This is a genomic window from Streptomyces chryseus, assembly GCF_014650755.1.
Taxonomy (GTDB): domain Bacteria; phylum Actinomycetota; class Actinomycetes; order Streptomycetales; family Streptomycetaceae; genus Streptomyces; species Streptomyces chryseus.
This window is the reverse complement of sequence record NZ_BMVO01000005.1, coordinates 229,988-336,828: the sequence shown is the minus strand read 5'-3', so window position 1 is coordinate 336,828 and position 106,841 is coordinate 229,988. Positions and strand designations below refer to the sequence as shown.

The 106,841-nt window shown below is 72.4% G+C and carries 106 protein-coding genes and 3 pseudogenes (1 of these 109 cut by a window edge); 45 read left to right on the top strand and 64 right to left on the bottom strand.

Annotation, left to right across the window (positions count from 1 at the left end; genetic code table 11):
- From IE185_RS12220 to pssA, 7 genes and pseudogenes are all read left to right on the top strand, one after another.
- Window positions 1-275, top strand: a pseudogene (locus tag IE185_RS12220) (crotonyl-CoA carboxylase/reductase); the annotation flags it as partial.
- Entirely contained in the window at window positions 275-2,287 is a 2,013-nt protein-coding gene (locus tag IE185_RS12215) for an ethylmalonyl-CoA mutase (protein WP_138895596.1), read from the top strand. The pseudogene IE185_RS12220 and the gene IE185_RS12215, both read left to right, overlap by 1 nt.
- Window positions 2,284-3,255: an HpcH/HpaI aldolase/citrate lyase family protein gene (locus IE185_RS12210; RefSeq protein WP_138895597.1), complete on the top strand. Its 972-nt coding sequence runs from the start codon at window positions 2,284-2,286 to the stop codon at window positions 3,253-3,255. The genes IE185_RS12215 and IE185_RS12210 overlap by 4 nt, the downstream gene beginning before the upstream one ends.
- Before the next feature lie 2 nt (window positions 3,256-3,257).
- Complete coding sequence (locus IE185_RS12205) at window positions 3,258-3,761, top strand: MaoC family dehydratase (protein WP_138895598.1); 504 nt, start codon at window positions 3,258-3,260, stop codon at window positions 3,759-3,761.
- 27 nt (window positions 3,762-3,788) lie between these two features.
- Window positions 3,789-4,994: an acyl-CoA dehydrogenase family protein gene (locus IE185_RS12200; RefSeq protein ID WP_138895599.1), complete on the top strand. Its 1,206-nt coding sequence runs from the start codon at window positions 3,789-3,791 to the stop codon at window positions 4,992-4,994.
- A 170-nt stretch (window positions 4,995-5,164) separates the two neighbouring features.
- Window positions 5,165-5,821: a phosphatidylserine decarboxylase gene (locus IE185_RS12195; protein WP_138895600.1), complete on the top strand. Its 657-nt coding sequence runs from the start codon at window positions 5,165-5,167 to the stop codon at window positions 5,819-5,821.
- Window positions 5,808-6,662, top strand: a complete 855-nt coding sequence (gene pssA, locus IE185_RS12190; RefSeq protein ID WP_373303713.1) for a CDP-diacylglycerol--serine O-phosphatidyltransferase — start codon at window positions 5,808-5,810, stop codon at window positions 6,660-6,662. The genes IE185_RS12195 and pssA overlap by 14 nt, the downstream gene beginning before the upstream one ends.
- A gap of 78 nt (window positions 6,663-6,740) precedes the next feature.
- On the opposite strand, the gene IE185_RS12185 is transcribed toward pssA, so the two are convergent.
- The 5 genes from IE185_RS12185 to IE185_RS12165 are packed head-to-tail and all read right to left on the bottom strand — an operon-like array spanning window position 6,741 to window position 11,550.
- The gene (locus IE185_RS12185; protein WP_138895601.1) at window positions 6,741-8,018 is read right to left on the bottom strand and encodes an ABC transporter substrate-binding protein; all 1,278 of its coding nucleotides are present in this window, start codon (window positions 8,016-8,018) and stop codon (window positions 6,741-6,743) included.
- A complete protein-coding gene (locus IE185_RS12180; RefSeq protein WP_138895602.1) occupies window positions 8,015-9,082 on the bottom strand; it encodes a branched-chain amino acid ABC transporter permease in 1,068 nt (355 codons plus the stop codon). Before IE185_RS12180 ends, IE185_RS12185 begins: the two co-directional genes overlap by 4 nt.
- Window positions 9,075-9,965 carry a branched-chain amino acid ABC transporter permease gene (locus IE185_RS12175; RefSeq protein ID WP_138895603.1) on the bottom strand — a complete coding sequence of 297 codons (891 nt, stop codon included), beginning with the start codon at window positions 9,963-9,965 and terminating at the stop codon, window positions 9,075-9,077. The genes IE185_RS12180 and IE185_RS12175 overlap by 8 nt, the downstream gene beginning before the upstream one ends.
- Complete coding sequence (locus tag IE185_RS12170) at window positions 9,962-10,744, bottom strand: ABC transporter ATP-binding protein (protein WP_138895604.1); 783 nt, start codon at window positions 10,742-10,744, stop codon at window positions 9,962-9,964. Before IE185_RS12170 ends, IE185_RS12175 begins: the two co-directional genes overlap by 4 nt.
- Window positions 10,741-11,550: an ABC transporter ATP-binding protein gene (locus IE185_RS12165; protein ID WP_138895605.1), complete on the bottom strand. Its 810-nt coding sequence runs from the start codon at window positions 11,548-11,550 to the stop codon at window positions 10,741-10,743. Before IE185_RS12165 ends, IE185_RS12170 begins: the two co-directional genes overlap by 4 nt.
- A gap of 181 nt (window positions 11,551-11,731) precedes the next feature.
- On the opposite strand from IE185_RS12165, the gene IE185_RS12160 reads away from it, so the two are divergent.
- On the top strand, window positions 11,732-12,949 hold the full coding sequence (locus IE185_RS12160; RefSeq protein WP_189715133.1) for a PucR family transcriptional regulator: 1,218 nt from the start codon (window positions 11,732-11,734) through the stop codon (window positions 12,947-12,949).
- A 282-nt stretch (window positions 12,950-13,231) separates the two neighbouring features.
- Here IE185_RS12160 and IE185_RS12155 read toward each other — a convergent pair whose 3' ends face one another.
- Window positions 13,232-14,365: a glycerate kinase gene (locus IE185_RS12155; RefSeq protein ID WP_229843452.1), complete on the bottom strand. Its 1,134-nt coding sequence runs from the start codon at window positions 14,363-14,365 to the stop codon at window positions 13,232-13,234.
- Window positions 14,366-14,623: 258 nt separating this feature from the next.
- Between IE185_RS12155 and IE185_RS12150 the strand changes: the two genes are divergently transcribed.
- Window positions 14,624-15,685, top strand: coding sequence for an ADP-ribosylglycohydrolase family protein (locus IE185_RS12150; protein WP_138898747.1), 1,062 nt, complete (start codon window positions 14,624-14,626; stop codon window positions 15,683-15,685).
- A gap of 179 nt (window positions 15,686-15,864) precedes the next feature.
- Window positions 15,865-17,025: a hypothetical protein gene (locus tag IE185_RS12145; protein ID WP_138898748.1), complete on the top strand. Its 1,161-nt coding sequence runs from the start codon at window positions 15,865-15,867 to the stop codon at window positions 17,023-17,025.
- Between the two features lie 94 nt (window positions 17,026-17,119).
- On the opposite strand, the gene IE185_RS12140 is transcribed toward IE185_RS12145, so the two are convergent.
- From IE185_RS12140 to IE185_RS12105, 8 genes are all read right to left on the bottom strand, one after another.
- A complete protein-coding gene (locus tag IE185_RS12140) occupies window positions 17,120-17,659 on the bottom strand; it encodes a methylated-DNA--[protein]-cysteine S-methyltransferase (RefSeq protein WP_138907582.1) in 540 nt (179 codons plus the stop codon).
- A gap of 11 nt (window positions 17,660-17,670) precedes the next feature.
- Entirely contained in the window at window positions 17,671-19,134 is a 1,464-nt protein-coding gene (locus tag IE185_RS12135; protein WP_189715132.1) for an AlkA N-terminal domain-containing protein, read from the bottom strand.
- 49 nt (window positions 19,135-19,183) lie between these two features.
- On the bottom strand, window positions 19,184-19,705 hold the full coding sequence (locus tag IE185_RS12130) for an O-acetyl-ADP-ribose deacetylase (RefSeq protein WP_138897366.1): 522 nt from the start codon (window positions 19,703-19,705) through the stop codon (window positions 19,184-19,186).
- Window positions 19,706-19,733: 28 nt separating this feature from the next.
- Window positions 19,734-21,149: a phytoene desaturase family protein gene (locus tag IE185_RS12125; protein WP_138897367.1), complete on the bottom strand. Its 1,416-nt coding sequence runs from the start codon at window positions 21,147-21,149 to the stop codon at window positions 19,734-19,736.
- Window positions 21,150-21,263: 114 nt separating this feature from the next.
- On the bottom strand, window positions 21,264-22,082 hold the full coding sequence (locus IE185_RS12120) for an inositol monophosphatase family protein (protein ID WP_138897368.1): 819 nt from the start codon (window positions 22,080-22,082) through the stop codon (window positions 21,264-21,266).
- A 50-nt stretch (window positions 22,083-22,132) separates the two neighbouring features.
- The gene (locus IE185_RS12115) at window positions 22,133-23,938 is read right to left on the bottom strand and encodes a gamma-glutamyltransferase family protein (RefSeq protein WP_138897369.1); all 1,806 of its coding nucleotides are present in this window, start codon (window positions 23,936-23,938) and stop codon (window positions 22,133-22,135) included.
- 19 nt (window positions 23,939-23,957) lie between these two features.
- Window positions 23,958-24,626: a response regulator gene (locus IE185_RS12110; protein ID WP_167518973.1), complete on the bottom strand. Its 669-nt coding sequence runs from the start codon at window positions 24,624-24,626 to the stop codon at window positions 23,958-23,960.
- A 52-nt stretch (window positions 24,627-24,678) separates the two neighbouring features.
- Window positions 24,679-25,836 (bottom strand): sensor histidine kinase, encoded by a 1,158-nt coding sequence (locus tag IE185_RS12105; RefSeq protein WP_138907587.1) that lies wholly within the window; start codon window positions 25,834-25,836, stop codon window positions 24,679-24,681.
- A 169-nt stretch (window positions 25,837-26,005) separates the two neighbouring features.
- Between IE185_RS12105 and IE185_RS12100 the strand changes: the two genes are divergently transcribed.
- Both IE185_RS12100 and IE185_RS12095 read left to right on the top strand, forming a co-directional pair.
- The gene (locus tag IE185_RS12100) at window positions 26,006-26,995 is read left to right on the top strand and encodes a carboxymuconolactone decarboxylase family protein (protein WP_138897293.1); all 990 of its coding nucleotides are present in this window, start codon (window positions 26,006-26,008) and stop codon (window positions 26,993-26,995) included.
- Entirely contained in the window at window positions 26,992-27,834 is an 843-nt protein-coding gene (locus tag IE185_RS12095) for a class I SAM-dependent methyltransferase (protein ID WP_138897292.1), read from the top strand. Before IE185_RS12100 ends, IE185_RS12095 begins: the two co-directional genes overlap by 4 nt.
- 99 nt (window positions 27,835-27,933) lie before the next feature.
- Here IE185_RS12095 and IE185_RS12090 read toward each other — a convergent pair whose 3' ends face one another.
- From IE185_RS12090 to IE185_RS12055, 8 genes are all read right to left on the bottom strand, one after another.
- A complete protein-coding gene (locus IE185_RS12090) occupies window positions 27,934-28,935 on the bottom strand; it encodes a TIGR03842 family LLM class F420-dependent oxidoreductase (RefSeq protein ID WP_138897291.1) in 1,002 nt (333 codons plus the stop codon).
- A 27-nt stretch (window positions 28,936-28,962) separates the two neighbouring features.
- The gene (gene hydA / locus IE185_RS12085) at window positions 28,963-30,366 is read right to left on the bottom strand and encodes a dihydropyrimidinase (RefSeq protein WP_138897295.1); all 1,404 of its coding nucleotides are present in this window, start codon (window positions 30,364-30,366) and stop codon (window positions 28,963-28,965) included.
- 125 nt (window positions 30,367-30,491) lie between these two features.
- Window positions 30,492-30,722 (bottom strand): hypothetical protein, encoded by a 231-nt coding sequence (locus IE185_RS12080; protein WP_138897290.1) that lies wholly within the window; start codon window positions 30,720-30,722, stop codon window positions 30,492-30,494.
- Between the two features lie 101 nt (window positions 30,723-30,823).
- Window positions 30,824-32,110, bottom strand: coding sequence for an aspartate aminotransferase family protein (locus IE185_RS12075; RefSeq protein ID WP_138897294.1), 1,287 nt, complete (start codon window positions 32,108-32,110; stop codon window positions 30,824-30,826).
- Between the two features lie 8 nt (window positions 32,111-32,118).
- On the bottom strand, window positions 32,119-32,961 hold the full coding sequence (locus IE185_RS12070) for a nitrilase-related carbon-nitrogen hydrolase (protein ID WP_138897289.1): 843 nt from the start codon (window positions 32,959-32,961) through the stop codon (window positions 32,119-32,121).
- A 184-nt stretch (window positions 32,962-33,145) separates the two neighbouring features.
- Window positions 33,146-34,507, bottom strand: coding sequence for a hypothetical protein (locus IE185_RS12065; protein ID WP_189715131.1), 1,362 nt, complete (start codon window positions 34,505-34,507; stop codon window positions 33,146-33,148).
- Between the two features lie 116 nt (window positions 34,508-34,623).
- The gene (locus IE185_RS12060) at window positions 34,624-35,040 is read right to left on the bottom strand and encodes a PPOX class F420-dependent oxidoreductase (RefSeq protein WP_138899385.1); all 417 of its coding nucleotides are present in this window, start codon (window positions 35,038-35,040) and stop codon (window positions 34,624-34,626) included.
- 72 nt (window positions 35,041-35,112) lie between these two features.
- Window positions 35,113-35,364 carry a helix-turn-helix domain-containing protein gene (locus IE185_RS12055; protein ID WP_138899384.1) on the bottom strand — a complete coding sequence of 84 codons (252 nt, stop codon included), beginning with the start codon at window positions 35,362-35,364 and terminating at the stop codon, window positions 35,113-35,115.
- Window positions 35,365-35,405: 41 nt separating this feature from the next.
- Here IE185_RS12055 and map point away from each other — a divergent pair, with 41 nt between their 5' ends.
- Entirely contained in the window at window positions 35,406-36,173 is a 768-nt protein-coding gene (map, locus tag IE185_RS12050; protein WP_138907256.1) for a type I methionyl aminopeptidase, read from the top strand.
- Window positions 36,174-36,293: 120 nt separating this feature from the next.
- On the opposite strand, the gene ggt is transcribed toward map, so the two are convergent.
- Window positions 36,294-38,126 carry a gamma-glutamyltransferase gene (gene ggt / locus IE185_RS12045; RefSeq protein WP_138896450.1) on the bottom strand — a complete coding sequence of 611 codons (1,833 nt, stop codon included), beginning with the start codon at window positions 38,124-38,126 and terminating at the stop codon, window positions 36,294-36,296.
- A gap of 104 nt (window positions 38,127-38,230) precedes the next feature.
- Here ggt and IE185_RS12040 point away from each other — a divergent pair, with 104 nt between their 5' ends.
- Window positions 38,231-38,974, top strand: a complete 744-nt coding sequence (locus IE185_RS12040) for a hypothetical protein (protein WP_138896451.1) — start codon at window positions 38,231-38,233, stop codon at window positions 38,972-38,974.
- Between the two features lie 15 nt (window positions 38,975-38,989).
- Here IE185_RS12040 and IE185_RS12035 read toward each other — a convergent pair whose 3' ends face one another.
- Complete coding sequence (locus tag IE185_RS12035) at window positions 38,990-39,757, bottom strand: alpha/beta fold hydrolase (protein WP_138896452.1); 768 nt, start codon at window positions 39,755-39,757, stop codon at window positions 38,990-38,992.
- A 217-nt stretch (window positions 39,758-39,974) separates the two neighbouring features.
- Between IE185_RS12035 and IE185_RS12030 the strand changes: the two genes are divergently transcribed.
- Window positions 39,975-41,174 carry a L,D-transpeptidase gene (locus IE185_RS12030; protein ID WP_138896453.1) on the top strand — a complete coding sequence of 400 codons (1,200 nt, stop codon included), beginning with the start codon at window positions 39,975-39,977 and terminating at the stop codon, window positions 41,172-41,174.
- A gap of 126 nt (window positions 41,175-41,300) precedes the next feature.
- Window positions 41,301-42,899 carry a CocE/NonD family hydrolase gene (locus IE185_RS12025; protein WP_189715139.1) on the top strand — a complete coding sequence of 533 codons (1,599 nt, stop codon included), beginning with the start codon at window positions 41,301-41,303 and terminating at the stop codon, window positions 42,897-42,899.
- On the opposite strand, the pseudogene IE185_RS12020 reads toward IE185_RS12025, so the two are convergent.
- The 12 genes and pseudogenes from IE185_RS12020 to IE185_RS11965 all read right to left on the bottom strand — a co-directional run.
- Window positions 42,900-43,259 (bottom strand): annotated as a pseudogene (locus IE185_RS12020) (hypothetical protein); the annotation flags it as partial.
- 178 nt (window positions 43,260-43,437) lie between these two features.
- Complete coding sequence (locus IE185_RS12015; RefSeq protein WP_138896455.1) at window positions 43,438-43,884, bottom strand: DUF6278 family protein; 447 nt, start codon at window positions 43,882-43,884, stop codon at window positions 43,438-43,440.
- Window positions 43,885-43,955: 71 nt separating this feature from the next.
- Window positions 43,956-44,735, bottom strand: coding sequence for an exodeoxyribonuclease III (locus IE185_RS12010; protein WP_138896456.1), 780 nt, complete (start codon window positions 44,733-44,735; stop codon window positions 43,956-43,958).
- Window positions 44,736-44,775: 40 nt separating this feature from the next.
- Window positions 44,776-45,417, bottom strand: coding sequence for an MBL fold metallo-hydrolase (locus IE185_RS12005; protein WP_189715130.1), 642 nt, complete (start codon window positions 45,415-45,417; stop codon window positions 44,776-44,778).
- Between the two features lie 19 nt (window positions 45,418-45,436).
- Window positions 45,437-46,756, bottom strand: coding sequence for a bifunctional 3-oxoadipate enol-lactonase/4-carboxymuconolactone decarboxylase PcaDC (gene pcaDC / locus IE185_RS12000; RefSeq protein ID WP_229843451.1), 1,320 nt, complete (start codon window positions 46,754-46,756; stop codon window positions 45,437-45,439).
- A gap of 44 nt (window positions 46,757-46,800) precedes the next feature.
- Window positions 46,801-47,382 (bottom strand): hypothetical protein, encoded by a 582-nt coding sequence (locus IE185_RS11995; RefSeq protein ID WP_138907252.1) that lies wholly within the window; start codon window positions 47,380-47,382, stop codon window positions 46,801-46,803.
- Window positions 47,382-48,530: an ROK family glucokinase gene (locus tag IE185_RS11990; protein ID WP_138895945.1), complete on the bottom strand. Its 1,149-nt coding sequence runs from the start codon at window positions 48,528-48,530 to the stop codon at window positions 47,382-47,384. Before IE185_RS11990 ends, IE185_RS11995 begins: the two co-directional genes overlap by 1 nt.
- Before the next feature lie 253 nt (window positions 48,531-48,783).
- Window positions 48,784-49,599 (bottom strand): ATP-binding cassette domain-containing protein, encoded by an 816-nt coding sequence (locus IE185_RS11985; RefSeq protein WP_138895944.1) that lies wholly within the window; start codon window positions 49,597-49,599, stop codon window positions 48,784-48,786.
- Window positions 49,566-50,633, bottom strand: a complete 1,068-nt coding sequence (locus IE185_RS11980; RefSeq protein WP_138895943.1) for an ABC transporter permease — start codon at window positions 50,631-50,633, stop codon at window positions 49,566-49,568. Before IE185_RS11980 ends, IE185_RS11985 begins: the two co-directional genes overlap by 34 nt.
- Complete coding sequence (locus IE185_RS11975; RefSeq protein ID WP_138895942.1) at window positions 50,630-51,643, bottom strand: sugar ABC transporter substrate-binding protein; 1,014 nt, start codon at window positions 51,641-51,643, stop codon at window positions 50,630-50,632. The genes IE185_RS11980 and IE185_RS11975 overlap by 4 nt, the downstream gene beginning before the upstream one ends.
- 95 nt (window positions 51,644-51,738) lie before the next feature.
- Window positions 51,739-52,737, bottom strand: coding sequence for a sugar ABC transporter substrate-binding protein (locus IE185_RS11970; protein ID WP_138895941.1), 999 nt, complete (start codon window positions 52,735-52,737; stop codon window positions 51,739-51,741).
- A gap of 123 nt (window positions 52,738-52,860) precedes the next feature.
- On the bottom strand, window positions 52,861-53,580 hold the full coding sequence (locus IE185_RS11965) for a GntR family transcriptional regulator (protein ID WP_138895947.1): 720 nt from the start codon (window positions 53,578-53,580) through the stop codon (window positions 52,861-52,863).
- 146 nt (window positions 53,581-53,726) lie between these two features.
- Here IE185_RS11965 and IE185_RS11960 point away from each other — a divergent pair, with 146 nt between their 5' ends.
- The 5 genes from IE185_RS11960 to IE185_RS11940 all read left to right on the top strand — a co-directional run bounded on the left by IE185_RS11960 (window position 53,727) and on the right by IE185_RS11940 (window position 57,371).
- The gene (locus IE185_RS11960) at window positions 53,727-54,731 is read left to right on the top strand and encodes a Gfo/Idh/MocA family protein (protein WP_138895940.1); all 1,005 of its coding nucleotides are present in this window, start codon (window positions 53,727-53,729) and stop codon (window positions 54,729-54,731) included.
- Window positions 54,728-55,561 (top strand): alpha/beta fold hydrolase, encoded by an 834-nt coding sequence (locus tag IE185_RS11955; RefSeq protein WP_138895939.1) that lies wholly within the window; start codon window positions 54,728-54,730, stop codon window positions 55,559-55,561. The genes IE185_RS11960 and IE185_RS11955 overlap by 4 nt, the downstream gene beginning before the upstream one ends.
- A gap of 180 nt (window positions 55,562-55,741) precedes the next feature.
- The gene (locus IE185_RS11950; RefSeq protein WP_138895938.1) at window positions 55,742-56,170 is read left to right on the top strand and encodes a hypothetical protein; all 429 of its coding nucleotides are present in this window, start codon (window positions 55,742-55,744) and stop codon (window positions 56,168-56,170) included.
- The gene (locus IE185_RS11945; RefSeq protein ID WP_138895937.1) at window positions 56,164-56,400 is read left to right on the top strand and encodes a helix-turn-helix transcriptional regulator; all 237 of its coding nucleotides are present in this window, start codon (window positions 56,164-56,166) and stop codon (window positions 56,398-56,400) included. The genes IE185_RS11950 and IE185_RS11945 overlap by 7 nt, the downstream gene beginning before the upstream one ends.
- Window positions 56,397-57,371 (top strand): NAD(P)-dependent alcohol dehydrogenase, encoded by a 975-nt coding sequence (locus IE185_RS11940; protein ID WP_138895936.1) that lies wholly within the window; start codon window positions 56,397-56,399, stop codon window positions 57,369-57,371. Before IE185_RS11945 ends, IE185_RS11940 begins: the two co-directional genes overlap by 4 nt.
- Before the next feature lie 35 nt (window positions 57,372-57,406).
- Here the strand turns inward: IE185_RS11940 and IE185_RS11935 are convergent.
- From IE185_RS11935 to IE185_RS11920, 4 genes and pseudogenes are all read right to left on the bottom strand, one after another.
- Window positions 57,407-57,643: pseudogene (locus tag IE185_RS11935) on the bottom strand (PaaI family thioesterase); the annotation flags it as partial.
- Window positions 57,644-57,648: 5 nt separating this feature from the next.
- A complete protein-coding gene (locus tag IE185_RS11930) occupies window positions 57,649-58,848 on the bottom strand; it encodes a cytochrome P450 family protein (RefSeq protein ID WP_138895935.1) in 1,200 nt (399 codons plus the stop codon).
- Between the two features lie 52 nt (window positions 58,849-58,900).
- Window positions 58,901-59,575, bottom strand: coding sequence for a response regulator (locus IE185_RS11925; protein ID WP_170198314.1), 675 nt, complete (start codon window positions 59,573-59,575; stop codon window positions 58,901-58,903).
- Window positions 59,572-60,786 carry a sensor histidine kinase gene (locus IE185_RS11920; RefSeq protein WP_189715128.1) on the bottom strand — a complete coding sequence of 405 codons (1,215 nt, stop codon included), beginning with the start codon at window positions 60,784-60,786 and terminating at the stop codon, window positions 59,572-59,574. The genes IE185_RS11925 and IE185_RS11920 overlap by 4 nt, the downstream gene beginning before the upstream one ends.
- A gap of 145 nt (window positions 60,787-60,931) precedes the next feature.
- Here IE185_RS11920 and IE185_RS11915 point away from each other — a divergent pair, with 145 nt between their 5' ends.
- A complete protein-coding gene (locus IE185_RS11915; protein ID WP_138896983.1) occupies window positions 60,932-61,144 on the top strand; it encodes a hypothetical protein in 213 nt (70 codons plus the stop codon).
- Between the two features lie 36 nt (window positions 61,145-61,180).
- Here IE185_RS11915 and IE185_RS11910 read toward each other — a convergent pair whose 3' ends face one another.
- Together IE185_RS11910 and IE185_RS11905 are read right to left on the bottom strand one after the other, a co-directional pair.
- Window positions 61,181-62,041, bottom strand: a complete 861-nt coding sequence (locus IE185_RS11910) for a DMT family transporter (RefSeq protein ID WP_229843461.1) — start codon at window positions 62,039-62,041, stop codon at window positions 61,181-61,183.
- Between the two features lie 200 nt (window positions 62,042-62,241).
- Window positions 62,242-62,859 (bottom strand): dihydrofolate reductase family protein, encoded by a 618-nt coding sequence (locus tag IE185_RS11905; RefSeq protein ID WP_138896981.1) that lies wholly within the window; start codon window positions 62,857-62,859, stop codon window positions 62,242-62,244.
- Window positions 62,860-63,043: 184 nt separating this feature from the next.
- Here IE185_RS11905 and IE185_RS11900 point away from each other — a divergent pair, with 184 nt between their 5' ends.
- The gene (locus IE185_RS11900; RefSeq protein ID WP_138896980.1) at window positions 63,044-63,784 is read left to right on the top strand and encodes an SDR family NAD(P)-dependent oxidoreductase; all 741 of its coding nucleotides are present in this window, start codon (window positions 63,044-63,046) and stop codon (window positions 63,782-63,784) included.
- Window positions 63,785-63,861: 77 nt separating this feature from the next.
- On the opposite strand, the gene alc is transcribed toward IE185_RS11900, so the two are convergent.
- Both alc and allB read right to left on the bottom strand, forming a co-directional pair.
- On the bottom strand, window positions 63,862-64,980 hold the full coding sequence (gene alc / locus IE185_RS11895) for an allantoicase (RefSeq protein ID WP_138896979.1): 1,119 nt from the start codon (window positions 64,978-64,980) through the stop codon (window positions 63,862-63,864).
- The gene (allB, locus tag IE185_RS11890; protein WP_229843449.1) at window positions 64,977-66,326 is read right to left on the bottom strand and encodes an allantoinase AllB; all 1,350 of its coding nucleotides are present in this window, start codon (window positions 66,324-66,326) and stop codon (window positions 64,977-64,979) included. The genes alc and allB overlap by 4 nt, the downstream gene beginning before the upstream one ends.
- 289 nt (window positions 66,327-66,615) lie before the next feature.
- Between allB and IE185_RS11885 the strand changes: the two genes are divergently transcribed.
- Window positions 66,616-67,416: an IclR family transcriptional regulator gene (locus IE185_RS11885; RefSeq protein WP_138896977.1), complete on the top strand. Its 801-nt coding sequence runs from the start codon at window positions 66,616-66,618 to the stop codon at window positions 67,414-67,416.
- A gap of 13 nt (window positions 67,417-67,429) precedes the next feature.
- Here the strand turns inward: IE185_RS11885 and IE185_RS11880 are convergent, their stop codons facing one another.
- Window positions 67,430-68,113, bottom strand: coding sequence for an ABC transporter ATP-binding protein (locus IE185_RS11880; protein WP_138896976.1), 684 nt, complete (start codon window positions 68,111-68,113; stop codon window positions 67,430-67,432).
- Window positions 68,110-69,195, bottom strand: coding sequence for an ABC transporter permease (locus tag IE185_RS11875; protein ID WP_138896975.1), 1,086 nt, complete (start codon window positions 69,193-69,195; stop codon window positions 68,110-68,112). Before IE185_RS11875 ends, IE185_RS11880 begins: the two co-directional genes overlap by 4 nt.
- Before the next feature lie 110 nt (window positions 69,196-69,305).
- Here IE185_RS11875 and IE185_RS11870 point away from each other — a divergent pair, with 110 nt between their 5' ends.
- Together IE185_RS11870 and IE185_RS11865 are read left to right on the top strand one after the other, a co-directional pair.
- Window positions 69,306-70,541: a sensor histidine kinase gene (locus IE185_RS11870; RefSeq protein WP_189715126.1), complete on the top strand. Its 1,236-nt coding sequence runs from the start codon at window positions 69,306-69,308 to the stop codon at window positions 70,539-70,541.
- The gene (locus IE185_RS11865; RefSeq protein WP_138898662.1) at window positions 70,538-71,182 is read left to right on the top strand and encodes a response regulator; all 645 of its coding nucleotides are present in this window, start codon (window positions 70,538-70,540) and stop codon (window positions 71,180-71,182) included. Before IE185_RS11870 ends, IE185_RS11865 begins: the two co-directional genes overlap by 4 nt.
- An 8-nt stretch (window positions 71,183-71,190) precedes the next feature.
- Here IE185_RS11865 and IE185_RS11860 read toward each other — a convergent pair whose 3' ends face one another.
- Complete coding sequence (locus tag IE185_RS11860) at window positions 71,191-71,493, bottom strand: DUF5955 family protein (protein WP_373303715.1); 303 nt, start codon at window positions 71,491-71,493, stop codon at window positions 71,191-71,193.
- A gap of 183 nt (window positions 71,494-71,676) precedes the next feature.
- Here IE185_RS11860 and IE185_RS11855 point away from each other — a divergent pair, with 183 nt between their 5' ends.
- Both IE185_RS11855 and aceB read left to right on the top strand, forming a co-directional pair.
- Complete coding sequence (locus tag IE185_RS11855; protein WP_138898660.1) at window positions 71,677-72,288, top strand: nucleotidyltransferase family protein; 612 nt, start codon at window positions 71,677-71,679, stop codon at window positions 72,286-72,288.
- A 217-nt stretch (window positions 72,289-72,505) separates the two neighbouring features.
- Window positions 72,506-74,125 carry a malate synthase A gene (gene aceB / locus IE185_RS11850; RefSeq protein WP_138898659.1) on the top strand — a complete coding sequence of 540 codons (1,620 nt, stop codon included), beginning with the start codon at window positions 72,506-72,508 and terminating at the stop codon, window positions 74,123-74,125.
- 56 nt (window positions 74,126-74,181) lie between these two features.
- Here aceB and IE185_RS11845 read toward each other — a convergent pair whose 3' ends face one another.
- Both IE185_RS11845 and IE185_RS11840 read right to left on the bottom strand, forming a co-directional pair.
- Window positions 74,182-75,405 (bottom strand): PucR family transcriptional regulator, encoded by a 1,224-nt coding sequence (locus IE185_RS11845; protein WP_189715138.1) that lies wholly within the window; start codon window positions 75,403-75,405, stop codon window positions 74,182-74,184.
- Window positions 75,406-75,458: 53 nt separating this feature from the next.
- Complete coding sequence (locus IE185_RS11840) at window positions 75,459-75,611, bottom strand: hypothetical protein (protein ID WP_170198442.1); 153 nt, start codon at window positions 75,609-75,611, stop codon at window positions 75,459-75,461.
- Window positions 75,612-75,792: 181 nt separating this feature from the next.
- On the opposite strand from IE185_RS11840, the gene pgfA reads away from it, so the two are divergent.
- The 8 genes from pgfA to IE185_RS11800 all read left to right on the top strand — a co-directional run bounded on the left by pgfA (window position 75,793) and on the right by IE185_RS11800 (window position 86,278).
- Entirely contained in the window at window positions 75,793-76,755 is a 963-nt protein-coding gene (pgfA, locus tag IE185_RS11835) for a cell envelope lipid trafficking protein PgfA (protein ID WP_189715124.1), read from the top strand.
- A 136-nt stretch (window positions 76,756-76,891) separates the two neighbouring features.
- Entirely contained in the window at window positions 76,892-78,043 is a 1,152-nt protein-coding gene (locus tag IE185_RS11830) for a glycosyltransferase family 4 protein (RefSeq protein WP_189715122.1), read from the top strand.
- 6 nt (window positions 78,044-78,049) lie between these two features.
- Entirely contained in the window at window positions 78,050-78,769 is a 720-nt protein-coding gene (locus IE185_RS11825; RefSeq protein WP_138899414.1) for a class I SAM-dependent methyltransferase, read from the top strand.
- Window positions 78,766-83,058, top strand: coding sequence for an alpha-(1->3)-arabinofuranosyltransferase domain-containing protein (locus tag IE185_RS11820; protein ID WP_189715137.1), 4,293 nt, complete (start codon window positions 78,766-78,768; stop codon window positions 83,056-83,058). Before IE185_RS11825 ends, IE185_RS11820 begins: the two co-directional genes overlap by 4 nt.
- Window positions 83,055-84,356: a condensation protein gene (locus IE185_RS11815; RefSeq protein WP_189715120.1), complete on the top strand. Its 1,302-nt coding sequence runs from the start codon at window positions 83,055-83,057 to the stop codon at window positions 84,354-84,356. The genes IE185_RS11820 and IE185_RS11815 overlap by 4 nt, the downstream gene beginning before the upstream one ends.
- The gene (locus tag IE185_RS11810; protein ID WP_189715118.1) at window positions 84,353-85,111 is read left to right on the top strand and encodes a class I SAM-dependent methyltransferase; all 759 of its coding nucleotides are present in this window, start codon (window positions 84,353-84,355) and stop codon (window positions 85,109-85,111) included. The genes IE185_RS11815 and IE185_RS11810 overlap by 4 nt, the downstream gene beginning before the upstream one ends.
- 5 nt (window positions 85,112-85,116) lie before the next feature.
- Entirely contained in the window at window positions 85,117-86,040 is a 924-nt protein-coding gene (locus tag IE185_RS11805) for a DMT family transporter (RefSeq protein WP_138897508.1), read from the top strand.
- A complete protein-coding gene (locus tag IE185_RS11800; RefSeq protein WP_138897507.1) occupies window positions 86,027-86,278 on the top strand; it encodes a Trm112 family protein in 252 nt (83 codons plus the stop codon). Before IE185_RS11805 ends, IE185_RS11800 begins: the two co-directional genes overlap by 14 nt.
- Before the next feature lie 15 nt (window positions 86,279-86,293).
- Here IE185_RS11800 and IE185_RS11795 read toward each other — a convergent pair whose 3' ends face one another.
- A complete protein-coding gene (locus IE185_RS11795; protein ID WP_167518913.1) occupies window positions 86,294-87,289 on the bottom strand; it encodes a fibronectin type III domain-containing protein in 996 nt (331 codons plus the stop codon).
- A gap of 149 nt (window positions 87,290-87,438) precedes the next feature.
- Here IE185_RS11795 and IE185_RS11790 point away from each other — a divergent pair, with 149 nt between their 5' ends.
- Window positions 87,439-88,134, top strand: a complete 696-nt coding sequence (locus IE185_RS11790; protein ID WP_138897505.1) for a hypothetical protein — start codon at window positions 87,439-87,441, stop codon at window positions 88,132-88,134.
- A 130-nt stretch (window positions 88,135-88,264) separates the two neighbouring features.
- Here IE185_RS11790 and IE185_RS11785 read toward each other — a convergent pair whose 3' ends face one another.
- Complete coding sequence (locus IE185_RS11785) at window positions 88,265-88,948, bottom strand: alpha/beta fold hydrolase (RefSeq protein ID WP_138897504.1); 684 nt, start codon at window positions 88,946-88,948, stop codon at window positions 88,265-88,267.
- A gap of 74 nt (window positions 88,949-89,022) precedes the next feature.
- Between IE185_RS11785 and IE185_RS11780 the strand changes: the two genes are divergently transcribed.
- From IE185_RS11780 to adfB, 5 genes are all read left to right on the top strand, one after another.
- Window positions 89,023-89,832 (top strand): chitosanase, encoded by an 810-nt coding sequence (locus tag IE185_RS11780; protein WP_138897503.1) that lies wholly within the window; start codon window positions 89,023-89,025, stop codon window positions 89,830-89,832.
- 205 nt (window positions 89,833-90,037) lie between these two features.
- Window positions 90,038-90,220, top strand: a complete 183-nt coding sequence (locus IE185_RS11775; protein ID WP_138897502.1) for a hypothetical protein — start codon at window positions 90,038-90,040, stop codon at window positions 90,218-90,220.
- The gene (locus IE185_RS11770; RefSeq protein ID WP_208766362.1) at window positions 90,208-90,609 is read left to right on the top strand and encodes a lasso peptide biosynthesis protein; all 402 of its coding nucleotides are present in this window, start codon (window positions 90,208-90,210) and stop codon (window positions 90,607-90,609) included. The genes IE185_RS11775 and IE185_RS11770 overlap by 13 nt, the downstream gene beginning before the upstream one ends.
- Before the next feature lie 35 nt (window positions 90,610-90,644).
- Window positions 90,645-92,189 (top strand): asparagine synthetase B family protein, encoded by a 1,545-nt coding sequence (locus tag IE185_RS11765; RefSeq protein WP_189715116.1) that lies wholly within the window; start codon window positions 90,645-90,647, stop codon window positions 92,187-92,189.
- Window positions 92,186-92,488: an actinodefensin-associated protein B gene (gene adfB, locus IE185_RS11760; RefSeq protein WP_138907065.1), complete on the top strand. Its 303-nt coding sequence runs from the start codon at window positions 92,186-92,188 to the stop codon at window positions 92,486-92,488. Before IE185_RS11765 ends, adfB begins: the two co-directional genes overlap by 4 nt.
- A gap of 58 nt (window positions 92,489-92,546) precedes the next feature.
- Here adfB and IE185_RS11755 read toward each other — a convergent pair whose 3' ends face one another.
- The 13 genes from IE185_RS11755 to IE185_RS11695 all read right to left on the bottom strand — a co-directional run bounded on the left by IE185_RS11755 (window position 92,547) and on the right by IE185_RS11695 (window position 104,223).
- Window positions 92,547-93,986, bottom strand: a complete 1,440-nt coding sequence (locus tag IE185_RS11755; RefSeq protein ID WP_189715114.1) for a nucleobase:cation symporter-2 family protein — start codon at window positions 93,984-93,986, stop codon at window positions 92,547-92,549.
- 272 nt (window positions 93,987-94,258) lie between these two features.
- Complete coding sequence (locus tag IE185_RS11750) at window positions 94,259-95,644, bottom strand: 8-oxoguanine deaminase (RefSeq protein ID WP_138897086.1); 1,386 nt, start codon at window positions 95,642-95,644, stop codon at window positions 94,259-94,261.
- A gap of 39 nt (window positions 95,645-95,683) precedes the next feature.
- Window positions 95,684-97,111 (bottom strand): nucleobase:cation symporter-2 family protein, encoded by a 1,428-nt coding sequence (locus IE185_RS11745; RefSeq protein ID WP_138897087.1) that lies wholly within the window; start codon window positions 97,109-97,111, stop codon window positions 95,684-95,686.
- A gap of 73 nt (window positions 97,112-97,184) precedes the next feature.
- Window positions 97,185-98,108, bottom strand: coding sequence for a factor-independent urate hydroxylase (gene pucL / locus IE185_RS11740; protein ID WP_138897088.1), 924 nt, complete (start codon window positions 98,106-98,108; stop codon window positions 97,185-97,187).
- 7 nt (window positions 98,109-98,115) lie between these two features.
- Window positions 98,116-98,508: a hydroxyisourate hydrolase gene (uraH, locus tag IE185_RS11735; RefSeq protein ID WP_138897089.1), complete on the bottom strand. Its 393-nt coding sequence runs from the start codon at window positions 98,506-98,508 to the stop codon at window positions 98,116-98,118.
- Window positions 98,509-98,514: 6 nt separating this feature from the next.
- Entirely contained in the window at window positions 98,515-99,021 is a 507-nt protein-coding gene (uraD, locus tag IE185_RS11730; protein WP_138897090.1) for a 2-oxo-4-hydroxy-4-carboxy-5-ureidoimidazoline decarboxylase, read from the bottom strand.
- Window positions 99,022-99,187: 166 nt separating this feature from the next.
- Entirely contained in the window at window positions 99,188-99,517 is a 330-nt protein-coding gene (locus IE185_RS11725) for a helix-turn-helix domain-containing protein (protein ID WP_069930334.1), read from the bottom strand.
- 62 nt (window positions 99,518-99,579) lie between these two features.
- Window positions 99,580-99,831 (bottom strand): hypothetical protein, encoded by a 252-nt coding sequence (locus tag IE185_RS11720; protein ID WP_069930333.1) that lies wholly within the window; start codon window positions 99,829-99,831, stop codon window positions 99,580-99,582.
- Between the two features lie 49 nt (window positions 99,832-99,880).
- Entirely contained in the window at window positions 99,881-101,113 is a 1,233-nt protein-coding gene (locus tag IE185_RS11715; protein WP_189715112.1) for an ABC transporter permease, read from the bottom strand.
- Complete coding sequence (locus IE185_RS11710; RefSeq protein WP_189715110.1) at window positions 101,110-101,880, bottom strand: ABC transporter ATP-binding protein; 771 nt, start codon at window positions 101,878-101,880, stop codon at window positions 101,110-101,112. The genes IE185_RS11715 and IE185_RS11710 overlap by 4 nt, the downstream gene beginning before the upstream one ends.
- Window positions 101,877-103,022, bottom strand: coding sequence for a peptidoglycan-binding protein (locus IE185_RS11705; protein ID WP_138898938.1), 1,146 nt, complete (start codon window positions 103,020-103,022; stop codon window positions 101,877-101,879). The genes IE185_RS11710 and IE185_RS11705 overlap by 4 nt, the downstream gene beginning before the upstream one ends.
- 32 nt (window positions 103,023-103,054) lie before the next feature.
- Window positions 103,055-103,576 carry a hypothetical protein gene (locus IE185_RS11700; RefSeq protein WP_189715108.1) on the bottom strand — a complete coding sequence of 174 codons (522 nt, stop codon included), beginning with the start codon at window positions 103,574-103,576 and terminating at the stop codon, window positions 103,055-103,057.
- Window positions 103,577-103,803: 227 nt separating this feature from the next.
- The gene (locus tag IE185_RS11695; RefSeq protein WP_138898940.1) at window positions 103,804-104,223 is read right to left on the bottom strand and encodes a hypothetical protein; all 420 of its coding nucleotides are present in this window, start codon (window positions 104,221-104,223) and stop codon (window positions 103,804-103,806) included.
- A 465-nt stretch (window positions 104,224-104,688) separates the two neighbouring features.
- Between IE185_RS11695 and IE185_RS11690 the strand changes: the two genes are divergently transcribed.
- From IE185_RS11690 to IE185_RS11680, 3 genes are all read left to right on the top strand, one after another.
- The gene (locus IE185_RS11690) at window positions 104,689-105,510 is read left to right on the top strand and encodes a TIM barrel protein (RefSeq protein ID WP_138897811.1); all 822 of its coding nucleotides are present in this window, start codon (window positions 104,689-104,691) and stop codon (window positions 105,508-105,510) included.
- Between the two features lie 49 nt (window positions 105,511-105,559).
- Window positions 105,560-106,465 carry a 2-hydroxy-3-oxopropionate reductase gene (locus IE185_RS11685; protein ID WP_138897810.1) on the top strand — a complete coding sequence of 302 codons (906 nt, stop codon included), beginning with the start codon at window positions 105,560-105,562 and terminating at the stop codon, window positions 106,463-106,465.
- A gap of 193 nt (window positions 106,466-106,658) precedes the next feature.
- Window positions 106,659-106,841, top strand: the beginning of a protein-coding gene (locus IE185_RS11680) for a catalase (protein ID WP_138897809.1). 1,275 nt of this gene lie beyond the right edge of the window; the window shows 183 of its 1,458 coding nt (coding positions 1-183); the start codon lies at window positions 106,659-106,661; its stop codon lies beyond the right edge, outside the window.

Sequence of the window (106,841 nt, the reverse complement as noted above, 5' to 3'; positions counted from 1 at the left end):
GGATGTCGCTGAAGCGCATCATCGGCTCGCACTTCGCCAACTACCGCGAGGCGTGGGAAGCCAACCGCCTGATCGCCAAGGGCAAGATCCACCCGACGCTGTCGAAGGTGTACTCACTGGAGGACACCGGCCAGGCCGCGTACGACGTCCACCGCAACCTGCACCAGGGCAAGGTCGGCGTCCTGGCGCTGGCGCCGCGCGAGGGTCTCGGCGTCCGTAACCACGAGCTCCGCGAGCAGCACATCGACGCCATCAACCGCTTCCGGAACATCTGATGAGCGAGCGTCGGAAGGATCGGCCCTGGCTCATGCGGACGTACGCCGGTCACTCGACCGCCGAGGCGTCCAACGCGCTGTACCGCAACAACCTCGCCAAGGGCCAGACGGGCCTGTCGGTCGCGTTCGACCTTCCGACGCAGACCGGCTACGACCCCGACCACATCCTCGCCCGCGGCGAGGTCGGCCGGGTCGGGGTCCCGGTGTCCCACCTCGGTGACATGCGCCGGCTGTTCCAGGACATTCCCCTGGAACAGATGAACACCTCCATGACCATCAACGCCACCGCCATGTGGCTGCTGGCGCTCTACCAGGTGGTCGCGGAGGAGCAGGGCGCCGACGTCACCAGGCTCCAGGGGACGACGCAGAACGACATCGTCAAGGAGTACCTGTCGCGCGGGACGCACGTCTTCCCGCCGGTGCCCAGCCTGCGCCTGACGACGGACATGATCACCTACACGGTGAACAACATCCCCAAGTGGAACCCGATCAACATCTGCAGCTACCACCTCCAGGAAGCCGGCGCCACGCCGGTCCAGGAGATCGCGTACGCCATGAGCACGGCGATCGCCGTCCTCGACGCCGTACGGGACAGCGGCCAGGTGCCGGCGGAGAAGTTCGGGGACGTCGTCGCGCGTATCTCCTTCTTCGTGAACGCGGGCGTGCGCTTCGTCGAGGAGATGTGCAAGATGCGCGCCTTCGGCCGTATCTGGGACAAGGTCACGCGCGAGCGGTACGGCATCGAGAACGAGAAGCAGCGCCGCTTCCGCTACGGCGTGCAGGTCAACTCGCTGGGCCTGACCGAGGCACAGCCGGAGAACAACGTCCAGCGCATCGTCCTGGAGATGCTGGCCGTCACGCTCTCCAAGGACGCCCGCGCCCGCGCCGTGCAGCTCCCCGCCTGGAACGAGGCGCTGGGCCTGCCCCGGCCCTGGGACCAGCAGTGGTCGCTGCGCATCCAGCAGGTCCTCGCCCTGGAGAGCGACCTGCTGGAGTACGAGGACATCTTCGCGGGGTCGCACGTCATCGAGGCCAAGGTCGACGCGCTCGTCGCCGACTCCTTCGCCGAGATGGACCGCATCGAGGAGATGGGCGGCGCGATGGCCGCCGTCGAGTCCGGCTACCTCAAGTCGCAGCTCGTCTCCTCGCACGCGGAGCGCCGCGCGCGCATCGAGTCCGGCGACGAGAAGATCGTCGGCGTCAACTGCTACGAGGCCACCGAGCCGAGCCCGCTCACCTCGGACCTCGACGGCGCGATCATGACAGTCGACCCGGCCAACGAGGCGCGCGTCGTCGCCAAGCTGCACGAGTGGCGCGACAACCGCGACGAGGCCCGCGCGTCCGAGGCCCTGGCGGCCCTCAAGAAGGCCGCCGCGGGCACCGAGAACCTGATGGCCGCCACCGTCGAGTGCGCCCGGGCGGGCGTCACCACCGGCGAGTGGTCCTGGGCCCTGCGCGACGTCTTCGGCGAGTTCCGCGCGCCGACGGGCGTGAGCAGCGCCCCGGTCGCGGTCACCGCGGAGGCGGGCACCCCGCTCGCCGCCGTACGGGACAAGGTGGCCCGTACGGCCGAGGACCTCGGTTCGGGGCGGCTGCGCCTGCTCGTCGGCAAGCCCGGCCTGGACGGGCACTCCAACGGCGCCGAGCAGATCGCCGTGCGGGCCCGCGACGCGGGCTTCGAGGTGGTCTACCAGGGCATCAGGCTGACGCCCGAGCAGATCGTGAGCGCCGCCCTCGCGGAGGACGTGCACTGCGTCGGCCTGTCGATCCTGTCCGGTTCGCACGCCGAGCTGGTGCCCGACGTGCTGGTACGGCTCAGGGAGGCCGGGGCCGCCGACATTCCGGTGATCGCGGGCGGGATCATCCCGCCGGCGGACGCCGCGGATCTGCGGGCCGCCGGAGTGGCCGCAGTATTCACCCCGAAGGACTTCGGCATCACGGAGATCATCGGCCGTATCGTCGACGAGATCCGGAAAGCGAACAAGCTCGACCCTCTGGAGGTCCCCGCATGACCACGCCCCAGCCCGTGAACCGGCTGCGCCCCCGCCGCTCCTGCCTCGCCGTGCCGGGCTCCAATCCGCGCTTCCTGGAGAAGGCCCAGGGCCTTCCGGCCGACCAGGTCTTCCTCGACCTGGAGGACGCGTGCGCGCCGCTCGCCAAGCCCGAGGCCCGGCACACCATCGTGAAGTTCCTCAACGAGGGTGACTGGACGGGCAAGACCAGGGTCGTGCGCGTCAACGACTGGACCACCGAGTGGACGTACCGCGACGTCGTCACGGTGGTGGAGGGCGCGGGTCAGAACCTCGACTGCATCATGCTCCCGAAGGTCCAGGACGCGCAGCAGGTCGTGGCGCTGGACCTCCTGCTGACGCAGATCGAGAAGACGATGGGCTTCGAGGTCGGCAAGATCGGCATCGAGGCGCAGATCGAGAACGCGCAGGGCCTCAACAACGTCAACGCCATCGCCACGGCATCCCCGCGGGTCGAGACGATCATCTTCGGCCCGGCCGACTTCATGGCCTCCATCAACATGAAGTCCCTGGTCGTCGGCGAGCAGCCGCCCGGCTACGACGCCGACGCCTATCACTACATCCTGATGAGGATCCTGATGGCCGCCCGCGCCAACAACCTCCAGGCGATCGACGGCCCCTACCTCCAGATCCGCAACCCGGAGGGCTACAAGGCGGTCGCCAAGCGCGCCGCCGCCCTCGGTTTCGACGGCAAGTGGGTGCTGCACCCGGACCAGGTCGCCGCCGCGAACGAGATCTTCTCGCCGTCCCAGGAGGACTTCGACCACGCGGAGCTGATCCTGGACGCGTACGACTACTACACCTCCGAGGCGGGCGGTAAGAAGGGCTCGGCGATGCTCGGCGACGAGATGATCGACGAGGCCAGCCGCAAGATGGCGCTGGTCATCTCCGGCAAGGGACGCGCGGCCGGTATGCGGCGCACCTCCACGTTCGAAGCCCCGGAGGCCTGATCATGCAGTTCGGACGCACGTACGAGGAGTTCGAGGTCGGCGCGGTCTACAAGCACTGGCCCGGAAAGACGGTCACGGAGTACGACGACCACCTCTTCTGTCTGCTGACCATGAACCACCACCCGCTGCACATGGACAGCAACTACGCCGAGAAGACGACCGACTTCGGCAAGAACGTCGTCGTCGGCAACTACATCTACTCGCTGCTGCTGGGCATGTCGGTGCCGGACGTCTCCGGGAAGGCGATCGCCAACCTGGAGGTCGAGTCGCTCAAGCACATCGCGCCGACCTTCCACGGCGACACGATCTACGGCGAGACGACCGTCCTGGACAAGACGCCGTCGAAGTCCAAGAGCGACCGGGGCATCGTCTACGTCGAGACGAAGGGCTACAAGCAGGACGGCACCGTCGTCTGCGTCTTCCGGCGCAAGGTGATGGTCCCGACCGAGACGTACATCAAGGAGCGCGGCGGCGAGCAGCCCGGCCGCCCGACAGCGTCTAACTAACTACGTCAAGGTTCAGGAGAAGTAGCGATGGCCCGTCTCGCCCAGACCGCCGGTCTGACCGACATCCAGCAGGAAATCCTGGCCACGGTCAGGAACTTCGTCGACAAGGAGATCATCCCGGTCGCCACGGAGCTGGAGCACCGTGACGAGTACCCGACGGAGATCGTCGAGGGCCTCAAGGAGCTCGGGCTCTTCGGGCTGATGATCCCCGAGGAGTACGGCGGCCTGGGTGAGTCCCTTCTCACATACGCGCTGTGCGTCGAGGAGATAGCTCGCGGCTGGATGAGCGTCTCCGGGATCATCAACACCCACTTCATCGTGGCGTACATGCTCAAGCAGCACGGCACGCAGGAGCAGAAGGACACGTTCCTGCCGCGCATGGCGCTGGGCGAGGTGCGGGGCGCGTTCTCGATGTCGGAGCCGGCGCTCGGCTCGGACGTGTCGGCGATCACGTCGAAGGGCGTGAAGGACGGCGACGAGTACGTCCTGAACGGCCAGAAGATGTGGCTGACGAACGGCGGCTCGTCCACGCTCGTCGCCGTCCTGTGCCGCAGTGACGAGGGTCTCCCCGAGGGCACGGCCCCGCACAAGCAGATGACGACCTTCCTGGTGGAGAAGGAGGCGGGCTTCGGCGAGGTGCGGCCCGGCCTGACGATCCCCGGGAAGATCGACAAGATGGGGTACAAGGGGGTCGACACCACCGAGCTCATCATGGACGGACTGCGCATTCCGGCCAATCGTGTACTCGGCGGGACAACCGGCCGAGGGTTTTACCAAATGATGGACGGCGTCGAGGTCGGCCGCGTCAACGTGGCGGCGCGTGGCTGCGGCGTCGCACAGCGTGCGTTCGAACTGGGTGTCTCATATGCCCAGCAACGTCACACTTTCGGAAAGCCGATCGCCCAGCATCAGGCCATTCAGTTCAAGCTGGCCGAGATGGCTACCAAGGTCGAGGCCGCGCATGCGATGATGGTGAACGCAGCACGCAAAAAGGACTCCGGGGAACGAAACGACCTGGAGGCAGGGATGGCGAAGTACCTCGCCTCCGAATACTGCAAGGAAGTCGTCGAGGACGCCTTCCGTATCCATGGCGGATACGGGTTCTCGAAGGAGTACGAGATCGAGCGTCTCTACCGCGAGGCGCCGATGCTGCTCATCGGTGAAGGTACCGCCGAAATCCAGAAAATGATCATTGGTCGGCGACTCCTCGAAGAGTACCGGTTCCAGGGCTGATTGCCCCTTTCGTGGGTAAATGACCGCGAAAAAGATCACACCCTGTTATCAGCTTCAGGCCGTCGACTCGGCTTCTGGCTTGCCCAGTTGCGGCCCGCAACCGCTACCATCGCCGGAAAGCCGCCGTCCCCCTGTTGCCAGCGCGGCATCATCCGCTACGAAGGTCATCCATGCCCCACAGCCAAACCTCTGCACCACGCGACGGCCTCCTCAATGGACGCCTTGCTCGCGGAGCATCGCCGTGGCTTCTGCCGACCGTCGCCACCGCGGCGCTCAGCCTGGCCCGGGCCCGCAAGTCCGGCCGCTGGGCCGCTGTCGCCGTGCCCACCACCGCGCTCGCGGCGGGCATGCTGTGGTTCTTCCGCGACCCCGAGCGCGAGATCACCCAGGGCCGGGTCATTTCCCCGGCCGACGGAGTGGTGCAGAGCATCATGCCGTGGAAGGACGGGCGTACCCGCGTCGCGATCTTCATGAGCCCGCTGAACGTCCACGTCAACCGTGCCCCCCTCGCGGGCACGGTGACGTCGGTCGAGCACATCCCCGGCGGGTTCGTACCGGCGTTCAACAAGGAGAGCGAGAACAACGAGCGCGTTGTCTGGCACTTCGACACCGAGCTCGGTGACATCGAGATGGTGCAGATCGCCGGCGCGGTCGCGCGTCGCATCGTCCCGTACGTGCCGCAGGGCACCAAGGTCGAGCAGGGCGAGCGCATCGGCCTGATCCGCTTCGGATCGCGCGTCGACATCTACCTCCCGGAGGGTGTCGAGGTCGACGTCGAGGTCGGTCAGGCGACCACCGCGGGGGTGACTCGAATTGACCGTGACTGATCCCGAGACACGGGCCGGCTGGGTGCCGGAGGCCGACGACGAGAACACCGACGAGGACATGCCGCTGTCCATGAGGCTGTCGATAGCGGACACCCTCACGCTCGGCAACGCGACCTGCGGATTCATGGCGGTGTACTTCACCACCACCGGAATCCTCATCCCGCACCTCCAGGGCAGCCAGGAGACCGGCATGGCGCGGCACAGCGCCGCGACCGCCGTCATCCTGATGCTCCTCGCGGCGATCTTCGACCTGTGCGACGGGCTGGTGGCGCGCAAGCTCCGCAGCTCGCCGATGGGCGCGGAGCTGGACAACCTCTCCGACCTGATCAGCTTCGGGCTCGCCCCGGCCTACTTCGTGCTCGTGTACGGGATGGTCGCGGACGACGCCCACCAGCGCGTATCGGCGCTGGCGGCGATCGTGGTGCTGTTGGCGGTGGTCCTGCGACTGGCCAGATTCTCCTGCGTCACGATGAAGGACGGCATGTTCCAGGGCATGCCGAGCCCCTTCGGCGCGCTCACGGTCGTCTCGATCGTGCTCCTGGAGCTCCCCTTCATCCCCACGCTGCTCGCCATCATCGGCGTCGCGTGGCTGATGGTGAGCCGGGTCGAGTACCCCAAACCGCGCGGTGTCCTCGCGGTGGCGATGCTCGGCTGGATCGTGGGCGCCATGGGGCTGCTGGCGGCCTGGGCGTTCGACGCCCCGGGCGGTCAGGTCCTGCTGGCGACCGGCTGCGCGCTCCAGGTGGTCCTGGGCGCGGTCATCCCGCTCTTCGCCACGGCGCGGCGGGTCAACACCTTCCGTGACAACCGTCGGGTGGCGCGAGCGGCGCAGCTGCCGTAACCGTTCGACCACGACAACGGCCGAGGGCCCCGGGGACGCTTCCCCGGGGCCCTCGGCCGTTGTGCCGCGCGCGGGCCGTCAGCCGCCCACGGTGAAGCTCTCGGCCGCCTTCGAGACCTCCGCCTCACGGACCACCTTCATCCCGCCGGTCACCTTCTTGTCCGGCTGCAGGACGACCGTCTGGCGCGAGGAGGGCGCCTTCGGGTCGGTGAAGTCGTGGGTGGTGCCGAAGCCCGAGTCGTACGCGTCGATCGTCAGCAGGGCCTTGTCGACGCCCTCGCGCGTGAGGTCCTTCGCCGTGCACGCCTTCTTCAGCGCCTCGCCGAAGACCGAGGCCGCCGTCCAGCCGGCCACCACACCGTTGTCGAGCGCGTCCGAGGGGTACGCCGCCTTGTAGTCGGCGACGAGCTTCTTGGCGTCCGGGCTGTCCGTGCCGATGGGCTGGGTGGGTGAGGCCACGTAGTAGTTCTTCATCAGCGCCGGGCCGGCCTGGGTGGCGAGGAGCTGCGGCGAGAACGCCGAGTTGTTGCCGATGATCGGCGCCTGGAGCTTGACCGCCGTCGCGACCCCGACGAACGAGGCGGCCTGGCGCGGTCCCGCGCTGATCACGACACCCTTGACCCCGGCCTTCTTGAGCGCGGCGACCTGGGCCGTCATGTCGTTGTCGGTCGGCTTGATCTTCTGCTCGACGACGGTGAGGCCGGCCTCCTCGGCGGCGTACTTCGCTCCGGCCAGGGCGTTCTCGCCGTAGTCCCCCTCGAAGTAGACGTGCCCGAGCTTGTCGCCCTTCTTGAGGCCCTTCTCCTTCATGAGGAAGTCGACGGCGTTGATCGTCTCGACGTCGTAGGTGTTGCCTATGACGCGGATGTACGGGCTGCCCAGCAGGGAGGCGGACCACGCCTGCGGGATGACCAGACCCTTGTCCTGGCCGTCGACGCGCTGCTTGACGGCGGCGACGAAGGGCGAGCCGATGAACTGGGCGAAGCCGAGGACCTGCGGCGACAGCTCGGTGTAGCCGGAGACGGCCTTCTGCGGGTCGTAGCCGTGGTCGCGGACCACGAGTTCGACCTTCCGGCCGCAGATGCCGCCGTCGGCGTTGACCTGCTTCACGTACAGCTGCTGGGCCTGGGTGACGCTCTTGCCGAGCGAGGCGTAGACGCCGGTCATGTCGGTCAGTACGCCGAGCTTGATCGTCTTGTCCGTGACGCCCTGTCCGGTCTTGATCCCGCCGGCGCTCGGCTTGTCTCCGTCCTTGCCGCTGTCCTTCGCCTTGGAGCTGCATCCGGCCGCCGTGAGCGCGAGCAGGGCCGCGAGGGCGGCGGCGGTGGTTCTGGTGACCTGATGACGCGTGGTCATGGTGACTCCTCTGAGGTTGTTGTCTTGCGTCGCCGGAAGGCCGGCCGCACCAGGCCGCCCGGCAGGAAGAGCACCACCGCGACAACGGCGGCGCCGTAGAGGTACCGGGACGCCTCGCCCGGTGCGACCCCGCCCGTACCGGGGGCGGAGACGAGGGGCAGGGCGTCGCTGTACCGGGTGAGGAGCTGGGGCAGCAGGGAGACGAACACGGCTCCCACCACCGCTCCCGCGACCGAGCCGAGACCGCCGATGACGATCATGGCCAGGTATTCGAGGGACAGGATCATGCCGAAGTACTCCGGCACGGTCCGCTGGAAGACCAGCGCGAGCAGGACGCCCGCCAGGCCCGCGTACATGGAGGACAGGACGAACACCCCGGCCCGGTAGCGGGCCACCGGGACCCCCAGGACCCCCGCGGCGATGCGGTGGTCGCGGATGGCGTTCATGGCCCGTCCGGGGCGCCCGCGCAGCACGCCGCGGGCGAAGAGCGCGCAGCCGGCCAGGGCGAGCAGGGCGACGTACCAGAGCTTCTCGGCGCTCCCGAAGGGCACGGCGGCCACCAGCAGCTCGGATTCGTCGAAGGTGACGCCGAAGAGGCTGAGCGGGGGCACGTCGCGGCCGTTGAAGCCGCCGGTCAGGTCGTGCGCGTTGAAGAGCACGTGCTGGCCGATGAAGATCAGCGCGAGGGTGGCGATGCCGAGGTACGCGCCCTGGAGGCGGCCGGCGATGGGGCTGAAGAGGCCGCCGGCGACCCCGGCGAGCGCCACGGCCAGTACGGCCGCGAGCCAGCTGGGGAGGTTCAGGCCGGTGAGCGTACCGGTGGAGTCCCCGGCGAGGACGCAGTAGCCGTACGCGCCGACGGCGAGGAAGAAGGCGTGGCCCATGGAGAGCTGGCCGGTCGAGCCGGTCAGCAGGTTGAGACCGATGGCGCCGATGGCGGCGGCCATCGCGAAGAGTCCGGCCTGGAGCCAGAAGCGGTCGAGGTAGAAGGGCAGCGCGAGGAGCAGGACCGCCCCGGCGGTCCACAGCGCCGGGCGGCGCAGCCGCTTGATCGGATCAGACACGGGCCAGCTCCTTCGTGCCGAAGAGGCCGGCCGGGCGGACCAGCAGGACGGCGACCATCACGAGGTACGGCGCCAGGTCGCCGATGCCGCGGCCGAGGAACGTCAGGTCGCCCTGGTAGCCGGTGGCGAGCGACTCCGTGATGCCGACGAGGAAGCCGCCGACGAGCGCTCCGGTGGTGGAGTCGAGACCGCCCAGGATCGCGGCGGGGAACGCTTTCATGGCGGCGAGCGAGGTGGAGCGTTCGAGCCCCGGCGTCGGGAAGACCGTCAGGAACAGCGCGGCGACGGCGGCGAGGCCGCCCGCCACCGCCCAGGCGCCGAGCGAGACCCGGCCCAGGCGTACGCCCATCAGCGCGGCGGTCTCGGAGTTCTCGGCGGCGGCGCGCATCGCCACCCCCCAGGAGGTGAGGCGGAAGGCGAGCAGGAAGGCCGTGATGAGCAGGCCGGCGGCGACGAACGCGGCGATGCGGGTGTGCGCGACACTCACCCCCGCGACGGTCAGGACGGAATCGCCCCAGGGGTCGCCCAGGGCGAGGACGTCGGTGCCGATGCGGCGCGTGAGCTCGGTGGTGAGCAGGATGTCGACGCCGATGGTCACGATGGCCAGCACACTGTGGTTCGATCCCCGGTAGCGGCGCATCACCAGGAACTCGACGCCCGCGCCGACGGCGGCGGCGCCGCCGATCCCGGCGAGCAGCGCGAGCCAGAAGCCGATGTCGTCGTGCAGCACGGCGGTGACGTAGCCGCCGGCGAGGAGCAGCGAGGCGTGGGCGAAGTTGACGACCTCGGTGGCGCGGAAGATCACCACGAAGCCGAGGGCGATGAGGGCGTAGACGGAACCGATCGAGATCCCGTTCAGGAGCAGTTCGGCGAAGGTGGTCATGAGGTGGCCTCCTCTCCCAGGTAGGCGCGGACGACGGCGGGGTCGGACTGGACGGACGCGGGGGTCCCGTCGGCGATCAGCCGCCCGAAGTCGAGGACGGTCACGGAGTCGGCCAGCCGCATCACCACCCCCATGTCGTGCTCGACCAGCACGATGGAGATGCCGAGGCTGTCCCGTACGCCCGCGACGACGGCGGCGGTGGCCCGGCGCTCACCGGCGGTCATCCCGGCGACCGGCTCGTCGAGGAGCAGCAGTTTCGGCTCCATGCACAGGGCGCGGGCCAGCTCGGCGAGCTTCTGCTGCCCGTACGGGAGGGTCCCGGCGGGGCGGGCCAGCTGGTCCTCCAGTCCCACGAACGCGGCGATCTCCCGCACGCGCTCGCGGTGCCGGGCCTCCTCGCGCACGGCGGACGGCAGCCCGAGGCCCGCCGCGACGAAGCCGGTGCGGGTGAGCCGGTGCCGGCCGAGCATCAGGCTGTCCTCGACCGTGGCTCCGGGCGGCAGGGCGAGGTTCTGGAAGGTCCGGGCGACGCCGAGGTCCGCGATGCGGTGGGCCGGCAGGCCGGTCAGCTCCTCGCCGCCGAAGCGGACGCTGCCGGAGGTGGCCCGGTACACGCCGGACAGCACGTTGAAGCAGGTGGACTTGCCGGCGCCGTTGGGGCCGATGACGGCGTGGACGGTTCCCGGCCGTACGGTGAAGCCGATCCCGTCCAGTGCCGTCAGGCCGGCGAACCGCACGGTCAGGTCCCGCACCTCCAGGACCGGGGCCTCGGTGCTCATTTCCCCTCCCAGACGCTGAGGGTGCGGTGGGCCGCCACCGCCTCGGAGGCGTCGGCGGCGGCGTCCTCGTCGACGACGCCCAGGTAGCGGCGGCGTACCTCGTCGGAGGCGGCCAGCTCGTCGGCGGGCCCGGACAGGACGACCTCGCCGACATCGAGGACGTACGCGTGCGAGGCGAGACGCAGGGCGATGGCGGCGTTCTGTTCGACGAGCAGGACGGCCGTTCCCTGGGCGTTGATCTCGGTGACCGTCTCGGCGATCCGCTGGGCCATCAGCGGAGCGAGCCCGAGCGAGGGCTCGTCCAGGAGCAGCAGTTTCGGGCCGGCCATCAGGGCCCTGCCGACCGCGAGCATCTGCTGCTCACCGCCGGAGAGCAGCCCCGCGCGCTGTCCGGCGCGTTCGGCCAGGACCGGGAACAGCTCGTGGACGCGGCGCAGCGCGGCGGCCTGGGCGGCGCGGTTCCCCGTCGCGCCCAGGGCGCCGGCGCGCAGGTTGTCGGCCACCGTCATCCGGGCGAACACCTGCCGCCCTTCCGGTACTTGGCACAGCCCGGCCGCCACCACCCGGTCGGGCGTCAGGCCCGTCAGCGGGCGGCCGTCGAAGGCGACGGTGCCCCCGGTGACCGCTCCGCCGTGGAACGACAGTGTGCGGGAGATGGCGCGCAGGAGCGTGGACTTGCCCGCTCCGTTGCTGCCCAGTACGGCGACGACGGACCCCTCGGGCAGCGTGAGCGACACGTGTCGCAGCGCCCGCACGGGTCCGTACCCCGCCGAGAGATCCCGTATTTCCAATGCGGCGCCCGCCATGGCACCCCTTCCTCGGGCCGTTCGATGGCGCTCACCTCAGCACCGGCGGGGGCCCCCGTCCACGGCTCGCGGCACAACCGCTGCCGGTGACCAGCCGCACCCTCGGCCGGTTGTGCACGCGCACAACACCGCGTGTCAGGGGGCTGTCGGCACGGCCCGGCGCGTGGCACGCTCTCGCCCCATGGGAGGCCGCAGAGCACGGACGGGACACGACTGGGCAGTGCTGACCGAGGCATGTACGGCGCTGCTCGACCGGCTGCCGGATCTGGTGGACCGGCACTTGAGCGAGCTGCACGCGCACTCGCCGCTGTACACGCGGGTCCTGTCGCAGGACCAGCACTGGCAGGAGACCGAGCGCGCGATGCGGATCGGCATCGAGGCGATCTCCGCGCCGAAGACGGAGCCGCGCCGGGATCTGGAGTACGCGGAGTGGACCGGGCGGCGGCGGGCCCAGCAGGGCTTTCCGCTGGAGCTGCTGGTGCACTCGTACCGGCAGGCGGGCTACCTGATCTGGGACGCGCTGCTGGAGGGCGCGGAGGGTACGGAGGGTACGGAGGGCGGCGGCCCGGAGAGGCTCGCGGTGCTGATGCGGGCGGCCACGACGGTGTTCGCGGCGGTGGACGCGGAGACGGCGACGGCGTCGGAGGCGTACCGGGCGACCGAGGCCGAGCTGCGCCACCGTACGGACGAGCGGCTCCAGGCGCTGCTGGACGCCCTGTTGGAGGGCGAGGACTCACCGGCCCTCGCGGCCCGCGCGGCGGCCGGCCTCGATCTGCCCGAGCAGGGGCGGTACGCGGTGGTGGTGCTGCGGCTGGAGCGGCGGGACGGGCGCGAGCCGTTCCACCGGCGGATCCAGGGCGCCGGGATGCGGTTCATCTGGCGGATGCGCACGGACTGCGAGGTGGGCGTCGTCTCGCTGGGCGAGGAGACGACGCCGGCCGCCCTGTCGGAGCTGCTCGCCGGGCGCTGCCCGGGGCCGGGCGGGATCAGCCCGGTGGTGGAGGGACTGGCGGCCCTGGGCCGGGCGCGGCGGCTCGCGGACCTGGCGCTGCGGACGTGCGCGCCGGACGCGACCGGGATCGTACGGCTCGACGAGCGGATGCCGACGGCGCTGGTGGTCAGTCAGCCGGAGCTCGCGGAGCGGCTGGTGGCGGACGTGTTCGGCAATCTGATGGGTCTGGACCCGGCGGACCGGGGGGTGCTGCTGGAGACGCTGGACGCGTGGCTGGCGTGCGAGGGGTCGGCGGGGCGGACCGCCGGGCGGCTGTACTGCCACCGGAACACGGTCTTCAACCGCCTGCGGCGGCTCGAACAGCTGACGTCGCGTTCGCTGTCGCGGCCACGGGACCTGATCGAGATGACGCTGGCCCTGGACGCGTTCCGGCTGTCGGGGGCGTGAGGTGCGGCCGGGCGGGTAGGGCGGGACCTTGCGGGGCTTTCCCCGGCCCGCCCCTTCCCGAACCGGGGCTCCGCCCCCGGCCCCTACGTCCCGCGGGCGTGTCCTCGAGCGCCGGACGGGCTGGATCTGCCGCGACGCGGGCTGGATCCGCACGCGCACCCCCTGGACCACGCCGGCCCGTCCGGCGTTGAGGGCCGGGGTCCGGGGCAGCGCCCAGCTCAGGAAGGGAAGGGGCGGGGCGGGGCGGGAAAGCCCCGCAGGGTCCCGCCCGCCCCGGCTCCGTCAGGTCAGGAAGTCGCGGGCGATGTTCTCCGCCACGCGTTCCAGCAGCGGGCCCGCCTCCGCCATCGAGCGGGCCGGGTCCGGCTCCAGGTCGGCCAGGGCGTACGCGCGGCGGATGCCGGCACCGCCGAGGACCTCCGGGGGCAGAGCCAGGCGGCCGCAGACCGCGATGACCTCGACGTTCTTCGCCCGCGCCGCCGCGGCCACACCCGCCGGCGCCTTCCCGTGCAGGGTCTGCGCGTCGAGCGAGCCCTCGCCGGTGATGACCAGCGTCGCCCGGGACAGTGCCTCGGCGAAGCCCAGGACGTCGAGCATGACCTCGATGCCCGGGCGGAAGCTCGCGCCGAGCGCGATCAGCGCCCCGTAGCCGATGCCGCCGGCCGCGCCCGCGCCGGGCGAGTGCGCCTGCTCCGGGCCGAGTAGCGACGCGTAGTGGGCCAGCGCCGCGTCGAGCGTGGCCACGTCCTCCTCGCTCGCGCCCTTCTGCGGCCCGTACACCGCCGCCGCGCCCTTGGGGCCGGTCAGCGGGTTGTCGACGTCGCTGGCCAGGACCAGGTCCACGTCGGCGATCCGCGGGTCCAGGCCCGACAGGTCGGCCGTGGCCAGGTCGCTCAGCGCACCGCCGCCGGGGCCGACCGGTTCGCCCGCCGCGTCCAGGAACCGCGCGCCGAGCGCGGCCAGCATGCCCGCGCCGCCGTCGGTGGTGGCGCTGCCGCCCACGCCGAAGACGATCGTGCGGGCACCCGCGTCGAGTGCGGCACGCAGCAGTTCGCCGGAGCCGTACGTCGTCGCGGTGAGCGGCGCGAACACGCCCTCGGGGAGGTGCTGGAGGCCCGAGGCCTCCGCCATCTCGACCACGGCGGTGCCCTCGCGCAGTGCGAACGCCGCCGTGAGCTGCTCGCCGAGCGGTCCGGTGACCCGTACCTCCCGGCGCTCGAACCCGGCCGCCACCGCCGCTGCCACCGTGCCGTCGCCGCCGTCGGCGACGGGCAGTGCCTCGACGCTCACGTCGGGGACGACCCGCCGCAGCCCGGCCGTCACCCGCTCCGCGACCTGCACGGCCGTGAGCGAGCCCTTGAACTTGTCCGCCGCGACGAGCACGCGGGCGGTCTCAGTTACTGCTCCGTCCGTCACCTTGCTATCCCTTGCTTTCGAACAGGCAGTCGCGCCGCCCCGACCATATCCGCAGGAAGGGGCCCCTGCCCATGGGCGTCCGGCGTGGCAGGGCGCCCCGAACGGCGTGCCAACCCGGTTTGTCATCTTTTGACGCCCATAGTGGGTCGTCATGCGCACCGACCTGATCGAACAGTTCCGCAGCCCTTCGTCTCGCATATCAGTGAAAACCGCCTAAATCTCCCATACTCGACCACGGGAAGTGGGTAGACCCGACGCATGACGCCACACAGCACGCACACGGCCGACCGGATCCTCGGCGGCTGGCTGGGCCGAATCGCCGGCAACATGCTCGGCAAGCCCGTGGAGCGCGGCGACTACTGGACGCGGGCCCGCATCGACCGCTACCTGCGGCTGACCGGCGCCCTGCCCCTCATCGACTACCTGCCCGAGCCCCCGCCGGCGACGGACGACTTCGAACTGCGTCCCGAATGGCGTCACTGCGTGCGCGGCCGGATCAGCGGCAGCTGCCGGGACGACGACGTCGACTACGCGATCCTCGGTCTGCACCTGCTGGAGACCCACGGCTTCGCCTTCACCACCGAGGAGGTCGGCGAACTGTGGCTGCTGCGCCTGCCGTACCTGCAGACCTTCACCGCCGAGCGGGCGACGTACCGCAATCTCGCGAACGGCCTGCGGCCACCACTGACCGCCACCTTCGAGAACCCGTACCAGGAGTGGATCGGCGCCCTCATCCGCGCCGACATCTTCGGCTGGACGAACCCCGGCGACCCGCGGCGGGCGGCCGCACTGGCCCGCCGCGACGCGGTGCTCTCGCACACCGGCAACGGTGTGTACGGCGCGATGTGGGCGGCCGCCCTCATCGCCGCCGCGTTCACCGCGTCCGGGCCGCGGGCGGCTGTGGAGGCGGCGCTGGAGCGCGTACCCGCGAGCAGCCGGCTCGCCCGTACGGTCCGCCACACGCTCGCCCTGCACGCGGCCGGGGCGGCCTGGGAGGACACGCTCAGCGCGATGGACGAGGAGACGGGCCGGCTCGGCTGGATCCACGTCATCCCGAACGCCGCCGTCATCACGGCCGGACTGCTGTACGGCGAGGGCGACTTCACCCGGACCGTCGCGCTGACCGTGCGCGGCGGCCTGGACACCGACTCCAACGGCGCGACGGCGGGCTCGGTGGCCGGCGTGCTGTGCGGGGCGGCCGGGATCGGGCGGCAGTGGACCGAACCGCTGGAGGACACGGTGCGTAGCGCGGTGTTCGGGTTCGACGGCGTACGGATCACCGAACTGGCCCACCGTACGGCGCGACTGGTGCTCGGCTGAATCCCGCCTGTCCGTCAACCGCCCCGGCCCCTACGGTCTGTTGACCCGGCGCCTTCACCCGGTGTTGCACCGGAGTGCACCGGGCGGACCACAGCGCGGCCCAACGTGTCCGGCGTCCCCCTTCTCCTCCGTTCCGCCTGCCGCACCGTTCCGTTTCCCCGACGAGACCTGGAGAGCCCATGCGTACGTTCGCCCGTGGAGTCCTGACTGTCCTGGCTGTGGGGGCCCTTGTGGCCCAGGGCACCGTCGCGGCCGGAGCGGAGGAACCGAGGACCGGACGCCTGCCGACCGAGATAAGGGGCGGCGCGTGGAAGGCCGGGCACGTGCAGGGCGTGGCCGTGGACCGCCACAAGGGCTTCATGTACTTCTCGTTCACCAACCTCCTCGTCAAGACCGATTTGCGCGGCGATCCGGTGGGTTCCGTGTCCGGATTCACCGGGCACCTCGGCGATCTGGACTACAACGTCAAGGACGGGCGGGTCTACGGCTCGCTGGAGTACAAGGCGGCGAAGGCGTTCTACATCGCGATCCTCGATGTGGACCGGATCGACCGCATGGGCATGGACGCGCGGACCAGCGACGTCGTGTCGACCGTGCACCTCAAGGAGGTCGTGGACGACTACACGGCCGACATGAACGGCGACGGGAAGTTCGACGGCGACACCGCCAACACCCCCGACCACCGGTACGGATGCAGCGGCATCGACGGGGTGGCCTTCGGGCCCGAGTTCGACCGCAGCGGCCGCACCAAGCGCGGCAAGCAGGTGCTGACGGTCGCGTACGGCATCTACTCCAACGTCGGCCGGCAGGACAACGACCATCAGGTCCTGCTCCAGTACGACGTGCGGAAGTGGCGCAGGTTCGAACGCCCGCTGCCGCAGAGCGCGCCGCACACCAGCGGCCCCTCGGACGTCGACGGGAAGTACTTCGTACGGACCGGCAACACCCGCTACGGCGTGCAGAACCTGGAGTACGACGCGCACTCCGGCAACTGGCTGATGGCGGTCTACAAGGGCGCGAAGCCGCAGTTCCCGAACTACTCGCTCTTCGTCGTCGACGGTGCGAAGCGCCCGGAGACCGGGCCCGTCACGGGGCAGCCCCGGCCGGAGCGGGGCGAACTGCTGCCGCTGCTGCGCAAGGGCCTGCACCACGAGGCGTCCGGCACGTACGGGTGGCAGTCGGGCGGTCAGTACGGTCTGGTCTCGCTCGGCGACGGCCGGTACTACCTGGTGGAGTCGGGGACGGTGGTGGAGGACGGGGTCACGAAGCAGACCGCGCGGGCGCTGCTGCACCGGTGGACGGGGCAGCCCCCGACGCCGTTCCGGGCCGTGACCGGCTAGGCGTTCGCGGCGGGCCGCTCCGCCCCGGCCGCCCCCCTTCCCGGCGCTGCCGGGTGGGTCTGCGGCGGGCGGGGCGGGGGCCCGCCGACCGCGTCTAGAACAGCCGGCCCGCGCCGGCCGCCCCGCCGGTACCGGCCGCCCCGCCCGCCTCGAACGCCAGCAGCCTCCGCTTGCGTTCCAGACCGCCGCCGTAGCCCGTCAGGCTGCCCGCCGCGCCGATGACCCGGTGGCAGGGGACGATGATGCCGACCGGGTTCCTGCCGTTGGCCAGGCCGACCGCTCGGGACGCCGCCGGGCTGCCGAGGTGCTCGGCCAGTTCGCCGTACGTCCAGGTCTCGCCGTACGGGATCGTCCGGAGCCGCGCCCACACACTGCGCTGGAACGGCGTGCCGTCCAGGTGCAGCTCCAGGTCGAACTCCTTCAGCTCGCCCGCGAAGTACGCGTCGAGCTGCCGGACCGCCTCCCGCAGGATGCCGGGCGTCCGCTCGCCGAAGGACTCCTGCGGCGGGCGGTGGCGCTGATCCGTCATGTAGAGGCCGGACAGCTTGCCGTCGGTCGCGACCAGGGTCAGCGGACCGTACGGGCTGTCGACGACGCTGTGCTGCCTGGTGCTCGGGGCCGGGTTCGTGATCATGTGCGCGTTCCTCATACCGGGAGGTTGTTGATGGGGTGGTCGTCGGTGGCCCACAGGTACTGCACGGCGTACGCCCGCCACGGCCGCCAGGCCGCCGCCCGCGCCGTGAACGCCGCCGGGGTCGAGGGCAGTCCCAGCTCCGCCGCCGCCCGCCGGATGCCGAGGTCGGTGGGCAGGAACGCGTCCGGGTCGCCGAGCGCCCGCATCGCGATCACCTCGACCGTCCAGGGGCCGAACCCGGGCAGCGTCATGAGCTGGGCGCGGGCCCGTTCCCAGTCGCTGTCGAAGCCGAGTGCGAGGCTGCCGTCGGCGAGCGAGGAGACCAGTGTCGTCAGGGTCGTGCGGCGGGTGCGCGGCAGGGCGAGCGACTCGGGGTCGAGGGCGGCCAGCCGGGCGGGGCCGGGGAAGAGGTGGGTGAGTCCGCCCGCCGGATCGTCGACCGGTGTGCCGTGCGCGGTGACCAGGCGGGCCGCGTGGGTGCGGGCCGCCGCCGTGGAGACCTGCTGGCCGAGCACCGCGCGTACCGCGAACTCCGCCGCGTCGGTGGTACGCGGCACCCGGCGGCCGGGGGCCTTGTCGACGAGCGGGGCGAGCAGCGGATCGGTGCGCAGCTGGTCGTCGACGGCCACCGGGTCGGCGTCGAGGTCGAGCAGCCGGCGGCAGCGGCTGATGGCGATCGTCAGGTCGCGCAGGTCGGTGAGGGACAGCAGGCAGCCGATGTGGTCGGGGCGCGGGGTGAGGGTGGCGATGCCGTGGCCGTACGGGAGGGACAGGGTGCGCCGGTACGCGCCGTCGCGCCATTCCTCGACGCCGGGGACGGCGGTCGCGGCGAGGTGGCCGAAGAGGTTGGTGGGGTTGAGCGGGGCGCGGAACGGCAGACGCAGGGAGATCGCGCCGGAAGTCCGCTGCTGTTTCCCGCCCCGGCCGCGCAGTTCGCTGGGCGCGAGGGCGAAGACCTCGCGCACCGTGTCGTTGAAGGTCCGTACCGACGAGAAGCCGGCGGCGAACGCCACGTCCGCCATGGGCAACGGGGTCGTCTCGATCAGCAGGCGGGCGGTCTGGGCGCGCTGGGCACGGGCGAGGGCGAGCGGGCCCGCGCCCAGTTCGGCCAGGAGCTGGCGTTCGATCTGCCGGGTGCTGTAACCGAGGCGCGCGGCGAGGCCCGGCACGCCCTCGCGGTCGACGACACCGTCGCCGATCAGGCGCATGGCGCGGGCGACGACGTCGGCGCGGGCGTTCCACTCCGGGGAGCCGGGGCTGGTGTCGGGCCGGCAGCGCTTGCAGGCCCGGAACCCGGCCTGCTGGCAGGCGGCCGCGCTCGGGTAGAAGGTCATGTTCTCGACCTTGGGCGGCACGACCGGGCAGCTGGGGCGGCAGTAGATCCGGGTGGTCAGGACCGCGGTGAAGAACCAGCCGTCGAAGCGCGAGTCCTTCGACCGGACCGCGCGTACGCAGCGCTCAGTGTCGGTGTGCATGGTTCAAGCATCGGGTACGCCGACCCCCGGGGCTGGCGAGAATCCGACATCAAGGTGCGGCTGCCAGGGCCGTCTCGAACGCCTGGTACGCGGCGTCGTCGAACAGCACGAACCGCACCTCCGCCACCGGCCCGCCGGCCGCTTCCCGGACCGTGCGGACGGCGATGCGCGCGCCGTCGTCCATCGGCCATCGGTAGACACCGGTCGAGATGGCGGGGAACGCCACGCTCGCGGCGCCCAGCTCGGCGGCGATCCGCAGCGATGCGCGGTAGCAGGAGGCGAGCAGGGCGGACCGGTCCTCGTCCGGCTGCCACACCGGTCCGACCGTGTGGATCACCCAACGCGCGTGCAGCCGCCCCGCGGTCGTCGCGACGGCCCTGCCGGTCGGCAGCCCCTTGCCGTAGTGGGAGGCGCGCAGGGCACGGCAGTCGGCCAGGATCGCGGGGCCGCCCTTGCGGTGGATGGCGCCGTCGACTCCGCCGCCGCCCAGCAGCGAGGAGTTGGCCGCGTTCACGAGGGCGTCGACGTGCTGCTCGGTGATGTCACCGCGTACGAGGGTGATGGTCGTCATGGGCCCATCCTCTCCGGTCCGGGGGTGTTCAGCTCGCGCGCAGCCGCCGCCAGACCGCCTTCGCCGCGTTGTGCCCGGACATGCCGTGCACGCCGGGGCCCGGCGGAGTGGCGGACGAGCAGATGAAGACCGCCGGGTGCGGTGTCGCGTACGGGAAGAGGGACACCTTCGGCCGCAGGACGAGCTGCAGTCCCGTCGCGGCGCCGCACGCGATGTCCCCGCCGATGTAGTTGGCGTTGCGGGCGGCGAGTCGCGGGGGTCCGGCGGTCGCCCGGGCGAGCACCCGGTCGCGGAAGCCGGGTGCGAAGCGCTCGATCTGCCGCTCGACCGCGTCGGTGAGGTCGCCGTCCCAGGCGTGCGGGACGTGTCCGTACGCCCAGAAGACGTGCTTGCCCTCGGGGGCCCGCGACGGGTCGACCAGGCTGGGCTGAGCCGTGATGAGGAACGGGGTCCCCGGGGCCGTGCCGCCCGACGCCTGGTTCAGCGCGGTGGCGATCTCGCCGCTGCTCGGGCCGACCTGGACGGTGCCCGCTCGCCGGGCCTCCCGCGCCGTCCAGGGCACCGGGCCGTCGAGCGCGTAATCGATCTTGAAGACGCTCGCGCCGTAGCGGTACCTCTCGTACGCCCGCCCCAGGCCGGCGATGCGCGCCAGCGCGGTGGGCGAGGTGTCGAAGACGTACGCGCGCGCGGGCGGCAGATCGTCCAGTCGCTTGACCTCGTAGCCGGTGTGCACGACGCCGCCGAGGTCGCGCAGGTAGGCCGCGAGGGCGTCCGAGATCGACTGAGAGCCGCCCCGGGGCATCGGCCAGCCGCCGGCGTGCGCGGCGAGGGCGAAGACCAGGCCGACGGCGCCCGTCGCGATCCCGCCGAGGGGCGCTATCACGTGCGCGACGAGCCCGGCGAACAGCGCCCGCGCCTTGTCGTCCTTGAACCGGCGCATCAGCCAGGTGCTGGGCGGCAGCCCGTCGATCCCGAAGCGGGCCAGGGTGAGCGGGTCGCGCGGCAGCGCGCTGTAGGGCAGCGACATGAAGTCCCGCGCCAGGGTGTCCCACTTGGCGACGTACGGCGCGACGAGCCGCCGGTACGCCCCGGCGTCCCGAGCCCCGAACGAGGCCGCCGTCTCGGCGACCGACCGGGACAGCACGGCGGCGCTCCCGTCGTCCCAGGGGTGGGCCATGGGCAGCTCGGGGTGCAGCCATTCGAGCCCGTACCGGTCCAGCGGCATGGCCTTGAAGGCCGGGGAACCGGCGCCGAGCGGGTGCACGGCGGAGCAGGGGTCGTGGCGGAAGCCGGGCAGCGTGAGCTCCTCGGTCCTGGCGCCGCCCCCCACGGTGTCCAGGGCCTCGAACACCTCCACCGAGAACCCCCGGCGGGCGAGTTCGACAGCGGCGGTCAGTCCGTTGGGTCCCGCCCCCACGACGACGGCATCGAGCATCGACGGCACCTTCGGACTCCTTCGTCAGCCGATGGCCAAGGGTCTCAGGATATTCCCGGGCCCGGGGGCGCGGACGGCGGGAGTGGCGGGTGGCCGGAAGTACCCGCCCACCCCGCCGGGCCGTTACGCCGCCGCGCCGCCCAGCAGGGCGGTCAGCCGCGCGACCGTGGCCGTGTCCCGGGCGGCTGTGAACGGCAGCGCGTTGCCGCCCGTCAGCCGGAACGGCTGGCCCGCCACGGTCGCGTGCGCACCGCCCGCCTCCTCGACGAGCAGCAGCCCGGCGGCGTGGTCCCACGCCAGCTCCCAGCTGAACGCCACACCGTCCAGATCGCCCCGGGCCACCGCGAGATACTCCAGACCGGCCGAGCCGCAGGGCCGCGCTTCGACGCCCGGGACGTTCAGCCCGAGCAGCGCCGCCTTCTGGTCCGGCGTGCTGAAGTCCGGGTGGGACGTGGCGACCCGCAGCGTCGCGCACGAACCCGGCACACCCGCCCGCAGCTCCTTCCCGTTCAGCCGGGCCCCGCCGCCCCGCACCGCGACGGCCATCTCGTCGAGGACGGGCGCGTACGTCCACGAGGCGAGCACCTCCCCGCGGTGCGCGAGGGCGACCAGCGTGCAGAAACCCGCCTCGCCGCGCACGAACTGCCGGGTGCCGTCCACCGGGTCCACGATCCACACCGGCGCGTCGCCGCGCAGCGCCTCGTACACCGAGGGGTCCTCGTGGACCGCCTCCTCGCCCACGACCACGGACCCCGGCAGCAGCCGCGTCAGGGACGCGGTGAGGTGCTCCTCGGCCTGCCGGTCGGCGATGGTGACCAGGTCGTGCGGCCCGGTCTTCTCGACGATCTCGTGCGCGGCGAGCTGCCGGTACCGCGGCACGATCTCGGCGGCGGCCGCCTTGCGCACCGCCTCTTCGACGTCGGACAACTTGTCATCGATCATGTATCCAGCAAAGCACGCCCCGCTGACAACGCCGGCAACCCCCGGTGCCGTCACCGCCCGACCGCGTAACCCTGCATCCCCCTGGGGTTCGCCGCGGCGGACAGCACACCGGTGCGCGGGTCCCGCGCGACCGCGCACAGCCGTCCTTCCGACCAGGGGCCGCCGACGCTCACGTGGTGCCCCCGGCGCCGCAGCTCCGCGACGACGGCCGGGTCCGTGCGGGATTCGACGGTGACGCTGCCCGGGCGCATGGCGCGGGGGTGGAAGGAGCCGGGGAAGGAATCGGTGTGCCAGTTGGGCGCGTCGACGGCCCCCTGGAGGTCGTACCCGCCGGTCGCCGTCCGGCCGCCGAGGGCGACCGCGAGGAAGAAGTGCAGCTGCCACTGGTCCTGCTGGTCGCCGCCGGGTGTGCCGAACGCGAGGACGGCCTGCCCGTCCCGCAGGGCCAGCGACGGCGACAGAGTGGTGCGCGGCCGCCGCCCGGGCGTGAGCGTGTTCGCCAGCCCCTCGTCCAGCCAGGTCATCTGGAGCCGGGTGCCGAGCGGGAAGCCCAGCTCGGGGACCACCGGGTTGGACTGGAGCCAGCCGCCGCTGGGCGTGGCCGCGACCATGTTGCCCCAGCGGTCGACGACGTCCAGGTGGCAGGTGTCGCCTCGGGTGGCGCCGTTCCCGGCGACGGTCGGCTCGCCGGCGCCGGCGGCCGGGCGCGCGGCCTCGGCTCCTGGCTCCCCGGCGGCGACGGCCAGCGCGTGCGCGCTCAGCGACGGCGTGCGCCCGCCGGGGCTCCCGGGCCTTAGCTCCATCGAGGCCCTGTTCCCGACGAGCGTGCGGCGCCCGGCGTTGTACGACGCCGAAAGCAGCGCGTCGAGCGGCACGTCGGCCGCGTCGCCGTACCAGGCCTCCCGGTCCGCCATCGCCAGCTTGCAGCCCTCGACGAGCAGGTGGATCCAGTCGGCGGAGCCGTACGCGGGCAGCCGGGGCGGCAGCAGGGCGAGCTGCTGGAGGAAGGCCGGGCCCTGGCTCCAGCCGCCCGCCTTGCACAGCGTCCAGCCGTTCCAGTCGTACGTCACGGGCGCCTCGTACGTCGCGGACCAGCCGGCCAGGTCGGCGGCGGTCAGCGTCCCCGTGTGCCGGGCGCCGGTGGTGTCCGTGGTGGGGCGCGCGGCCTGCCGTACGAGCGCCTCGGCGATGAACCCCTCGCGCCACACCGCGCGCGCCGCGTCGATCTGGCGCTCCCGGTCACCGCCGCCCGCCGCCTCCGCCTCGGTGATCACCCGGCGCCAGGTCGCGGCCAGAGCGGGGTTGCGCAGCAGCTCGCCCTCGCCGGGCGCCCTGCCGCCCGGCAGGTACACCTCGGCGGACGAGGCCCACTCCTCTTCGAACAGAGCGCGCACCGTCTCCACGGTCTCGCCGACCCGCCCGACGGCCGGGTGCCCGTCCTCGGCGTATCCGACGGCGTACCGCAGCACCTCGCGCGGCGACTTGGTGCCGTAGTCGCGGAGCAGCAGCATCCAGGCGTCGAAGGCCCCGGGCACGGCGGCGGCCAGCGGCCCGGTCCCCGGCACCAGGCCGAGTCCCAGCGACCGGTAGTGCGCGGCGCTCGCCCCGGCGGGCGCGGGCCCCTGGCCGCAGAGGACCCGTACCGGTCCGCCGGCCGGTGCGAGGAGGACGGGCACCTCGCCGGCGGGTCCGTTCAGGTGCGGCTCGACGACGTGCAGGACGAAGCCGGCGGCGACCGCGGCGTCGTAGGCGTTGCCGCCGTCCTCCAGGACGGCCATGGCGCACTGGGAGGCCAGCCAGTGGGTGGAGGACACCATGCCGAAGGTGCCGCGAAGGGTGGGGCGGGTGGTGAACACGGTGTGCGCCTCCGTCGTTTCAGCTCCGGTCCCCCTTCGGTGACACCAGCCCCGACTCGTAGGCGAAGACGACGAGCTGGGCGCGGTCGCGGGCGCCCAGCTTGGTCATCGCCCGGCTGACGTGGGTCTTGGCGGTGAAGGGGCTGATCACCATGTGGGCGGCGATCTCCTCGTTCGTCAGCCCGTGTGCGACCAGCGCCGCGACCTCGCACTCGCGCCGGGTGAGCGTCTCGAAGCCGGGCGCCGTGCGGCGGTCCGGCGGGCGGGCGGCGAACTCGGTGATGAGGCGGCGGGTCACGGACGGCGAGAGCAGCGCGTCGCCGCGGGCCGCGATGCGCACGGCCTGGAGCAGCTCGGCCGGTTCGGTGTCCTTCAGCAGGAACCCGGCCGCCCCGGCGCGCAGCGCGTCGAAGACGTACTCGTCCAGACCGTAGTTGGTGAGGATGACGACGTGCACCCCGGCGAGCGCCGGGTCGGCGGCGATGCGGCGGGTCGTCTCGATGCCGGTCATCACCGGCATCTGTACGTCGACGAGCGCCACGTCGGGGACGTGCAGGCGGGCGAGTTCGAGCCCTTGGCGGCCGTCGGCGGCCTCGGCGACGACGTCGAGGTCGTCCTCGGCCGCCAGCAGGGCGCGGAAACCGGCCCGCATGAGCGCCTGGTCGTCGACGATCAGCACCCGGATCACGTCGTTCACCGTACCTCGCGGGGGAGTCCGGCGGGTACGTGGATCAGGTCATTCACCCTTCCTCCAGAGGCAGTTCGGCGTGCACGCAGAACCCGCCACCGGGTCGCGGCGCCGCGTGCAAAGTGCCGCCGAGGGCGGTGACGCGCTCGCGCATGCCGGTCAGGCCGGTGCCGGGGACGACGGGCGGGCCGTCCTGCGCGGCCGGGCCCTCGTCCTCGACGCGGATGGACACGTGGTCGGCGCCGTAGGCGAGCCGTACGGCCGTCTTCGCGCGGCCCGCGTGCCGGGCGACGTTGGTGAGCGCCTCCTGGACGATGCGGTACGCCGCCCGGTCCACGTCCCCCGGCAGCGGGCGCTGCGGTCCGGTGACGGTCACCGACGCGGCGAGGCCGGCCGTACGGGCCCGCTCGACCAGTTCGCCGAGCCGCGCGAGGCCGGTGCCCGGTGGTACGACGTCGGTGCGCAGCACCTCCAGCGTCGCCCGCAGCTCGCGCATCGCCTCGCCGCTCGCCTCCTGGATGGCGAGCAGCGCCTCCGGCACTTCCTCGCCGCGCTTGCGCGCCAGGTGCACGGCGACGCCCGCCTGGAGCTTGACGATGGAGATGGAGTGGGTGAGGGAGTCGTGCAGCTCGCGCGCGATCCGCAGCCGCTCCTCCCCCGCCCGGCGCAACGCCGCCTCCTCCCGGGTGCGTTCGGCCTCGGCCGCGCGCTGTTCGGTCTGGTGGAGGTACGCCTGCCAGTTCTTGTCGATGAGTCCGGTCACGCCGGCGGACAGGAACCAGCCGTGCAGCAGCAGCGTCCGCTCGATGCCCTCGCCCCCGGGCGGGCTCGCGAGGAAGAAGCCCCCGAGGAAGACGACGCTCACCGCGATCGCCGCCGCCCGGTGCCCCGCCCGGGTCACCGCGTGCACCCCGGCGACCACCGGGAAGGCCGCCGACGTCACCGGCTCGGTGTGGACGGCGTATCCGAGCATGCAGGCGGCGGTGACGACCAGGACCGGCACCGGGGCCCTGCGGTGGGCGATGAGCGCCAGTGAGCCCACCGCGATCAGGGCGACGCCGCCGACCCCGGGGCCGGGTCCGGAAGCGGCGTAGGCGGCGAGGAGGACCGCGCCGCCGATGACGGCCACAAGTCCCGTGTCGATCAGGCCGTTTCGCCAGGCGGCACGCCCGTTCCGCTGATCCGGCTGGTCCCCCCGCTCCCCGCGCATGCCCCGCACCCTAGACGCCGCGTCGCCCCGCGCGCCTCCTCCGCCGGGGCTGCTTGCGCGCTACTCCCGGGGCAGTAGCCGCGGCGCTCCGCCGGTGCCGGCGGAGCAGCCGGCGATGCCTCCGGCCGTACGACGACGGGGGTGCGGACGCCGGGCGAGCATCGTCCCCATGACTGGACCCTTCCGTTACACCGATCCCCTGCCGCCCGGGGCCGCGACCGGCGTCACCGCCGACGTGTACGCCCAACTGGCCACCGACTTCGGCATCGAGGGCGCCTCCGCCTTCGTCGTCCTGTCCGCCTCACCTCCCCTGCTGACCGGCGCCTGGGCGCTGGTGCGCGAGTCGCTGCTGGCCGGGCGGACCTCGCGTACCGACAAGCAGGTCGTCGCGGCCGGGGTGTCGCTCGCGAACCGCTGCCCGTTCTGCGTCGACGCGCACACCGTGCTGCTGCACGCCACCGGCGACCACCGCCTCGCCGAGGTGATCGCGCGCGGCGAGGTCCCCGCCGATCCCGGGCACGCGGCGCTCCTCGCGTGGGCGAAGGGGACGCGGACGGGAGAGGCGGGCGAGCCGCCCTTCCCCGCCGCGCACGCGCCCGAGTTCATCGGCACGGCGCTCGCGTTCCACTTCATCAACCGCGTCGTGTCGTCCCTGCTGACCGAGACCATGCTCCCGGGCAACGTCCAGCGTTACCGTCTCGTCCGCTCCCTCGCCGGCCGTTCCCTGTCCCGCACGGTGCGCCGCGAGCTGGCGCCCGGCGCGAGCCTGGGCCTGCTGGAGACCTCGGGCCCGGAGCCCGCCTGGGCGGCCGGTGCCCCGGCGGGCACCGCCTATGCCGCGCTGCGGGCGGCGGCCCGCCAGGGCGCGGGGCTGCTCTCGGAGGAGGACCGGGCGTACGTACGGGACGCGGTGGCGGCATCCGGCGGCGGGCATCCCGCGCTGACCGGCGACTGGCTGCCCGCCCGGGACGAGCGGCCGGGCGCGCGCCTCGCGCTGCTGGCCGCTCTCGCGCCGTACCGCCTCACGGACGAGGACGTGGCGGCCTGGCGCGGCCCGCACCACACCGACCACTGCCTGGTGCACCTGGTCGCGTACGGCGCGATCACCGCGACGGAACGCGTCGAGGCCGCCCTCGCCACGGACAAGGAGCCCGTATGAGCACCCCACTCCCGGCAGCCGACGCGTGGAACGGGCCGGTCGGCCGCCACTGGGCCGAGCATCAGGACCGGTACGACGCCATGCTGGACGGCTTCAACGACGCCCTGTTCGGCGCCGCGGCGCTCCGTTATGGGGACCGCGTCCTGGACGTCGGCTGCGGCAGCGGCAGCACGACGCGGGAGGCCGCGCGCCGGGCTCCTCGGGGGAGCGTCGTCGGCGTGGACATCTCGGAGCCCCTGCTCGAACGTGCCCGCGCCCTCTCGGACCGCGATGCGCGGATCCGCTACGAGCGGGGCGACGCTCAGGTGCACCCCTTCCGGGCCGCCGCGTACGACGTGGTGATCAGCCGGGGCGGTGTGATGTTCTTCGCCGACCACACGGCGGCGTTCCGCAACATCGCCGGCGCCCTGCGCCCTGGCGGCCGGCTCGCCTTCGTCTGCCCGCGGCCCGCTTCCGCCGACTCCCAGGAGGGCAGGGTGCTCGGCCGATTGGCCGCGCTGCTGGGCCGGGACAAGCCGGCCGGCGGCGGCCTGGCCGAGGCGATGGCCTCGCTGTCCGAGCCGCGTCGTGTCCAGGAGGTCCTGACCGGCGCCGGCTTCCACGCGATCAGTGCGACTCCGGTGACGCGGGACACCCGCTGGGGCGAGGACGCGGCCGACGCCGTGGACTTCTTCCTCTCCCGCATGCCGGACCTCACGGCCGCGGACGGGACCCGGACCGCGATGTGCGAGGCGCTGCGGCCCTACGAGACGCACCGGGGAGTGCTGCTGCGCGCCGGCGTATGGGTGGTGACCGCCTCGCTGCCGGACCGGCCGGGGCGCCCCGCCGGCCCCGCGTAGGCAGCGGCGGGCACCCGGCGGCTCGGGTGGCCTCAGCAGCGGGACGAGGCCACCCGCCCGTCCCGGCCACCGTGCTCCGGTGGCCGCTTCGCTCGTGGCTCAGGACACGAGTGCGGGGATGACCTCGGCGCCGTAGGCGTCGATCGCCTCCTCACGCGCGTCGTGCATGGCGTAGACGGCGAACTGGTCGACGCCGAGCGCGCGCAGCGCCTTGAGCTTCTCGATGTGCGCCTCGACCGGCCCCAGCAGGCAGAAGCGGTCGACGATCTCGTCGGGCACGAAGGCGGTGTCCGGGTTTCCGGCCCGCCCGTGGTGGCTGTAGTCGTAGCCCTGGCGCTGCTTGATGTACTCCGTCAGGGCCTCCGGCACCAGGCCCGAGTGCTCGCCGTACCGGGTGACCAGGTCGGCGACGTGGTTGCCGACCATGCCGCCGAACCACCGGCACTGGTCCCGCGCGTGGGTCAGGTTGTCGCCGACGTACGCCGGGGCCGCGACGCAGATCGTGAGGGAGTCCGGGTCCCGCCCGGCGTCCGAGGCGGCGGTGCGCACCGCCTTGATCATCCACTCCGTCAGGAACGGGTCCGCGAGCTGGAGGATGAAGCCGTCCGCCTTCTGCCCGGCCATTTCCAGCGCCTTGGGCCCGTACGCCGCCATCCATACCGGCAGCCGGCCGCCCCGTACCCACGGCAGCCGCAGCCGCTGCCCGCCGACGTCCGCCTCGCGCCCCTCGGCCAGGTCGCGGATGACGCCGATCGCCTCACCGAGCCGGGCCAGGGTGTTGGGCTTGCGCCCGGCCACGCGCATCGCGGAATCCCCCCGGCCGATGCCGCAGACGGTTCTGTTGCCGTACATCTCGTTGAGCGTCGCGAAGGTCGAGGCGGTGACCTCCCAGGTGCGGGTGCCGGGGTTGGTCACCATCGGTCCGACGACGAGGTGCTCGGTGTGTTCGAGGATGCGGCTGTAGATGACGAAGGGTTCCTGCCACAGCACGGCGGAGTCGAAGGTCCAGCCGTAGCGGAAGCCGTTGCGCTCCGCGCGCCGCATCAGCCCGACGACCGCCGATGCGGGCGGGTCGGTCTGCAGGACGAGTCCGAAGTCCATGACGTGGACCTCCCGGTTCGTTCGGGGTCAGTTCAGGTTCTGACACGTGGATCGGGGCGTGTAGCTGCCGTGTCCCGCCCGGCCGGTGAACTGCCGCTCGTGGATGACGAGTTCGCCGCGCGAGAGCACTGTCTCCACCTGCCCGGTGACCCGCTTGCCCTCGTAGGCCGAGTAGTCGACGTTCATGTGGTGCGTGGCGGCCGAGAGGGTCTGCTCGGCGTGCGGGTCGTAGATGACGACGTCGGCGTCGGCGCCCGGCGCGATCGTCCCCTTCTTCGGGTAGAGGCCGAACATGCGGGCCGGGGACGCGCAGGCGATCTCGATCCAGCGGCGGCGCGAGATGTGCCCGTCGACGACGGCCTGGTGGAGGAGGTCCATCCGGTTCTCCACGCCCGGCAGCCCGTTGGGGATCTTCGAGAAGTCGCCCCGGCCCAGGTCCTTCTGGCCGGAGAAGCAGAAGGGGCAGTGGTCCGTCGAGACGACCTGGAGGTCGTTGGTACGCAGACCGCGCCAGAGGGCGGCCTGGTGCTCGCGCGGGCGCAGCGGCGTGCTGCACACGTACTTGGCGCCCTCGAAGTCCGGCTCGGCGAGGTTGTCGGTGGACAGGAAGAGGTACTGGGGGCAGGTCTCGCCGAAGACGTTCAGCCCCTTGTCGCGGGCCGCCGCGATCTCGGCGACGGCCTCCTCGGCGGATACGTGCACGACGTACAGCGGGGCGTCCGCCACGCGCGCGAGCTGGATCGCGCGGTGGGTGGCCTCGGCCTCCAGGAGGACCTTGCGGACCTCGCCGTGGTAGCGGGGGTCGGTGCGGCCCTCGGCCAGCGCCTGCTCGACGAGGACGTCGATCGCGATGCCGTTCTCGGCGTGCATCATGATCAGCCCGCCGTTGCGCGCGGAGCGCTGCATCGCGCGCAGGATCTGCCCGTCGTCGCTGTAGAAGACGCCCGGGTACGCCATGAACAGCTTGAAGGAGGTGATCCCCTCCCCCACGAGCAGATCCATCTCCTTGAGCGAGTGCTCGTTCACGTCGGAGAGGATCATGTGGAAGCCGTAGTCGACGGCGCACTTCCCGTCGGCCTTCGCGTACCAGGCGTCGAGCCCTTCCCGGACGGAGTGCCCGACGCTCTGCACCGCGAAGTCGATGATCGTCGTCGTGCCGCCCCAGGCCGCGGCCCGGGTGCCCGTCTCGAAGGTGTCGGAGGCGAAGGTGCCGCCGAAGGGCAGCTCCATGTGGGTGTGCGCGTCGACGCCGCCCGGGATGACGTACTTCCCGGTGGCGTCGATGGTGCGGTCGGCCGTCCAGGCGCCGGCCGCGCTGCTGCCGTGCGAGGCGAGGGCGGCGATGCGCCCGTCCTCGATCAGGACGTCGGCGTGGGTTTCCTCGGAGGCCGTGATGACGAGCCCTCCGCGGACAACGGTACGGTTCACGATTCCTGCCCCTTCCCGGGCAGCAGGACCGGACGCCCGCGCAGCCGGGGGACCCGCCGCCTGTCGAACTTGCACCGTTCTCGGTCTACACCCGTAGAACCGCGTGTGCAGGAGACCGTAGAAGCATGTCACCCACCGTGGCAATACCGCGGCTGTTCCTCACGACTTGCGCGTGTGTCGCCCGCGTCCGGGTTCATCTCCTCGCCCAGGAAGACACGGCGTACCACCCGCTCGGCGGCGTGGCCGTCGTCGTACTGGACGAAGCGTTCACCCTCGGGCGCGGTGTCCTCCAGCCCCCTGCGGACGACCCACACGGCGTGGATCTCGGGCGGGCTCCTGCGCCTCGCGGTGGATCGCACGGCAGCGGCACCCCGGGCGCAGCCGTCCCCGGGAGGCGGCTCCCTGGGGCGGCTCGTCAGTTCACCGGTTCAGCGGCGCGTCGGTTCGGCGGTGGGACGGCTCACTGCGCGTTGCGCAGCGCCTTCTCCAGGATGCGCGCCCCCTCCTCCGCCTCCGTGACGCTCAGCGTCAGCGGTGGGGCGATGCGCAGGACGGCCGTGTTGTGGCCGCCGCCCTTGCCGAGCAGCAGGCCGCCCTCGCGCGCGGCCTCCAGGACGGCCGCCGCCGTCTCGGGCGCCGCCTCGTCGGTGCCGGGCTTGACCAGTTCGACGGCCGCCATCAGGCCCCGGCCGCGCACTTCCCGTACGCACGGCACGCCGGCGGTGACGGCGCGCAGCCGCTCCAGGAGCAGGCCGCCCACGCGGCGGGCGTTGTCCTGGAGGTGGTGTTCCAGCAGGTAGTTGAGGTTGGCGAGGCCCGCCGCCATCGTGATGGGGCTGCCGCCGAAGGTGGAGATGGAGTGGGCGTCGAGGCAGTTCATGACCTCGGCGCGGGCGACGACGCCGCCGATGGACATGCCGTTGCCGATGCCCTTGGCGAAGGTGAGGATGTCCGGCGGCCCGTTCTGGCCGTGCGCCTGCCACCCCCAGAAGTGTTCACCCGTACGGCCCCATCCGGTCTGCACCTCGTCGGTGATCCACAGGATGCCGTGCCGGTCGAGGACTTCGCGGAACGCGGCGTACAGCCCGTCGGGCGGGGAGGTGAACCCGCCGACGCCCTGCACCGGTTCGGCGATGAGCGCGGCGACCTGACCGCGCGTCTGCCCGAGGAGGTCTTCGAGGTCGGCGACGCACGCCTCGATGAACTGCGCGTCGGACAACTGCGCGTACGGGCCCCGGCTGCGGACGCCCCCGTGGACGTACAGCGTCTGGAGCGGTGACAGGCTGGTCGGGGACCAGGTGCTGTTGCCCGTGATGGACACGGCCGAGAAGGACCGGCCGTGATAGCTGTTGCGCATCGCCAGGATCTGGTTGGAGCGGCGGTACGTCGTGGCGAGGAGCAGGGCGGTGTCGTTGGCCTCGGTGCCGGACGTGGTGAAGAACACCCGCGCCTGCGGGATGCCGGAGAGGGTGGCGACGCGCTCGGCCAGCTCGACCATGGGGCGGTTGAGGTAGAGCGTCGAGGAATGGATCAGGCGGCCGGCCTGCTCGCTGACGGCCTTGGCGACCTCGGGGAGCGCGTGGGCGGTCATGGTGGTGAGGATGCCGCCGAAGAAGTCGAGGTAGCGGTTGCCGTCGGCGTCGTAGACGTACCGGCCCTCGCCGTGGGTGAGCTCGATCGGCTGCCGGTAGTAGAGGGACAGCCAGTCGGGCATGACGGCCCGGTGGCGGCCGAGCAGGGGGGTCACGTGGTGGGTCACGGGTTCACCAGTCCTTCGTACGCGTCCGGGCGGCGGTCCCGGTAGAACGCCCACTGCTGACGCACTTCCTCGATGAGGTCGAAGTCCAGGTCCCGGACGACGAGTTCCTCCTCCTTGTCGCTGGCCGTGCCGCCGACGAACGTGCCGCGCGGGTCGACGAAATAGCTGGTGCCGTAGAAGTCGTTGTCGCCGTACTCCTCCTGGCCGACCCGGTTGATGGCGGCGACGAAGTACTCGTTGGCGACGGCGGCCGCCGGCTGTTCCAGCTGCCAGAGGTGGGAGGAGAGACCGCGATGGGTGGCGGAGGGGTTGTAGACGATCTGGGCGCCGTTCAGGCCGAGTTGGCGCCAGCCCTCGGGGAAGTGGCGGTCGTAGCAGATGTAGACGCCGACCTTGCCCACGGCCGTGTCGAACACGGGCCAGCCCAGGTTGCCCGGCTTGAAGTAGAACTTCTCCCAGAAGCCCTTGACCTGGGGGATGTGGTGCTTGCGGTACTTGCCGAGGTAGCTGCCGTCGGCATCGATCACGGCGGCGGTGTTGAAGTAGAACCCGGACTGCTCGCGCTCGAAGACCGGGACGACGATCACCATGCCGGTCTCACGGGCCAGGTCCCGCATCCGGCGGACCGTCGGACCGTCGGGGACGGACTCGGCCCACCGGTAGTGCTCGGCGTCCTGCACCTGGCAGAAGTACGGGGCGTTGAAGACCTCCTGGAACCCTATGATCTTCGCGCCCTGCCGGGCCGCCTCACGGGCGTGCTCCTCGTGCTTGGCGATCATGGATTCGGTGTCGCCGGTCCAGGTCGCCTGGACCAGAGCGGCGCGTACGACGTTGGCCATGACTTGTCTCCTTCAACGGGACGCCAGAGACCTTCTACGCCCGTAGATTCGGGACGTAGAGGGATGAACGTAAGCCCCGGCGGGGAGTGGGGCAAGACCATCGTCGTCAACCCGCAGAGTCGATCACGTTTCGCACCCGAGGGGGTGACACTGGCGTGTCGTGATGTTCACGCGCCGCCGGCCGTCACGGCGTGGCGCCCGCGACGCGCAGGGCGTGCACCACGTCCCGGTACCGGCGCTGCGACACCTGCCGCGCGGCGTCGAGGAGCAGCGGGGCGAGGCGGCGCGGGTCGGTCCGTGCGACCAGGGCGGCGTCCTCGGGCGTACGGACGCGTACGAACGCGTCGGCCAGGGCGCGCACTTCGCGCGTGCGTCCCCCCGCGTCGTCCAGGGCGAGCAGGGCGGCGGCGATGTCGGAGGCGGGACCCGCGACGCCCTGCCGCAGCAGGCGCCGGCCGTCCTCGCCGAGGCCCGCGCCTTCGAGCTCCGCCGCGACGGCGGCGATCCGGTCGAGCGGCTGGGAGGCCGCCTCCCACAGGAGGGTGGTCCAGTCGGCGCCGAGCCCCGCCCGGTCCAGTACGCCGGCCAGCACGGGCAGCCGCACGGCGGGCCACCCGGCGGCCTCGCAGAGCAGCACGTGCGCCTCTCCGGTACGCCCCTGGGCGCGCAGTTGTACGAGCACGGCGACGGTGTCGGCCACGGCACGGGCCGCCCGGGCGGCGGCGACGGGGTCCTCGGTGATCACGGGCTCCGGCTCGTCGACCCCGGCGTAGCGGGCTCCCCGGGGAGCGGCGGTCCGCAAGGCAGGCGCGGGCAGGCCGGGGGTGGCGGGAGGTGCCCCGCCGTCGTCGTCCACTACGGCGTAACGGGCTCCCCGGGGTCGCCGCTTGGGCGCGGCTTCGGGGCGCGAGCGGGAGGTTTCCCCGCCGCCCGGCCCGGATGCGGGGGCGGTCCCCCGGCCGCCCGGCCGGCCGTCGGGCTGCTCCGTCCGCAGCCACGGATCCGGGGGCCCCGGGGCGGGCGGGCCCCGCAGCGCGTCCAGGGCCGCCAGGCGCGCGTCCAGCTCCGCGCGGCGGGCGGCCGCGCGCTCACGGTCGTCGCGGGCCCAGGCCAGCTCGACGTCCAGCCCCGGCGCGCGGTCCGGGCCGTCGGCGCCCGCCGCCGCACGCAGCCGCAGCGTCAGCTCCCGCTCGCGTTCGGCGGCGTACTCCTCCTCGCGCCGCATCGCCACGAGCCGCTCCGTCAGGCTCGCCCGCCCGCCCGGCCGCCGGTCGTGCGCGGCGGCCGCCGCTTCGTGCAGCGCTCGCGCGCGTACGGTCTCCCGCCCGGCAGCGGCCACTCCGTACCGGGCCGCCAGATCCTGCAGCAGGGCCTCCAGTACGTCCCGGGGCGGCAGTTCGGTGCCGTCGAGGCACGCCCGCATGCCGGCGGGGTCACGCTGCCAGAAGACGCCGCACCAGCCGGCGCCCGTGTCGAGGAGCTCCGTCAGCTCGCGCAGACATCGCGCGAACGCCCGCGCCTCCGCCGGGATCCGACCAACCGTCATTGCCACCCCGCCCCTGCCGCTGTCGCCGCCGCCTGGACCCGTTCGGTCCGCAGGCATTCGACCGCAGGTGTGTTACAGCGCGGCTACGGACAGTTTTCGCCGAGGGCTCGGATCGCTCATGCGGGGCGCGACGGGTGCCGGAGGCTGATCGCGATGCCCACGTGCGGGCGCTTTCCGAGCCTGACGATCGCCGCCGGTACGTCGGTGAGCCAGAACTGCCAGGTGTACTTGCGCGCGAGCAGCCCGCGCGCCTTGCGCAGCCCGTCCGCGCCCAGGAGCCGCGCGGTGCCCTCGGCGGACGGCGCGCCGTCGCTGACGCGTCCGCGCGCGTCGCAGGCGGTCACGACGACCCGTCCGTCGTTGCGGATGCGCTTGACCTTCCAGGAGTCGGCCTTGGTCCAGACGTAGAGCTCGGCCCCGTCGGAGGCGGCCCACACCGGTGTGGCGACCCCCGTGCCGTTCCTGCGGAAGGTGGTGAGGCTGACGTACGGGCTACGGCCGAGCACGGCGAGCGGATCCTGGTCGGAAGTCATGCCCGCGAGCGTACGCCGTGCGCCGCACGCACCTCGAACAGCTCCGGCAGGACCGCCGCCGCCCGGGGCGCGTCAGACGGGCACCACGGCGCAGCGGACGGCGACCTCGTCCATGGAGAGGCCCAGCACGCCCGCCAGCGCCGCCACGGTGAAGAACGCGGGCGTCGGGGCGCGGCCGGTCTCGATCTTGCGCAGGGTCTCGGCGGAGAGGCCGGCGTGGGCGGCGACGTCGACCATGGTGCGGTCGCCGCGCGCCTCGCGGAGCAACCGCCCGAGGCGCTCGCCGCGTTCGCGCTCTGCGGGGGTGAGAGGGGTGCGGACCATGCCGTCATTCTAATACCGCGTCAACCGGTATAGTAATTGGCATGGTGGAGATCAAGACGGATACGTCGGTGAACGCGATGAGGGAAGCGGGGCGGGTGGTCGCCGAAGCACTGACCGCCGTACGGGAGGCGGCGCGCGTCGGCGTCCGCCTGCGGGAACTGGACGAGGTGGCGCGCGCCGTGCTGCGGGAGGCGGGGGCGTCGTCGCCGTTCCTGGGCTATCGACCGAGCTGGGCGCCGACGCCGTTCCCGGCGGTCGTCTGCACCTCCGTCAACGACGCGATCGTGCACGGCGTCCCGACCGACTACCGCCTGGGCGACGGCGACCTCGTCAGCGTCGACTGCGGTGCGACGCTGGACGGCTGGGTCGGCGACGCGGCCGTCACCTTCAGCGTCGGCACGCCCCGCCCCGACGACGTACACCTCGCCGACACCGCGCGCGCGGCGCTGGACGCGGGCATCGCGGCCGCGGTCCCCGGCAACCGGATCGGCGACATCGCCCACGCGATCGGCCGCGTCTGCCGGTCCGCGGGCTACGGCATCCCGCAGGGCTTCGGCGGCCACGGCGTGGGCCGCTCGATGCACGAGGGCCCGGACGTGCCGAACGAGGGGCGGGCGGGGCGGGGCCTCGTACTGCGGCACGGCATGGTGCTGGCCATCGAGCCGATGCTGATCGGCGGCGGCCGGGACGCGTTCTACGCGGACGCGGACGGCTGGACGCTGCGCACCTGTGACGGCTCCCGCGCCGCACACGCCGAACACACGGTGGCGATCACGGATGCGGGGCCGCGTCTTCTGACGGTGGTGTGAAGCGGGGCCGGTCCCTCCCGCCCCGCTCGCGCCACCGCCGCGCCGCGCCCGCCCGTGCTCCTTCCCGGACCGGGGCGGGCGCGCCGGAAACCCGGCGGTGACCGATAGGCCGTCTCCGGGTCAGCGGGTGGCCGGGCGGACCACCATCGCGGAGCCGCCGCCCCGCCGCTCCCGTTCCGCCGCCGCGAGCCACCGCCCGTCCGGGAGCCGTTGCACACCGGTCGCCGCGCCGATCTCCGGGTTCAGCTTGAAGACGTGCCCGAGCGCTTCGAGCTCGTCGCGCAGCGGACGGTCGTTCCACAGCCCCGGTTCGAGCTCCGTCGTGGCCGCGTTCCGCTGACTCGCGCGCGGCGCCGCGATCGCGTCGACCAGCGGCAGTCCCCGGTCCAGGTGCCCCGTGAGGGTCTGCAGCACCGTCGTGATGATCGTCGCGCCGCCCGGCGAACCGAGCGCCAGCAGCGGCCGCCCGTCCTCAAGGACGATCGTCGGCGACATCGAGGAGCGCGGGCGCTTGCCCGGCCCCGGCAGGTTCGGGTCGTGCACCGCCGGGTTGGCGGGGGCGAAGGAGAAGTCCGTCAGCTCGTTGTTGAGGAGGAACCCCCGCCCCGGCACCGTGATGCCACTGCCGCCGGTCGACTCGATGGTGAGGGTGTACGCCACGACGTTGCCCCACTTGTCGGCGGTCGTCAGGTGCGTGGTGTTCTCACCCTCGTACGTCGTCGGCGCGGCCGTCCCCGCCGGGCCGCAGCCGCCCCCACCGCCCGGTTCGCGCGGGTCGCCGGGCGCGAGGGGGCTCACCAGCACCGCGTCGTCCCGTACCAGGCACTCCCGCGCGTCCGCGAACCGCTGCGACAGCAGGCCCTTCACCGGTACGTCCTCGAACGCCGGGTCGCCGACCCACCGCCCCCGGTCCGCGAACGCGATCCGGCTCGCCTCGATGAAGCGGTGCAGGTAGCGCGACCGGGTGGCCGCGTCGGGCGAGAGGTCGGTGCGCTCCAGGATGTTGAGCGCCTCCCCCACCGTCGTGCCGCCCGAGGACGACGGCGCCATGCCGTACACGTCGAGCCCCTGGTACGTGACCCTGGTCGGCGCCTGCTTCAACGTGCGGTACGTGCGCAGGTCCTTCGCCGTCAGATCGCCGGCCCGTACCACCCGCGTCGCCCCGGGGTCGACCGGTGGCCTGCGGACCGTACGGACGATGTCGCGGGCGATGTCGCCCCGGTACAGCTCACCGACGCCCTCCCGGCCCAGCTTCTCGTACGTACGGGCTAGATCCGGGTTCGTGAGCCGGGACCCCACCACCGGCAGCTTCCCGCCCGGAAGGAACAGTTCCGCCGTGGCCGGGAAGTCCCGGAACCGCGCCTCGTTCGCGGCGGTCTGCGACCGGAAGGTCGCGTCGACGGTGAAGCCGTCGCGGGCGAGCTTCTCGGCCGGTGCCAGCAGCGTCCGCAGCGGCTTGGTGCCCCAGGCGTCGAGCACCGCGTCCCAGGTGGCCGGGGTGCCGGGAGTGCCCACGCTCAGGCCGCTCGTCATCGCCTGGTCGAAGGCGAGGGGCTTGCCGTCCTCCAGGAAGAGGGACCGGTCGGCGCTCAGCGGCGCGGTCTCCCGGCCGTCGACCGTGCGTACGGTGCGGGACCTGGCGTCGTAGTGGACGAAGTAACCGCCCCCTCCGATGCCGGCCGAGTACGGCTCGGTGACGCCGAGCGCGGCCGCTGTCGCGACGGCCGCGTCGACCGCGTTGCCGCCGCGCCGGAGCACCTCGATGCCGGCGGCGGACGCGTCGGCGTCGACGCTCGCGACCGCCCCTCCGTACCCGGCGGCGACCGGAGTCTTGACGGGTGGCGGCGGTGAGGCCGCCGGGGCGGGAGCGGCTGGCGGGGTGGTGGCACCGACGGACACCACCACCGCCGCGACGGCCCAGAACGACAGCACTCGTACCGTGGAGCGGCGCATGCGTACCTCCAGTCAACACGTGTCCGCGCAGCGTAACTTCAGCCGGCCGCGTGCGTCAGGATCCCCTCGAACACCGGTGCGCCGTGGCGCTAGCATGCCGCCCCATGACCGACGACGTACGCAACATCGTGCTGGGCGTGATAGCGGCCGGAATCAGCGCCTCACTCGGCTGGCTCGCCCGTACGTACCTGTGGCGGCGCAAGCTGCGCCGCAAGCAGGAGTTTCTGGGCATGCCCACGGACTCCGAGTCGCTGCTCGTGGTGAACCGCGACGCGGGCGGCGAGGGCGTCCACCGGTACGACGTCTTCGCACTCCTCGAACTCGCCGCCGTGGTCAAGGACTGCGGCGCGCACGCGCAGATCCTCTCCCACGACGCGGCGCGCCAGGGCATCGGCGAGCGCACCGAGTTCTGCGTCGGCGGCCCCGCGTCGAACCGGCGGACGGCCGCCCACCTGCAGAGCCTGTTGCCCGGTGTGCGGATCGACACGGACGCCGCGCCGGGCCCCGACCGGGCCGCCTTCCACATAGGCGGCGAGCGCTACCCGCTGGAGCCCGGCGTGGCGGAGTACGTCCTCCTGGCGCGTCTCACGACGCGTCAGGAGGCCAGGCCCGTCTTCCTCTTCTGCGGCCAGCGGGCCATCACCAACCAGGCCGCGACCCGCTACCTGGCCCGCAACCACGAGAAGCTGGCCCGCAAGCACGGCAACGGCTCCTTCTGCCTGCTGCTGAAGGTGATCAACTCGGAGGCGTACGGCCCGGACGTGGTCGAGCTGGTCGCGGACGTGACGCGCGCCGCGCGGGAGCCGGTCCCGGCCGCGCCCCGCCCCTCCCACCGGGCGGCCGGCTAGTCAGCGCGCCGCCGCTCAGGCGCGCAGGAAGTCCTCGACGGTACGGATCAGCTGGAGCGGCGTCTCGTCCATCGCGTAGTGGCCCGCGCCCGGCAGATCCGCGAGGGCGCCGCGCGGGAACCAGCTCAGCCAGGTCCGGCGCATCAGATCGGCGCTCAGCGCGGGGTCGAGGGCACCGGTGACCGCGAGGGCGGGTACGTCGGCTCCCTTGATCTCGGCGTGGAAGTCCTCACCGGCCCAGGAGTCGAACCAGGCGCGGAACGCCCTCGGGTCGCTCCGCTCCACCGACCGGCGCACCATCCGGTCGAGCCAGGCGGCCGGGCGGTTCCCGCCGGTCGTCGAGTCGAGGATGACGCGCCGGTTCGCGGGCCGGTCGGCCGCCTCCGCGAAGAGCTCCCACTGCTCGGGCGGCATCCGCAGCCCGCTCGCGGGCACGGGCGACACGCCGACCAGGCGCCGTACCCGCCGCGGCGCGGCGGCCAGCACGCGCTGGACGACGGAGCCGCCCATGGAGTGCCCGACGAGTGAGAAGGAGTCCCAGCCGAGCCGGTCGGCCAGCTCCAGCACGTCCGCCGCGCCCTCGGCCGTCGTATACCGGCCGGGCTGCCGCCTGGCCTCGCCGTATCCGCGCAGGTCGACCACGGCGTAGCTGAAGGTCCGGGTGTCGAGGTCCGGCAGTACGGCGGCGAAGGCGCCGCGGTCGGCGAGCCAGCCGTGCACGGCGAAGACCCGGTGGGGTCCGTCGCCGAGCAGCGTGTGCGGGAGGACGAAGGAGGAGGCCACGGCGTCTCCGATCGGGAGGTGAGGCTGTGTCGCTGCTCACGTTGACCGAGAGGACAGGCCCCGGCAAGACCGCGTATCCGGCTGTCAGGGGCCATCGGTCCTTCCCTTCTGCGTCATTTGTCACAGCCGATTTGGGCGCATTTTCCGCCATTGAGGCAACCGCTCCCTGTTCAATCGACTCTTCGGGACGACAGACATCGCACCGGAGGTTTTCCAGTTGATCCGCTCGAGCCCCACGCACCCCCACCACCGCACCCGCACCCTGCTGGCAGGCGCCGCGACCCTCGGCGTCGCGCTCACCGCGTGTTCCGCCGGCGGGGCGGACCAGGCCGACGCGGCCGGTCCGTCCGCGAAGGCCCCGGAGATCTCGGTGAACCTCCACGGGAAGCACGCCGACGCCGGCGAACCGGTGCGGGTGAAGATCACCGACGGCAGGCTGAGCAAGGTCACGGTGCGCGACTCCGAGGGCGGCGGGCTCCCCGGGAAGGTGTCCGGGGACGGGAAGTCCTGGACCTCGGGCCGCGAGGCCGCCCCGGGCACGGAGTACTCCGTGCGCGCCGAGGACGACCACGGCGCGAGCGCGCGGGCCGGCTTCACCACGGCGGCCCCCGACAAGGTCAACAAGCTCAGCCTGGTCCCCGGCAACAAGACCACGGTCGGCGTCGCCCAGCCGCTGTCGGTCGTCTTCGACCACCCGGTGAAGAACAGGGCTGCGGTCGAGAGGCGCCTCGACGTGACCACCTCTAACGGCACCGAGGGCTCGTGGGGCTGGATGCGGGACTACTCCGGCAAGGACCGGGTCGACTGGCGCCCCAGGGAGTACTGGAAGCCGGGCACGGAGGTCTCCCTCAAGGCCGACCTGAACGGCGTCGACTCGGGCGCGGCGGGCGGCTGGTTCGTGCGCGACTACGCCACGCACTTCACCGTCGGCGAGCGGCAGGCCGTCAAGGTCGACCTCGACGAGCACCGGCTGCGGCTGACGCGCGACGGGCGGACGGTGAAGGACGTGCCGATGTCGGCCGGGACGCCCGGCGGGGACAAGGCCTCGTGGCGCGGCACGGCCGTCCTGATGGCCAAGGAGGGCACGATCAACATGCGCTCCGAGACCGTGGGTCTCGGTGACGCGTACGACAAGATGGTCGACTCCTCGATGCGGCTCACCTGGTCCGGGATGTACGCGCACGCCGCGCCCTGGAACAAGGCGTACTTCGGCAAGGCCAACAAGAGCTCGGGCTGCGTCGGCATGAGCGACAAGGACGCCGCGTGGATCTACCGCCACGTCCACGTCGGCGACCCGTTCGAGGTGACCGGCGACGACGCCAAGGGGACGATCGCCGCCAACAACGGCTACGGCGAGTGGAATCTCTCCTGGGCCGACTGGCAGACGAAGAGCGCCCTGGGCGGGGACCCCAACTGACACAGCGTCCAATAATTGTTACCCCGACGTAACTTACCGGGGAGTTACCAACGGTAAGCGCTGGAGGTTACCGTCGGGTCACTTTGCACTGACACGAGTGAGGAGTGACCCGTGAGACACCCCCACATGTCCCTGCGCGGCACTACGGCCGGCGCCGCGACCGCCGCCGTACTGCTCGCCGGGACCGCCACAGGCGTGGCTCCCACAGCCCGGGCCGCCGCCCCCGCGCAGCCGCCCGCGACCGCGACCGCGACCGACGCTCTCCCCGGCGTCCGGTTCGTGGATATCACCGGCGACGGCGGAGTCGTACTCAAAGCCAACGTCTTCACGCCGGCCGGCGCCGACGGCAGCCGCACCTACCCGGTGATCGTGCTGCCGACCAGCTGGGCGATGCCGCAGATCGAGTACGTCGCCCAGGCCCGGAAGCTCGCCGACTCCGGTTACGTCGTGGTCAGTTACAACTCCCGCGGCTTCTGGCAGTCCGGCGGCCACATCGAGGTCGCGGGCCCGCCGGACATCGCCGACGCCTCCCGGGTCATCGACTGGGCGCTCGCCAACACCCCGGCCGACCCGGCGAAGGTGGGCATGGCGGGCGTCTCGTACGGCGCGGGGATCAGCCTCCTCGCCGCCGGACACGACAAGCGCATCAAGGCGGTCGTCGCGCTGAGCGGCTGGGCCGACCTCATCGACTCGATCTACAGCGGCCGTACGCAGCACCAGCAGGCCGCCGGTCTGCTCAGCGGCGCCGGCTACCTCACCGGCCGCCCGAGCGCCGAGCTCCAGCAGACCATGAAGGACTTCCTCGGCTCCAACCTGGACAAGGAGCAGGACATGATCGAGTGGGGGCGCAAGCGCTCCCCCGTCACCTACCTCGACCGGATCAACGAGAACGGCTCGGCGGTCATGCTGGGCAATGCCTGGGGCGACACCATCTTCCCGCCCAACCAGTACGCCGGCTTCTACGAGAAGCTCACCGGCCCCAAGCGTCTGGAGCTGCGCCCCGGCGACCACGCCACCTCCGAGGCCACCGGCCTGCTGGGCCTGCCGAACGACGTGTGGACCAACGCCCGGCGCTGGTTCGACCACCACCTGAACGGCGCGGCCAACGGCATCGACGGCGAGCAGCCGGTCCAGCTCAAGTCCCGCTCCACCGGCGCGTACGAGGGCTACCCCGACTGGAAGTCGGTCGGCGCCACCCAGCGGAAGATCGCCATGGGCGGCGCCAAGACCATCCGCGCGAACGTCGACTCGGGGGCCAACGGCGGGACGGTCCTGCTGTCCAACGCCCTCGACCAGTTCCTGAAGCTGCCGCCGATGGCTTCCGTACCGCTGCTGCCGCGCGCCTACGCGTCGGTCTGGCAGTCGGAGCGGTACGCCGAGACGCAGCGGGTGCGCGGTACGGCGAAGATCCACACCACGCTCTCCAGCACCAAGGAGAGCGGCACCCTCGTCGCCTACCTCTACGACGTGGGGCCGCTCGGCCTCGGCAAGCTGGTCAGCAACGCGCCGTACACCTTCCACGACCGGACACCCGGCAAGCCGTTCGCCGTCGACCTGGAGCTGTTCTCCACCGCCTACGACGTTCCGGCAGGCCACCGGCTGGCCCTGGTGATCGACACCGTCGACCCGCTCTACATCGAACACAACCCGACCGGCGCGCAGCTGACCTTCTCGTCACCCGAGTCCGACCCGTCCTACGTGTCGGTCCCACTGCGCGACAAGTGATCACCGGCTGCTGCCGGGCAGGCATGTGCCCTGGTTGTACTCACGCACGCCCGGCAGCAGCGTGTCCGCGTCGGCCGGGCCCACTTCCGCAGCCTCGGTCCTGGGATCGCGCTTCTCCCGTTCGGCCACCCACCGGGCGAACCAGGAGAGCAGCGTGCACATCCCGGTGCCTCGGCGAGATCACCATCACCACGGGGATGAACGGCACATCGTAGTCGAGATCCGACGCGACGACTTTGCCGGCGTGGAGGAACTCCTCGTAGGTGATCGGAAGCCGAGTGACGCGCCCTTCGGAGCGACCACCCACTGGCTGATGACGGTCGGCATCGTCGCGCGTACGCCCTGCGGTACCAGGACGTGCGGCTTCTCGTAGTACTGGTTGACGTCACGCGGCTCGATCAACGGATCGACGGCCATACGCAGCCCTACCCACTCTCAGCTGTGTCGAGGTCAGCGCAAACTATCCAGCGCGGCAAGGGACTTCGAACACGACACGCTCGAATAGGGCATAAGGCGCACTAAAGAGTGCGGGGGAGGCTCAGAGCTCCGAGACCTCGGCGTAGACCTGCGACAGCTCGGGCGCCCCGTTGACCGCCCAGTCCAGACCGAACTCGACCACGTTGATCTCGCGTCCGGAGGCCAGCCGGACCACCGGCTGGCCACTGGGCCACAGCTGCCAGACGGCGCCCGGCACCGTGCGCACGATCACGGTCCCGAGGTAGAGCCCCGCGTCGTTGCCCAGCCAGGGCAGCTCCTCGGGGTCGTCGCGCCAGCGGGGCGTCAGCTGGTCGAGGGCATCCAACGAAGCCGGGGAGTCGTCCAGTTCGAGGCCGGCATCCCCTGCCCTGACGCGCAACAGCTCGCACTCGGCGAGCAGTTCCGCCAGACCTTCCGTGTCGCTGTCTCCGCCGGGCGCGACCACCGCCGTACCGCGCGCCGGGGCACGGCGTTTGAGCCAGGTGTCCAGGAAAGGGATGTTCTTCATATCGCTCAGCCTCGCATTCGACCCGCCATGTTCACCACAGGCGCGCGGAGACCCGCTCCGGCCCGGAACCCTCAGACGTCGAGGTCCACGACGACCGGTGCGTGGTCCGACGCGCCCTTGCCCTTGCGCTCCTCCCGGTCCACGTAGCTGTCCTTGACCGCCGCGGCGAAGGGGGCGTTGCCGTAGACCAGGTCGATGCGCATGCCCTTGTTCTTCGGGAAGCCCAGCAGGCGGTAGTCCCAGTAGGTGTAGGGGCGGTCGTACTTCAGCGGGCGCGGCACCACGTCGGAGAGCCCGGCGTCGCGCAGCGCGGCGAGCGCGGCCCGCTCGGCCGGGGTGACGTGGGTGGAGTCCACGAAGAGCGACGGGTCCCAGACGTCCTCGTCGGTCGGCGCGATGTTGAAGTCGCCGAGAACCGCGAACGGCCGCTCGCCCGCGGCGTCGTCGGCCACGGCCTTGTGGAGCGCCTCCAGCCACCGCAGCTTGTACGCGTAGTGGTCGTGGGCGACCTCGCGGCCGTTCGGCACGTACACCGACCAGACGCGGACCGGGCCGCAGGTCGCGGAGATCGCCCGCGGCTCCTGCACGCCCTCGTAGTCGGGCCCGCCGGGCAGGCCCACGACGACGTCCTCCAGGCCGGCCTTGGAGATCACGGCCACGCCGTTCCAGCGGCCCGTCGCGTTGACCGCGCAGGCGTAGCCGAGCTCGCGCAGCTCCGCGGCCGGGAATGCCTCGGAGGTGGTCTTGGCCTCCTGGAGGCACAGCACGTCGGTGCCGGTGCTCTCCAGCCACGCCAGCAGGCGGGGCAGCCGGGCGGTGATCGAGTTGACGTTCCAGGTGGCGATACGCATGCCGACAGCCTATCGGCGGGGTCCGACAGCCGGCGTCCGGTCAGACCTCGGTGCAGTCCCCCGGCGTCAGCCGCCCGTGGTCGGTGCCGCCCAGGCCGCCGATCTGGCGGTCGTAGATCGGCCGGGCGAGGTCGGTCAGCAGCGCGTCGTGGATGTCGATGGCGCGCCTCGGCCTCACCTCGCGCACGTAGTCGATCACCTCGGAGATCTTCGACCACGGCGCCATCACCGGCAGCATCAGCGTTTCGACGGGCTGGTCGGGGACGGTGAGCGCGTCGCCGGGATGGAACACCGAACCGTCCACGAGGTAGCCCACGTTGGTGATCCGCGGGATGTCCGGGTGGATCACGGCGTGCAGCTCGCCGTGGACCTGCACGTCGAAACCGGCGGCCGAGAAGGCGTCGCCGTGGCCGACGGTGTGCACCCGGCCGGGGAAGGCCGCCGAGAGCTGGTCCGCGACACTGCGCAGCGTCCAGATCTCGGCGCCAGGGCCGGCCTCCAGAGCGGCCCGCAGCCGGTCCTCGGCGAAGTGGTCCGGGTGCTCGTGCGTCACCAGGACGACATCGGCGCCGACCGCCGCGTCCGGTTCGCTGAAGTTGCCGGGATCGATGACGAGCGTCCGCCCGTCCTTCTCCAGCCGGACGCAGGCATGGGACTTCTTGGTCAGCTTCACAGGGCACATCCTCCTCGCCGCCATCCTGCTACGCCTGCGGTGTGGTCTCCTCCTGGATGACCTTCTGGGCCACCTTGAAGGCGGAGTTCGCCGCGGGGACGCCGCAGTACACGGCCGTCTGGATCAGTACTTCCTTGATCTCGGCCGGGGTCAGGCCGTTGCGCAGCGCGGCCCGGGTGTGGAAGGCCAGCTCGTCCAGGTGCCCGCCCGCCACCAGCGCGGTCAGGGTGACGCAGCTGCGCGTACGCCGGTCGAGTCCTTCCCGGGTCCACACCTCGCCCCACGCGTAGCGGGTGATCAGCTCCTGGAAGTCGCCGGTGAAGGCGTCGGCCTCGCCGAGGGCGCGGTCGACGTGGGCGTCGCCCAGGACCTCGCGGCGGACCTTGAGCCCGGCGTCGTACGGGTCGGGGCGGCCGCCCTGCTCCGGTACGGCGACGGGCTGCGCGGCGGCGCCGATCTCCCCCACGGGGGTGAGGGGAGCGGAGATCGCCGGCATCACGGGCGGCGCCTGGATCGCCTGCATGCCGGTGGTCGAGGCGGGGGTGGCCTGCCAGGCGGTGGAGAAGTGGCGTACGAGCAGGTCGGTGACGGCGGCGGGCTGCTCGACCGGGGCCAGGTGCGACGCGCCGGGGACCAGCGCCAGGCGGGCGTCGGGAATGCCGGCGACCAGGGTGCGGGCCTCGGCGGGACCGGTGACCTGGTCCTCCGAGCCGACCAGGACGAGGGTCGGGACGCCGATGCGGCGCAGGTCGACCCGGATGTCGAAGGCGGCCAGCGCCTCGCAGGCGGCGATGTAGCAGCCGGGGTCCGTGGTGCGGACCATCTGGACGGCCCACTCCACGATCGCGGGCTGGGCCGCGGCGAACCCGTGCGTGAACCAGCGGGCGGGCGCGGAGGCCGCCATCGGCTCCAGGCCGTTCGTCCGTACGATCACGCCGCGCTGACGGAACTCGTCGGCGGTGCCGAAGCGGGGGGACGCGGCGACCAGAGCCAGTGAGGCGACCCGCTCCGGGTGGCGCAGTGCCAGTTCGGCGCCGATCGCGCCGCCGATGGAGCAGCCGGCGTACCCGAAACGCTGCACGCCGAGGCTGTCGAGGGTCGCGAGCAGACGCTCGGCGAGCTCGTTGACGGAGCTGGCGGGGTGCGCGGGAGCGCCGCCGTGGCCCGGCAGGTCGAAGCGGAAGACGCGCCACTGGCGGGTCAGGTCCGGTATCTGCCGGTCCCACATGTGCCAGGTGGTGCCCAGCGAGGGGCCGAGGATGAGGACCGGGGCGTCCTCGGGGCCGTCGAACCGGTACTGCAGGGGCTGCAAGGTCTGCGGGGGCTTCTGTTCGGTCTCGTCGCTCACTCGCTCCAGGTTAGCGATCCGGTGGAGCGTGCTCGCCCCAGGGGTCAGGGGGTGGCCGTGGAGACGACGTAGACGAAGGGGTGGGCGGGGTCGGTGTCGTCGACGGTGATGTCGACGGTCGGCTGCGGGTTCTTCTGGTCGACCGTGGTGCCGGACCAGGCGCGGTCGGGGTCGAGGGTCCAGCCGGCGACCTCGGCGTCACGGGCGCTGATCGTGATCCTGCCCTTCTTGAGGGCGGACCGGTCGATGCCCAGGTCGTCGAGGAACCAGTCGAGGTCCGGCGGTATGGTCCGGAACTGAACGTACAGCCTGCTGGTCTTCCAGTTGTTCGTCTCGTAGTACGCGACCTCCGTGCCCGCGTTGGGTACGGGGACGTCGTAGATGCGGCGCGTCATGCGGGACGGGAAACCCTCGGTCAGGCCGGTGGCGGAGGCCACCCTCGCCTTGTCCTTGCCGCTGTCGCGGCTCTGCTCGGCGGAGATCAGCAGGTAGCCCGCCGGGATGCCGATGAGCAGCACGATGATGACCGCCGTCAGCCAGCGGCGGCCGATCATGTGGCGGCGGTTCTCGGGGGGCTTGCCCGCATCGTCCGGTGACGGCGACGGGTGAGGCACGGTCGGGGTCATCACTGCGGTCCCTGGGTGGTGGAGCGGATGGCCTGGGCGTAACGCTCGTAGCGTTCGTAGCGCTCCAGACGGCGGCGGTTCGCGCGGCGGAAGCGGCGCGCGACGAGGCGGGCGAGGTCGGCGGCGCCGACCATACCGGCCTCCGGGCCGAGCTGGGCCTTGGCGATACGGGCCTCGGGGCGGTAGCCGCGGCCGGTGAGGTGGCGCTTGAAGGCGTCCCGGGCCGGGCCGATGAGCAGGTCGTCGGCGGCGCTGACGCCGCCGCCGATGACGAAGCAGGAGGGGTCGAGCGCGGCGGCGAGGTTGGCGATGCCGACGCCGAGCCACTGACCGATGTCCTGGAGCAGCTCGACGCACATCGCGTCGCCCTCGCGGGCCAGCTCGGTGATGAGCGGTCCGGTGATCTCCGGGATGTTGCCGCCGACGCGCTCGATGAGGCCGTACGCGACCGGGGAGTCGGCGGCGGCGAGCTCGCGGGCCTCGCGCACCAGCGCGTTGCCGGAGCTGTACTGCTCCCAGCAGCCGCGATTGCCGCACGGGCAGCGGTGCCCGCCGGGCACGACCTGCATGTGGCCGAACTCGCCGGCTACGCCGTACTTGCCCCGCTTGACCTGGCCGTCCTCCAGGATCGCGCCGCCGATACCGGTGCCGAGCGTGATCATGACGAGGTGGTCCTCGCCGCGTCCGGCGCCGAAGCGCCATTCGGCCCAGGCGGCGGTGTTGGCGTCGTTGTCGACCAGGACGGGGACGGCGAGGCGGGCCGAGACGGCGTCGCGCAGCGGTTCGTTGCGCCAGGCCAGGTGGGGGGCGAAGAGCACGGTGGCGCGGTCGGCGTCGACCCAGCCGGCCGCGCCGATGCCCACCGCGTGGACGTCGTGGCGGTCGGAGAGGTCGAGGACCAGCTCGACGATGGTGTCCTCGACGACCTTGGGGCTCTTGGACTTGTCGGGCGTCTCGGTGCGGATCTTCTCCAGGATGACGCCGTCGGCGTCGACGACGCCGGCCATCACCTTGGTGCCGCCGATGTCGATCCCGACGGTCGGCACCCGGGGCGCGCTGAGGTGCGAGCGCCGCTCACGGGTGCCGACGGTCCGCAGGACGGTGGCGCGGGCGGAGCCGCGGTGCGCGAAGTCTCGGTACGTGCTCATGTCCCCTGCGGGGTCGTGGGGGCGGTGGCGGTCATTGGGCCGATTCTGCCATCCGGCGGGGCGCGGTGCGGTGCGACGGCGGTGCGACGGTGCGGGCGGGCCGCCGCGCGGGCTTGTTCCCCGCCCCGCCCCTTCCCGCGGCGACACTTCGCGGCTCCGCCGCGTGGGGGCTCCGCCCAAGACCCCGCTCCTCGAGCGCCGGAGGGGCTGGAGAGTGCCGAGCAGGAGCGGGGGGAAAGGCCCCGCGCGGCGGCTAGCGCTCCAGTTCGTGGCTGAGCTGGTCGAGTTCGCTGCCGCCCGCCATCTCGCGCGTCAGGTCGTCCAGGGTGATCTCGTCGCGGACGTGGCTGCCGGACATCGCGCCGCGCTTGAGGAGCACGAACCGGTCGCCGACGAGGTACGCGTGGTGCGGGTTGTGCGTGATGAGGACAACACCGAGGCCCGCGTCACGCGCCGCAGCCACGTACTTCAGTACGACGCCGGACTGCTTCACGCCGAGGGCGGCGGTCGGCTCGTCCAGGACCAGGACCTTCGCGCCGAAGTGGACGGCGCGGGCGATGGCCACGCACTGGCGCTCGCCGCCCGAGAGGGTGCCGATGGGCTGGTCGACGTCGCGCAGGTCGATGCCCATGCGCAGCAGCTCGGAGCGGGTGGTGCGGCGCATGAGGTCGACGTCGAGGCGCTTGAAGGGGCCCGCGCCCTTCGTCGGCTCGGACCCGAGGAAGAAGTTCCGCCAGACCGGCATCAGCGGTACGACGGCGAGGTCCTGGTAGACGGTCGCGATGCCCCGGTCCAGGGCGTCGCGCGGGTTCGCGAGCCGGGTCTCCTCGCCCTCGATCGAGAACGTGCCCGCGTCGTGCTGGTGCAGACCCGCGATGATCTTGATGAGGGTGGACTTGCCGGCCCCGTTGTCGCCGAGGACGCAGCTGATCTCGCCCGCGTGGACTTCCAGGGACACGCCTTCCAGCGCCTTGATGTTGCCGTAGAACTTGCTGACGTCGCGCAGCTCGACCAGCGGGGTCGTGGACTGATCGGTCACCGGGTCGCCTCCGCGCGCTTGCGTACCCATGCGTTGAGCAGGGTGGCCAGAAGGAGCATCGCTCCGAGGAAGAACTTGAACCAGTCGGGGTCCCACTCCGCGTACACGATGCCCTTGCTGGTCATGCCGAAGATGAAGGCGCCGACGGCGGAGCCGATCGCCGAGCCGTACCCGCCGGTGATCAGGCAGCCGCCGATGACGGCCGCGATGATGTAGATCAGCTCGTTGCCGACGCCCTCGCCGGACTGCACGACGTCGAACGAGAAGAGCAGGTGCTGGCCGGAGATCCAGGCGCCGAGGGACACGCCCATGTAGAGACCGACGCGCGTCTTGTTGACCGGGACACCGACCGCGCGCGCCGCCTCCGTCCCGCCGCCCACCGCGAAGATCCAGTTGCCGGCGCGGGTGCGCAGCAGGATCCACGTCGCGAGGGCCACAAGGCCGAGCCACCACAGGACGGTGACCTTGAGGTTCACACCGCCGAGGGTGACCTGGGAGGCGAAGAGCGCCTTGGCGGAGCTGAAGCCCTCCATGTCGGCGATGGTCTTCGTCGACACCGTGCCGCTGATCATCTTGGTGAGGCCGAGGTTCAGGCCGGTCAGCATGAGGAAAGTGCCGAGGGTGATGATGAAGCTCGGCAGTTTCGTGCGGGTCAGCATGACGCCGTTGAACACGCCGACGGCCAGCGTCACCAGGAGCGAGACGAGGACGCCGACCCAGATGTTGGCGGTCATCTGGTAGCTGAACATCGAGGAGACCAGCGCGGAGCTGGTCACCAGGACACCGGCGGACAGGTCGAACTCGCCGCCGATCATCAGCAGCGCCACGGGCACGGCCATGATGCCGATGACGGAGGCGGCGTACAGCACCGTGCCGAAGCTGGACGCCCGCAGGAAGCTGTCCGCCACGATCGCGAAGAAGAGGAAGACGGCGGCGGCGCCGACCACCGAGCCGAGCTCGGGACGGCCGAGCAGCTTGCGCAGCAGCGACGTCTTCAGCAGCCGCTCGTCGGCGGGCGCCCTGCCGCCGGGGGCCGGCGCCTCGGCCGGTGCGGTCGCGGTCATCGGGTCCCCCGCTTCGTGTAGGCCTCCAGCTCGGCGGCGTCCTTCTTGGTGATGATCTCGGGTCCGGTGAGGACCGGCCGGCCGCCGCCGAGCACGTCGGCGTTGTACTTGTAGAGCCACAGCAGGTCGACGGCCTGGTAACCCTGGAGGTAGGGCTGCTGGTCGACGGCGAAGCCGAGGGTGTCCGCCTGGAGCGCGGTCGCGACCTGGGCGTTGAGGTCGAAGGTGTCGATCTCCGCCTCGCTGCCGGCCTGCTCCTTCGCCTTGACGGCCGCGTCCGCGAAGGGCGCGCCGAGGGTGACGACGGCGTCGATGTCCTTGCGGGACTGGAGCTTCGCCTCGATGGACGCCTGTACGTCGGGCATGTTCGTGCCGTCGACGTAGAGGTTCTGCATCTCGCCGTCGAAGGTCTCCTTCGCCCCGGCGCAGCGCTGTTCGTGGCCGACGTTGCCCTGCTCGTGCAGGACGCACAGGGCCTTCTTCCTCCCCCGCTTGCCGAGCTCCTCGCCGACGGCCTCGCCGGCGATCGTCTCGTCCTGCCCGATGTGGGTGAGCGCCCCGAACTTCTCCGACTCGGCGGAGCCTGAGTTGACGGTGATCACCGGGATGCCTGCCTTGGTGGCCTTGGCGACGGCGGCCTTCATGGCGTCGGGCTTGGCGAGGGTGACGATGAGCCCGTCGACCTTCTTGTCGATGTACGAGTCGACCAGCTGGGCCTGCTGCTGGCCCTCGTCGCTGTGCGCGTACAGGAACTTGATGTTGTCCTTGGCGGCCGCCTGCTTCGCGCCGCTCTGCACGATGTCCCAGAAGGTGTCGCCGTCGCCCGAGTGGGTGACCATGCCGATGGTCCAGCGGGGTGTGCTCACCGCGGCCCTGCCCTGCGCCGCCGCCTGCTCGGCCCGCTCCTCGGCGCGCTTTCCGCCCGTGCTGCTGCACCCCGCGAGGGACGCCCCGAGCACCGCCGCCAGCACCGCGCCCAGCGCGCGTACCCCTGTCCGAACCCTTGCCACGACGCCGTGCCCTTCTCGTACTCCTCGGTGCGGCCGGGGATCACGCAGACCGTCCCCGGCCGACCAAGTATCGGTTACGGCTGTTCGCACCGTATTCACCGGGTTCCGCGGGCCGTGTACTTCTCCAGGGCCGGCACGTCCTTCTCCGTGACCAGCGCCGGGCCGGTCAGCACGGGCTTGGTGCCGCCCAGGACGTTCCCGTTGGTCTTGTAGAGCCACAGTCCGTCGACGGCGAGGTAGCCCTGGAGGTACGGCTGCTGGTCGACGGCGAAGCCGATCTCCTTGGCCTTGAGCCGCCGCACCACCTCGGCGTTGAGGTCGAACGTGTTCACCTCCGCCGTGCTGCCCGCGCCCGACTTCGCCTTGACACTGGCGGCCGCGAAGGGCGCGCCGAGGGTGACGACGGTGTCGATGTCCTTGCCCGACTGGAGCTTCGCCTCGATGGAGGACGTCGACCCCGGCATGTCGGTGCCCTGGACGTTGAGGTTATCGACGGTCCCCTCGAACGTCTTCTTCACGCCGGCGCAGCGCGCTTCGAGCGAGACGTTGCCCTGCTCGTGGATGACGCAGAGCGCCTTCTTCCTGCCGCGCTTGTTGAGCTCCTCGCCGACGGCCTCGCCCGCGACGGACTCCTCCTGGCCGATGTGGCTGAGCGCGCCCGTCGCCCTGGAGTGTTCGCCGCCCGAGTTGATGGTGACGACGGGAATGCCGGCCGCGACGGCCTTCTCTACGGACGCCTTGACCGCTTCGGGCTTGGCGAGGGTCACCACGATGCCGTCGACCTTCTTGGCGACGTACGAGTCGATGAGCTGCGCCTGCTCCTTGCCCTCCTTGTCGGCGGCGTACAGGAACTCGACGTTGTCTTTGGCCGCGGCCTGCTTCGCCCCGCTCTGGACGATGTCCCAGAAGGTGTCGCCCTCTCCGGAGTGCGTCACCATGGCGATCTTCAGGCGGGGGGTGGACACGGCCTTCCCGCCTCCGCCGCTGTCGCCGTTCTTCTCCTCGGACTTCTTTCCGCCCTCGGAGCTGCACCCGGCCGCGAGGGCGAGCGCGCAAGCGGCGAGGAGTGCTGCTGCCTTGCGGTGGGTACGCATCGTGGGTTCCGCCTTGTCTCCCGGCCGCCCCGTTGCGGCTGGAGGAGTTCTAGCGGCGTACGCGACGCCCCGTCAATACTTTGTCCGAACATTCTTACGCGGGGTGGCGCCCCGCCGGTCGTCTCAGGGCCTGACGAGCAGCTGGAACTCGAAGGCGTACCGCGAGGCCCGGTAGATGTGCGAACCGAACTCGACCGCCCGCCCGGTGTCGTCGAACGTCGTCCGTTGCATCGTCAGCAGCGGCGCCCCCTCCGCCTCCGCCAGCTGCCGCGCCTCGTCGGTCCCGGCCGCGCGCGCCCCGACGGACTGGCGCGCGCTGTGCAGCGTGATCCCGGCGGCGCGCATCATCCGGTACAGCCCGGTGGCTTCGAGGTGCTCGGTGTCCAGCGGCAGCAGGCCGGTGGGCAGGTGGTTGCACAGGACGGCCATCGGCTCGTTGTGCGCGAGGCGCAGCCGCTCCACCAGGTGTACGTCGCTGCCCTCCGCCACGCCGAGCGCCGCCGCGACCTCGGCGGTCGCCGGTTCGAGTGTGTTGCGCAGAACGGAGGTGGCGGGGAGCTGGCCCGCGGCTTCGAGGTCGTCGTACAGGCTGCTCAGCTCCAGCGGGCGCTTGACCTGGCTGTGCACCACCTGGGTTCCGACGCCGCGGCGGCGGACCAGCAGGCCCTTGTCGACGAGCGACTGGATGGCCTGGCGGACGGTGGGGCGGGACAGGCCGAGGCGGCCGGCCAGTTCGATCTCGTTGCCGAGGAGGCTTCCCGGGGAGAGCCGGCCCTTCTCGATCGCCGCCTCCAGCTGCTGGGACAGCTGGAAGTACAGCGGGACCGGGCTGTTGCGGTCCACGCCGAGCTGCAGCGCGAGGGTGGGGTCAGCGGCGGGTTTCGACACGCTCCTGAGCGTAACCGCAGGTAATGACTACTGGAAGTCCTGTAGTCAGGTTGTCAGGACATACCCTTGACAGGGCCGTGTACGTAGCGACACTTTGGGGCATGCGCATCGGACTCATCGGCACGGGACGTATCGGTTCTTTCCACGCTGACGTGCTCAGCCGCCATCGCGAGGTGGGTGCCCTGCTCGTCGCGGACACCGATGCCGCGCGGGCCGCGTCGGTCGCCGACCGGATCGGGGCCACCGCCGCGCCCTCGGTCGACGAGATCTTCGCCTGGGGCGTCGACGCCGTCGTCATCGCCTCCGCCACCTCGGCGCACGCCGAGCTGATCGGCCGGGCGGCCCGGGCGGGGCTGCCGACCTTCTGCGAGAAGCCGATCGCCCTGGACCTGGCGGGGACGCTCGGCGCGCTGCGGGACGTCGCCGCGGCGGGCACCGCGCTCCAGCTCGGCTTCATGCGCCGCTTCGACGCCGGGTACATCACGGCCCGCGAGCTCGTACGGTCCGGAAGCCTCGGCCGGCTGCACACCGTCCGGGCGATGACCTCCGACCCCGCGCCGCCGCCCGCCGCGTACCTGCCGCTGTCCGGCGGACTGTTCCGGGACTGCCTGGTCCACGACTTCGACATCCTGCGCTGGGTCACCGGGCGCGAGGTCGTCGAGGTGTACGCCGCCGGGTCCGACGCGGGACCCGCGATGTTCCGCGAGGCGGGCGACGTGGACACCGCCGCCGCGCTGCTGACCCTCGACGACGGCACGCTCGCCACAGCGACCGCCACGCGCTGCAACGGCGCCGGTTACGACGTACGGATGGAACTGGCCGGCGAGCTCGACCAGGTCTCCGTGGGCCTCGACGACCGTACGCCGATCACCTCGACCGAGCCGAAGGGGCCGCCGGCCTGCGACCGGCCGTGGCCCGGCTTCCTGGAGCGGTTCGCCCCGGCGTACGAGGCGGAGCTGGACGCGTTCGTCCGGGTCGCGCTGGGCGAGCGGGAGAACCCCTGCGACGGCGGGGAGGCGCTGCACGCGCTGCGGATCGCCGAGGCGTGCGAGCTGTCCCGCCGGGAACGGCGGCCGGTGCGGGTGGAGGAGATCCCCGCGTCATGACGCTCACGGCGGAGGACGGCGTGACGCTCTGGACGGAGAGAACCGGCGAGGGCGCTCCGGTGATCCTGTGCCACGGCGGCCCGGGGCTGTGGGACACGCTCGACGACGTGGCCCGGCTGCTCGCGGACCGGGGGGCCGCCGTCCACCGCTGGGACCAGCGCGGCTGCGGGCGCTCCGAGCGGCGTGGCCCCTACTCCGTGGCACGGTCGGTGGCCGACCTCGACGCCGTGCGCCGGCACTTCGGCCTCGACGCGGTGACGCTGCTCGGACATTCCTGGGGCGCCCGGCTCGCCCTGCACTACACGCTCGCGCACCCGGAGCGGGTGACGCGGCTGGTGTACGTGTCGGGCACCGGCATCGGGCCCGACTCCGGCTGGCACCCCGAGTTCGTGGGGAACCTGCGCGCGGCGATCGGCGAGCGGCTGCCCCGCTGGGAGGAGCTCAGGTCCCTGGAGCGGCGTACGGAGGCCGAGGAGCGCGAGATGTGCGTGCTCCAGTGGTCGGCCGACTTCGCGGGGCCCGACCGGGAGCGGGCGCTGCGACGGGCCGAACGGATGGCCACGCCCTGGTTCGGCGTGAACCGCGTGTGCAACGCGGAGATCAACGCCGAGACCGCGACGATGAGCGAGCACCAGCTGCACGCCGCCTGCGGGGGCCTGCGGATGCCGGTGGTCATCGTGGACGGCGAGCAGGACATCCGGCCGCGCGACGCCGTGGACTCGCTGGAGCAGTCCCTGCCGGTCGTCACGCGAGTGACGCTCACGGGGGCCGGACACATGCCGTGGGTGGAGTCCCCGGAGGCGTTCGCGGCGGCGGCCGCACCGCGCTGAGCCCCCGCCGGGCCGTCCGAAACGACAGGCGGTACCGGGCCACGGGCGGGCCCCGCTGATCACCGTGTCCGTGGTCACGACCGCCGCCTGCCCGGACATGTAAAGAACACTTGACTTCGTGTTCAGACTCCTTGACACTCCAGATGTCAGGTTTTCTTTACATGGGAGCGAGTGAGCCGCATGGCACTGGAAGAGAAACGGGCCTGGAGCATGCTCCTGGTCGCGATCGTGTCGTACGCCGTCTTCCTGGCCCTGGTCCTCGGGCGGGCCGGCGACGAGCCGCTCGCCCGGACGCCGTACGTGGCCGCGCTGCTGTGGACGGTCGGCGGGGCGATCGTCGCGAACATCGTGCTCCACATCGCGCTGGCGGCCCTGTCCCCCGAGGACGCGGACACCAAGGACCAGCGCGATCGGGAGATCCACCGCTTCGGCGAGCACGTCGGGCAGTCGTTCGTGGTGCTCGGCGGCGTGGCGGGGCTCGTGCTGGCCATGGCCGGTTCCGACCAGTTCTGGATCGCCAACGCGATCTACCTGGCGTTCGTCCTGTCGTCGCTGCTCGGATCGGTGACGAAGATCGTCTCGTACCGGCTGGGGTTCCACCCGTGGTGAAACCGACCAGGGTCACCAACGCGATCCGCGCCCTGCGCTTCACCCACGGCGAGATGACGCAGGCCGAACTCGCCGGCCGCATCGGCGTCTCGCGCCAGACCGTCATCGCCATCGAGCAGGGCCGCTACTCCCCGTCGCTGGAGATGGCCTTCCAGATCGCCCGGGTCTTCGGGGTTCCGCTCGACGAAGTGTTCCAGTACCCCCACGACACCACGGGAGAGACCCCATGAAGGCCATGACCCATGCCACCTACGGACCGACGTCGGTGCTGCGCCTCGAAGAGATCGACCGGCCGGTTCCCGGCAGCGGCGAGGTGCTGGTACGGATCCACGCGGCCTCGGTCGACCCGGGCGTCTGGCACCTCATGGCGGGCATGCCGTACCTGATCCGCGCCATGGGCTTCGGCCTGCGGGCGCCGAAGGCCCGGGTCAGGGGCCAGGACCTGGCGGGACGCGTGGAGTTGGTCGGGCCGGACGTCACCCGCTTCCGGCCGGGCGACGAGGTGTACGGGACCTGTGACGGGTCGTTCGCCGAGTACACCTGCGCCAAGGAGGAGAACCTCGCGCACAAGCCGGCGAACCTCACCTTCGAACAGGCTGCCGCCGTCCCGGTCTCCGGCGTCACCGCCCTCCAGGCCGTACGCGACGCCGGACGGCTGACCTCGGGACAGTCCGTCCTCGTCATCGGCGCGGGCGGCGGGATCGGCCACTTCGCCGTACAGCTCGCCAAGGCCCTCGGCGCCCACGTCACCGGCGTGTGCAGCACGTCCAAGGCCGACCTGGTCCGCTCGCTGGGCGCCGACGAGGTCGTCGACTACACGCGCGAGGACGCCACCGACGGCTCCCGGCGCTACGACCTCGTCCTCGACACCGCCGGCAACCGCCCCCTGGCCGCGCTGCGCCGCGCCCTCGCCCCGCGCGGCACGCTCGTCATCATCGGCGGCGAGGGCGGCGGCGACTGGATCGGCGGCAACGGCCGGCAGTTGCGGGCGCTGCTGCTGTCGCCGTTCACCGGCCAGCGGCTGCGCGGGCTCGCGGTCATGAATCTGCGCCACGGCGACCTCGACGCCCTCCGGGAGTTCATCGAGGCGGGCTCGTTGACACCGGTCGTCGACCGGACCTGTCCGCTGGCCGAAGTCCCGCAGGCGATAGACGACCTGATGGCAGGTCGGGTACGGGGCAAGATCGTCGTACGGATCTAGGGTGCGCCCGCTCCGCCGTCCGCGCCCTGCGGCGCGCCCGCCGTGAGCACGGCAGGACCGAGCGCCGCCCCGCCCGCGAAGGTGAGGGCGTTGTCGGCGGCGTACGCGAGGACTCCGCCGTGCAGGAAGCCGTTCTGCTGGCGCAGTTCGTCGCGGACGGCGACTTCCAGGACGGCCGCCCCGTCGCCGAACGCGGTGATCCGCGCCCCGAGCAGCCGGCTGAACGGCTGGCTGTCGAGGACCTTCTGGGCCGTGGCCAGGTCGAACCCCATCGCGTTCACCACCGCACCGGAAGACGCCGCACGCCCCGCATGAGCAGCCCGGGCAGCCAGTCCAGCGGTCCGCCGTCCGGGTCGAGTGCCAGGTCCGGGCAGCGTTCGAGCAGGGTGCGGACGGCGATGCGGCCCTCCATGCGGGCCAGCGGGGCGCCGAGGCAGAAGTGCAGGCCGTGGCCGAAGGCGAGGTGTCCTGGGCCCTTGCCGGCGACGGCGGTGCGCGTGATGTCGAAGCGGTCCGGGTCGGGGAACCGGGCGGCGTCACGGTCCCCGGCGGCGAGCGAGACCAGGACCGCTTCGCCGGCCGGGATGACGAGGCCGCCGACCTCGACGGGCTCACGGGTGAAGCGGAAGGTGGCGTTCTCCACCGGTCCGTCGTAGCGCAGCATCTCTTCGACCGCGCTGTCGACGAGTCCGAAGTCGGCTCGCAGCGCGGCCAGTTGCTCAGGATGGGCGAGGAGGGCCCGTACCCCGTTGGAGATCAGGTTGACCGTCGTCTCGTGGCCGGCGATGAGCAGCAGGAAGGCCATGCCGATGAGTTCGTCGCGGGTGAGCCGGTCGCCGTCCTCGGCCTGCGTCCTGATGAGCGCGCTCAGCAGGTCGTCACCGGGCGCGGACGCGGCCTTGTCCTCGACGAGTTCGGCGAGGTAGGCGCTCATGGCCCGCACGGCGTCACCCTCCGCCCCGGCACCGGTCGGCGCGACGATCTCGTTCGACCAGGCGCGGAAGGAGGCCCGGTCCAGGTCCGGTACGCCGAGGAGTTCGCAGATGACCGTCATGGGCAGCGGGAAGGCGAGCGCCTCGACGAGGTCGGCCGTACGGCTGCCCGCGGACGTCATCGCGTCCAGCAGTTCGTCCGTGACGCTCTGGACCTTGGGCCGCAGCGCCTCGATCCGGCGGGCGGTGAACTCCCCCGCGACGAGTTTGCGCAGCCGCGTGTGGTGGGGCGGGTCGGTCTCCAGCATGTTGGCGTTGACCGGGTCGGCGGTCGCCTCCCACAGGCCCGAGGTCTTCCAGTCCTTGCTGAGGCGCGGGTCGGCGAGCGCCCGGCGCGCCTCGTCGTGGCCGACTATCAGCCACATCCGGTCGACGTCGTCCGTCCTGATCAGATGGGCGGGACCGGCCTCGCGCAGTTTCGCGTAGTGCGGATAGGGGTCGGCCGCCAACTCATCGGCGTGTCCCCTGAGATCGACGACTTTCATGCTCCCCGCCCTTCGTCGGTCCGCCGGAGGCCGCCCACCGGCCCTCGCCCGGTCAGCGTACGTCGCCGCCCTCGTCGAGGAGGCCCGCGTCGTGCACCAGCAGGGCGATCTGGACACGGTTGTTGAGGCCCAGCTTGGCCAGGACGCGCGACACGTGGGTCTTGACCGTCGGCACGCTCATGTAGAGCGTCGCGGCGATCTCCGCGTTGGACTGCCCCCGGCCGACGCCGACGGCCACCTCGCGCTCGCGCTCGGCGAGCCCGTCGAGCCGCCGCGCCGCCGTGGGCCGGCGGGGATCGGCCGAGGACTCGGCGACATGGCTCATCAGCTGCCGGGTGACCGCCGGGGAGAGCACCGGATCGCCCGCCGCCACCCGCCGCACCGACTCGACGATCTGCGCGGGCGGGGTGTCCTTCAGTACGAACCCGGCCGCCCCGGCGCGCAGCGCCCGCAGCACCTGTTCGTCGGCGTGGAAGGTGGTGAGGACGACGACTTCGGGAGCGTCGGGCCGGCCGCGCAGCACCTCGGTCGCCGCCAGGCCGTCCATGACGGGCATCCGGATGTCCATGAGGACCACGTCGGGCCGGTGCCGGTCGGTCAGCGCGGCGGCCTCGGAGCCGTCCGCCGCCTCCCCCACGATCTCGATGTCGTCGGCCCCGCCGAGCATGAAGGTGAGCCCGGCCCGTACGAGCGGGTCGTCGTCGACGATGAGCAGCCTGATGGTCATGCGGCCCACGGTAGCCAGGCGCCGACCCGGAACCCGCCGTCGGGCGTCGGTCCGTGGGCGAGCCGGCCGCCGGCGAGCGCGGCCCGTTCGGTCAGGCCGATGAGGCCCTGGCCGGAGCCGGGGACGGGCGGGGGGTCGTCCCCGGGGGCGGGGTTGCGCACCTCGACGGTGAGGCCGTCGCCCGGGGCGCCGGTCAGCGTCAGGGTGACCTCGGCGCCGGGCGCGTGCTTGCGGGCGTTGGTGAGGCACTCCTGGGCGATGCGGTAGACGTTGCGGCCGGTGGCGGCGGGGACGTCCTCGGGCCCGTCGATGCGGTTGTCCAGGGTCACCTTCATGCCGGCCTCGCGGGACTCCGCGACGAGGGCGTCGAGGGTGGCGAGGGTGGGCTGCGGCCGGTGTTCGTCGCCGGCGACGGGCCCGCGCAGTACGCCGATGACGTCACGCAGGTCGTTGAGTGCCTCGTGCGCGCTGTCGCGGATCACGCCGGCGGCCCGGGCCACCTCGGCGGGCGGGGCGTCGGGGCGGAATTCGAGGGCGCCGGCGTGGACGCTGAGCAGGGTCAGGCGGTGTGCGAGCACGTCGTGCATCTCGCGCGCGATGTCCTCCCTGGCCAGCCGCTGCGCCTTCTCGGCGCGCAGGGCGGCCTCGGCCTCGGCGCGGCGTGCCCGGTCGCGCAGCGACACGACGAGCTGGCGGCGGGAGCGGACGAACATGCCCCACCCGATGACCAGCAGCACGATCACGAGGGTCGCGACGGCGGAGACCACGAAGGGCAGGGTGGGGTCGGGGCGCAGTACCGCCTGCGTCAGACCGCCCACGACGGCGGCGGAGCCGACGGCGGCGACCACCTTGAACGGGCGGTGCACCGTGAGCGTGAACAGCGCGACGAGCTCGGCGCCGGACGCGACGGGCGCCACGGTGGAAACGGCGACGAGGGCGACGGCCAGGCCCACCGGCCAGCGCCGCCGCACCCACAGGGCGCAGCAGGCCGCGGCGCCGACGAGCTGGTCGAGGAAGACGATGAACGGGGGGTTGCCGACGCTGTCGGCGACATCGGCCGCGGCGATGCCGAGGAGCGCGGCGAACAGGAACATGAGGATGTCGACGAACCAGTCCCGCGGAGTACGGCGCGGCCGCCGGATCCGGTCCCCCGGCAGATCGGGGTCGGCCATCGCCGAGGGCTGGAGCCAGCGGTACTCCTGATCGGTCATGTCGGCAAAACTACGGTCACGGAGGCCGGTTCCCGGCACCGGAGCGGCGGACGGCGACCAAAGTCGCGAAGTCTCGGACTTTCGGCGCACCATCCGGTTCCGACGGCCGACGCGGCGGGCCTCCGGGCGGCGCGACGATCGGCCCATGAAGAAGATTCTTGAGGTCGCCGGGTTCGTGCTGTTCGTGGCCGGCGCGTCCGGTCTGGTGCACGGAGTCACCGGGTGGATGCCGAAGTTCTTCGGGTTCCTTCAGTTGCTGCCGTTCCTTCGGGGTCACGAGATCTACACGAACATCGTGCTCGCGGTCGTGGGCGTGGCCCTGATGGCCGCCTCCGACCGCTTCCCCCGGCGGGCGTAGGGGACGGGCGGCTGCCCGTCGCGTCCGGGCGGGGCGCTACGGCCGCGTCCCCGCCCGCCGTCCCCACGTCGTCCCGGCCAGCACCAGCACGCCGCCCAGGAGGCCGGCCGCGCCGAGCCGTTCGCCGCCGATCGCGATACCGGCGGCCGCCGCCCACAGGGGCTCCGTGCCGAGGAGGAGGCTGACGCGGGACGGGGAGGTACGGCGTACCGCCCACATCTGCGTGAAGAACGCGAAGAGCGTGCAGAAGACGGAGAGGAAGACCAGCCCCGTCCACTCGCGCGGCCCGAAGCCCGCCGCGACCGTCCAGGGCGCCGGGCCCGTGCCGGGGACGGCCGCCAGGACCACGAACACCGCGACCGCGCCGCCCAGTTGCACCGTCGTGAGCGACAGCGCGTCCGCGCCCCGCACGGACTTCGTCCGGGCCATGGCGAGCACGTGCACGGTGCGCGCCCCGGCCGCCAGCAGCATCAGCAGGTCACCGAGCGAGGGCGTGGTGAAGCCGCCGCCCTGTGTCAGGAGCACCACTCCGGCCACCGAGAGCCCCGCCGCGCCCAGGAACGCCCGGGGCGGCCTGGTCCGCGTCACCACGGCCTCCGCGAGCGGCGTGAAGATCATGGTGAGGCTGATGATGAGCCCGGCGTTGGTGGCCGAGGTGTGCACGACGCCGTACGTCTCCAGCAGGAAGATCACGCTCAGTACGAGCCCGAGCGCCCCCGCGCCGCGCCACTGCGCGGCCGTCAGTGTGCGCAGCTTGCGCCGGCCGACGGCGACGAGCACCGGCAGGACGAGGGCGAAGCGCAGGACCAGGACGGCGACCACGGTCCGCGCTGTGGTGATGTCCTTGGCCGCGAGGTAGCTCGCACCCCAGACGACGGCGACGAGCAGGACGGGCAGGTCGGTGAGCCACGCGGCCCCGCCCTGCGACGCGACCGCGGGGCCGGGTGCGGGCGCCCGCGTGGGCGCCGGTACGGGCGTGGGTACGGGTACGGCGTTCGGCGATGATGCGGCGGCCACGGTCGCGGTCTCCCCCGGGAAAGGCGGTGTGGAGACTTCGGTGGCTCGCACGCGGAACGATCACCGTAGCGGCGCGGCCCTCACTCGTCGAGCGCGAAGGTGCCGTACGACGCCCTGCCGGCGGCCCGGTACGTGTGAATGGCGATCCCGGACTCGGTGGTGCCGCTCCGCGTCAGCTCGAACGAGGTCGGCAGCCCGCCGTCGTCGAACAGCCGCTGCCCCGCGCCGAGTACGACAGGGAAGAACAGCAGGTTGTACTCGTCGATGAGGTCGCGGCGCATCAAGGACCGCGCGAGCGCGCCGCTGCCGTGGATCTGCAGTTCGCGGCCCGGCAGCTCCTTCAGACGCGCGACCTCTTGTGCGATGTCCCCGGACATGACGGTGGAGTTGTTCCAGTCGGCCTTGTCCAGGGTCGTGGACGCGACGTACTTCGGCAGGGCGTTGAGCCGGCCGGCCACCGGATCGCTCTCGTCGGTGACCTTCGGCCAGTACCCGGCGAAGATCTCGTACGTACGCCGTCCGAGCAGGAACGCGTCGACGCGGTCGAACACCCCGGTCATGAAACGGTTCATGCCCTCGTCGGCGAAGGGGACCACCCAGCCGCCCTGCTCGAACCCGCCGCTGGTGTCCTCGTCCGGGCCGCCCGGCGCCTGCATGACGCCGTCGAGGGTGAGGAATGTGGTGAGCGTGATCTTCATGGCCCGCAGCCCTTCTTCGGTACCTGTCCTTGCGTGTCACCAGCTCTGACTCCACGCTCGCACGGAAGTCATCGGCGGACCCGGACACCGCGTCCGTTTGCCGCCAGCGCCGGCGGCTCCCCGCCGATTTCCTTGAACCCGCAACCACCAATGAGTTGCGCGACCTGGGGAAGAGGCACGTGACATGGCTTCACTGAACGGCAGGGCGGCTCTCGTCACCGGCGGCAGCCGGGGCATCGGCGCGGCGATCGCCCTGCGGCTGGCGCAGGAGGGCGCGGACGTGGCCCTCACGTACGTACGGGACGAGCAGGGCGCCCATGAGGTCGTCCGGAAGATCGAGTCGGCGGGCCGGCGGGGCGTCGCCCTGCGGGCCGACGCGGCGGACCCGGCAGCGGTCACCGCCGTGGTGGGCCGCGCCGCCGACGAGCTCGGCCGCCTCGACATCCTGGTCAACAACGCCGGAATCGGCGTACTCGGCCCGATCGAGACCCTCACCCTCGCGGACATCGACCAGGTGCTGGCCGTGAACGTACGGGCGGTCTTCCTGGCCTCGCGGGCCGCGGCCGGCAGGATGGAGCGCGGCGGCCGGATCATCCCCATCGGCAGCTGCATGGCCCAGCGGGTGCCGGGTCCCGGCGGCACGCTCTACACGACGAGCAAGGCGGCGCTGACCGGCCTGACGAAGGCGCTGGCGCGGGAGCTGGGCAGCCGGGGCATCACGGTCAACCTCGTCCACCCGGGACCGATCGACACGGACATGAACCCGGCGGACGGCCCGTACGCCGCGTCGCAGAGCGGGCTGACGGCCCTCGGCCGGTTCGGCACCGCGGACGAGGTGGCGTCGGTGGTGGCGTTCCTGGCGGGCGACGAGGCCGCCTACATGACGGGGTCCGAGGTGGTGGTCGACGGCGGCCACGCGGCGTAACGCCGGCGGAGAGGAACGGAGTGCACCGGGGCCGTCGCGACCCGGTGCACTCCGCGTTCAGTGGTCCGGCGGCCGTGTCAGCCGCCGAGCTCCTGGTGGCGGGCCGCGAGGCGCGACGCGCCGGTCCCGGTCAGGGAGCCGAAGAGGCGCAGGCGCGAGACGCCGCCGTCCGGGAAGATGTCCATCCGGATCTCGGTGGCCGCGGGGGCCGCGTCCAGCACGAAGCGGTGGTTCGTGTCGGGCTGGAGCCGGGTCCGGGGCAGGATCTCGGTCCATTCGCCGTCGGCGCCGTCGCGTGCCGAGAGCGCCGCCCAGCCCGCCGAGTTGCCCTTGAGGTACGCCGTGTCGATCTCGACGGCGCGGATCTCGGCCTGCTCCACCAGGTGGTAGTGGATCCAGTCGTTGCCCTTGTCGCGGCGGCGGCGAGTCTCCCAGCCGTCGTCCATCTTGTGCGAGCGGCCCGGCTGGATGGTGTTGGTGGCCGGGGAGTAGAAGCGGTCGGAGGCGTCCTCGACCCGGCCGCCGTTCTCCAGGGCGACGAGGTCGAACGTACCGAGGGTGGCGAGCCAGGCCGGGTCGGGTGCGACCTCGCCGTACACGCGCAGGCGGGCGATGCCGCCGTCGGGGTGCTGGTTGACGCGCAGGTGCGTGAAGCGCTGCTCGACGTCGACGGCGAAGCCGTTGGCCGCGTGGCCGCCGACTGCCGTACGGGGGACGAGGGTCACCCACTTCACGTCACCGGCCAGCAGGTCCTCGGGCGAGGGCGAGCCCGGCACCGACGTGGCCTCGACCGAGACGGCCTGGGGGTAGTTGCCCCGGAAGTGGGCGGTGTCGACGACGATGCCGCGTACGACGCCGGGCGCTCCCAGGCGTACGAGCGCCCAGTCGTGGTCCTCGTCGGTCGGGTGGGGCTGCTGGGCGCTGACGCCCCGGCGGCGGCGGGTCTCCCAGCCGTCCATGATCTTGCCCTTGTGCCCGAAGTGCTCCGGGTCGAACTCGGCGGCGCCGGTCCGCAGCATGTTCTCGCGCTCGGCGAAGAACTCGTCGTTGGCCGCGATCACGCCCGCGCCGAGCCGCCGGTCGGCGAGGTCCGCGAAGTGGGTGAAGGGGAAGTCGGCGGTGCGGTAGTCGGCGTACGGGTCGCCGCCGCCGTACGGGTTCGCGTCACCGGTGAAGGAGGGGATCGCCACGGTCAGTTGTTCCTTTCGAGCAGCCGGCCGGTCGGTTCGGCCAGAGTGCCGTTGTCGGCGATGCGTACGCCCCGCAGCCAGGTCGACCTGACGACGCCGTGCAGGGTCTTGCCCGCGTACGCCGTCACCTGGTTGCGGTGGTGCAGCTCAGCCGGGTCGACGGTGAAGGTCTCGTCGGGCGCGAGCACCGCGAAGTCGGCGTCGCGGCCGGCCTCGATCGCGCCCTTGCTCGCCAGGCCCGCGAGCTCGGCGGGCGCGGCGGACATCCAGCGCACCACGTCCTCCAGCGAGTGGCCGCGGCGCCGGGCCTCGGTCCAGATCGCGGGCAGGCCCAGCTGGAGCGAGGAGATGCCGCCCCACGCGGAGGCGAAGTCGGGGGTCTTGAGGTCGGTGGTGCACGGCGAGTGGTCGGAGACGATGCAGTCGATCGTCCCGTCCGCGAGCCCCTGCCACAGCGCGTCCTGGTTCTCGGCCTCGCGGATCGGCGGGCAGCACTTGAACTCGGTCGCCCCGTCCGGGACTTCCTCGGCGGTGAGGGTGAGGAAGTGCGGGCAGGACTCGACGGTGATGCGCACGCCCTCGCGCTTCGCGGCGGCGATGAGCGGCAGGGCGTCCGAGGACGACAGGTGCAGCACGTGGACGCGGGCGCCGAGGCGCTTGGCGTGGGCGATCAGACCCTCGATCGCGGTGTTCTCGGCGTCGCGCGGCCGGGAGGCGAGGAAGTCGGCGTACGCCGGGCCGCTCTTCTGCGGGGCGGTCTCCAGATGGTGCGGGTCCTCGGCGTGCACGATCAACTGGCCGCCGAAGCCGGTGATCTCGGCCATCGAGCGGGCGAGCTGCTCCTGGTCGAGCTCCGGGAACTCCTCCACGCCCGAGGGCGAGAGGAAGCACTTGAAGCCGAAGACGCCGGCGTCGTACAGCGGCCGCAGGTCCTTCACGTTGGACGGGATCGCGCCGCCCCAGAAGCCGACGTCGATGTGCGCCTTGCTGCGGGCCACGTCCTGCTTGGTGCGCAGGTTGTCGACCGTGGTGGTCGGCGGCAGGGAGTTCAGCGGCATGTCGAGGAGCGTGGTGATGCCGCCGGCGGCGGCCGCGCGGGTGGCGGTCCAGAAGCCCTCCCACGCGGTGCGGCCGGGGTCGTTCACATGGACGTGGGTGTCGACGAGGCCGGGCAGCAGGACGTCGTCCGCGAAGTCCTCCAGCCGGGCGCCGGCCGGCACCTCGGCGTCGTACGGCAGCACAGCCGCGATCTTCCCGTCGGCGACGGCCACCGATGCGGCGCGCGTCCCCTCGGGGGTGACGACGCGCGTCGAGCGCAGTACGAGGTCCACGTCGGGCACCCTGTCCCTCACTTTCGTACAGGAAGAAATTCAACGAACTGTTGAAGGAGTCTTCACTTCGGGGGTGCGGCCCGTCAAGAGCACCCTGCCCAGTTAGACGTTTCCACAAAGTGGAAGTGGAATTTCGAGCAGCAGAAGGTGACTATGTACGAGGAGAGTGTCCTTCCTTCATCCTCGGTGACCGCCGACACAGGGACAAACGCCCTCTGACCGGCAGGGACGGCATGACGCGGACCGTGTGCTCCGCGCACCCGCCGGGTAGGCTGCTGCCTTGCCATTCCGCCTCGAAAGGACCGTTGACGTGCCGTCGTCCAACGCCACCACCGACGCTTCCAAATCTGCCGCGCCCAGCGGTGGTGTGCAGTCCCTTGAGCGCGCCTTCGACCTGCTGGAGCGGATGGCCGACGCGGGCGGCGAGGTCGGGCTCAGCGAGCTCTCGGCCAGCAGCGGCCTGCCGCTTCCCACGATCCACCGCCTGATGCGCACCCTGGTCGCCTGCGGTTACGTACGTCAGCAGACGAACCGCCGGTACTCGCTCGGCCCGCGCCTGATCCGCCTCGGCGAGAGCGCGTCCCGGCTGCTCGGCACCTGGGCCCGCCCGTACCTCGCGCGCCTGGTCGAGGAGACCGGCGAGACCGCGAACATGGCGCTGCTGGACGGCGACGAGATCGTGTACGTCGCCCAGGTGCCCTCGAAGCACTCGATGCGGATGTTCACCGAGGTCGGCCGCCGCGTGCTCCCCCACTCCACGGGCGTCGGCAAGGCGCTGCTCGCGCACACCCCGCCGGAGGAGGTGCGCGCCCTGCTCGCCCGTACGGGCATGCCGACCGCCACCGAGAAGACCATCACCACCCCCGAGGGCTTCCTGGCGGCCCTGGAGCAGGTCCGCAGGGCCGGTTACGCCGTGGACGACGGCGAGCAGGAGATCGGGGTCCGCTGCCTGGCGGTCCCGGTGCCGCACTCCCCCACCGCCGCCGCCATCTCGATCTCCGGACCGGCGGGCCGGGTGACGGAGGCGGCGACCGAGAAGATCGTCCCGATACTCCAGGAGGTCGCCCAGGACCTCTCGGTCGTGCTCACCAACAACGGCACGCAGGGCTGACCCCCAGCGGGGATCACACCGGTGCGCGATCGGCCCGCACCCGGCCGTCCGCGATCGTCACCACGGCGTCGGTCCGCTCCAGGTGCGCCCGGTCGTGGGTGACCAGGACGGTCGCCGTACCCCGCTCACGGGTCAGCGCGGCCAGCAGGTCCTGCACGGCCGCGCCCCGCTCGTGGTCCAGGGCGCTGGTCGGTTCGTCGACCAGCAGGACCGCGGGGTCGTTCATCAGCGCGCGGGCGATGTTCACCCGCTGGCGCTGACCGCCCGACAGCTCGTGCGGGCGGCGGCCCGCCTTGTCCCCGAGCCCCACCGCGTCGAGCAGCTCCCGCGCCCGGTCGCGGACCCGGCGGGGCGGGCGCCCCGACAGGTGGGCCATCACCTGGAGCTGTTCGGCAGAGGTGAGCGACGGCAGCAGGTTCGGCTGCTGGAAGACGATACCGACACGGGTGCGCCGCAGCTCCGCGCGCTCGGCCCGGCTCAGGGGGCCCGTGTCCGTGCCGGCGACGACTACCCTTCCGCGGTCCGGCGGAACGAGCGTCGCGGCGACCGCGAGCAGACTCGACTTGCCGGAACCGGACGGTCCGACAACGGCCGTGAGCGAGCCGGCCGCGACCTCCAGCGAGACGCCGTCGAGGGCGGTCAGCCGGGCGTCGCCGTCGGGGTAGGTGAGGCTCACACGCGTGAGGGACAGGGTCATCGGACGCTCCCGAGGGCGACGAGGGGATCGACGGCGGTGATGCGCCGGACGGCGAGTGCGGCGCCGGCCAGGCCGAGGCCGGCGATGACGGCGGCGGGGAGGAGCAGCGTCACGGGGTCGAGGACGAACGGGACCGCGCCGGCGACGGCGCGGCCGGCCGGCACGGTGAGCGCGGTGCCCAGGACCGTACCCGCGCCCAGCAGCAGGACGGCCTGGCCGAGCGCGTCGCGCAGCAGGTACGGCGTGGAGGCGCCGAGCGCCTTGAGGACGGCGATGTCACCGCCGCGCTGGATCGTCCAGACGGTGAAGAACGCGCCGACGACGAGCGCCGAGATGGTGAAGAGGAAGCCCCGCATGAGCCGGAGCGAGCCGTTCTCCGCGTCGTGGGAGGCCAGCGCGCTCAGTGAGCCGTCGAGATCGCGGGACTCGGTGCCCGCCGCCCGGTCGCCGGCCGCCGGGTCGGCACCTCCGTTGGTGGTCAGGGCGACGACGGTGGCCTGGTCGGGCGCGTCCCCGCCGCCCCCCGGGACGAGCCGCTGCCAGTCGTCGAGCGAGGTCCACACCACGGGCGTGTGACTGTACGACTCCTCCCCCCGGACGGCGGCGACGGTCAGCTCCACGTCGCCGATCCGCACCGGGTCGCCGGGCGCGGCGCCCAGTTCCTCGGCGGCCCGTACCGACAGCACGGCCCGGCCGGACCGGAAGCCCTCGACGGCCGGCGCCGGCGACGATCCGGGCTCGGCGCCGAACACCGAGACGGCGGCCGTCCGCTCCCCGGCCCGCGCCTCCGTGGTCCGGATGCCCAGCGGCTCGGCCGCGGTGACACCGGGCTGCCGGGCCCAGGCGCGCCATGCGTCCTCGGTCAGCGAGGAGTGGGTGAACGACACCTCCTGCCCCTCGGGCGGCCGGTCGAAGGCCAGCCGGTCGGCGGTCAGCGAGGTGATGGCCGAGGTGTTGTCCCTGGCCAGCCCGGCGGTGAGACCGGACAGCAGGCCGACGAGCAGCGTGATCAGCACGACGACCGTGCCCATGAGCGCGAACCGGCCCCGGGCGAACCGGAGATCTTTCCATGCGACGAACATGGTCCCAGCCTGTCCGCGCGGACGGGTGAGGACATCGCACCGCGGATCACCCCGACATCAATCCTTCGGTTGACGGAGCGACGGCGCCGGAGCCCTACGCTGGAAGCGTCATGGACCCCAGCTCTTCCGTTCCCGGCTCCAGCCTCCCGCGCCCGCTCGCCCCTACCCTCCCGTCGCGCCCCCTCACCCCCGTCCTGCGCGCGCTGCGGCTGTGCCTGCACGCGCTGCTCGGCGGACTGATCGCGCTCGCCGCCGTGAAGGCCGTGGCCGACGACGCCCCGCACGCGACCGCGGTCGTCCTCGCGGCCCTCACGGTGGCCGTCGTGTACGCCGTCGGAGCCCTGAGCCCGGCGGTCGACCGCTCGCCCCGGGCCGCCGCCGGCTGGCTCGCCGCGCTGGGCCTCGCCTGGCTGATACTCCTGGCCCTGTCGCCCGACGGGCTGTGGGCGGCGTTCCCGCTGTACTTCCTCCAGCTGCACCTGCTGCCGGTGCGCTGGGGCCTGACCGCCGTCGCCGCGACGGCCGCCGTCGCCATCGCCGGGTTCGTCCTGCACGGGCAGACGGTGACGCCCGGTACGTTCATCGGACCGCTGCTGGGCGCCGCGGTCGCCGTGGCGACAGTCCTCGGTTACCAGGCGCTGTACCGGGAGAGCGAGCGGCGGCGCGAGCTCATCGACGAGCTGCTCGCCACCCGTGAGGACCTCGCCGCCGCCGAGCGGACGGCCGGGACACTGGCCGAACGCGAGCGGCTGGCCCGCGAGATCCACGACACGCTCGCCCAGGGCCTGTCCAGCATCCAACTCCTGCTGCGCGCCGCCGAACGCGCGCTGCCCGCCGGCGACCCGGCGGCGGCCCACGTCCGGCAGGCCCGCGAGACCGCGCAGGACAACCTCGCCGAGGCGCGCCGCTTCGTGCGGGCCCTGACGCCGCCCGGCCTGGAGCACGGTTCGCTGGCCGCGACGCTGGAGCGGCTGTGCGCGGCGACGCCGGGACCCGCCGTGCGGTTCGGCGTGAGCGGTACGCCGGTGCGGCTGCCCACTCCGTACGAGGTGGCCCTGCTGCGCGTCGCCCAGTCCGCGCTCGCCAACACGGTGCGGCACGCGGCGGCGACGCGTGCCGAGATCACCCTCAGCTTCATGGAGACCTCGGTGGCGCTGGACGTCGTGGACGACGGCACGGGCTTCGATCCTCGCGCCCCCCGCCCCCGGCCGGGCGGCGGCTTCGGCCTGCCCGCGATGCGCTCGCGGGCCCGGTCGCTCGGCGGCACGCTGAGCGTGGAGTCGGCGCCGGGCCAGGGCACGGCCGTGGCGATCACCCTGCCCCTCCCGTCGGGAGACCCCGCGTGAGCGCCCCCGACGCCCCGGTCCGGCTGCTGCTGGCCGACGACCATCCCGTCGTACGGGCCGGTCTGCGCGCCGTACTCGACACCGAGGAGGGCTTCCTCGTGGTCGCGGAGGCGGCGACGGCCGAGCGGGCGGTGGAGCTGGCGGCGGCGGACGACTTCGACGTCGTACTGATGGATCTCCAGTTCGGGCCCGGCAGGATGCACGGGTCGGAGGCGACCGCCGCGATCACGGCGCGGCCGGGCTCGCCCCGGGTGCTGGTCCTGACGACGTACGACACGGACGCCGACATCCTGGCGGCGGTGGAGGCCGGCGCGAGCGGCTATCTGCTCAAGGACGCGCCCCCTGAGGAGCTTTCGGCCGCGGTGCGCACGGCGGCGGCCGGGCAGTCGGCGCTGGCGCCGGCCGTGGCGCACCGGCTGATGGACCGGATGCGCACGCCCGGCGAGGCACTGACCCGGCGCGAACTGGAGGTGCTCCAGCTGGTCGGCGACGGTCTGTCGAACCAGCAGATCAGCAAGGAGCTGTTCCTCAGCCAGGCGACGGTCAAGTCCCATCTGGTGCACGTCTACGCCAAGTTGGGCGTGGACTCGCGCACGTCGGCGGTGGCGGCCGCGACAGCCCGCCGGCTCATCCGGCGCTGACGGGGCGGTCAGTCGCGGCCGAAGAGCTCGATCGCGTCGCGCACCCGGCGCAGTGCCCCCGCCAGCGCGCTGACCGAGCCGATCGAGCCCGCCACCAGCAGCAGCGAACGCCGCAGCCGCATGATCTCGGGTGCGCCGCTGAGCGCCATGGCGTGCACCGACGCCAGCTCGTCCTCCGCGACGCCCCGGTCGGGCAGTTCCGCGGGGTGCCCCGCCAGTTCACGGCGCAGGTGCGAGACGGCGGCACGCAGCTCCGTCACGCGCGGGTCCTCGCCGTCTCCGGTCACGCACCCCTGTTCCACACTTTTCAACAAGGTCTCTCCCCCTCGCACAGCCACGTGCAGGTCCTGCCAGTGGTTCAGCCCCGTACGCCGTTGGTCGGACGGCGTACCCAGGGGCCGGGGGTCAGTTAACGCCAAACGGAGGGCTGTACGCCACTTGGACGGCTCGCCGGCGCCCCTGCCCGGATGAGGTATGCAGAGCACATGGAGCCCATGGAACGGACAACGGATGACGCGACCGCAGGCGTCGCGGGTTTGCTGCTCGCGGCGGGCGCCGGACGGCGGCTCGGCGGCCGGCCCAAGGCGCTGCTGGAGCACCGGGGGCGGCCCCTGGTCGAGCACGCGGTACGGGTGCTGCGCGAGGGCGGCTGCGGCCCGGTGCACGTGGTGCTGGGCGCGGCGGCCGCCGAGGTGCGCGAGCGCGCCGACCTGAGCGGCTGCGTGGTGGTCGACAACCCGGAGTGGGACGAGGGGATGGGCTCGTCGCTGCGGGCCGGCCTGGCATCCCTGGCCGGCACGGGGGCCGGGGCGGCACTCGTCTCGCTGGTCGACCAGCCGGGGATCGGCGCGCGGGCGGTGGCCCGGGTGGTGGCGGCGTACCGCTCGCCTTCGAGCCTGGTGGCGGCGGCGTACGACGGGAAGCGCGGGCACCCGGTGCTCTTCGGCGCCGGGCGGTGGACGGACGTCGTGAGGACTGCGACGGGCGACCGGGGGGCACGCGCCTATCTGAAGGAGCACGAGAGCGCGGTCACGCTCGTCGAATGCGGGGACGTGGCCGCGGCGTACGACATCGACACGCCGCAGGACCTGTTCCACTTGGAGTGACCGGGGTGGCACTGAGCGCCAGTTTCTGTCGACCCGGAGAATCTCGACATCAACAGACCGTTGAACTTCCACCATGAGGAAACTACTATCCACACGTCAGAAGCGCCCTGCACCATTCGGCGGCGCCCGCGACCGTACCTCGGAGCCATGGCACTTAGTGCCGTTCTCAGGCGTCCCGACGGCCGGCAGGCCTCGCCCGCGTAAGGAGTGACAGCTCATGTCCGCACCAGCGCCGTCCCCGCTGGCCATCGTCGATGCCGAGCCCCTGCCGAGGCAGGAAGAGGTCCTGACCGACGCGGCTCTCGCCTTCGTGGCCGAGCTGCACCGGCTGTTCACGCCCCGCCGTGACGAGCTGCTCGCCCGCCGCGCCGAGCGCCGCGCCGAGATCGCCCGCACGTCCACGCTCGACTTCCTCCCGGACACCGCACAGGTCCGTGAGGGCGACTGGAAGGTCGCGCCGGCCCCGGCCGCGCTCAACGACCGCCGCGTGGAGATCACCGGTCCGACCGACCGCAAGATGACCATCAACGCCCTCAACTCGGGCGCCAGGGTCTGGCTCGCCGACTTCGAGGACGCGTCCGCCCCCACGTGGGAGAACGTCGTCCTCGGCCAGCGCAACCTGATCGACGCCTACACCCGCAGCATCGACTTCACCGACCCGAAGTCCGGCAAGACGTACGCCCTGAAGCCGGCCGAGGAGCTGGCGACCGTCGTCATGCGGCCGCGCGGCTGGCACCTCGACGAGCGCCACCTGCGGTTCGACGGCCGCCCGGTGCCCGGCGCCCTCGTCGACTTCGGCCTGTACTTCTTCCACAACGCCAAGCGGCTCATCGAGCTCGGCAAGGGCCCGTACTTCTACCTGCCCAAGACCGAGTCGCACCTCGAGGCGCGGCTGTGGAACGACATCTTCGTCTTCGCGCAGGACTACGTCGGGATCCCGCAGGGCACCGTCCGCGCGACCGTCCTGATCGAGACGATCACGGCGGCGTACGAGATGGAGGAGATCCTCTACGAGCTGCGCGACCACGCGGCGGGCCTGAACGCGGGCCGCTGGGACTACCTGTTCTCCATCGTCAAGAACTTCCGTGACGGCGGGGCGAAGTTCGTCCTGCCGGACCGCAACGCGGTCACCATGACGGCCCCGTTCATGCGGGCGTACACCGAGCTGCTCGTCCGTACGTGCCACAAGCGCGGCGCGCACGCGATCGGCGGCATGGCGGCCTTCATCCCGTCCCGCAAGGACGCCGAGGTCAACAAGGTCGCCTTCGAGAAGGTCAAGGCCGACAAGGACCGCGAGGCCGCCGACGGCTTCGACGGCTCCTGGGTCGCGCACCCGGACCTGGTGCCGATCGCGATGGCGTCGTTCGACGCGGTCCTGGGCGAGAAGCCGAACCAGAAGGACCGGCTGCGCGAGGACGTCTCGGTCGCGCCCGGCGACCTGATCGCCATCGACTCGCTGGACGCGGTCCCGACGTACGAGGGCCTCGTCTCGGCCGTCCAGGTCGGCATCCGCTACATCGAGGCGTGGCTGCGCGGCCTGGGCGCGGTCGCGATCTTCAACCTCATGGAGGACGCGGCCACGGCGGAGATCTCCCGCTCGCAGATCTGGCAGTGGATCAACGCGGGCGTCGTCTTCGAGAACGGCCAGAAGGCCACCCCGGAGCTGGCCCGCAAGGTGGCCGGGGAAGAACTGGCCGCGATCCGCGCGGAGATCGGCGAGGAGGCGTTCGCCGCCGGCCGGTGGCAGCAGGCGCACGACCTGCTGCTCACCGTCTCGCTCGACGAGGACTACGCGGACTTCCTCACGCTGCCGGCCTACGAGCAGCTGCGCGGCTGACCGGCCCCGCACCCCCTCCGCCCCCGGGACCGCACAGCACCGGGGGCGGAGCCGTGTCACCGGATCGGCTCGCTCAGCTCACCGCGCAACCGCTGGGCCCGTAACACCAGTTCGAGCTCGAAGCGCCGGTCCGGGTCGTCGACCTCGTCGCCCCACAGCTCGCGGATCTGCCGCATCCGGTAGCGCACGGTCTGCGGGTGCACACCGAGCCGGGCGGCCACCTCCGGCGCCCCGCCGCGCGTCTCCAGCCACGCCAGCAGCGTCTCCGCGAGCCGCCGCCCCTGGGTCGGGCCGCAGGCGGCGAGCGGGGCGAGGCAGCGGCGGGTCAGATCCCCGATGAGCTCCTCGGGCGGCAGCAGCACCAGCGCCTCGGTGTACTCGGTGCAGTGCAGCAGCCGCCCGGACGGCAGCAGCCCCCGTTCCATCAGGCGTACGGCGGCCGCCGCCCAGCGCAGCGACTTCGCGGCCTCGGTCAGCGCGACGGCCGGGCCGAGCGCCCCGGACCAGCCCTTCATCGACCGGCGCAGCAGTTCGGGCCGCCCCGCGAGCGCCGGGTCGGGCACGACCATCAGCGGCTGCTCGCTCTCCATGTCGAGGAGTACGCCCTGCCCCACGACCGGGGCGACGCACTCGCGGGACGGCCGCAGCAGCACCCCGACGGCCACCCGCTCGGGCAGCGGCCAGCCGATCCGGGCGGCGTGCTCGGCGAGCGAACGGGTGCGGACCGGGGCGGCGGGCTCGCCGTACTCGGCGATCAGCGCCTGCGTCAGTTTGCGCTGCAGCCGCAGGCGCTCCCCGGCCTGCCGCGCGGCGGCCTCGGCGTATCCGCGCACCGTCTGGTCCACCAGCCCGTCCAGGAACGCGAATCCGGACTCGGCGAGTTCGTACATGGCGGGCGGCGGGATGCGCACCTGCTGCCCGATCTCGGCGAGCCGTCGCCAGGCGAGCCGGACACCGAGCCGGTACATGGCCTGGAGGGAGTCCAGCGAGCGGCCGTGCAGCCCCTCGCCGCGCCCGAACTCCTGGAAGACCTCCAGGTGGACGTGCGGGCCCCCCTTCTCCAGCACCAGGTGCTGCACGAAGTCCTCCAGCGCGCGCCGGATGCCGACGAGGGCGATCAGCTCGCCCGACTCGTCGACGAGCAGCGGCAGTTTGGGGTGTTCGCGGCAGATGCAGTCCAGGATCTCCTGGGCCAGCGAGGGGACTTCACGCATGGCCCGGTCGGTGAACCGCCGTACCTGGAGCCGGGGCACGTCTCCCCAGGCCGAGCCCTCGCCCATGCGTCGCTCCCCGTCCACCGCGGTCGTCTCCACTCGGGGCACTCCCACGGCGGTCATCTCCGGGGCGTCGCCGACTCGTAGCTGATCAGCGGAACATTGGGCTGGTCCGGGGTGGCGTTCAGCAGTGCCACGACGGCGAAGGCCGCGCCCACGGCGAGGGCGGCGGCGGCAACGACGGTCAGCGCTGCGGCGAGGAATCTGGACATGGCGGGTCAGCCTCTCTGACGCTGTGTCCCCACCGCTGTCCCGCCGGCCCCGTCCGGCAATGGCCCAGTGTCCGCATTGCATTGACAGTCCGTCAAGAGGACGCCTACGGTTCCCGGCCCATACGCATGTGCACGTATCCGCCGAGCCATCCCCCCGCCGGCCCCCTCTGGAGTCGCCCGTATGCGTCGCACCGCTTCCCCCTTGTCGCTGGCCCTGCTGGGCGCCGGCGTCTTCCTGCTCGTACTCGCTCCGATGCTGGCGTGGTACGTCGAGCCACGCGCGAAGCGCACGCCCGTCGACGTGGACGTCACGACGGTCTTCACCGGCCCCGGCAGCTACTTCGACACCGCCGAGATCAAGACCGTGAAGAAGGACCTCACGATCACCCGCCAGGTACGCGGTGACGTGGCCGACAGCGAGAGCAGCGGCAGGGCCGTCTGGGACGTGTCGACCTCGGTGGACACCGAGGACACCCTCCCGGCCGCGGACACCCACGACTCGCTCCAGTGGACGCTGGAGCGCTGGGTGACCGACCGTCGCACCAACGAGCCGGTGCACTGCTGCGGCGAGAAGCCGACGTTCGACGGGGAGGCGTACCTGAAGTTCCCCTTCGATGTACAGAAGCGCTCGTACCGCTGGTGGGACAACACACTCGGCTCGACCGTCCGCCTCCGCTTCGCGGGTGTGCGCAAGATCCAGGGGTACGAGGGCTACCGCTTCACCGGCGCCGTCGAGCCCGCGCAGACCGGTACCCGGCTCGTTCCGGGGCGGCTCGTCGGGCTGCCGAAGCGCAGCCAGGTGCTCGCCGAGGAGTGGTACGCCAACCACGGCATCGAGCTGGTCGTCGACCGGCGCACGGGCCGCATCGTGAACGCCGCCATCGGACCGCGCAAGACGCTGCGCGCGCCCGGCGGCAAGCGGGACAGGGTGGTGCTGCTGGACAGCCGCCGCCTGGAGTTCACGCCCGCGACGCAGCGCGCCCAGGTGGCGCTGGCCTCGTCCGACAGCGACCGGCTGGAACTGGTGGGCGAGACGCTGCCGATGGGCGGCGGCGGGGCAGGGGCGGTGCTCGCCGCGGTCGGGGCGGTGCTCGTGGTACGGGGGCGGGAGGCGCGCGGAACCACGCCTGTCATCACATTGTGATGACACATCAGCTCACACCGGCCGGGAAATTGTCACCGCGGTGAGTAGCCGCATCGAACAGCGTGCCGAAAACTGACCTCCCCACCCCGAGCACGGCCCCCACCGGTTCCGCACCCCGAAACGAGTTGGAGCTCGCATGCCCCAGCACGTGCCCCCCACCCTGCACGATGCGAAACCCCCGCAGACGCAGTCCGTACTCACCCACCCCACCTCCCGGCAGCCCCGCCGGATCGTCTTCCTCTCCCGCCGCGACCTCGGCAACCCCGCCGCCGGCGGCTCGGAACTCCTCGTCGACCGCCTCGCGGACGGCCTGACGGCCCTCGGCCACCAGGTGACGCTGCTGTGCGGAGGCCCAGCGGCGTACCGCGACTACCGGGTCGTCTCCGCGGGCGGCGACCTCGGCCACTTCGTCAGGGCGCGCCGCGCCTTCGCCCGGCAGGTCGGCGACTGCGACCTGCTGGTCGAGGTCTGCAACGGCCTGCCCTACCTCACGCCCCTGTGGCACCGCGGCCCCACCCTGTGCCTGGTCAACCACGTGCACACGGAGCTGTGGGGCATGCGCTACCCGGGCCCGGCGGCCGGTCTCGGACGCCGCCTGGAGCACTGGGCGCTGTCGGCGGCCCAGCGCGACAACCTCCTGGTCGCCGTGTCGTCCTCCACGGCGTCCGCGCTCACCGCGCTCGGGGTGGACCCCGGCCGCATCAGGGTCGTGCACAACGGTGTCGAACAGCCCACGGAACGCACACCGCGCTCCCCGCAGCCGCTCTTCCTCGCGATGGGCCGGCTGGTCGAGTACAAGCGCATCGACCTGCTCCTGCGCCTGTGGGAGCGGGTGCGGCCGGTGACCGGCGGCAAGCTGGTGATCATCGGCGACGGGCCGGAGCGCCGCGCCCTGGAAGCCCTCGCCGGCCCGGACGTGCTCTTCAAGGGCCGTGTCTCCGAGGCGGAGAAGCACCAACTCCTGTGCGCTGCCCACCTGTTGCTGCACCCGTCCGCGGTCGAGGGCTGGGGCCTGGTGGTGACCGAGGCGGCGACCCGGGGCACCCCGGCGATCGGCTTCGACGTACCGGGCCTGCGCGACTCCATAGCCGACGGCGTGACCGGCGTACTGGCGCGCGGCGAGAGCTCGTTCGCCGCCGCCTGGTGCACGCTGGCCCTGAGCGCCGAGCGGCGCGAGGCGATGGGCCGCGCGGCGGCCGCGCGCGCGGCGCACTACCGGTGGAGCAGCACGGTGCGCCAGTTCCGGGCGGTGGCGGCGGAGGCGGCCCTCGCCCACCGGCGGAGGTGAGCCCCGGTGAAGGACCCCTCCCTGCGCAGGTCCGTCACCCTCTTCCGGGCCTTCCTGAACGAGCAGTCCGACCCGGACCACTGCTACGCCCTGCTGGCCCGTGACGCCGCCGACCAACTGGAGCGGTACGGGCCGCTGGCCGGCCGTGTCGTCGTCGACATCGGCGGCGGCAGCGGCCACTTCGCCGAGGAGTTCCGCCGGCGCGGGGCGCACAGCTACCTCTTCGAACCGGACGTACGCGAACTGAGGGGCCGCACGGCGCGGGGCACCGTACTGGCCGACGGCTACCTGCTCCCTCTCGCGGACGGCGCGGCGGACATCAGCTTCTCCTCCAACGTCCTGGAGCACGTCGAGGACCCGGGGACCTTCCTCAGCGAGCTGGTGCGCGTCACCGCGCCGGGCGGTCTGATCTACGTCTCGTTCACCAACTGGTACTCCCCGTGGGGCGGCCACGAGTGGGCGCCCTGGCACTACCTGGGCGCCGAACGGGCCCGCCGCCGCTACGAACGCCGCACCGGCCGCAGCGCCAAGCACACCCTCGGCGAGAACCTCTTCCGGATTCACATCGGCTCCACGCTGCGCCAGGTCCGCTCCCGTACCGACACCGAAGTGGTGACGGCCCGGGCCCGTTACTGGCCGTTCCTTCCCGGCGTCGCGCCGAGGATCCCCCTGCTGCGCGAGTTCGCCACCTGGAATCTCCTCCTCATCCTCCGGCGGTGTCCATGACGACCACCCTCCAGGCGCCTCCCAGGACCCCGCCCCCGGCCCGCCCGGATCCGCCGCAGGGCCCGCGCTCACGCCGCTGGCTCTTCGGGTTCTGGTGCGCGGTACTACTCGCGTTCGTCGCCGCGTCCCCGGGCAGGATGACGTTCGAGACGAAGCTCGGTGTGGCGCTGGACCCGTTCCGGTTCCTCTCCGACCTGGGCGAGTTGTGGCACAGCAGGGCGGGCTTCGGCGGCATCTTCGACCAGTACGTCGGCTACGCCTTCCCGATGCTGCCGTTCTACGCGCTGGCCGACCTGGCGCACCTGCCGGTCTGGCTGGCGGAGCGCCTGTGGCTCTCGATCGTCGTGACGGTGGCGTTCTGGGGCGCGCTGCGGCTGGCCGAACGGCTGGGCGTGGGCTCGCCCGCGACCCGTCTGGTGGGCGCGGCGGCGTACGCCCTGTGGCCGACGTACACGATCGTCGTCGGCTCGACGTCGGCGGCCGCGCTGCCGGGAGCGCTGCTCCCCTGGGTCCTGCTGCCGCTCACCAACCCCCGCACCACGCCCCGCGTCGCGGCGCTGCGCTCGGCCCTCGTCATCCCGTGCATGGGCGGAGTGAACGCGGCGTCGACGCTTGCGGCGCTGCTCCCGGTGGGGCTCTACCTCCTCAGCCGGCCGGCCGCGCCCCGCCGCCGCGCGCTGATCGCCTGGTGGGTGCCGGGGGTGCTGCTCGCCACCGCCTGGTGGGTGGTGCCGCTGCTGCTGCTCGGCATCCACGGCGAGAACTTCCTTCCGTACGTGGAACAGGCCGAGACCACCACGGCGACCATGTCCGCCACCGAGATGCTGCGCGGCGCGGGCAACTGGACGGCGTACCTGCACTTCGGCGAGGCGTGGCTGCCCGCCGGCTGGACGGTCGCCACGGCGGCCCCGGTCGTGCTGGGCTCCGCCGTCGCCGCCGCGCTCGGCCTCGCCGGCCTGGCACGGCGCGACATGCCGGAGCGGCGCTGGCTGCTGCTGATCGCCCTCTGCGTCTCGGCCGTCACCCTCGCCGGGTACGGCGGCCCGCTGGGCGGCCCCTTCGCGTCGACGTTCCAGGACTGGCTGAACGGCCCACTGGTCCCCTTCCGCAACATCTACAAGTTCCAGCCGGGCCTGGCCCTCGTGCTGGCCCTCGGCCTCACGCACATCACGGCCACGGCCTCCCTGCCGTCCGTCCGCCGCCTGACCGCCCCCCTCACCGCCCTGCTGATCCTCCCCGCCCTGGCCCTGCCCTACCTCAACGGCGACATCCTCCAGCCGGGTTCCTTCACGAAGCTGCCCGCCCACTGGAAGCAGACGGCCGGCTGGCTTGAGGAGTACTCGCCCGACGCCCGCGCCCTGGTGGTCCCGGCGACGGCGCACGGCATCCACACCTGGGGCTCGACGATCGACCAGCCGCTCGACGTGCTCGCGGGGTCCCGCTGGGCACAGCGCGACTACGTGCCGTTCGGAACGCCCGGCAACCGCCGGGCCATGGACGCGGTGGAGCAGGCCCTCACCACCGGAGGGCGGGTCCCCGGCCTGAGCGACTTCCTGAGCCGCGCCGGCCTGCACTACGTCGTCGTGCGCAACGACCTGGACCCGGACCAGATCGGCTACGTACCCCCGCAGACCGTCAAGCGCACCCTGGAGGAGTCCGGCTACCGTCGGGTCACGGCGTTCGGCCCGGTCCTCACGGGCGGCCGCATCCCGGACGACACCCCCGTCCAGATCGAGGGCCTCTACCCCCGGCAACAGGCGGTGGAGATCTACGAACCTCCCGCGACCACACCGCGCCCCACCAGGGCGGGCATCGCCCCGGTGGCGGACACCGCGCTCGTCAGCGGCGGCCCCGAGGCACTCCTGCGCCTCTCGGCCGACCCGACGATGCGGGGGCGTCCCGCCGTACTCACCGGTGACAGCCACCCCGGCCTGGCGGACCCGGCGGTCCAGGCGGCGGCCGACGGCCTGCGGCGCGCCGACACCCGCTTCGGCCTGGTCAACTCGAACACCTCCTACACGTACACCGCCAACGAGAAGAACCACCCCGAGAGCCTCCAGGACCCGGGCCGCGAGCCCCGCCAGATCCTGCCGACCGACGACATCAAGCACCAGACCACGGCCGTACTGCGCGGCGCGAAGTCGGTGACGGCGTCGAGCAGCGGCAACTGGCTGTTCCACCTGCCGCAGTACGACCCGGTGAACGCGTTCGACGGAAACCCCGACACGGCGTGGGCGGAGGGCAGCGCGGCGAACCCGAAGGGTGAGTGGCTGCGCGTCGCCTTCTCGTCCCCCACCACCCTCCCCTCCCGGATCCGCGTGACGCCCCTCCCGTCGGAGGGCCTGCGAGCCGCACCGACAGCCGTACGCGTGGAGACCGACAACGGCAGCAGGACGAGCCCCCTGCACCCCAACGGCGCACCGCAGGAGATCGACGCGCCTCCGGGCCGGGCGACGTACCTGAAGCTCACCATCACGGGCGCCCAGCAGGGCCGCCCCGGGCTGATGGGCGCGGGCTTCACCTCCGTGGACATCCCCGGCGTCCAGGTGACCCGCCTCCTCTCCCTGCCCCGGGACGCGGACCCCGACCTGGTATCCCTCCACCGGGGCAGTGACCCGGGCGGGCTGTCGCCCGTGTCGGCGGAGGTGGGCCTGCACCGCCAGTTCTCGACGACCACGAAGGGCACGTACACGCTGACCGCCACGGCCCTGCCCGTACCGGGCGACAAGCTGGACGAGCTCCTCTACACGCTCGCCCCCGAACAACGCCGCCGGCTGACGGCCACGGCGGACTCGACGTCCCGCCTGGGCGCGTCGCTCACCCCCCGCAACCTCGTCGACGGCGACCTCACGACGGCGTGGATAGCGGGCGACAACCCGACCCTTCACCTGCGCTGGCCGGGGAAGCGCCCCATCGGCGAGATCGTCTTCGCCGCCGCCGGGGGCCTGTCCACCCGCCCGGAGCAGGTGGAGATCAGCTCACCCGACGGAGCGACGACGGCCTCGGTGGACGAGAACGGCCTGGCCCGCTTCGAACCCATCAGGACCGACCGCCTGGACATCAAGATCACCCGCGCGGCGGCGCTCACGGTCCACAACCCGGTGGCGAACGGCGAGATGCAGCTCCCCGTGGGCCTCAGCGAGGTGTACGTCCCCGCACTGGACGACTTCAGAGTCCCGCAGCCCGAACCGACCGAGACGTTCCAACTTGCGTGCGGCCAGGGCCCCGTCCTCGCCATCGACGGCACCCTGCACGCCACCGCCGCGAGCGGGAAGCTGAGCGACCTCACCGAGCGCCGCCCCGTCGAGGTGTCGCTCTGCGCGGGCCCGCAGCGCGACGGCAGGGCGAGCCTGCCCGCGGGCACGCACCGCGTGGAGGCCGGTGACACGGGCCCGCTGGCCCTGACCGACATCACCCTGACGAGGAACAAGGCCACGCCACCGGCCCAGCGCCCCCGCGCCCTCACCGTCAAGGACGCCGCGGGCGACCGCCGTTCCCTCACCGTCGGGGCGGGCGAGGCCTCGTACCTCCAGACCTACGAGAACGCGAACGCGGGCTGGCAGGCCACCCTCAACGGCCGCGAACTGCCGTCCCTGCGGCTGGACGGCTGGCAGCAGGGCTGGCTGATCCCGGAGGGCGAGGGCGGCGAGGTGCGCATGGAGTACAAACCGGCGCGCGTGTACGAAGCCGGCCTGATCGGCGGCGCCTTGGCCCTCGCGGCCCTGGCAGCCCTGGCCCTCTACCGCCGCCGAACCGAAGCGCAACCCACCTCGCCCACTCCACCCGCTCCACCCGCCCCGGGCTCCGTCCTGGGCCTGGCGGCCCTGACCGTCACCCTCGCACTGACCGCCGGCCTCCTGGCAGCCCTGCTGATCCCACTCCTCGCCCTCGTCGCCCACTTCCGCCACACCCTCCTCCCCCTCGTCGCCCTCCTGGCGATGACGGCGGCGGGCACGGTGGCAGCCCTCCAGGCAGGCGAACCCGCCTCCGCGTCGGCGGGCGCGTTCGGCCCGGTGGCCCAGCTCCTGGCCCTGACCGCCCTGACAGCGGCCCTGGTCACCACACCGCGCAACGCCCCGGACGTCCATGCGGTGCCAGGAGGGGACGTGCCGGGGCGCTCCCCGCAGGGTGTCGAACGCAACCACCCCGAACGACACCCCGTACCCGAACGTTCGGCGCCCGAGGAGACTCCCCGGCACGGCACCGGCCCCGCAGGCCCCGTCACCGGGACCCCCGTGGCCGGGACCCGGGACCAACGCACCGACCCCGGTCAGGAGAGGCCCCAGTGACCGCGCTCCAGCACCCCGCCCGCCCCGGCAGCCGCCCCCACCGCGTCCCCTTCACGGTGGTGGACGAGGTGACCCGGCACTGCCTGCACCCCCGCGTGCCCGAGACCGTGCACATCGAGGTCCATCTGCCGGGCCGCCCCGACCCCGCCCGCCTGCGCGCCGCCTTCACCGAGGCCCTGCGGCGCCACCCCCGCATCCTCATGCGCGAGGCTCCCGGCGCCTGGTACCGGCGGCGGTACGAGTGGGAACTCACCCCGCACCCCGACACCGAGGTCGTGACGTTCCCGCCGGCCACTCCCGACGCCCTCACCCGGGCCAGGGCCCGCGCCCTGTCCCTCGCACCGCCGCTCAGCCTCTCCCCACCCGTACGCATGGAGGTCGTCGACCGCGTCCTGCTCCTCACCGTCAACCACACCGCCCTGGACGGCCCCGCCTGCCTCCGCGTCCTGGCCACCGCCGCCGAGCTGTACGGCGGCCGTGACAACTCCCCGGCGACACCGGCCCCCAGGCGCGCCCCGGCCCCGAGCTCGCCCGCCGCCGGGGACCACGCGGCCGCCGCCCCGCGCACCGGCTTCGCCCCCGTGGCGCGCGTGGCCCGCGGCACGCCCACCTCGGCGGCTCCCAACGGCATGCTGACGGCCGACCTCCCGCTGCCGACCCGCCCGCGCGACGCGCCGTACACGGTCAACGACCAGCTCATGGTCGCGACCGCCCGGATGATCGCCACCTGGAACCGCGAGCACGGCGGCCCGCCCCGCCCGATGCGCATCACGATGCCGGTGGACGACCGTTCCCGGGACGCCGACATGCCGATAGGCAACGGCACCCGGCTGGTGGAGGTGCCGTTCTCCCCCGCCGAACTCGCGCACGACGCGGACGTCCCGGACCTCCTGCGCCGTACCGCCCTGCGCACCCGCACGCTGAAGGCACTGCCGCGCCCCCAACTGGGCCACGGCGCCGCCCTGCTGACGGCGCCCGTGCTGCCGGTGGCGGTCCGGGCGGCGTTCACCCGCGCCCTGCGCCGCACCGCGGCGCCGTGGACGTCGACCACGCTGCTCAGCAACATCGGCCGCGTCCCGTACCCCCTGGACTTCGGCGAGGGCGCGGGCCGGGCGACGGCCGTGTGGTTCTCGGCCCCCGCCCGCATGCCCCGCGGCCTCACGGTCACCACGGCGAGTACGGCGGGCCGCCTGCACCTCGCGCTGCGCTGGTCGGGCGTGCTGCTGGGGGACGCCGACGGCGAACGGCTGCTGAGCCTGTTCACGGAGTACCTGGACGCGTCCGGAGTGACGTCGTGACGCACCCGGACACCGCCCACGCCACCCGCCCCCACACCCCGCCGACCCTCCAGGACTTCTACGAGAACCCGGCCGTCCCCGTGGCCTCCGGGACCCCGCGCACCCTGCGCCAGGCCCGCATCCTCGCCGCCGCCCTGCCCCGCCCGGGAGCGACCGTCCTGGACATCGGCTGCGGCGACGGCACGGCGGCGGCCACCGCCGCACCGCTGCTCCGCGACCACCGCGTCATCGGTGTCGACTGGTCCCAGGACGCGCTGCGCCGGGCGTCGCGGCACCTCACCCACGTCGTACGGGGCGAACTGGGCGACAGCGGGCTGCCCTTCGCCACGGGGGCGGCGGACGCGGTCCTCTTCAGCGAAGTGATCGAGCACCTGGTGGACCCGGACAGCGCCCTGGACGAGCTGAGACGCGTCCTGGCCCCCGGCGGCCACCTGATGCTCTCCACCCCCAACCTCGCCGCCTGGTACAACCGCGCCCTGCTCCTGACCGGCACCCAGCCCGTCTTCTCGGAGGTGAGCCTGCGCGCGATCCACGGCCGCCCCGGCACCGAGGTGGTCGGCCACCTGCGCCTCTACACGGCCCGCGCGCTGCGCGAGTTCCTCACCGCGTCGGGCTTCGACGTCGTGCGGATCACCGGCGCCCCCTTCCACGGCGTCCCCCGCCCGCTGCGCGCCCTGGACCGGCTGGTGTGCTCCGCCGCGCCCACCGCGGCGTCGATCCTCCTGGCGCACGCCCGCCGCCGCGCGGCGGCCTGAGCACGATGGGGTGGGGGGTGGCGGCAGCGCTGCTGGCGAACGTCCTGTACAGCGCGGGCTTCGTCCTGCAGAAGCGCGCCCTGGCCGGGTTACCGGCGCTGAACGTCCGCCGCCCCGCGCACCTGCTCCGCCACCTCCTGCGCAGCCCGCTGTGGATCGGCGGCTCCCTCGCCCTCGCCGGCGGCTTCACGGCGCAGCTCGTCGTCTACCGGACGCTCCCGATGGCCGCCGCCCAGGGCCTGTTCGTCTCGGGACTGGTCCTGCTGCTCCTCTTCTCCCACCGCTTCCTCGGCGAACGGACCACGGCCCGCGAGCGGTACGCGCTGGCCGCCGTCCTCCTCGCCCTGCTCATGGTGGTCGGCTCCCTGCGCCAGAGCAGCGACAGCGTCGGCCGAAGCTCCCCGTTCGCCCTCGTCGTGCTGATCAGCGCCCTCTCCCTCGCCATCGGCCTCAGCCTGTACTCCGCCACCGAGCGCCGCGTCGCGCACCGCCACCGGGCGCCGACCGCCGACGGCGTCGCCTACGGCGTGGCCGTCGGCTTCGTCTACGGCGTCAGCTCACTGGCCATCAAGGGCGTCTCCGCGCACCTCACCCCGGCCACCCTGGACGACCCGGCGGGTGCCGCGCTCACCCTGCTCACGGGGCCCTACCCGTACCTGCTCCTCATCACGGGAGCGACGGGCCTGCTGCTGTCCCAGACCGCGCTGCAGCGCTGCCGCGCCTCCCTCGTGGTCCCGGTCTGCACGACGACGTCCTGCCTCTACACCGCGGCCGTCGGCACCTTCGCCTTCGGCGAGTCGCTGCCCGACGACCCGGTGCGCCTGACCCTGCGCCTGGCCGGAGCCGTCCTCGCGGTGGGGGTCCTGCTGACCCTCGCCGCACACCAGCAAGAGCCCACCACCCAGGAGTTGAGCCATGACCCCCGATGACCCGCTGCTGCAGATCCTCGCCTGCCCCCTCGACAAGGGCCCGCTGACCCTTCTCGTACCGGAGAACGCCCTCTACAACCCCCGTCTGCGGCGCCGCTACCCGATCGTCGACGGCATTCCCCAGTTGCTCCCCTCCTCGGGCGAACAGGTGGCGGAGAGCGAGCACCACCGCCTGCTGGCCCTGCCGGCGGCGCTCACCCCCTCAGCCGAGTCCGAGCCCCCGCCGCCGGCCGGCTGAGCGCGCCCGGGCCGCTCACCGGGTCACGACGGTCCGCTGCGCCGAGAAGTCCCCCCACTTCCCGTCCGGCAGCTTCGCGCGCAGCTTGATGCTGTACCGCGTGCCGACCGGCTCGCCGACCGTGAAGTGGTACGCCGCCCTCCCCGCCGGCGGCTGCGCACCCCACACGATCGTCGTCGCCAACTCGCCGTTGAGGAAGAGCTGGTGCTCCTTCACCGCTCCCCCGCCGGCGACCCGCGGCGGTGTCCACTCGACGTCGATGCCCCGCACCCCGTCCTTCGTGCGCGCCGTGGCCCGCAGGTCCCCGGGGGCGGTGGACGGGCCGTCGCCGCGCCCGGGCGCGGTGGTCAGATCGACGGCGGCGCTGTCCCCGGAGGAGTTCTCGGCGGCGTCCCGGGCCCGGACGGTGAACGTGTAGACGGTCCCGGGCCGCAGCCCGGTGACCCGGGCGGTGGTGGTGTCGCCGGGCACGCTGTGGACGCGGGAGTCCTCCTGGTAGATGTCGTACGACGTGACGGCCGTGTCGTCGGCGGCCCGCTGCCAGGACAGGCGCACGGCGCCGGTCCCCTCGATCCGCCCCCGCAGCTTCGCGGGCGCCGAGGGCGGCTTCCGGTCGTCCGGTGTGCGGGCCGGGGTCGTGACGGGGGCGGCCGCGCCGGCGGCGGAGAGATTGCCGGCGGCGTCCCGCGCGCGGACGGTGAAGGTGTACCCGGTCGAGGGCGCGAGCCGGTCGATGTCGACCATGTGCCGCGTCCCGGTGACGGTCTTGATCCGGGCACCGTTCTCGTACACCTCGTACCCGGCGACGGCCCTGTTGTCCGTGGACCGGTCCCACATCACGTGCACCGAGGTGGCGCTGCCCGCCTGGGCCGTCACCGCGCCGGGCCGGGAGGGTTTCTCGGTGTCCCGGTCGGGCCCGGAGCCGGTGCAGCCGCCGACCGCCACCCCCACCAGGGTGAGCAGGGTGACGGCAGAACAGATCGAACCGGTGCGTACGGTGGGGCGTTGCACGGTCGGACCCTCCATCCGGGGGGACAGCCGGGGACAATGGTCCAGACCTGTATGCCACGTGGGGCGACGCCCGGCAAGAGTGCGCGCGAACCCCGCTATTAGGCTGACGCCCCAGAACGGACCGGATCACGAAATAGGGGGCCGCCCGGATGGCGATCACGTACAGAATGCTCGACCCCCGCGGCCGCGACGCGTCCCTCACCCCCGGGCCGGGGGCACCCGTCCGCGTGGTCGCCGACGACGGTACGGCGCAGGGCGCGCGTCCCGTGGCGTACCTGCTGCGCAACACGGCCGCCGGAGGCCCGAACGCGTACCTCCCGGGCGCCCGGGAGATCCTGCTGTTCGCCGACGAGCGGTGCGGTGAGGTCCTCGCCTCGGTGACGACGGAGCACGGCACCGGCTTCGGATTCGGCGGCCCGCGTTTCGTGTACCGGGTGCTGGACGCGGACGGGGCGCCGATCGGCCGCATCTCGCTGCGGCGCGGGCGGATCTTCCGGATCGGGCGTTCCCACTGGACCGTGGAGCAGGCCGGCACGCCCCCGGTGCGCGGCTCGGCCGGGCGCCTGATGTGGTGGGCGCTGTGGTGGACGGTGCTCCTGCCCGTCAACGTGGCGCTGCTGTTCGCCGCCTTCACCGGCATGGCGCAGGACCCGGTCACGACGCCGCGTCGCATCGTGTGGCGCGACGGCGCGGGCCGGGCCGTGATGTCCTTCCGCGGCCTGGCCGGCGACTACCGGGTCGTGCGGGGCCAGTGGGACCCCCGGGTGGTGGCGTCGCTGGTGGCGATCCATCAGACGTACGTCTCGATCGCCATCAGCGACAGCACGGACTGGTACCACCGCTGACCCCGGCGCCACTTCGCCCTCGTGGCCGCGGCGACCGGACGGCGGGACCGGCTCCGGCCCGCTGTGAACCGGCCGGGCCGCGCGGGCGTCCTGGGGATCAGCCGGTACGGGGTGGTGGCATCCGCCGGAGTCAGCTGGTCATGAACTCGGTGACCTCATGCGCGAACGGGCGGGGGCGCTCCTCATGTACGTAATGTCCGGCCGGGATGGTGATGAGCCGGCAGTCGGGGATGAGCGCGGCCATGTCCGGCATCCGGTCCTGCGGCAGGGAGCTGTCCGGGCCACCCGTGATGATCATGGTCGGGGCGACGATCTCGCCGAGCGCCTCGGCCCAGTCCGGGTCGGGGTCGGCGAGCTGGCCCGTGACGGCCGCGACGACGGGCCAGTCGTAGTCCAGCGGTTCGTCGGGGCGCGCGGTCGACGCCTCCGTGACGCCGGGGAACGGCGGCGGGGTCTCCTCCAGGACGAGCCGCTCCACCCGGTCCGAGTTGTCCTGCGCCAGCAGGCGGGCGACGACGCCGCCCATGCCGTGGCCCACCACTCCGACCCGGTCCAGTTCCAGTTCGTCCAGGAAGCCCAGGACGTCGTCCCGCATGAGCTCGACGGAGTACTCGTCGGGCCAGTCGCTCTCGCCGTGCCCGCGCAGGTCGATCGCGTAGACCCGCCATTCCTCGCCGAGCGCCTGCCCGGCCTCCTCCCAGCTCGCGGAGGACGAGCCGAGCGCGTGCAGGAGGACGACCGGCGCCCCGAACGCGTCGCCCCAGGTCCGGTAGGCCAGACGCACGTCACCGACATCCACTACAGAGTGCTCCATGCCCCCGACGCTACAGGCCGCGCCGGGGCGTTCCGACCGCGCGGGTGCGCGGCCCCGCGAAAGGTCCCCGCCAGGTGAAGCCGACCCGTCCACTGCGCCTGCTGCCGGCCGTCCTGCTGCTGGCCCTGTCCGCCTGCGCCGGTCCCGGGGGCGGCGGGGACGCGCAGGGCGCCGGGCTCGCCGATCCGGCGAAGAAGGACACCGCGATGCGGATCGTCTCCAGTGCCGAGAACTCCTCGCTGGACTGGAAGGCGCAGTACGCGTACATCGAGGACATCGGCGACGGCCGGGGCTACACCGGCGGCGTCATCGGCTTCTGCTCCGGCTGCGGCGACCTGCTGAAGGTCGTCGAGCGGTACGCGCGGACCGCGCCCGGCAACCCGCTGGAGCCGTTCCTTCCGGCGCTGCGGGCGGTCGAGGGCAGCGCGTCGCACCGGGGGCTGGGGCGGCCGTTCACCCGGGCGTGGGTGCGGGCGGCGAAAGATCCGGCGTTCCGCCGGGCGCAGGACGCGGAGCGGGACCTGCACTACTTCGACCCGGCCGTCGCGCGGGCCGAGGGCGACGGGCTGGGCGCGCTGGGACAGTTCATCTACTTCGACGCCTACGTGATGCACGGCGCCGGTGACGCCCCGGGCACGGTCGGATTCCGCACGATGCGCCGCGAGGCGATGGCGGTGGCCGATCCGCCCTCGCGGGGCGGCGACGAGACGGCGTACCTGAACGCGTTCCTGGACGCCCGCGTGGCGGCGATCCGCCGCGAGCCGTCGCACACGGACACCAGCCGCATCGACACCGCGCAGCGGGTGTTCGTACGCGAGGGCAGGCTGGACCTGGAACCGCCGCTGCGCTGGAAGGTGTACGGCGACAGCTACCGCCTGGACTGAGGGCGAGGGCAGCACCTACAACCGGACGGTCCCGCCCACAAGAGCGTGAGCGGCGCACCGCGCGCCGGGGGCCCCGCTCCCGCACGCCTGGTGACGGTCAGTACAGGTGACGATACTTTTTGTGACGGCTCAAGATCACGGGCAGCTCCACCGGCGGCGCGCCCCGCGCTGCCCGGTTGCCCGCGCCACGGAGAAAGGGGACAACGTGACCACGACATCACTCGCCGCACGCCTCGCCGGTCCGGGCCTGCAGCAGCACCTGTTCGCCGCGCCGACCACGGTGGCGGCGGCTTGCGAGACGTTCGGAGTCACGTGCTGGGGCGCGTCGGAGTGCTGCAGCGGATGGTTCGGCTGGAAGTTCGGGGAGGGCCTTTCTTGTTGCTGGTGAAAGCGGCGCGCGGGGCGCGCCGGTTCGTGGAGTCCGTCAAGGGCGAGGACGGTTCGTACCGGCTCGGCGACTGGCCGGGGGTGGAGCGGACCGGGCGGCGGCGACGCGGCACGGGACCCCGGGACGCCGGGGCCGCGGTCGCGCGGCTACGGGTCGCCCAACGTCTGACCATGGGGTTCCTGGACCCGGTGGACGACGCGCTGTTCCTGGTGGCCGGGCTGCGGCGGATGGGCATTCCGGCCTCGTTCCACCTCGGCCGGGAGCTGGTCCCGGTCACGCCGCCCTCGGGTTTCTACGCGTGGGTGCAGTGCGGGGAAGCGGTGGTGAGCACGTCGATGCCGGTACGGGAGACCTATGTCGAGGTCCATCGATCGGGGCGGGACGGATGACGGAAGCGAGGACGGAGACGAAGACGGAAGCGCGCTTGCGAGCCACCACGGGATCCGGGGCGAGACCGCCGGCCGGACCGCCCGCCCCGCTCGGGTTCGCGCGGGCGACGCGCACCGGCGTCGACTGCGCCGGTCCGGCCGGCTGGACGGACCCCCCGGGCGTCCGGGCCGGGCGGCCCGCGCCGGACGTCTTCGAGCTGAGCCGCGACAGCCCGGGCGACCGGCCGGTCTACTACCGGGTGGGGCCCGGACGCGTCGAGTGGGGCGAGGACCTGCGCGCGTTCCAAGAAGGCGGTTCCCACCGGCCCCCCCGCACGGGCCAGTTGCTCGCGCTGGTCCACGGCACGGTGCCCTCGCCCGACGCCACGCTGCTGCCGGATGTGCGGCGGCTGGCGGTGGGGACCGTCGTACGGGTGGACGCGGCCGGGGTCACCGTCACGCGGCAGCGGCCGGAGCTCGCCGAGCCGGGGACGGGGCCGGCGGAGGCGGTGGGGCGCGCACTGGACGGTCTGAAGGGCGAGTACGCCATCGCCTACAGCGGGGGGCTCGCCTCGGCGTTCGTCGCCGTCAGCGCGCTGGCGGCGGGCCACCGGCCCGTCCTGCTGCACGCGGACTTCGGGGGCGCCCGGGGTGGCGGGTCCCCCGCCGTGCCGTCGCCGGTGCCCGGCCTGGAGATCCGCCATGTCCCGGTCGATCCGGCGCGGTTGTTCGCGCACGAACCGGTGAGCGGGCGCGAGCCCGTGCCGCCGCTGCCCGACACGGAGGTGCCGCGGCGGCTGATGGAGCGGCTGAGCGAGAGCTGCGGGCTGCCGGTGGTGAGCGGAGGGCTGCTGAAGGACCTGACGTCGGCCAGGCTGCCGGAGGCCGGTACGGGGTACCGCGGGTGGCGGCTGCTGGGCTGCGAACCGTTCCACGTCACCGACACCCTGCGCGGCCTTGCCGAGGCCCGCGAACTGCTCGGCGGGAACACGGTCCTCCCGCCCGGACCGTACGACCGTGAGTCGGCGGACGGCCGGTGGCCGGGGCGGCCCGGGGCGCCCGGTTGGACCGGCGCCACCCCGCTGCCCGGGCTGACCGAGGAGGGAGAGGAGGCGCTGGCCGCCTCCCGGCGCGGGATGCTGGCCCTGTGGAAGGGGCACCTCGACTTCCTCGACCCGGTGTCGGGCCGGGTGGTCGCGGGCCTGGAGGAGCGGGGCACGGGCGGGGCGGTACTGCCCGCGCTGGACCCGCAGGTGATCGCGGCGGTGGCCGCGCTGCGCCCCACGAAGCTGGGACGCATCCGGCGCGGGGTCTTCCACAACCACCTTCCGCTCGAACGCGCCCTGCGCGGGCGGCGGATGCACGGCCTCTGCCGCGCGCCCGCCGGCCACTGGCTGCGACGGGGCGCCCTCGCCCACCTGCACCGGGAGCGGGTGCGTCTGCACGCCTGGCTGGAGCGTGAGCGAGCCCTGGCCGACCTCGGCGTACTGGACGTGGACCGGGTCCTCGCGGTCCTGCGCGACGGGCGCGAACTGGCGGACCACGCCCTGCCGGTACTGCGTCTGGTGTGGGTGTGCCAATGGCTGCGAGGCACCCGATGACGACACCCGACGCCCCGCCCCGGTCCCCGGCGCCCGTGCCGGCCGTCCTGTGCCTGGCCCCGCACGTGACCCTCACCCGTCTGCCGTACGGCGGGTCGGTGCTGCTCAACACGGTGACCCTGACGCTGGCCGAGTGCGGCGAGCCCCAGGCAGCCGCCCTCGACAGCCTGCTGGCAGCCGGCCTGCCTCCCTCGGACCGCGACTCGCCGCCCGCCCGCCTGGCCGCCGAACTGCTCGCCACCGGATGGCTGACGACGCGGCCCCCTGGGCCGTCGCCCGCCGCCGGGCACGAGGGGTGAGACGCGTGTGGCGCGTACGGCACCGGAGGGGGTGCCGTACGCGCCGCACGCCGCTGCCCTAGTGAGCGGTGGCCGGGATCTGGTCCGGGATCTCGGGATGGGTGGGAGTCTCCTCCCCGGTGTCCTTCCTGCCCAGGTGGTTGAAGGCGAGGTTGAGGACGATGGCGACCACGCAGCCGGTGCTGATGCCGGAGTCGAGCACCACCAGGAGGTCCTCGGGGAACGCGTGGTAGAAGGTCGGCGCGGCGATCGGGATGAGCCCGATACCGAGGGCGGCGGCGACGATCAGGGCGTTCTCGCCCTTCTCCAGCGCGGCGGTGGCGAGCGTCTGGATGCCGCTGGCCGCGACCGTGCCGAAGAGCACGATTCCGGCGCCGCCGAGCACCGGCAGCGGTACGAGGGCGATCACGGAGGCCAGGACCGGGCACAGGCCGAGCAGGATCAGGATCCCGCCGCCGGTGGCGACGACGAACCGGCTGCGGACCTTCGTCATGGCGACCAGGCCGATGTTCTGCGCGAAGGCGCTGCACATGAAGCCGTTGAACAGGGGGCTGATCGCGCTGCCGAGGGTGTCGGCGCGCAGGCCGCCCTCGATGGTCTTCTCGTCGGCCGGGCGGCCGACGATCTTGCCGAGGGCGAGCATGTCGGCGGTCGACTCGGTCATGCACACCAGCATCACGATGCACATGGAGATGATCGCGGCGATCTCGAACTGCGGGGCGCCGAAGTGGAAGGGGGTCGGGAAGCCCACCAGGTCGGCGTTCTTGATGGCGTCGAAGTGGGTGATGCCCACCGGGATCGCGAGGAGCGTGCCCGCCACGAGGCCCAGGAGGATCGCGATCTGCTGGAGGAAGCCGCGCAGGAACTTGCGCAGCGCCAGGACGATCACGAAGGTGACGGCGGCCATGCCGATGTTGGTCATCGAACCGTAGTCGTCGGCCTGGGAGTTGCCGCCCTGCGACCAGTTGAAGGCGACCGGCAGCAGGGACACACCGATCAGGGTGATCACGGTGCCGGTGACGACGGGCGGGAAGAACCGGACGAGTTTGCAGAAGTACGGGGCCGCGAAGAAGCCCAGCACCCCCGCGACGATGATCGCCCCGAAGATGATCGGGATCGCGTTGTCGCCCTCCCCCTTGCCGATGGCGATCATCGGGGTCACACCGGCGAACGAGACGCCGTTGACGAAGGGGAGCTTGGCGCCGATCTTCCAGAACCCGAGAGTCTGGAGCAGCGTGGCTATGCCGGCGGTGAAGAGGCTGGCCCCCATGAGGAAGGCCGTTTCCGTGGCGTCGAGGCCCACGGCGGGGCCGACGATCATCGGAGGGGCCACCACGCCGGCGTACATCGCGGCCACGTGCTGGAGGCCGCTGGTGAACATCTTGCCGGGCGGGAGTTTCTCGTCGACCGGGTGCTTCGGGTCGGGTCCGGACGGGGGTCCGGACCGGGAGTCGGATTCGGCGGATGCAGCTTTGCGAAACCTGGGCTTGGCGGCCACGGCGGTTCCTCCGGTCGGTTACACGCCAGCGGTGGGCATGGATGTCATGGAGGTGGTGCGGAGTGGTGCGTTGAAGCAGGTGGTGCAGACGTGCATGACGCATGGGGGGTGTGCGGAGCGGCGGGGCCGTGGCCCGGTGACTCGTGTTCACCGTCCCCGGGGGTGCGGGCACTTGGGCGCGCACCCCCGGGCACAGCTGCCGTGGACCCCGCTCGGGTCCGCGGCCGCCGGCTGAGGGCCGTCCCCCTCAGCCGGACTTCCAGGGGGGTTGCTCAGCCCTGCGCGACGATCCGCGCGAGGCGCTGCGCCTCGGCCCGCGCGTCGCGGGCCACGGCGTCCTCGTCCACCGTGATCAGGCGGTTGTCCTCGACGACGGGCTTGCCGTTGACGAGCGAGAGGGTGACCGGGGCCGCCGCGCCGAAGACGATCGCGGTGACCGGGTCGGCGATGGTGGAGTGGCCGATGCCGTCGATCTTCCACATCACCAGGTCGGCGAGCTTGCCGGCCTCCAGCGAACCGATCTGGTCCGCGCGGCCGAGCACCTGCGCGCCGCCGTACGTTCCCAGGCGCAGCGCCTGGCGGGCGTTGAGCGCCGCTTCGCGGTGTGCGCCGAGGCGGTTGATCAGGAGCGCGTTGCGCAGTTCGGTGTGCAGCTCCCCCGACTCGTTGGACGCCGTGCCGTCGACGCCGAGGCCGACCGGGACGCCGGCGGCCAGCATGTCCGGGACGCGGGCGATGCCTGCCGCGAGACGGGCGTTGGAGGACGGGCAGTGGGCGACACCCGTGCCCGTACGGGCGAAGGCGGCGATGTCGGAGTCGTTCATGTGGACGCAGTGGGCCATCCACACGTCGCTGCCGAGCCATCCGGTCGACTCGAAGTAGTCGGTCGGTCCCATGCCGAACAGTTCCTTGCAGAACTGCTCCTCCTCGACCGTCTCGCTGCCGTGGGTGTGCAGGCGCACCCCGAGGCGGCGGGCCAGTTCGGCGCCCTGCTTGAGCAGTTCGGTGGAGACCGAGAACGGCGAGCAGGGGGCGACGGCCACCTGCGTCATGGCGTCGAAGGAGGCGTCGTGGTGCTTCTTGACGGTCTCCTCGGTCGCGGCCAGCGCGCCTTCGAGAGTCTCGACGGCGAAGTCCGGCGGCAGGCCGCCGTCCTTCTCGCTGCGGTCCATGGAGCCGCGGGCGAGGGTGAAGCGTACGCCCATGTCGGAGGCGGCGCCGATGATCGCGCCGGACAGGTCGCCCGAGCCCTGGGGGAAGACGTAGTGGTGGTCCATCGCGGTGGTGACACCGCCGCGGGCCATCATGGCCAGCGAGCCCTGCGCCGCCGCCTTCACCATGGCCTCGTCGATGCGCGCCCAGGTCGGGTACAGCGCGACGAGCCAGTTGAAGAGGTTGTGGTCGGTGGCCAGACCACGGGTGATCCACTGGTAGAAGTGGTGGTGGGTGTTGACCAGACCGGGCGTGACCAGGTGGCCCGTGCCGTCGATCCGGCGTACCACGTTCTCCAGGCCCTCGGGGGCCCTGCCCGCGCCGATCGACTCGATGCGGTTGCCGGCGACCACGACGTAACCCGAGGCGTACTCGGTGTCGTTGGCGTCGACGGTGGCGATGGCACAGTTCTCGATGATGGTGCGCGCGGCTGCCGATGCTGCCATGGTGCGTCCTTCTCTCAGTGATGTGGGCACGGCAGGACCCTAGGAGGATTTGAGTGCCGCAGCCGCGTGGCTCCGGGTGCCGAGATGGTGAAAGAACAGGTTGAGCAGGACCGCGACCAGGGCGCCGGCGCTTATTCCGGAGCCGAGCACGGTCTGGGCCCAGGCGGGGAAGTCCGTGTAGAAGGCGGGCGCGGCGAGCGGGATGATGCCCGCGCCGAGCGCGACCGCCACGAGGATGATGTTGGAGCTGTCGTCCAGGCCGGCCTCGGAGAGCGTACGGATGCCGCTGACCGCGATCGAGCCGAAGAGGACGATGCCCGCGCCGCCGAGTACCGGCATCGGGACGGTGGAGACGACCGCGCCGAGCACCGGGAAGGCGCCGAGGACCAGGAGCGCTCCGCCGGCGACGGCGACGACGTACCGGCTGCGTACCCGGGTGAGCGTGACGACGCCGACGTTCTGGGCGAACGCGCTGGTCGGGAAGCCTCCGAAGACCGGACCGAACAGGGTCGCGATGCCGTCGGTGCGCAGGCCGCGGGTGATGGTCCGCCCGTCGGTCCTGCGGTCGCAGATCTCCCCCAGCGCCAGCATGCCGGCGGACGACTCCGTCATCAGGACGAGCATCACGATGCACAGCGAGAGGATCGCGGCGGGCTGGAACTCGGGGGCGCCGAAGGCGAAGGGGGCGGGCAGCGCGGCGACCGGCGCGGACTTCAGGGCGCTGAAGTCGGCCATGCCGAAGGGGATGGCGGCGAGCGTGCCGATCACCATGCCGAGCAGCAGTGCGACCTGCTTGACGAAGCCTTTTCCGAACCGCTGGATGAGCAGGACGACCACGAGAGTGAAGGCGGCCAGGGCCAGGTACCTCATGGCGCCGAAGTCGGCGGCGGTCTTGTCGCCGCCCTGCGCCCAGGTGACGGGCACGGGCATCAGGGTGACGCCGATGAGGGTGATGACGACGCCGGTGACCAGGGGCGGGAAGAAGCGGAGCAGCCGGCCGAAGAAGGGCCCGACGGTGAGGCAGAAGACGCCGGCGACCATCACCGCGCCGTAGATCGCGGGGAGCTGGTGTCCGGGGGCGCTGGTCTCGGCGATGGCGAGCATCGGGGCGATGCCGGCCGAGGAGGCGGCGTTGACGAACGGCAGCCGGTTTCCGGCGAAGCCGCCGGCGCCGAGGGTCTGCAGGAGGGTGGCGAGACCGGCGATGAGCAGACTGGCGGCGATCAGCCGGGTCATGCCCGCGGCGTCCAGGCCGACGGCCTGGCCGATGATGAGCGGAGGGGTGACGACGCCCGCGTACATGGCGGCGATGTGCTGGAGCGCGGCGGGGACGAGCCGCGAGGGGGAGAGCTTCTCGTCCACCGGGTGGACGCCCTGGCCGGCGACCGGATCGACGACCGGTGCTGCCGGTGGGACGGAACACGGGCCTTCTGCTGCTTGCGCCGGCCCCGTTGCAGGCTGTGCCATGGGATGTTCCCTCCGGTCCGGTACGCCCCCGCCCCGCGCGTTCGGGGTGGGCGGGGGACGTACCGGTCCCGCGTCAGAGGTTGGTCATGTCGACCGGGATCTTCGGCTCGACGCCGTCCCGCAGGATGGTGGCCTCGATGAGGCCGTACGGGCGGTCGGCGGCGAAGTAGACCTCGTTGTCGTTCTTCAGCCCGAAGGGCTCGAGGTCGACCAGGAAGTGGTGGTTGTTCGGCAGCGAGAAGCGGATCTCGTCGATCTCGCTCCGGCTGTTGATGACGCGCGAACCCATCTGGTACAGGGTCTGCTGGAGCGAGAGGGAGTACGTCTCGGCGAAGGCCTGCAGGATGTGCTTCTTGGCCTGCGCGTACGACTTCTCCCAGTTGGGCATCCGGTCTTCGTCGCTGGTCCAGTTGTAGCGCCAGACGGAGGCGACGTCGGTGCACAGGATGCGGTCGTACGCCTCCTTGAGCGTCGTGTACCGGTCCTTGACGTAGCCCCAGAACTCCGAGTTGGTGGAGTTCATGACCGTGAGGTCCTTGAGGCCGGAGAGGACCTCCCAGTTCTCGCCGTCGAAGGTGATCTGCGTGGTGCGCAGCTCCTGGCCCTTGCGGACGAAGGAGTGGTTGACCTCGTCGGAGCCGATGAACTTGGAGTTGTTGTCCGAGGTCGCGATGCGGTCCCAGGCGTACTCCTCGATCCGGATCCGCGCGCGCTTGATCGGCTCCTGCGACGTCACGAAGTGGCGGGCGAGGTGGATGCCGAACTGCTCGGCGGACTCGATGCCGTACTCCTTGGCGAACGCGTACACCGTGTTCTTGGTGGTGTCCGTCGGCAGGACGTTGGCGTTCGAGCCGGAGTAGTGCACGTCGTCCATGTCGCCGGAGAGGGCGACGGAGACGTTCAGGTCCTTGATGTGGTGGGTGTCGCCGTCCCGCGTGATCTTGACGACGCGGTTCTCTGCTTTGCCGTACTGGTTCTGGCCGAGAATCGTGGGCATGTCGGTGCTAGCTCCCTCGGTATACGGAGTAGCCGAACGGGTTGAGCAGCAGCGGTACGTGGAAGTGTTCGCCCGGCACGACGGCGAACGTGATCGCCACCTCCGGGAAGAACGCGCCGCTGTCCCTTACGCGGGGGGCGTCCTGCTGTGCCTCGGCTTGCTTCTTGGAAACGAAGTACGCCTCGGTCTCGAAGTCGAGACGTACGTGGGTCGTGCCTTCCGGCAGGGCCGGCAGGTCCTTGCAGCGCCCGTCCGCGTCGGTCGCGGAGCCGCCGAGCGCCACCCACTCGGCGTCACCGCCGCTGCGGGCGGTGAGCGAGACGGCGACGCCCTCGGCGGGGCGTCCGATGCTGGTGTCCAGGATGTGCGTGGACACCGAAGCGGTGGTCGCGGTGCTCATGAGTCCTCAGTCCTCTTCTACGAGACGGGTCAGCCGGATCCGGTTGATCTTCCCGAGTTCGGTGCGCACGATCTCGCGCTCCGCCTCGGCCGTGTTGCCGATCCGGTCCCGCATCGCGTCGCGCATCTGCTCACCGGTCGCACCGGTGGCGCAGATCAGAAAGACATGTCCGAACTTCTCCTGGTAGGCCAGGTTCAGTTCGAGCATCTCGGCTTTCAGTTCCTCGGACGCTCCGGCCATCCCCCGCTGTTCGCGGGAGGAGGTCGGGTCACCGGGCTTCGGCCGGCCGATCGGCGGGTGGCCCGCCATCGCTTCGGCCAGGTCCTCGGCGGTCAGTTCCGCCATGGCGGCGTCACTGGCGAGGAAGAGGGCTTCGGCGGTGGCGTACGGGCGCTGGGCGAGCAGTTCGCTCCCCCACGCCGAGCTGGCGCACACCTCGTGGAGCGTGGCCGTGGCCTCGCTGTCCGCCGAGGTGTTGAACCGGGCGAGGCCCGGTGTCGAACCTGAAGTCACGGGAGCCTCCGTGGCGTGCTGGACGGGCTGCGCATAGCTAACGCCCTCAAGAACAGCTCGTCAACACTTTGTTGAAATATCGCGAACGCAAAAGCCGCCGACCCGTTGTCCGGACGGCGGCCTCTGCGAATGATCGATCAAATATGCCCACTTACTGGACAGCCGGCTAGTCGCTCTTGGCCGCGTTGGCGGCGTTCTCCCTGTTCAAGTAGTTGTAGACGGTGAAGCGGCTGACCCCCAGGGCGCTCGCCACCGTCTCCACCCCGTGCCGCACGGAGAAGGCCCCGCGCGCCTCCAGGACCCGTACGACCGACTGCTTCTCCTTGCGGTCGAGCTCCGCCAGCGGCATGCCGTGGCGCCGCTCCAGGGCCGCCAGGATGTGGTCGAGGGAGTCCGACAGCTGGGGCAGCCGTACGGCGACCACGTCCCGGCCCTCCCAGGCGAGCACCACGTCGTCGCCCCGCGCCTGCTCCGGCACCATCATCTCGCCGCCCATGGCGTCGACCAGCGGCTTGACCGCGGTGACGAGGGGGTGGTCCTCGGGCCCGCTGAGTTCCGTCACTTCTCGCCCTCCCCGATCACGTTGACCTGCAACGAGACCCGGGTGGCCCCCGCGTCCAGGGACCTGCGCAGCAGCGCGTCGACCGCCGTCAGCACCGCGTCCGCGCCCCCCTCGGCGGTGTTCCCGAACGGGCCTACGTCCACAGCGTCCAGCTCGGCCACCTGGATGACCTCGCGGGCGGCCAGCGCGTGCGCCGGCGCCTCGTCGAGGTCGAAGGGCTCGGTCGTGAACTCCACTCTCAATCGCACCATGCCCCCACGGTACTGGCGGCGGACGCGGCGCCGTCAGGCCGTGGCGTCAGCCGGTCGCCAGCGCGGTGGTCGGCGAGATGCGCGCGGCCCGCATCGCCGGGTACAGCCCGGCGACGGCCCCGATGACCAGGGTGCCCGCCGCTCCCGCCAGCACCGCGCTCGCGGGCAGCGCGACCGGCCAGCCGCGGTGTCCGGCGTACGTCGCGGTGATCAGCAGCCCGAGGGCCGCGCCCCCGGCGCCGCCGAGCCCGGAGAGCACCAGGGACTCGGTGAAGAACTGGTTGCGGACCTGGCCGCGGGTGGCGCCCAGGGCCCGGCGCAGACCGATCTCGCCGCGCCGCTCCAGCACCGCGATGACCATGGTGTTGGCCACCCCGATGCCGCCGACCAGCAGCGCGACCGCCCCGATGCCCAGCAGCAGCCCGGTGAACGCCTCGTCAGCGGCGAGCTTCGCCGCGAGCGCGTCGGAGGGCCGGGCGACCCGCACCGCGTCGGGCTGCTCGGGATTGACCGTACGGGCGAGGACGTCGCGCACGTCGGTCACGGCGTTCTCGTCGGCCCGCACGTACACGGCGGTGGGGTGGCCGTCGAACCCCAGGGTCCGCTCGGCGGCGCCGAAGCCGATCACGGCCGCGCTGTTGAGCTCGGGCGCCAGAACGGCCGGCTCGATGATCCCGATCACCGTGAACCGGTGGCCGCCGATCTCGATCTGGACGTCGGGGTGGGCGCGTACGACGCCCAGCCTGCGGGCCGTGGCGGAGCCGAGGACGACGGCCGGGTACTCGGCGGTGGCCCGGTTCAGCCAGGTGCCGCTGGAGGTCCGCACGCCGAGGGTGGCCAGCAGGTCGGGATGGGCCGCGAAGACCTCCAGGGCGTTGGTCTCCTCCCGGGGGATCAGGTCGGAGCGGTACACCTCGGCGTCGATCCTGGCGACGGCGCTCACCTCGTCGACCGGCGGTACGCGCCGCACCATCGCGCTCACCCCGGGCGGGAACTTCGCCTCCCCGCCGGTCAGGGACTCCCCCGCCTCGGCGTGCAGCAGGTTGGTGCCCAGCGTGTCGAGGGTGGCCCGCAGGTCGGCGCGGCTGGAGGTCGAGATCCCGACCACGGCCACCATGGCGGCGATGCCGATGGAGATGCCCGCCGCGGACAGGACCGCGCGCAGGGGTTTCGCGCGCAGCCCGGACAGGCTCAGCCGCAGCACGTCGAGCGGGCCCAGGCGGGCGGGGCGCAGCGGCGGACGGGACGGGGGGCGGGTCGCGGAGCCGGGCGGGGTCATCGGGTGGCCTCCTGGGGGGTACGGGGGGCCGCGCCGCGGCGGTCCTCGACCAGCCGTCCGTCGCGCATGACCACCCGGCGCGGCAGCCGGGCGGCGAGCTCCGTGTCGTGGGTGATGACGACGACGGTGGTGCCGTCGGCGTTGAGCTCCCGCAGCAGCTCGACGACGCGCGCCCCGGACGCGGTGTCGAGCGATCCCGTGGGTTCGTCGGCGAGCAGCAGCGAGGGCCGCCCGGCCACCGCTCGGGCCAGGGCGACGCGCTGGCGCTCGCCGCCGGACAGCTCGTGCGGGCGGTGCCGCAGCCGGTGGCCGAGGCCGACCCGGCGCAGGCTCTCGGCGGCGGCCGCCGTCCTGGCCCGCCGGGACAGTCCGGCGTACAGCAGCCCTTCGGCCACGTTGTCGAGCGCGCTCACTCCCTGGGTGAGGAAGAACTGCTGGAAGACGAAGCCGATGTGCTCCGCCCGCAGCGCCGACAACTGGCGGTCGGACAACCGCTCCACGGGGTAGCCGGCGATCCGCACCCGGCCGCCGGTCGGGCGGTCGAGGGTGCCGATGAGGTTGAGCAGGGTGGATTTGCCCGACCCGGAGGGCCCGACCACGGCGAGGAGTTCGCCGGGCAGGACCCGCAGGGAGAGAGCGCGTACGGCGTGCACGGGCGGGGCGCCGGGGTAGCTGCGGGTCACGTCGGTGAGCTCGACGACGGGCCCGGCGTCCGGCGGCCCCGCCTCGGCGGCGGGCGCGTCCGGGGCCTGGCTGACGGCGCTCACAGCGCGGGGGTCCCGACCTTGAGGCCTTCGGTGATGCCGGCGCCCGACACCTCGACGCGTCCCGCGCTGAACAGTCCCGTGGTGACCGGGACGATGCGGTCGGGGTCGCCGGGGCCGTCCCCGACGACCTGGACGCCGTATCCGCCCTCGCGCAGCGCGAGCAGCGCGGCGACGGGCACGGACAGGACGTCGCGGTGCCGTGCGTTCTCGGCCTCGACGCGGACCGGTGCGTACGTCAGCGGTCCGGCGGCCTTCTGGTCGGCGAGCGCGATCCGCACGGTGACGGTGCGGTCGCCGCCATCGGGGTTCTGCCCACCGCCTCCTCCGTCGCCGCCGTCTTCGTCCCCCTTGTCGCCGCCACCGCCGACGACGGTGCCGACCGAGGTGACCTTGCCGGCGACCGGTTCGTCGCGTCCGGGGACGGTGACGGCCACCTTCTTGCCCACCGGCAGCAGGCGCTGCTGGGACATGGTGGCCTTCACCGTCACGGTGCGTTCGGCTCTGGTCGTGGCCAGGACGGGGCTGCCGGCCTGGGCCTCGTCACCGGGCTTGCGGTCGGCCTCCCCGGCCCGTACGGCCTGCGGGGCGAACAGGACGCGGCCGAGTTCCAGCTGTCCCGTGCGCGGCAGTCCGAGGTCCCGCTGCCAGCGTTTCACCGCGTAGGCCGTGTACGCCGTGTAGGTCTCGTCGACGGTGAAGCCGGTGTAGCCGAGGGCGACGAGGTTCTTCTCCAGCTGGCGTACGTCGCCTCCGTCGGACATCCCGGGTGCGAAGGCGCGGTAGGCGGGGATCCCTCCGTACAGCAGCAGGACGGGCTTCTCGTCGAGGCGGTAGAGGACGCCGCCCCGGGAGACCGTCGCCCCGGGGCGGGCCGTCCAGGTCACGGTGCCGGTCAGGCGGTTGGGCAGGTACACGTCGTCGGCGTACTCCAGCGTCCCGTCCAGGGTCTCCTTCGCCGTCAGGTCGCCGCGGGTCACCGGCGCGGTGGCCGCGGACGGCGGGAGCTTCGGCGGGGGCGCGCCGTCGGCGCGGTCGCGGACCACGACGACCGCCGCCGCGCCGGCCGTCAGCACGACCACGCACGAGACCAGGAGCCTGCGGGCGCGGCGGGGGCGCGGCGGGAGGTCCTCGGGTTCGTTCACGGCCGGGGTCCCGGTCGTCGGCCGGCTCTCGGTCACTGTCCCGCACCCGGCACCGGGCCGGCTTCCTTGTAGCACTCCTTCGACGCCTTCTCGTGGGCCGCCCGCTCGTCCTCCGCGACGTTCCCGATCTTGAAACCCTTGTCGCGCAGGCAGCGTTCGACCTTGAGCCGCCACACTTTCTGCTCCTCGGTCTCCTTGCCGCCGCCGGCCGCCCCGCCGCCGCCGCTGCCGCCCGCGTCCATGTACTGCTTGCAGGCGTTCTGGGCCTTGCTGATCTTGGCCTGGTCCTGGGTGTCCGTGACCTGGATGGAGACGTTGCCGTTGGTCTCCGGATCGTCGACCTCGATGTCGTTCTCGCGCAGACAGCGCACGAACTTGAGCACGCCGGCATCCGGGTCACCGGCGCCGGGCTTTTCGGCCGTACTGCCGGCCGACGGCTTCTTCCCGCCGGCGGAGGGCACATCGCTTTTCTCGCCGGAACCGCATCCGGTCAGCAGGGCGAACGGCAGCAGTGCCGCGAGAGAAGAAACGCCCAGCCGGCCTAAAGGTTGCATCTTCAACGTGATCTCCTCGTCGAATTCTGGTGTGCGTCATGAATAGCAAGCCGGCCCGGAGAGATCGCTGAGAGAATTATGAGATTCACCTGAGAACAACGGGAACAGATCATTCCCCGACGGTCGAGCGGATCGCACGCAAGAGGGCCGAATCCCGGACTGTCGGAACAGTCCGGGATCCGGCCCTCTTCAGCCGGGCCGCTCAGGAGCGGCGCCGGTGGCGGAGGTCAGCCGCCGATCGAGCCGCCCCAGACGGCGTTGGTGCCCGAGGGGCAGGTCAGCGTGTGGTTCCAGGTGCCGTAGTAGTACGTCCCGAAGGTGTACCGGTAGCCGTTCGAGCAGTCCACGTAGACCCGGTAGCCGTTGCCGGAACAGGTCATGTAGAAGTTTCTGCCGGACCTGCTGCCGTTCCAGCAGTTGGCGTTGATGCTCACGTCGCCCTCGGACGCCGCCGCGGCGCCGCCCGCCTTGCTGAGGGACTTCGTGCCCACGCCGGACTTGACCTGCCCCTTCGACGACTGCGAGGTGGAAACCGCCTGGCCGTCCCCCGGTGAAGCCGCGCTTGCGGCGGGCGCGATGCCCACCCCGGCACCCAGCATCAGCATGGCGCCGGCCCCGACGAGACCCAGGTTTTTGCGGATCGTCATCTTTTCCCCATTCAACGCGTCTTGTCGAACCATTGCCCACTCGGTGAGCGAGCGACGCGATTCTGCTCGGGGCGCTGCGGGCATGTCAATTCTCATTTCCTTCTCATGAAGGCCCCCACATCGCGAATGAGTCATTCCGCAAAGGTCCAGGCCACGAAACGGAGGATGGCCGCGAAATGCCCTTCGCGCCGGTGGAACAACCGGGCCCGGAAATTGAACTATGCGTTCCCTATGGGATTCCTGTGAGCCGTGACCGGATACCAGCCATATAAAGGCCGGCCGTGACGGAAGGACGCCCGTCACGTCTCGGCCACCACCCCCGCGCACCCCCGCCCCGGCGGCACCGTGCGCACCGCCGAGCGGCCCGACCTGGCCGCGCCCTCTTGACAGGCCTCCGGGCCACCGTGCAACATTCCATCAGGCAGAAAACAACTTCCGCGATACGGAAGGAGCGCCGAAACCCTCATGGGCTACACGGACCAGCGCTTCGATGTGAACCTCTCGATCCTCTTCACGGAACTCCCGCTCCTCGAGCGCCCGGCGGCCGCCGCCGCGGCAGGCTTCAAGGCGGTCGAGCTGTGGTGGCCCTGGATCGAGACCCCCACCCCCGACCAGGCCGAGCTCGACGCGCTCAAGAAGGCGCTCGACGAGGCCGGCACCCAGCTGGTCGGCCTGAACTTCTACGCCGGACAGCTTCCCGGCCCGGACCGCGGCGCCCTCTCCGTGCCCGGCGAGGAGTCGGACCGCTTCCGCGCCAACATCGACGTCGCGGCGGACTTCGCCGCCTCGGTCGGCTGCAAGGCGCTCAACGCGCTCTACGGCAACCGCGTGGACGGCGTCGCCCCGGCCCTCCAGGACGAGCTCGCCCTGGAGAACCTGGTGGTGGCCGCCCGCGCCGCCGACCGCGTGGGCGCGATCCTTCTGATCGAGACCCTCAACAAGCCGGAGTCGCCGCTCTACCCTCTGGTGAGCGCGCCGGCCGGCATCGAGATCGTCGACAAGGTCAACGAGGCCACCGGACTCGGCAACGCCAAGTTCCTCCTCGACATCTACCACCTGTCGATGAACGGCGAGAACCTCCCCGACGTGATCGCGGAGTACGCCGCCAAGACCGGCCACGTGCAGATCGCCGACAACCCCGGCCGCGGCGCCCCCGGTACGGGCGACCTGCCGCTGGAAGAGCTGCTCGACCTGCTCAAGAACGCCGGTTACGACGGCTGGGTGGGCCTGGAGTACAAGCCCGGCGACCGCCCGAGCGCCGAAGCCTTCGGCTGGCTCTCGAACTGACCCCGTCTGCGCGTGTGTTGAAACGCGTGTGTTGAAAGAGGCACCCATCATGAGCAACCCCACCTCCCTCCCGTCCATCGGCTTCATCGGCCTCGGCATCATGGGCTCCCCCATGTCCGAGAACCTGCTGAAGGCGGGTTACGACGTCACCGGCTACACCCTTGAGCAGCCGAAGATCGACCGCCTCGTCGCCGCCGGCGGCAAGGGCGCGTCCTCGATCGCCGAGGCCGTCAAGGACGCCGACGTCATCATCACGATGGTGCCCGCCTCCCCGCAGGTCGAGGCGATCGCGTACGGTCCGGACGGCATCCTGGAGAACGCCAAGAAGGGCGCCCTCCTGATCGACATGTCCTCCATCACGCCGCAGACCTCCGTCGACCTGGGCAAGGCCGGTGCCGAGAAGGGCCTGCGCGTCCTGGACGCCCCGGTGTCCGGCGGCGAGGCCGGCGCGATCGAGGCCGTACTGTCCATCATGGTCGGCGGTTCGCAGGAGGACTTCGAGTCCGCCAAGCCGGTGCTCGAAGCACTGGGCAAGACCATCGTCCTGTGCGGCCCGCACGGCTCCGGCCAGACGGTGAAGGCGGCCAACCAGCTGATCGTCGCGGTCAACATCCAGGCGTGCGCCGAGGCCGTGGTCTTCCTGGAGAAGTCCGGCGTGGACCTCGCCGCCGCCCTCGATGTCCTCAACGGCGGACTGGCCGGCTCGACCGTCCTGACCCGCAAGAAGGACAACTTCCTCAACCGGGACTTCGCCCCCGGCTTCCGGATCGACCTGCACCACAAGGACATGGGCATCGTCACCGACGCCGCCCGCAATGTCGGTGCGGCGCTCCCGGTCGGCGCGGTCGTGGCCCAGCTGGTCGCCTCGCTGCGCGCCCAGGGTGACGGTGGCCTGGACCACTCCGCCCTGCTGCGCGCCGTCGAGCGCCTGTCCGGTCAGCCCGTCCAGAGCTGACCCCCCGACTTCCGGGCGGCGGCGTCGCTGACACCTGTCCTGTCGCGCCCAGGCGCCGCCGTCGCCCGGATTCCATTTTTTTCGGTTCAGTCCGCGCCGATCCCTCTCTTCAACTTCAACAAACTGTTGACGTCACGCTCGGTGCGTACTTACGCTCCTCACGCCGCCAGCAGATTTCCGCAGGAAGGTCCCCATGTCGAAGCGTGTGCTCACGACCGAGTCAGGCGCCCCGGTCGCCGACAACCAGAATTCCGCCTCCGCCGGTGTCGGCGGCCCGCTCCTCCTCCAGGACCAGCACCTGCTGGAGAAGCTGGCCCGGTTCAACCGTGAGCGCATCCCGGAGCGCGTCGTCCACGCCCGCGGCTCGGGCGCGTAC

What these genes read in the sequence shown, in the direction of transcription:
- IE185_RS12005 (WP_189715130.1), bottom strand. Translation starts at nt 45,417, where the DNA reads ATGTGCCCTGTGAAGCTGACCAAGAAGTCCCATGCCTGCGTCCGGCTG.
- IE185_RS12070 (WP_138897289.1), bottom strand. Translation starts at nt 32,961, where the DNA reads ATGGCCAACGTCGTACGCGCCGCTCTGGTCCAGGCGACCTGGACCGGC.
- IE185_RS11785 (WP_138897504.1), bottom strand. Translation starts at nt 88,948, where the DNA reads ATGGAGCACTCTGTAGTGGATGTCGGTGACGTGCGTCTGGCCTACCGG.
- IE185_RS12215 (WP_138895596.1), top strand. Translation starts at nt 275, where the DNA reads ATGAGCGAGCGTCGGAAGGATCGGCCCTGGCTCATGCGGACGTACGCC.
- IE185_RS11900 (WP_138896980.1), top strand. Translation starts at nt 63,044, where the DNA reads ATGGCTTCACTGAACGGCAGGGCGGCTCTCGTCACCGGCGGCAGCCGG.
- IE185_RS12185 (WP_138895601.1), bottom strand. Translation starts at nt 8,018, where the DNA reads ATGACCACGCGTCATCAGGTCACCAGAACCACCGCCGCCGCCCTCGCG.
- IE185_RS12120 (WP_138897368.1), bottom strand. Translation starts at nt 22,082, where the DNA reads ATGATCGATGACAAGTTGTCCGACGTCGAAGAGGCGGTGCGCAAGGCG.
- ggt (WP_138896450.1), bottom strand. Translation starts at nt 38,126, where the DNA reads ATGCGCCGCTCCACGGTACGAGTGCTGTCGTTCTGGGCCGTCGCGGCG.
- IE185_RS12170 (WP_138895604.1), bottom strand. Translation starts at nt 10,744, where the DNA reads ATGAGCACCGAGGCCCCGGTCCTGGAGGTGCGGGACCTGACCGTGCGG.
- IE185_RS11805 (WP_138897508.1), top strand. Translation starts at nt 85,117, where the DNA reads ATGGGGTGGGGGGTGGCGGCAGCGCTGCTGGCGAACGTCCTGTACAGC.
- IE185_RS11685 (WP_138897810.1), top strand. Translation starts at nt 105,560, where the DNA reads ATGAGCAACCCCACCTCCCTCCCGTCCATCGGCTTCATCGGCCTCGGC.
- IE185_RS11800 (WP_138897507.1), top strand. Translation starts at nt 86,027, where the DNA reads ATGACCCCCGATGACCCGCTGCTGCAGATCCTCGCCTGCCCCCTCGAC.
- IE185_RS11700 (WP_189715108.1), bottom strand. Translation starts at nt 103,576, where the DNA reads ATGCAACCTTTAGGCCGGCTGGGCGTTTCTTCTCTCGCGGCACTGCTG.
- IE185_RS11840 (WP_170198442.1), bottom strand. Translation starts at nt 75,611, where the DNA reads ATGTCCAGATTCCTCGCCGCAGCGCTGACCGTCGTTGCCGCCGCCGCC.
- IE185_RS11915 (WP_138896983.1), top strand. Translation starts at nt 60,932, where the DNA reads ATGAAGAAGATTCTTGAGGTCGCCGGGTTCGTGCTGTTCGTGGCCGGC.
- map (WP_138907256.1), top strand. Translation starts at nt 35,406, where the DNA reads ATGGTGGAGATCAAGACGGATACGTCGGTGAACGCGATGAGGGAAGCG.
- IE185_RS12090 (WP_138897291.1), bottom strand. Translation starts at nt 28,935, where the DNA reads ATGGACTTCGGACTCGTCCTGCAGACCGACCCGCCCGCATCGGCGGTC.
- IE185_RS12140 (WP_138907582.1), bottom strand. Translation starts at nt 17,659, where the DNA reads ATGATCACGAACCCGGCCCCGAGCACCAGGCAGCACAGCGTCGTCGAC.
- IE185_RS12025 (WP_189715139.1), top strand. Translation starts at nt 41,301, where the DNA reads ATGTCCCTGCGCGGCACTACGGCCGGCGCCGCGACCGCCGCCGTACTG.
- IE185_RS11980 (WP_138895943.1), bottom strand. Translation starts at nt 50,633, where the DNA reads ATGACCGCGACCGCACCGGCCGAGGCGCCGGCCCCCGGCGGCAGGGCG.
- IE185_RS11920 (WP_189715128.1), bottom strand. Translation starts at nt 60,786, where the DNA reads ATGACCGATCAGGAGTACCGCTGGCTCCAGCCCTCGGCGATGGCCGAC.
- adfB (WP_138907065.1), top strand. Translation starts at nt 92,186, where the DNA reads ATGACGACACCCGACGCCCCGCCCCGGTCCCCGGCGCCCGTGCCGGCC.
- uraH (WP_138897089.1), bottom strand. Translation starts at nt 98,508, where the DNA reads ATGAGCACCGCGACCACCGCTTCGGTGTCCACGCACATCCTGGACACC.
- IE185_RS11985 (WP_138895944.1), bottom strand. Translation starts at nt 49,599, where the DNA reads ATGGGTACGCAAGCGCGCGGAGGCGACCCGGTGACCGATCAGTCCACG.
- IE185_RS11955 (WP_138895939.1), top strand. Translation starts at nt 54,728, where the DNA reads ATGACGCTCACGGCGGAGGACGGCGTGACGCTCTGGACGGAGAGAACC.
- IE185_RS12105 (WP_138907587.1), bottom strand. Translation starts at nt 25,836, where the DNA reads ATGCGCGGGGAGCGGGGGGACCAGCCGGATCAGCGGAACGGGCGTGCC.
- aceB (WP_138898659.1), top strand. Translation starts at nt 72,506, where the DNA reads ATGTCCGCACCAGCGCCGTCCCCGCTGGCCATCGTCGATGCCGAGCCC.
- IE185_RS11960 (WP_138895940.1), top strand. Translation starts at nt 53,727, where the DNA reads ATGCGCATCGGACTCATCGGCACGGGACGTATCGGTTCTTTCCACGCT.
- IE185_RS11905 (WP_138896981.1), bottom strand. Translation starts at nt 62,859, where the DNA reads ATGAAGATCACGCTCACCACATTCCTCACCCTCGACGGCGTCATGCAG.
- IE185_RS11995 (WP_138907252.1), bottom strand. Translation starts at nt 47,382, where the DNA reads ATGACCCCGACCGTGCCTCACCCGTCGCCGTCACCGGACGATGCGGGC.
- IE185_RS11830 (WP_189715122.1), top strand. Translation starts at nt 76,892, where the DNA reads ATGCCCCAGCACGTGCCCCCCACCCTGCACGATGCGAAACCCCCGCAG.
- pgfA (WP_189715124.1), top strand. Translation starts at nt 75,793, where the DNA reads ATGCGTCGCACCGCTTCCCCCTTGTCGCTGGCCCTGCTGGGCGCCGGC.
- IE185_RS12195 (WP_138895600.1), top strand. Translation starts at nt 5,165, where the DNA reads ATGCCCCACAGCCAAACCTCTGCACCACGCGACGGCCTCCTCAATGGA.
- IE185_RS12175 (WP_138895603.1), bottom strand. Translation starts at nt 9,965, where the DNA reads ATGACCACCTTCGCCGAACTGCTCCTGAACGGGATCTCGATCGGTTCC.
- IE185_RS12130 (WP_138897366.1), bottom strand. Translation starts at nt 19,705, where the DNA reads ATGACGACCATCACCCTCGTACGCGGTGACATCACCGAGCAGCACGTC.
- IE185_RS11725 (WP_069930334.1), bottom strand. Translation starts at nt 99,517, where the DNA reads ATGGGCGGCGAGATGATGGTGCCGGAGCAGGCGCGGGGCGACGACGTG.
- IE185_RS11855 (WP_138898660.1), top strand. Translation starts at nt 71,677, where the DNA reads ATGGAACGGACAACGGATGACGCGACCGCAGGCGTCGCGGGTTTGCTG.
- IE185_RS11925 (WP_170198314.1), bottom strand. Translation starts at nt 59,575, where the DNA reads ATGACCATCAGGCTGCTCATCGTCGACGACGACCCGCTCGTACGGGCC.
- IE185_RS12095 (WP_138897292.1), top strand. Translation starts at nt 26,992, where the DNA reads ATGAGCACCCCACTCCCGGCAGCCGACGCGTGGAACGGGCCGGTCGGC.
- IE185_RS12135 (WP_189715132.1), bottom strand. Translation starts at nt 19,134, where the DNA reads ATGCACACCGACACTGAGCGCTGCGTACGCGCGGTCCGGTCGAAGGAC.
- IE185_RS11870 (WP_189715126.1), top strand. Translation starts at nt 69,306, where the DNA reads ATGGACCCCAGCTCTTCCGTTCCCGGCTCCAGCCTCCCGCGCCCGCTC.
- IE185_RS11820 (WP_189715137.1), top strand. Translation starts at nt 78,766, where the DNA reads ATGACGACCACCCTCCAGGCGCCTCCCAGGACCCCGCCCCCGGCCCGC.
- IE185_RS11970 (WP_138895941.1), bottom strand. Translation starts at nt 52,737, where the DNA reads ATGCGTACCCACCGCAAGGCAGCAGCACTCCTCGCCGCTTGCGCGCTC.
- IE185_RS11690 (WP_138897811.1), top strand. Translation starts at nt 104,689, where the DNA reads ATGGGCTACACGGACCAGCGCTTCGATGTGAACCTCTCGATCCTCTTC.
- IE185_RS11875 (WP_138896975.1), bottom strand. Translation starts at nt 69,195, where the DNA reads ATGTTCGTCGCATGGAAAGATCTCCGGTTCGCCCGGGGCCGGTTCGCG.
- IE185_RS12015 (WP_138896455.1), bottom strand. Translation starts at nt 43,884, where the DNA reads ATGAAGAACATCCCTTTCCTGGACACCTGGCTCAAACGCCGTGCCCCG.
- IE185_RS12145 (WP_138898748.1), top strand. Translation starts at nt 15,865, where the DNA reads ATGCGTACGTTCGCCCGTGGAGTCCTGACTGTCCTGGCTGTGGGGGCC.
- IE185_RS12100 (WP_138897293.1), top strand. Translation starts at nt 26,006, where the DNA reads ATGACTGGACCCTTCCGTTACACCGATCCCCTGCCGCCCGGGGCCGCG.
- IE185_RS12040 (WP_138896451.1), top strand. Translation starts at nt 38,231, where the DNA reads ATGACCGACGACGTACGCAACATCGTGCTGGGCGTGATAGCGGCCGGA.
- IE185_RS11695 (WP_138898940.1), bottom strand. Translation starts at nt 104,223, where the DNA reads ATGACGATCCGCAAAAACCTGGGTCTCGTCGGGGCCGGCGCCATGCTG.
- IE185_RS11845 (WP_189715138.1), bottom strand. Translation starts at nt 75,405, where the DNA reads ATGGGCGAGGGCTCGGCCTGGGGAGACGTGCCCCGGCTCCAGGTACGG.
- IE185_RS12210 (WP_138895597.1), top strand. Translation starts at nt 2,284, where the DNA reads ATGACCACGCCCCAGCCCGTGAACCGGCTGCGCCCCCGCCGCTCCTGC.
- IE185_RS11715 (WP_189715112.1), bottom strand. Translation starts at nt 101,113, where the DNA reads ATGACCCCGCCCGGCTCCGCGACCCGCCCCCCGTCCCGTCCGCCGCTG.
- IE185_RS12160 (WP_189715133.1), top strand. Translation starts at nt 11,732, where the DNA reads ATGGGAGGCCGCAGAGCACGGACGGGACACGACTGGGCAGTGCTGACC.
- IE185_RS11990 (WP_138895945.1), bottom strand. Translation starts at nt 48,530, where the DNA reads ATGAGCACGTACCGAGACTTCGCGCACCGCGGCTCCGCCCGCGCCACC.
- IE185_RS12065 (WP_189715131.1), bottom strand. Translation starts at nt 34,507, where the DNA reads ATGACGGTTGGTCGGATCCCGGCGGAGGCGCGGGCGTTCGCGCGATGT.
- IE185_RS11745 (WP_138897087.1), bottom strand. Translation starts at nt 97,111, where the DNA reads ATGGCACAGCCTGCAACGGGGCCGGCGCAAGCAGCAGAAGGCCCGTGT.
- IE185_RS11880 (WP_138896976.1), bottom strand. Translation starts at nt 68,113, where the DNA reads ATGACCCTGTCCCTCACGCGTGTGAGCCTCACCTACCCCGACGGCGAC.
- pucL (WP_138897088.1), bottom strand. Translation starts at nt 98,108, where the DNA reads ATGCCCACGATTCTCGGCCAGAACCAGTACGGCAAAGCAGAGAACCGC.
- IE185_RS12205 (WP_138895598.1), top strand. Translation starts at nt 3,258, where the DNA reads ATGCAGTTCGGACGCACGTACGAGGAGTTCGAGGTCGGCGCGGTCTAC.
- IE185_RS11950 (WP_138895938.1), top strand. Translation starts at nt 55,742, where the DNA reads ATGGCACTGGAAGAGAAACGGGCCTGGAGCATGCTCCTGGTCGCGATC.
- IE185_RS12055 (WP_138899384.1), bottom strand. Translation starts at nt 35,364, where the DNA reads ATGGTCCGCACCCCTCTCACCCCCGCAGAGCGCGAACGCGGCGAGCGC.
- IE185_RS12150 (WP_138898747.1), top strand. Translation starts at nt 14,624, where the DNA reads ATGACGCCACACAGCACGCACACGGCCGACCGGATCCTCGGCGGCTGG.
- IE185_RS11750 (WP_138897086.1), bottom strand. Translation starts at nt 95,644, where the DNA reads ATGGCAGCATCGGCAGCCGCGCGCACCATCATCGAGAACTGTGCCATC.
- IE185_RS11790 (WP_138897505.1), top strand. Translation starts at nt 87,439, where the DNA reads ATGGCGATCACGTACAGAATGCTCGACCCCCGCGGCCGCGACGCGTCC.
- IE185_RS11940 (WP_138895936.1), top strand. Translation starts at nt 56,397, where the DNA reads ATGAAGGCCATGACCCATGCCACCTACGGACCGACGTCGGTGCTGCGC.
- IE185_RS12165 (WP_138895605.1), bottom strand. Translation starts at nt 11,550, where the DNA reads ATGGCGGGCGCCGCATTGGAAATACGGGATCTCTCGGCGGGGTACGGA.
- IE185_RS11930 (WP_138895935.1), bottom strand. Translation starts at nt 58,848, where the DNA reads ATGAAAGTCGTCGATCTCAGGGGACACGCCGATGAGTTGGCGGCCGAC.
- IE185_RS12060 (WP_138899385.1), bottom strand. Translation starts at nt 35,040, where the DNA reads ATGACTTCCGACCAGGATCCGCTCGCCGTGCTCGGCCGTAGCCCGTAC.
- IE185_RS12200 (WP_138895599.1), top strand. Translation starts at nt 3,789, where the DNA reads ATGGCCCGTCTCGCCCAGACCGCCGGTCTGACCGACATCCAGCAGGAA.
- IE185_RS12010 (WP_138896456.1), bottom strand. Translation starts at nt 44,735, where the DNA reads ATGCGTATCGCCACCTGGAACGTCAACTCGATCACCGCCCGGCTGCCC.